The sequence below is a fragment of the Microbacterium sp. NPDC055903 genome (assembly GCF_053615555.1).
The window spans coordinates 1,285,948-1,395,911 of the sequence record NZ_JBSHCA010000001.1; the positions used below are offsets into that span (position 1 = coordinate 1,285,948).

Annotated in this window: 117 protein-coding genes and 3 tRNA genes (2 of these 120 only partly in view); 69 read left to right on the forward strand and 51 right to left on the reverse strand. The window is 68.7% G+C overall.

What is annotated here, in order from left to right; translation table 11 throughout:
* The 3 genes in view from ACWGJP_RS05855 to ACWGJP_RS05865 are tightly spaced (each overlapping or abutting the next) and all read left to right on the forward strand, a layout consistent with a single transcriptional unit that may run on beyond the window.
* Positions 1-273: the 3' portion of a PadR family transcriptional regulator gene (locus ACWGJP_RS05855; protein WP_452328814.1), read on the forward strand. It extends 69 nt beyond the left edge of the window; 273 of the gene's 342 nt are visible here — the last part of the coding sequence; the start codon falls outside the window, past its left edge; its stop codon occupies positions 271-273.
* Positions 273-1,289, forward strand: a complete 1,017-nt coding sequence (locus ACWGJP_RS05860; RefSeq protein WP_452328815.1) for a hypothetical protein — start codon at positions 273-275, stop codon at positions 1,287-1,289. Before ACWGJP_RS05855 ends, ACWGJP_RS05860 begins: the two co-directional genes overlap by 1 nt.
* Positions 1,286-1,432: a hypothetical protein gene (locus ACWGJP_RS05865; protein WP_452328816.1), complete on the forward strand. Its 147-nt coding sequence runs from the start codon at positions 1,286-1,288 to the stop codon at positions 1,430-1,432. The genes ACWGJP_RS05860 and ACWGJP_RS05865 overlap by 4 nt, the downstream gene beginning before the upstream one ends.
* A gap of 6 nt (positions 1,433-1,438) precedes the next feature.
* On the opposite strand, the gene ACWGJP_RS05870 is transcribed toward ACWGJP_RS05865, so the two are convergent.
* Entirely contained in the window at positions 1,439-2,866 is a 1,428-nt protein-coding gene (locus tag ACWGJP_RS05870) for a CCA tRNA nucleotidyltransferase (protein ID WP_452328817.1), read from the reverse strand.
* Between the two features lie 70 nt (positions 2,867-2,936).
* On the opposite strand from ACWGJP_RS05870, the gene ACWGJP_RS05875 reads away from it, so the two are divergent.
* Positions 2,937-4,250: a hypothetical protein gene (locus tag ACWGJP_RS05875; protein ID WP_452328818.1), complete on the forward strand. Its 1,314-nt coding sequence runs from the start codon at positions 2,937-2,939 to the stop codon at positions 4,248-4,250.
* An 8-nt stretch (positions 4,251-4,258) separates the two neighbouring features.
* Positions 4,259-4,783 (forward strand): GNAT family N-acetyltransferase, encoded by a 525-nt coding sequence (locus tag ACWGJP_RS05880; protein ID WP_452328819.1) that lies wholly within the window; start codon positions 4,259-4,261, stop codon positions 4,781-4,783.
* A gap of 28 nt (positions 4,784-4,811) precedes the next feature.
* Here ACWGJP_RS05880 and ACWGJP_RS05885 read toward each other — a convergent pair whose 3' ends face one another.
* The 8 genes from ACWGJP_RS05885 to ACWGJP_RS05920 form a co-directional block, all read right to left on the reverse strand.
* Entirely contained in the window at positions 4,812-5,252 is a 441-nt protein-coding gene (locus ACWGJP_RS05885; RefSeq protein ID WP_452328820.1) for a VanZ family protein, read from the reverse strand.
* A 49-nt stretch (positions 5,253-5,301) separates the two neighbouring features.
* On the reverse strand, positions 5,302-5,925 hold the full coding sequence (locus tag ACWGJP_RS05890) for a hypothetical protein (RefSeq protein ID WP_452328821.1): 624 nt from the start codon (positions 5,923-5,925) through the stop codon (positions 5,302-5,304).
* A gap of 162 nt (positions 5,926-6,087) precedes the next feature.
* Positions 6,088-7,140 carry an LLM class flavin-dependent oxidoreductase gene (locus ACWGJP_RS05895; RefSeq protein WP_452328822.1) on the reverse strand — a complete coding sequence of 351 codons (1,053 nt, stop codon included), beginning with the start codon at positions 7,138-7,140 and terminating at the stop codon, positions 6,088-6,090.
* Between the two features lie 189 nt (positions 7,141-7,329).
* Positions 7,330-7,812: a GNAT family N-acetyltransferase gene (locus ACWGJP_RS05900; protein ID WP_452328823.1), complete on the reverse strand. Its 483-nt coding sequence runs from the start codon at positions 7,810-7,812 to the stop codon at positions 7,330-7,332.
* Positions 7,790-8,317: a phage tail protein gene (locus tag ACWGJP_RS05905; protein ID WP_452328824.1), complete on the reverse strand. Its 528-nt coding sequence runs from the start codon at positions 8,315-8,317 to the stop codon at positions 7,790-7,792. The genes ACWGJP_RS05900 and ACWGJP_RS05905 overlap by 23 nt, the downstream gene beginning before the upstream one ends.
* A 13-nt stretch (positions 8,318-8,330) precedes the next feature.
* A complete protein-coding gene (locus tag ACWGJP_RS05910) occupies positions 8,331-8,834 on the reverse strand; it encodes a phage tail protein (protein WP_452328825.1) in 504 nt (167 codons plus the stop codon).
* 9 nt (positions 8,835-8,843) lie between these two features.
* Complete coding sequence (locus tag ACWGJP_RS05915) at positions 8,844-9,353, reverse strand: phage tail protein (protein WP_452328826.1); 510 nt, start codon at positions 9,351-9,353, stop codon at positions 8,844-8,846.
* Positions 9,350-9,775, reverse strand: a complete 426-nt coding sequence (locus ACWGJP_RS05920; RefSeq protein ID WP_452328827.1) for a hypothetical protein — start codon at positions 9,773-9,775, stop codon at positions 9,350-9,352. Before ACWGJP_RS05920 ends, ACWGJP_RS05915 begins: the two co-directional genes overlap by 4 nt.
* Positions 9,776-9,922: 147 nt before the next feature.
* Between ACWGJP_RS05920 and ACWGJP_RS05925 the strand changes: the two genes are divergently transcribed.
* Positions 9,923-14,551 (forward strand): putative Ig domain-containing protein, encoded by a 4,629-nt coding sequence (locus ACWGJP_RS05925; protein WP_452328828.1) that lies wholly within the window; start codon positions 9,923-9,925, stop codon positions 14,549-14,551.
* 44 nt (positions 14,552-14,595) lie between these two features.
* Here the strand turns inward: ACWGJP_RS05925 and ACWGJP_RS05930 are convergent, their stop codons facing one another.
* Positions 14,596-16,095, reverse strand: a complete 1,500-nt coding sequence (locus ACWGJP_RS05930; RefSeq protein WP_452328829.1) for a class I SAM-dependent methyltransferase — start codon at positions 16,093-16,095, stop codon at positions 14,596-14,598.
* Positions 16,096-16,203: 108 nt separating this feature from the next.
* On the opposite strand from ACWGJP_RS05930, the gene ACWGJP_RS05935 reads away from it, so the two are divergent.
* The 5 genes from ACWGJP_RS05935 (at position 16,204) to trxA (ending at position 22,412) form a co-directional block, all read left to right on the forward strand.
* Positions 16,204-18,390, forward strand: a complete 2,187-nt coding sequence (locus tag ACWGJP_RS05935; protein WP_452328830.1) for a DUF6049 family protein — start codon at positions 16,204-16,206, stop codon at positions 18,388-18,390.
* On the forward strand, positions 18,387-20,003 hold the full coding sequence (gene murJ, locus ACWGJP_RS05940; RefSeq protein ID WP_452328831.1) for a murein biosynthesis integral membrane protein MurJ: 1,617 nt from the start codon (positions 18,387-18,389) through the stop codon (positions 20,001-20,003). The genes ACWGJP_RS05935 and murJ overlap by 4 nt, the downstream gene beginning before the upstream one ends.
* 101 nt (positions 20,004-20,104) lie before the next feature.
* Positions 20,105-20,959, forward strand: coding sequence for a phosphotransferase (locus ACWGJP_RS05945; RefSeq protein WP_452329500.1), 855 nt, complete (start codon positions 20,105-20,107; stop codon positions 20,957-20,959).
* A gap of 87 nt (positions 20,960-21,046) precedes the next feature.
* A complete protein-coding gene (gene trxB, locus ACWGJP_RS05950; RefSeq protein WP_452328832.1) occupies positions 21,047-22,021 on the forward strand; it encodes a thioredoxin-disulfide reductase in 975 nt (324 codons plus the stop codon).
* A gap of 67 nt (positions 22,022-22,088) precedes the next feature.
* Positions 22,089-22,412 (forward strand): thioredoxin, encoded by a 324-nt coding sequence (gene trxA, locus ACWGJP_RS05955; protein ID WP_452328833.1) that lies wholly within the window; start codon positions 22,089-22,091, stop codon positions 22,410-22,412.
* Between the two features lie 79 nt (positions 22,413-22,491).
* Here trxA and ACWGJP_RS05960 read toward each other — a convergent pair whose 3' ends face one another.
* The 10 genes from ACWGJP_RS05960 to rpmH form a co-directional block, all read right to left on the reverse strand.
* A complete protein-coding gene (locus ACWGJP_RS05960; protein ID WP_452328834.1) occupies positions 22,492-22,827 on the reverse strand; it encodes a tryptophan synthase subunit alpha in 336 nt (111 codons plus the stop codon).
* 9 nt (positions 22,828-22,836) lie between these two features.
* On the reverse strand, positions 22,837-24,285 hold the full coding sequence (locus ACWGJP_RS05965; RefSeq protein ID WP_452328835.1) for a sugar porter family MFS transporter: 1,449 nt from the start codon (positions 24,283-24,285) through the stop codon (positions 22,837-22,839).
* Between the two features lie 100 nt (positions 24,286-24,385).
* Complete coding sequence (locus tag ACWGJP_RS05970) at positions 24,386-25,339, reverse strand: ParB/RepB/Spo0J family partition protein (protein ID WP_452328836.1); 954 nt, start codon at positions 25,337-25,339, stop codon at positions 24,386-24,388.
* Positions 25,339-26,280 carry a ParA family protein gene (locus tag ACWGJP_RS05975; RefSeq protein WP_452328837.1) on the reverse strand — a complete coding sequence of 314 codons (942 nt, stop codon included), beginning with the start codon at positions 26,278-26,280 and terminating at the stop codon, positions 25,339-25,341. Before ACWGJP_RS05975 ends, ACWGJP_RS05970 begins: the two co-directional genes overlap by 1 nt.
* 825 nt (positions 26,281-27,105) lie before the next feature.
* Positions 27,106-27,732 carry a 16S rRNA (guanine(527)-N(7))-methyltransferase RsmG gene (gene rsmG / locus ACWGJP_RS05980; RefSeq protein ID WP_452328838.1) on the reverse strand — a complete coding sequence of 209 codons (627 nt, stop codon included), beginning with the start codon at positions 27,730-27,732 and terminating at the stop codon, positions 27,106-27,108.
* Positions 27,733-27,757: 25 nt separating this feature from the next.
* Entirely contained in the window at positions 27,758-28,252 is a 495-nt protein-coding gene (locus ACWGJP_RS05985) for a Jag family protein (protein ID WP_452328839.1), read from the reverse strand.
* Complete coding sequence (yidC, locus tag ACWGJP_RS05990) at positions 28,252-29,313, reverse strand: membrane protein insertase YidC (protein ID WP_452329501.1); 1,062 nt, start codon at positions 29,311-29,313, stop codon at positions 28,252-28,254. Before yidC ends, ACWGJP_RS05985 begins: the two co-directional genes overlap by 1 nt.
* A 9-nt stretch (positions 29,314-29,322) precedes the next feature.
* A complete protein-coding gene (gene yidD, locus ACWGJP_RS05995) occupies positions 29,323-29,673 on the reverse strand; it encodes a membrane protein insertion efficiency factor YidD (protein ID WP_452328840.1) in 351 nt (116 codons plus the stop codon).
* Complete coding sequence (gene rnpA, locus ACWGJP_RS06000; RefSeq protein WP_452328841.1) at positions 29,670-30,020, reverse strand: ribonuclease P protein component; 351 nt, start codon at positions 30,018-30,020, stop codon at positions 29,670-29,672. Before rnpA ends, yidD begins: the two co-directional genes overlap by 4 nt.
* Before the next feature lie 6 nt (positions 30,021-30,026).
* Complete coding sequence (gene rpmH, locus ACWGJP_RS06005; RefSeq protein ID WP_022879826.1) at positions 30,027-30,164, reverse strand: 50S ribosomal protein L34; 138 nt, start codon at positions 30,162-30,164, stop codon at positions 30,027-30,029.
* Between the two features lie 311 nt (positions 30,165-30,475).
* Here rpmH and dnaA point away from each other — a divergent pair, with 311 nt between their 5' ends.
* The 12 genes from dnaA to ACWGJP_RS06065 all read left to right on the forward strand — a co-directional run bounded on the left by dnaA (position 30,476) and on the right by ACWGJP_RS06065 (position 43,566).
* On the forward strand, positions 30,476-31,867 hold the full coding sequence (gene dnaA / locus ACWGJP_RS06010; protein ID WP_452328842.1) for a chromosomal replication initiator protein DnaA: 1,392 nt from the start codon (positions 30,476-30,478) through the stop codon (positions 31,865-31,867).
* A gap of 434 nt (positions 31,868-32,301) precedes the next feature.
* Positions 32,302-33,444, forward strand: a complete 1,143-nt coding sequence (gene dnaN / locus ACWGJP_RS06015; RefSeq protein ID WP_452328843.1) for a DNA polymerase III subunit beta — start codon at positions 32,302-32,304, stop codon at positions 33,442-33,444.
* Positions 33,445-33,490: 46 nt separating this feature from the next.
* On the forward strand, positions 33,491-34,657 hold the full coding sequence (gene recF / locus ACWGJP_RS06020; RefSeq protein ID WP_452328844.1) for a DNA replication/repair protein RecF: 1,167 nt from the start codon (positions 33,491-33,493) through the stop codon (positions 34,655-34,657).
* Positions 34,654-35,154 carry a DUF721 domain-containing protein gene (locus ACWGJP_RS06025; protein ID WP_452328845.1) on the forward strand — a complete coding sequence of 167 codons (501 nt, stop codon included), beginning with the start codon at positions 34,654-34,656 and terminating at the stop codon, positions 35,152-35,154. Before recF ends, ACWGJP_RS06025 begins: the two co-directional genes overlap by 4 nt.
* Positions 35,155-35,272: 118 nt before the next feature.
* The gene (gyrB, locus tag ACWGJP_RS06030) at positions 35,273-37,309 is read left to right on the forward strand and encodes a DNA topoisomerase (ATP-hydrolyzing) subunit B (RefSeq protein ID WP_452328846.1); all 2,037 of its coding nucleotides are present in this window, start codon (positions 35,273-35,275) and stop codon (positions 37,307-37,309) included.
* A gap of 75 nt (positions 37,310-37,384) precedes the next feature.
* Complete coding sequence (gyrA, locus tag ACWGJP_RS06035) at positions 37,385-39,934, forward strand: DNA gyrase subunit A (protein ID WP_452328847.1); 2,550 nt, start codon at positions 37,385-37,387, stop codon at positions 39,932-39,934.
* Positions 39,935-39,939: 5 nt separating this feature from the next.
* On the forward strand, positions 39,940-40,344 hold the full coding sequence (locus ACWGJP_RS06040) for a DUF3566 domain-containing protein (protein ID WP_452328848.1): 405 nt from the start codon (positions 39,940-39,942) through the stop codon (positions 40,342-40,344).
* Positions 40,345-40,490: 146 nt separating this feature from the next.
* On the forward strand, positions 40,491-41,777 hold the full coding sequence (locus ACWGJP_RS06045; RefSeq protein ID WP_452328849.1) for a sensor histidine kinase: 1,287 nt from the start codon (positions 40,491-40,493) through the stop codon (positions 41,775-41,777).
* Positions 41,765-42,448: a response regulator gene (locus tag ACWGJP_RS06050; protein ID WP_452328850.1), complete on the forward strand. Its 684-nt coding sequence runs from the start codon at positions 41,765-41,767 to the stop codon at positions 42,446-42,448. The genes ACWGJP_RS06045 and ACWGJP_RS06050 overlap by 13 nt, the downstream gene beginning before the upstream one ends.
* Positions 42,445-43,341: a hypothetical protein gene (locus tag ACWGJP_RS06055; protein ID WP_452328851.1), complete on the forward strand. Its 897-nt coding sequence runs from the start codon at positions 42,445-42,447 to the stop codon at positions 43,339-43,341. The genes ACWGJP_RS06050 and ACWGJP_RS06055 overlap by 4 nt, the downstream gene beginning before the upstream one ends.
* A 51-nt stretch (positions 43,342-43,392) precedes the next feature.
* Positions 43,393-43,466, forward strand: a tRNA-Ile gene (locus ACWGJP_RS06060).
* 27 nt (positions 43,467-43,493) lie between these two features.
* A tRNA-Ala gene (locus ACWGJP_RS06065) sits at positions 43,494-43,566 on the forward strand.
* 255 nt (positions 43,567-43,821) lie between these two features.
* On the opposite strand, the gene ACWGJP_RS06070 is transcribed toward ACWGJP_RS06065, so the two are convergent.
* The 3 genes from ACWGJP_RS06070 to ACWGJP_RS06080 are packed head-to-tail and all read right to left on the reverse strand — an operon-like array spanning position 43,822 to position 45,346.
* Complete coding sequence (locus tag ACWGJP_RS06070; RefSeq protein WP_452328852.1) at positions 43,822-44,193, reverse strand: hypothetical protein; 372 nt, start codon at positions 44,191-44,193, stop codon at positions 43,822-43,824.
* Between the two features lie 23 nt (positions 44,194-44,216).
* Complete coding sequence (locus tag ACWGJP_RS06075; RefSeq protein ID WP_452328853.1) at positions 44,217-44,876, reverse strand: hypothetical protein; 660 nt, start codon at positions 44,874-44,876, stop codon at positions 44,217-44,219.
* A gap of 20 nt (positions 44,877-44,896) precedes the next feature.
* The gene (locus ACWGJP_RS06080) at positions 44,897-45,346 is read right to left on the reverse strand and encodes an N-acetyltransferase family protein (RefSeq protein WP_452328854.1); all 450 of its coding nucleotides are present in this window, start codon (positions 45,344-45,346) and stop codon (positions 44,897-44,899) included.
* A 43-nt stretch (positions 45,347-45,389) separates the two neighbouring features.
* Between ACWGJP_RS06080 and ACWGJP_RS06085 the strand changes: the two genes are divergently transcribed.
* The gene (locus tag ACWGJP_RS06085; protein WP_452328855.1) at positions 45,390-45,665 is read left to right on the forward strand and encodes a hypothetical protein; all 276 of its coding nucleotides are present in this window, start codon (positions 45,390-45,392) and stop codon (positions 45,663-45,665) included.
* A 24-nt stretch (positions 45,666-45,689) separates the two neighbouring features.
* Here the strand turns inward: ACWGJP_RS06085 and ACWGJP_RS06090 are convergent, their stop codons facing one another.
* The 3 genes from ACWGJP_RS06090 to ACWGJP_RS06100 form a co-directional block, all read right to left on the reverse strand.
* Positions 45,690-46,775: a 3-deoxy-7-phosphoheptulonate synthase gene (locus ACWGJP_RS06090; RefSeq protein ID WP_452328856.1), complete on the reverse strand. Its 1,086-nt coding sequence runs from the start codon at positions 46,773-46,775 to the stop codon at positions 45,690-45,692.
* Between the two features lie 314 nt (positions 46,776-47,089).
* Entirely contained in the window at positions 47,090-47,533 is a 444-nt protein-coding gene (locus ACWGJP_RS06095; RefSeq protein ID WP_452328857.1) for an iron chaperone, read from the reverse strand.
* 78 nt (positions 47,534-47,611) lie between these two features.
* Positions 47,612-48,580, reverse strand: coding sequence for an acetylxylan esterase (locus ACWGJP_RS06100; protein ID WP_452328858.1), 969 nt, complete (start codon positions 48,578-48,580; stop codon positions 47,612-47,614).
* Positions 48,581-48,681: 101 nt separating this feature from the next.
* Here ACWGJP_RS06100 and ACWGJP_RS06105 point away from each other — a divergent pair, with 101 nt between their 5' ends.
* A complete protein-coding gene (locus tag ACWGJP_RS06105) occupies positions 48,682-49,812 on the forward strand; it encodes an aminotransferase class V-fold PLP-dependent enzyme (RefSeq protein WP_452328859.1) in 1,131 nt (376 codons plus the stop codon).
* Between the two features lies 1 nt (position 49,813).
* Here the strand turns inward: ACWGJP_RS06105 and ACWGJP_RS06110 are convergent, their stop codons facing one another.
* Positions 49,814-50,044: a tautomerase family protein gene (locus ACWGJP_RS06110; protein ID WP_452328860.1), complete on the reverse strand. Its 231-nt coding sequence runs from the start codon at positions 50,042-50,044 to the stop codon at positions 49,814-49,816.
* Between the two features lie 56 nt (positions 50,045-50,100).
* On the opposite strand from ACWGJP_RS06110, the gene ACWGJP_RS06115 reads away from it, so the two are divergent.
* Positions 50,101-50,523, forward strand: coding sequence for an NUDIX hydrolase (locus ACWGJP_RS06115; RefSeq protein WP_452328861.1), 423 nt, complete (start codon positions 50,101-50,103; stop codon positions 50,521-50,523).
* A 3-nt stretch (positions 50,524-50,526) separates the two neighbouring features.
* Here ACWGJP_RS06115 and ACWGJP_RS06120 read toward each other — a convergent pair whose 3' ends face one another.
* Together ACWGJP_RS06120 and ACWGJP_RS06125 are read right to left on the reverse strand one after the other, a co-directional pair.
* On the reverse strand, positions 50,527-51,003 hold the full coding sequence (locus tag ACWGJP_RS06120) for an aminoacyl-tRNA deacylase (RefSeq protein WP_452328862.1): 477 nt from the start codon (positions 51,001-51,003) through the stop codon (positions 50,527-50,529).
* Complete coding sequence (locus tag ACWGJP_RS06125) at positions 51,000-51,491, reverse strand: DNA helicase (RefSeq protein WP_452329502.1); 492 nt, start codon at positions 51,489-51,491, stop codon at positions 51,000-51,002. The genes ACWGJP_RS06120 and ACWGJP_RS06125 overlap by 4 nt, the downstream gene beginning before the upstream one ends.
* Positions 51,492-51,603: 112 nt before the next feature.
* Between ACWGJP_RS06125 and ACWGJP_RS06130 the strand changes: the two genes are divergently transcribed.
* Both ACWGJP_RS06130 and ACWGJP_RS06135 read left to right on the forward strand, forming a co-directional pair.
* A complete protein-coding gene (locus tag ACWGJP_RS06130) occupies positions 51,604-52,161 on the forward strand; it encodes a peptidylprolyl isomerase (protein WP_452328863.1) in 558 nt (185 codons plus the stop codon).
* A gap of 18 nt (positions 52,162-52,179) precedes the next feature.
* The gene (locus ACWGJP_RS06135; RefSeq protein ID WP_452328864.1) at positions 52,180-53,067 is read left to right on the forward strand and encodes a rhomboid family intramembrane serine protease; all 888 of its coding nucleotides are present in this window, start codon (positions 52,180-52,182) and stop codon (positions 53,065-53,067) included.
* Between the two features lie 125 nt (positions 53,068-53,192).
* Here ACWGJP_RS06135 and ACWGJP_RS06140 read toward each other — a convergent pair whose 3' ends face one another.
* On the reverse strand, positions 53,193-53,432 hold the full coding sequence (locus tag ACWGJP_RS06140) for a cell division protein CrgA (RefSeq protein ID WP_452328865.1): 240 nt from the start codon (positions 53,430-53,432) through the stop codon (positions 53,193-53,195).
* 92 nt (positions 53,433-53,524) lie between these two features.
* On the opposite strand from ACWGJP_RS06140, the gene ACWGJP_RS06145 reads away from it, so the two are divergent.
* Genes ACWGJP_RS06145 through ACWGJP_RS06155 form a run of 3 tightly spaced genes read left to right on the forward strand, consistent with a single transcriptional unit; the run spans position 53,525 to position 55,116 of the window.
* Positions 53,525-54,319 (forward strand): class E sortase, encoded by a 795-nt coding sequence (locus tag ACWGJP_RS06145; protein ID WP_452328866.1) that lies wholly within the window; start codon positions 53,525-53,527, stop codon positions 54,317-54,319.
* Positions 54,320-54,328: 9 nt separating this feature from the next.
* Positions 54,329-54,484: a hypothetical protein gene (locus ACWGJP_RS06150; RefSeq protein ID WP_452328867.1), complete on the forward strand. Its 156-nt coding sequence runs from the start codon at positions 54,329-54,331 to the stop codon at positions 54,482-54,484.
* Complete coding sequence (locus tag ACWGJP_RS06155; protein WP_452328868.1) at positions 54,481-55,116, forward strand: anthranilate synthase component II; 636 nt, start codon at positions 54,481-54,483, stop codon at positions 55,114-55,116. Before ACWGJP_RS06150 ends, ACWGJP_RS06155 begins: the two co-directional genes overlap by 4 nt.
* Positions 55,117-55,311: 195 nt before the next feature.
* On the opposite strand, the gene pknB is transcribed toward ACWGJP_RS06155, so the two are convergent.
* The 7 genes from pknB to ACWGJP_RS06190 form a co-directional block, all read right to left on the reverse strand.
* Positions 55,312-56,994 (reverse strand): Stk1 family PASTA domain-containing Ser/Thr kinase, encoded by a 1,683-nt coding sequence (gene pknB / locus ACWGJP_RS06160; RefSeq protein ID WP_452328869.1) that lies wholly within the window; start codon positions 56,992-56,994, stop codon positions 55,312-55,314.
* A 67-nt stretch (positions 56,995-57,061) separates the two neighbouring features.
* A complete protein-coding gene (locus ACWGJP_RS06165; protein ID WP_452328870.1) occupies positions 57,062-58,819 on the reverse strand; it encodes a protein kinase domain-containing protein in 1,758 nt (585 codons plus the stop codon).
* Positions 58,819-60,276: a peptidoglycan D,D-transpeptidase FtsI family protein gene (locus tag ACWGJP_RS06170; RefSeq protein WP_452328871.1), complete on the reverse strand. Its 1,458-nt coding sequence runs from the start codon at positions 60,274-60,276 to the stop codon at positions 58,819-58,821. Before ACWGJP_RS06170 ends, ACWGJP_RS06165 begins: the two co-directional genes overlap by 1 nt.
* A 1-nt stretch (position 60,277) precedes the next feature.
* Positions 60,278-61,663: an FtsW/RodA/SpoVE family cell cycle protein gene (locus ACWGJP_RS06175; RefSeq protein ID WP_452328872.1), complete on the reverse strand. Its 1,386-nt coding sequence runs from the start codon at positions 61,661-61,663 to the stop codon at positions 60,278-60,280.
* On the reverse strand, positions 61,660-62,961 hold the full coding sequence (locus ACWGJP_RS06180; RefSeq protein ID WP_452328873.1) for a PP2C family protein-serine/threonine phosphatase: 1,302 nt from the start codon (positions 62,959-62,961) through the stop codon (positions 61,660-61,662). The genes ACWGJP_RS06175 and ACWGJP_RS06180 overlap by 4 nt, the downstream gene beginning before the upstream one ends.
* Before the next feature lie 7 nt (positions 62,962-62,968).
* Complete coding sequence (locus ACWGJP_RS06185; protein WP_452328874.1) at positions 62,969-63,484, reverse strand: FHA domain-containing protein FhaB/FipA; 516 nt, start codon at positions 63,482-63,484, stop codon at positions 62,969-62,971.
* Entirely contained in the window at positions 63,477-64,193 is a 717-nt protein-coding gene (locus ACWGJP_RS06190; protein WP_452328875.1) for an FhaA domain-containing protein, read from the reverse strand. Before ACWGJP_RS06190 ends, ACWGJP_RS06185 begins: the two co-directional genes overlap by 8 nt.
* Positions 64,194-64,701: 508 nt before the next feature.
* Between ACWGJP_RS06190 and ACWGJP_RS06195 the strand changes: the two genes are divergently transcribed.
* A tRNA-Leu gene (locus ACWGJP_RS06195) sits at positions 64,702-64,785 on the forward strand.
* Between the two features lie 79 nt (positions 64,786-64,864).
* Here ACWGJP_RS06195 and ACWGJP_RS06200 read toward each other — a convergent pair.
* Both ACWGJP_RS06200 and ACWGJP_RS06205 read right to left on the reverse strand, forming a co-directional pair.
* Positions 64,865-65,092, reverse strand: a complete 228-nt coding sequence (locus ACWGJP_RS06200; RefSeq protein WP_452328876.1) for a tyrosine-type recombinase/integrase — start codon at positions 65,090-65,092, stop codon at positions 64,865-64,867.
* A 110-nt stretch (positions 65,093-65,202) separates the two neighbouring features.
* Positions 65,203-65,697 carry a winged helix-turn-helix transcriptional regulator gene (locus ACWGJP_RS06205; RefSeq protein WP_452328877.1) on the reverse strand — a complete coding sequence of 165 codons (495 nt, stop codon included), beginning with the start codon at positions 65,695-65,697 and terminating at the stop codon, positions 65,203-65,205.
* A gap of 87 nt (positions 65,698-65,784) precedes the next feature.
* Here ACWGJP_RS06205 and ACWGJP_RS06210 point away from each other — a divergent pair, with 87 nt between their 5' ends.
* The 7 genes from ACWGJP_RS06210 (at position 65,785) to ACWGJP_RS06240 (ending at position 72,260) form a co-directional block, all read left to right on the forward strand.
* Positions 65,785-67,092, forward strand: coding sequence for an MFS transporter (locus tag ACWGJP_RS06210; protein ID WP_452328878.1), 1,308 nt, complete (start codon positions 65,785-65,787; stop codon positions 67,090-67,092).
* Positions 67,093-67,134: 42 nt separating this feature from the next.
* Positions 67,135-68,211: a threonine aldolase family protein gene (locus ACWGJP_RS06215; RefSeq protein WP_452328879.1), complete on the forward strand. Its 1,077-nt coding sequence runs from the start codon at positions 67,135-67,137 to the stop codon at positions 68,209-68,211.
* A 9-nt stretch (positions 68,212-68,220) separates the two neighbouring features.
* Complete coding sequence (locus ACWGJP_RS06220; protein WP_452328880.1) at positions 68,221-68,625, forward strand: RidA family protein; 405 nt, start codon at positions 68,221-68,223, stop codon at positions 68,623-68,625.
* 241 nt (positions 68,626-68,866) lie between these two features.
* The gene (locus ACWGJP_RS06225) at positions 68,867-69,655 is read left to right on the forward strand and encodes an exopolyphosphatase (RefSeq protein WP_452328881.1); all 789 of its coding nucleotides are present in this window, start codon (positions 68,867-68,869) and stop codon (positions 69,653-69,655) included.
* 235 nt (positions 69,656-69,890) lie between these two features.
* Positions 69,891-70,604 carry a DUF6226 family protein gene (locus ACWGJP_RS06230; RefSeq protein WP_452328882.1) on the forward strand — a complete coding sequence of 238 codons (714 nt, stop codon included), beginning with the start codon at positions 69,891-69,893 and terminating at the stop codon, positions 70,602-70,604.
* Positions 70,601-71,521 carry an endonuclease/exonuclease/phosphatase family protein gene (locus tag ACWGJP_RS06235; protein WP_452328883.1) on the forward strand — a complete coding sequence of 307 codons (921 nt, stop codon included), beginning with the start codon at positions 70,601-70,603 and terminating at the stop codon, positions 71,519-71,521. Before ACWGJP_RS06230 ends, ACWGJP_RS06235 begins: the two co-directional genes overlap by 4 nt.
* Positions 71,522-71,543: 22 nt before the next feature.
* Entirely contained in the window at positions 71,544-72,260 is a 717-nt protein-coding gene (locus ACWGJP_RS06240; protein ID WP_452328884.1) for a VIT1/CCC1 transporter family protein, read from the forward strand.
* 6 nt (positions 72,261-72,266) lie between these two features.
* On the opposite strand, the gene ACWGJP_RS06245 is transcribed toward ACWGJP_RS06240, so the two are convergent.
* Complete coding sequence (locus tag ACWGJP_RS06245; RefSeq protein WP_452328885.1) at positions 72,267-73,232, reverse strand: GlxA family transcriptional regulator; 966 nt, start codon at positions 73,230-73,232, stop codon at positions 72,267-72,269.
* A 70-nt stretch (positions 73,233-73,302) separates the two neighbouring features.
* On the opposite strand from ACWGJP_RS06245, the gene ACWGJP_RS06250 reads away from it, so the two are divergent.
* A complete protein-coding gene (locus tag ACWGJP_RS06250; protein WP_452328886.1) occupies positions 73,303-74,253 on the forward strand; it encodes an NADP-dependent oxidoreductase in 951 nt (316 codons plus the stop codon).
* Positions 74,254-74,272: 19 nt separating this feature from the next.
* On the opposite strand, the gene ACWGJP_RS06255 is transcribed toward ACWGJP_RS06250, so the two are convergent.
* From ACWGJP_RS06255 to ACWGJP_RS06270, 4 genes are read right to left on the reverse strand one after another with little or no spacing between them, the layout of a single operon-like run.
* Positions 74,273-75,268: a hypothetical protein gene (locus tag ACWGJP_RS06255; RefSeq protein ID WP_452328887.1), complete on the reverse strand. Its 996-nt coding sequence runs from the start codon at positions 75,266-75,268 to the stop codon at positions 74,273-74,275.
* Between the two features lie 13 nt (positions 75,269-75,281).
* Entirely contained in the window at positions 75,282-77,120 is a 1,839-nt protein-coding gene (locus tag ACWGJP_RS06260; protein ID WP_452328888.1) for a substrate-binding and vWA domain-containing protein, read from the reverse strand.
* Positions 77,121-77,180: 60 nt separating this feature from the next.
* Positions 77,181-77,783 carry a response regulator transcription factor gene (locus ACWGJP_RS06265; RefSeq protein WP_452328889.1) on the reverse strand — a complete coding sequence of 201 codons (603 nt, stop codon included), beginning with the start codon at positions 77,781-77,783 and terminating at the stop codon, positions 77,181-77,183.
* Positions 77,780-78,988: a sensor histidine kinase gene (locus tag ACWGJP_RS06270; protein WP_452328890.1), complete on the reverse strand. Its 1,209-nt coding sequence runs from the start codon at positions 78,986-78,988 to the stop codon at positions 77,780-77,782. The genes ACWGJP_RS06265 and ACWGJP_RS06270 overlap by 4 nt, the downstream gene beginning before the upstream one ends.
* Positions 78,989-79,144: 156 nt before the next feature.
* On the opposite strand from ACWGJP_RS06270, the gene ACWGJP_RS06275 reads away from it, so the two are divergent.
* Positions 79,145-79,705: a small multidrug efflux protein gene (locus ACWGJP_RS06275; protein WP_452328891.1), complete on the forward strand. Its 561-nt coding sequence runs from the start codon at positions 79,145-79,147 to the stop codon at positions 79,703-79,705.
* A gap of 10 nt (positions 79,706-79,715) precedes the next feature.
* Here ACWGJP_RS06275 and ACWGJP_RS06280 read toward each other — a convergent pair whose 3' ends face one another.
* Together ACWGJP_RS06280 and ACWGJP_RS06285 are read right to left on the reverse strand one after the other, a co-directional pair.
* On the reverse strand, positions 79,716-80,786 hold the full coding sequence (locus ACWGJP_RS06280; RefSeq protein WP_452328892.1) for a carboxylate-amine ligase: 1,071 nt from the start codon (positions 80,784-80,786) through the stop codon (positions 79,716-79,718).
* Positions 80,783-80,956 (reverse strand): CsbD family protein, encoded by a 174-nt coding sequence (locus ACWGJP_RS06285; protein WP_452328893.1) that lies wholly within the window; start codon positions 80,954-80,956, stop codon positions 80,783-80,785. The genes ACWGJP_RS06280 and ACWGJP_RS06285 overlap by 4 nt, the downstream gene beginning before the upstream one ends.
* Before the next feature lie 701 nt (positions 80,957-81,657).
* On the opposite strand from ACWGJP_RS06285, the gene ACWGJP_RS06290 reads away from it, so the two are divergent.
* Positions 81,658-81,864, forward strand: a complete 207-nt coding sequence (locus ACWGJP_RS06290; RefSeq protein WP_311256060.1) for a cold-shock protein — start codon at positions 81,658-81,660, stop codon at positions 81,862-81,864.
* A 95-nt stretch (positions 81,865-81,959) separates the two neighbouring features.
* On the opposite strand, the gene ACWGJP_RS06295 is transcribed toward ACWGJP_RS06290, so the two are convergent.
* Positions 81,960-82,628, reverse strand: a complete 669-nt coding sequence (locus ACWGJP_RS06295; RefSeq protein WP_452328894.1) for an HAD hydrolase-like protein — start codon at positions 82,626-82,628, stop codon at positions 81,960-81,962.
* Positions 82,629-82,660: 32 nt separating this feature from the next.
* On the reverse strand, positions 82,661-83,356 hold the full coding sequence (gene nucS, locus ACWGJP_RS06300) for an endonuclease NucS (protein ID WP_452328895.1): 696 nt from the start codon (positions 83,354-83,356) through the stop codon (positions 82,661-82,663).
* Positions 83,357-83,503: 147 nt separating this feature from the next.
* Between nucS and ACWGJP_RS06305 the strand changes: the two genes are divergently transcribed.
* On the forward strand, positions 83,504-84,031 hold the full coding sequence (locus ACWGJP_RS06305; RefSeq protein ID WP_452328896.1) for a hypothetical protein: 528 nt from the start codon (positions 83,504-83,506) through the stop codon (positions 84,029-84,031).
* 24 nt (positions 84,032-84,055) lie between these two features.
* Here the strand turns inward: ACWGJP_RS06305 and ACWGJP_RS06310 are convergent, their stop codons facing one another.
* Positions 84,056-85,282, reverse strand: coding sequence for an MFS transporter (locus tag ACWGJP_RS06310; protein WP_452328897.1), 1,227 nt, complete (start codon positions 85,280-85,282; stop codon positions 84,056-84,058).
* 58 nt (positions 85,283-85,340) lie between these two features.
* Here ACWGJP_RS06310 and ACWGJP_RS06315 point away from each other — a divergent pair, with 58 nt between their 5' ends.
* Complete coding sequence (locus tag ACWGJP_RS06315) at positions 85,341-86,399, forward strand: LacI family DNA-binding transcriptional regulator (RefSeq protein WP_452328898.1); 1,059 nt, start codon at positions 85,341-85,343, stop codon at positions 86,397-86,399.
* A 9-nt stretch (positions 86,400-86,408) separates the two neighbouring features.
* Here the strand turns inward: ACWGJP_RS06315 and ACWGJP_RS06320 are convergent, their stop codons facing one another.
* The gene (locus ACWGJP_RS06320; RefSeq protein ID WP_452328899.1) at positions 86,409-87,917 is read right to left on the reverse strand and encodes a hypothetical protein; all 1,509 of its coding nucleotides are present in this window, start codon (positions 87,915-87,917) and stop codon (positions 86,409-86,411) included.
* A gap of 81 nt (positions 87,918-87,998) precedes the next feature.
* Here ACWGJP_RS06320 and ACWGJP_RS06325 point away from each other — a divergent pair, with 81 nt between their 5' ends.
* The 25 genes from ACWGJP_RS06325 (at position 87,999) to rpsN (ending at position 109,577) form a co-directional block, all read left to right on the forward strand.
* Positions 87,999-89,081 (forward strand): histidinol-phosphate transaminase, encoded by a 1,083-nt coding sequence (locus tag ACWGJP_RS06325; protein WP_452328900.1) that lies wholly within the window; start codon positions 87,999-88,001, stop codon positions 89,079-89,081.
* Between the two features lie 27 nt (positions 89,082-89,108).
* Complete coding sequence (locus ACWGJP_RS06330) at positions 89,109-90,236, forward strand: thiamine pyrophosphate-dependent enzyme (RefSeq protein WP_452328901.1); 1,128 nt, start codon at positions 89,109-89,111, stop codon at positions 90,234-90,236.
* Positions 90,233-91,213 carry an alpha-ketoacid dehydrogenase subunit beta gene (locus tag ACWGJP_RS06335; protein ID WP_452328902.1) on the forward strand — a complete coding sequence of 327 codons (981 nt, stop codon included), beginning with the start codon at positions 90,233-90,235 and terminating at the stop codon, positions 91,211-91,213. The genes ACWGJP_RS06330 and ACWGJP_RS06335 overlap by 4 nt, the downstream gene beginning before the upstream one ends.
* A gap of 64 nt (positions 91,214-91,277) precedes the next feature.
* Complete coding sequence (locus ACWGJP_RS06340) at positions 91,278-92,621, forward strand: dihydrolipoamide acetyltransferase family protein (RefSeq protein WP_452328903.1); 1,344 nt, start codon at positions 91,278-91,280, stop codon at positions 92,619-92,621.
* Between the two features lie 130 nt (positions 92,622-92,751).
* Entirely contained in the window at positions 92,752-93,783 is a 1,032-nt protein-coding gene (locus tag ACWGJP_RS06345; protein ID WP_452328904.1) for a metal ABC transporter solute-binding protein, Zn/Mn family, read from the forward strand.
* Positions 93,780-94,601, forward strand: coding sequence for a metal ABC transporter ATP-binding protein (locus tag ACWGJP_RS06350; RefSeq protein WP_452328905.1), 822 nt, complete (start codon positions 93,780-93,782; stop codon positions 94,599-94,601). Before ACWGJP_RS06345 ends, ACWGJP_RS06350 begins: the two co-directional genes overlap by 4 nt.
* Entirely contained in the window at positions 94,598-95,482 is an 885-nt protein-coding gene (locus tag ACWGJP_RS06355) for a metal ABC transporter permease (protein WP_452328906.1), read from the forward strand. The genes ACWGJP_RS06350 and ACWGJP_RS06355 overlap by 4 nt, the downstream gene beginning before the upstream one ends.
* 10 nt (positions 95,483-95,492) lie before the next feature.
* The gene (locus ACWGJP_RS06360; protein ID WP_452328907.1) at positions 95,493-95,903 is read left to right on the forward strand and encodes a Fur family transcriptional regulator; all 411 of its coding nucleotides are present in this window, start codon (positions 95,493-95,495) and stop codon (positions 95,901-95,903) included.
* On the forward strand, positions 95,900-96,922 hold the full coding sequence (locus ACWGJP_RS06365; RefSeq protein WP_452328908.1) for a permease: 1,023 nt from the start codon (positions 95,900-95,902) through the stop codon (positions 96,920-96,922). Before ACWGJP_RS06360 ends, ACWGJP_RS06365 begins: the two co-directional genes overlap by 4 nt.
* Positions 96,915-97,667 carry a TIGR03943 family putative permease subunit gene (locus tag ACWGJP_RS06370; protein WP_452328909.1) on the forward strand — a complete coding sequence of 251 codons (753 nt, stop codon included), beginning with the start codon at positions 96,915-96,917 and terminating at the stop codon, positions 97,665-97,667. Before ACWGJP_RS06365 ends, ACWGJP_RS06370 begins: the two co-directional genes overlap by 8 nt.
* A 280-nt stretch (positions 97,668-97,947) precedes the next feature.
* On the forward strand, positions 97,948-99,345 hold the full coding sequence (locus tag ACWGJP_RS06375) for a hypothetical protein (protein WP_452328910.1): 1,398 nt from the start codon (positions 97,948-97,950) through the stop codon (positions 99,343-99,345).
* Positions 99,345-100,028, forward strand: a complete 684-nt coding sequence (locus ACWGJP_RS06380; protein WP_452328911.1) for a DNA-3-methyladenine glycosylase — start codon at positions 99,345-99,347, stop codon at positions 100,026-100,028. Before ACWGJP_RS06375 ends, ACWGJP_RS06380 begins: the two co-directional genes overlap by 1 nt.
* Before the next feature lie 284 nt (positions 100,029-100,312).
* Positions 100,313-101,098 (forward strand): ABC transporter ATP-binding protein, encoded by a 786-nt coding sequence (locus tag ACWGJP_RS06385; RefSeq protein ID WP_452328912.1) that lies wholly within the window; start codon positions 100,313-100,315, stop codon positions 101,096-101,098.
* On the forward strand, positions 101,098-101,931 hold the full coding sequence (locus tag ACWGJP_RS06390) for an ABC transporter permease (protein ID WP_452328913.1): 834 nt from the start codon (positions 101,098-101,100) through the stop codon (positions 101,929-101,931). Before ACWGJP_RS06385 ends, ACWGJP_RS06390 begins: the two co-directional genes overlap by 1 nt.
* Before the next feature lie 49 nt (positions 101,932-101,980).
* A complete protein-coding gene (locus ACWGJP_RS06395) occupies positions 101,981-103,024 on the forward strand; it encodes an ABC transporter substrate-binding protein (RefSeq protein ID WP_452328914.1) in 1,044 nt (347 codons plus the stop codon).
* A 43-nt stretch (positions 103,025-103,067) separates the two neighbouring features.
* Positions 103,068-104,213, forward strand: coding sequence for an FAD-dependent oxidoreductase (locus ACWGJP_RS06400; RefSeq protein WP_452328915.1), 1,146 nt, complete (start codon positions 103,068-103,070; stop codon positions 104,211-104,213).
* Positions 104,210-104,806 (forward strand): amino acid synthesis family protein, encoded by a 597-nt coding sequence (locus ACWGJP_RS06405; RefSeq protein ID WP_452328916.1) that lies wholly within the window; start codon positions 104,210-104,212, stop codon positions 104,804-104,806. The genes ACWGJP_RS06400 and ACWGJP_RS06405 overlap by 4 nt, the downstream gene beginning before the upstream one ends.
* 3 nt (positions 104,807-104,809) lie before the next feature.
* A complete protein-coding gene (locus ACWGJP_RS06410) occupies positions 104,810-105,583 on the forward strand; it encodes a class II aldolase/adducin family protein (RefSeq protein WP_452328917.1) in 774 nt (257 codons plus the stop codon).
* Between the two features lie 24 nt (positions 105,584-105,607).
* Positions 105,608-106,543 (forward strand): 3-hydroxyacyl-CoA dehydrogenase NAD-binding domain-containing protein, encoded by a 936-nt coding sequence (locus tag ACWGJP_RS06415; protein ID WP_452328918.1) that lies wholly within the window; start codon positions 105,608-105,610, stop codon positions 106,541-106,543.
* A 2-nt stretch (positions 106,544-106,545) separates the two neighbouring features.
* Positions 106,546-107,406: an alpha/beta fold hydrolase gene (locus tag ACWGJP_RS06420; protein WP_452328919.1), complete on the forward strand. Its 861-nt coding sequence runs from the start codon at positions 106,546-106,548 to the stop codon at positions 107,404-107,406.
* Between the two features lie 11 nt (positions 107,407-107,417).
* A complete protein-coding gene (locus ACWGJP_RS06425; RefSeq protein WP_452328920.1) occupies positions 107,418-107,861 on the forward strand; it encodes a YbhB/YbcL family Raf kinase inhibitor-like protein in 444 nt (147 codons plus the stop codon).
* 73 nt (positions 107,862-107,934) lie between these two features.
* Positions 107,935-108,693 carry an IclR family transcriptional regulator gene (locus ACWGJP_RS06430; protein ID WP_452328921.1) on the forward strand — a complete coding sequence of 253 codons (759 nt, stop codon included), beginning with the start codon at positions 107,935-107,937 and terminating at the stop codon, positions 108,691-108,693.
* A 168-nt stretch (positions 108,694-108,861) separates the two neighbouring features.
* A complete protein-coding gene (gene rpmB, locus ACWGJP_RS06435) occupies positions 108,862-109,098 on the forward strand; it encodes a 50S ribosomal protein L28 (protein WP_120226966.1) in 237 nt (78 codons plus the stop codon).
* Positions 109,098-109,268 carry a 50S ribosomal protein L33 gene (gene rpmG / locus ACWGJP_RS06440; RefSeq protein ID WP_045250846.1) on the forward strand — a complete coding sequence of 57 codons (171 nt, stop codon included), beginning with the start codon at positions 109,098-109,100 and terminating at the stop codon, positions 109,266-109,268. Before rpmB ends, rpmG begins: the two co-directional genes overlap by 1 nt.
* A gap of 3 nt (positions 109,269-109,271) precedes the next feature.
* Positions 109,272-109,577: a 30S ribosomal protein S14 gene (gene rpsN / locus ACWGJP_RS06445; protein ID WP_264156413.1), complete on the forward strand. Its 306-nt coding sequence runs from the start codon at positions 109,272-109,274 to the stop codon at positions 109,575-109,577.
* 203 nt (positions 109,578-109,780) lie between these two features.
* Here rpsN and ACWGJP_RS06450 read toward each other — a convergent pair whose 3' ends face one another.
* Positions 109,781-109,964: the final stretch of an alpha/beta hydrolase gene (locus tag ACWGJP_RS06450; protein WP_452328922.1), read on the reverse strand. The gene runs 641 nt beyond the window's last position; 184 of the gene's 825 nt are visible here — the last part of the coding sequence; the start codon falls outside the window, past its right edge; its stop codon occupies positions 109,781-109,783.

Below are 109,964 nucleotides of genomic sequence, written 5' to 3' on the forward strand. Positions count from 1 at the left end.
GGATACGGCTACGACATCGTCCGTCGCCTGCGCGACGCCGGGCTCGGCGACGTCGGCGACGCTTCGGTCTACGGCACCCTGCGGCGGCTCTACGCTGCGGGGTCGCTGTCCAGCTACGTCGTGCCCTCCGACGGCGGGCCGCACCGCAAGTACTACGCGATCAACCCGCAGGGGAAGGCGTCCCTCGCGGAGCAGGCGGCCACCTGGTCGGACTTCTCCACAGCGATGACCAGCCTTCTCGAACCAGCATCCCCCACGAACGGAGCCGAGTGATGAACACCACAGACGCATCGCTGGACGAGCGCATCCGCGCCTTCGCGGCTGCCGTGCGCGCCCAGCTGGACGACCTGCCCGCCGAGGACGCCGACGACATCACCGCCGGCCTCGCGGCCGACCTCGCGGATGCCGCGGCCGACGACCCCGCCGCCATCGACCTGGACGACCCGACCGGCTATGCCGCAGAGCTGCGCGCAGCCGCAGGCCTCCCGCCGCGCGGCGAGCGTCCGGCACGGCTCCCCGTGTCCACCAGGGTGAAGCAACGCCTCGCCTCGCTGAACGCGACGATGCGCGAAAGCCGCTTCGGCGCCTGGCTGCTCGACCTGCTCCTCGCCCTCCGGCCGGTGTGGTGGGTGCTGCGGGGGCTCTCGGTGTACGGAATCATCCAGGCGATCACCGGGAGTCTCGCGGCGGGCTTCTGGCCGAGCTCACCTCTCGGCGTGCTGCTCCTGGGCGCGATCGTCCTGGTGAGCATCCAATGGGGTCGCGACCGCTGGCTTCCGAAGAACGCACTGCGGCATGCGCGCACCGTGGTGAGCGTCATCGCCGTGATCGCCCTGCCGTTCACGACGGTCTGGATGGTCTCTCAGCAGGTGCAGTACGTCTCGGACGAGTACTACGCCCCCGATGGGCTGCTCCTCGACGGCGTGCAGGTGGGGAACATCTTCGCCTACGACGCCGACGGCGAGCTGATCCCCGATGTCCAGCTCTACACCGGCAAGGGCACGCCGCTGAATCTGAACGGCGCATCGAGCGGGGACTTCGACTACGGCTGGTTGGACGACAGCGAGTCGATCACCGTTCCCCTGCGGGATGCCCGCGGCCAGGCGATCTGGAACGTGTATCCCCTGCAGCAGGCGACGCTCGGCGACGACGGCGAGATCGACGAGTCGACGCTCGCACCGGCCCCTGCCCCCTTCGTGCGCGCGCCAGGGCTGCGCGAAGCATCGGATGCCGAGGAGCAGCCGACCCCGTCGCCCACCCCGACCCCGACGGTCGAGCCCACGCCATGAGCACCGTCGACCAGGGCGCAGACGCTCGCATCCTCCGCCCGTCCTCGCTGACGGACCCTGTGGAGCGGATCGTCTCGATCGACATCACCCACCTCGTGACTGCGGCTCTCGGCGCACCGGACCCTGCGTCCGACGGCGGGTGAGCAGGGTCAGCCGCGGGCGGCCCACCAGTCCCGCAGGCGCTGCTCTGCGGCATCCTGCCCGATGACGCCCTCGTCCAGACGCAGGTCGAGGAGGAACCGGTACGCCTCGCCGACCTCGCGGCCCGGGGCGATGCCGAGGATCTCCTGGATGCGGTTGCCGTCGACCTCTGGGCGGATCGCATCGAGCTCCTCCTGCGCGGAGAGCTCGGCGATCCGTCGCTCGATGTCGTCGTACGCGCCGGCCAGGCGCGCGGCCTTGCGGCGGTTGCGGGTGGTGACGTCGGCCCTCGTGAGGATGTGCAGGCGCTCCAGCAGCGGACCGGCATCGCGCACATAGCGGCGCACAGCGGAATCCGTCCACGCCCCCTCCGCGTAGCCGAAGAAGCGCAGGTGCAGCTCGATGAGCCGTGCCACGGCATCCGTCGTCTCCCCGTCGAAACGCAGCGCCTGCAGGCGCTTGCGTGCCATGCGGGACCCGACGACGTCGTGATGGTGGAAGGTGACCGCGCCGCCCGGCTCCAGCTTGCGGGTGCGCGGCTTGCCGATGTCGTGCAGCAGCGCGGCCAGGCGCAGAGGGACGTCGGGGGCGGCATCCGGGTTCCTGGTGTGCTCGAGCTCGATCGCCTGCTCCAGCACGGTCAGGGAGTGCTCGTAGACGTCCTTGTGGTGGTGGTGCTCGTCGACTTCGAGCCGCAGCGCGCTGACCTCGGGGAGGAACTCCTCGATGAGACCGGTGTCGACGAGCACACGGATGCCGCGCACGGGATCCGTGGTCTGCATGAGCCGCACGAGCTCGCCCTGCACGCGTTCAGGGCTGACGATGCCGATGGTCGCGCGAAGCTCGGCGATCGCCGCCTCCGTCGCCTCGTCGATGGCGAAGCCGAGCTGCGCGCTGAAGCGGGCGCCGCGGAGCATCCGGAGCGGGTCGTCGCCGAAGGACACCCGCGGGTCGGCGGGCGTGCGCAGGATGCCGGCGACGAGATCCTCCACGCCGCCGGTCGGATCGACGAGCTTCACGGACGGCACCTGCAGGGCCATCGCGTTCACGGTGAAGTCGCGACGCACGAGGTCGCCGTCGATGGTGTCGCCGAACTCGACGGTCGGCTTGCGGGTGACGCCGTCGTAGCTGTCGGCGCGGTACGTGGTGATCTCGACCTGCTCGCCCTGCACGCGGGCGCCGATGGTGCCGAAGGCGCGGCCGATGTCCCACTGCGCGGTGGAGATCGGCTTCACGAGCGCGAGGATCTCGTCCGGCGAGGCGTCGGTGGTGAAGTCCAGGTCGTGGGTCGCGCGGCCGAGGAGGGCGTCGCGCACGGGGCCGCCGACGACGGCGAGCTCGTGTCCGGCATCCGCGAACGCCGCGGCGAGCGCCGCGACCACCGGATTCTCGGCGAGAGCCCCCAGACGTGCGAGCCCCTCGGCCATGTTCAGCATGATCTCCAGCGTACCGGGCCGCCCGCTCGCCGAACGGGTGGGAGGATGAGGGGCAGACGGAGGGGGAAGGATGCCTGCTGCGATGCATCCGGTTCGTCGACTGCTTCGCGCATCGACGGCGGTTCTGGCGATCGTGCTGCTGGCCGGGCTCGTCGCGTGCAGCGCGACCGGAGACGGCGTGCGCGACTCGTTCGTGCGGGAGTTCGATTCCGATGCCGATGTCGCCGAGATGGACCTCTCCAGCGCCGACGGCGCCGCGTTCTCCGGCGGGGTCGGCGGCGTGATCACGGCCAGGGACGGCCTCTCGATGGCGGAGCTCGACGCGCTCTCGGAGCACATCAGAACGCATGGCGACACGACCCCGGATGCCGAGGTGCGCATCGACCTGGAGGCCGACGGCTGGCGGTTCCCCGTGCTGCGCTCCGCGGCATCGAATGCGGAGCTGCTGGAGGTCGTCGGTGCTCTGCGCGCGGATCCGCGCCTGGTGACAGGCGACGCATCGTCGGAAGACCACCGATCGGCGCGCGTCTCCTGGGCGTTGGTGACGACGTCGACCGAGCTGGCCGTCGAGGTGGCGACGACTCCCCCGGTGGGCGTCTCGGGGCAGCTGATCGTACGCGACGCGGACAATGCTCTGTCGTTCTCCGGCACGCAGGGCGCATGGGTGAGCGCCGGGGCGCAGGCGTGGCGCTCGCTGGGCTCCGCGGTCGCTCTCACCAAGACGCGCATCGACGAGGAACGCATCGAGGTGACCATCGCGAGCGAGCAGGATGCCGCGCGCGCCGACGCCATGCTCGGCGCCGCGCTCGAGGGCACCGGTCTCTCCCACGCGATCTCGAGCGATCTCGTGACCCTCGCCCCCGGCGCTGCGGGCCAGAAGCTCCGGGCGATGCTGGCATCGGTGCCCGCAGCGGAGCGCGCCCTGATCAGCAGCGCCTGGACAGACGACCGCACGGCAGGCCTGCAGGTGAAGACCCTGGCCGACGCGAAACGTCTTGCCCGCGTCGTCGACGGAGCGGCGTTCGAGACGGTCTCGGTGAGCTCCGGCGATGCGCTCAGGGTCACTGCTGAGCCCGGCCGGCTCACGGAACGGGTCTCGGATGCCGTGGAGCTGACCGAGATCGAGGGCGTGAGCGAGGTCGCGGCGATCCCCTCGATCGGCATCGACATCACCGTCGAGGCGGCCGTCGATGACGCAGGGCTCGCCGCATTCGCTCCCGCACTGAAGGCGATGGCGGATGCCGGCGAGCGAGTGTGCATCGATCGAGACGGCGAGGGCTCGCTGTGCGTGGTCGCCGCCGAGCAGATCACGATCGACGACCTCAGCTCATGGGGTCGTCGGCACGGCGAGGCGTTCGTGGACGCGTGGAACGCCGCGGGGTGAGTGACGTGATGGACGAGGGTGACGCCGTGATCCGCACCGAGCGACTGGCGCTGCGCGCGTGGACGGAGGCGGATGCCGGCTTCCACCGTGAGCTGTGGTCCGAGCGGGATCCTCGCGTTCCTCCGCACCGCAGGATCGATGCCGCAGGGCGTCCCACGATCGAGGAGCTCGCCGCCTGGATCCGTCGCTCTCCCGACCAGGGTCCGATCCGCACCCTGGTCGTGGAACGGCTCGGAACCGCTGAGCCGTTGGGCTACTGCGGCCTCGTGACCGGCGGCGACGAGCATCCGGACGAACCGGAGATCGCGTTCGAGTTCCTCCGGCGGCACCAGGGCAACGGCTATGCGACCGAGAGCGGCTCGGCCATCGTCGAGCTGGCCAGGGATGCCGGATTCGCCCGCCTGCGCGCCACGGTCTGGGAATGGAACACGGCGTCACGCCGTGTTCTGGCAAAACTCGGCTTCATCGAGAGCGGGCCGCACCGGATCGACCCCGAGCGCGGTCGGTCGCTCATGACGGTCCTCGAGCTCTGAGCGCGTGGGTGCGTGAAGGGCGCCCGAGTCAGCGCCGCCGCGCACCGAACGAGACGAGCCGCGCGAGCCCGATGACGAGCGCACCCAGAACTCCACCGATCGTGTTCCACACGACGTCGCTCGCATCCGGAACCCGACCGGGGATCTGCGCCTGCGCGTACTCGATGCCGAAGGACACGAGGAACACGGTGATCGGGGCGACCAGCCACCAGCGAGCGCGGAGCACGAGCGCGATCGCCGCGCCCAGAGGAACGAACAGCGCCGCGTTCAGAGTGCTCTCCAGCTGACCGTAGGTCATCGGCTCGACGATCGGCGCCGCCACCCGGTGCGCGAGGTCCATGAATGCTCCTCGTGCCGGGGCGACGAACCGGCGCGGCGCGAGGGTCAGCGCCGCGATGGGCAGCGCGGCGAGCGCGGCGCTCAGTACGCGCACTCCGGCGCCGACGGGAGTTCGTGCGACATGGCTCATGCGTCCAGTTCACGCGCGGCGATGTTGCGTGAGCGTATGCGTCCGCCGATCATTTCCCCGAGTACACCGTCACGACGCCCGGACCGGAGCGACGGGAGAGCATGATCGCGAGGATGCCGAGCCCCCACGTCGCAGCCATGAATCCCAGCGTGTGGAGCGCAGCGAAGAGCGGCGCGGTCTCGATGTAGGCATCCGCGGATGCAACCCCGATCACCTGTGGAACGACCCAGACGACGGTCTGCCCCGCGATCACCCAGAGCGGCGCCGCGTGCCACGGCCTCGGCACCACCCGGGCGCGAGCGACCTCCACCGCTGCGATGAACCCTGCCACGAGCGGCAGCAGCATCGACAGGTAGGTCCAGAACAGCCAGTCATCCACCTGATCGATATCGGCCGGCCAGCCGAACAGGCCGACGAGGGTATCGATCACCGGCCACGCCGCGACGAGGAACGCCGCCGCGAGGCCCAGCGTCCGGCGCGCGACCATGCTGCCCTCCCGCCGCAGTCCGAACGCGAGAACGAGGATCGCACCCATCCACAGCAGATCGCTCACGATCGTGAGCACGGTGCCGAGGCCGGATGCTCCGAGCACCGACCCGCGGAGAAGGCCGACGACACCGCAGGCGATCAGCCCGATGCCGCCGACCAGCCAGGTGCGTCTGCGGCCATGCATGCGACCACGGTAGCGGAGCGCGTGGCCCGGAAGCATCCGGGGTCTCGAATGGCCGCGTTCCCGACGAGGAGGCGGCCATTCGAGGTACGCGACGGTCAGATCGACCCGCAGGAGCGCCGGCCGCCCGGCCGCGTCGACGCGCTCAGCGAGCGAACACGGGGATCAGACCGGGTTGCCCTGCACCGGGCCCTCGGTGTTCGGCTTCCAGCCGAGCGCGGGAGCCACATGTGTCGCGAACGACTCCAGCACGTGCAGGTTGTAGTCCACGCCCAGCTGGTTCGGGATGGTCAGCATCAGGGTGTCCGCCGCCATCACGGCCTCGTCGGCCTTGAGCTGCTCGATGAGCACATCCGGCTCGGCCGCATAGGTCTTGCCGAACGTCGAACGGAAGCCGTCGATGATGCCGACCTGGTCTCCGTTCTCGGCGCTGCGCAGCCCGAAGTAGGCGCGATCGGTGTCATCGATGAGCGGGAAGACGCTGCGGCTCACCGACACACGAGGCGTCCCGGTGTGACCGGCCGCCTTGTACGCGGCGCGGTACAGATCGATCTGCTCGCGCTGCAGCTCATGGAACGGAACCCCGGTCGCCTCGGTGAGCAGCGTCGAGCTCATCATGTTCAGACCTTTGCGGCCGGTCTCCTCCGCCGTGGCCCGCGAGCCGGATCCCCACCAGACGTGGTCGCGCAGCGTCGCCGACCGCGGCTCCACCGCGAGGTACTGGTTCGGACCGACCTGTCGCGGGTCGCCCTCGACGACGCCCGCACCGTCGATCGCCTCGAGGAACAGCTCGAACTTGTCGCGCGCCAGATCCGCCCCACGCGGATCCTCGCTGCCGACATAGCCGAACGCCTCATAGCCGCGCACCGCCGTCTCGGGTGAACCGCGGCTCACGCCCAGGGCGATCCGGCCGCGGGCGATGAGGTCGAGCGCGGCGGCCTCCTCCGCGAACTGCAGCGGATTCTCGTACCGCATGTCGATGACGCCCGTGCCCACCTCGATGCGCTCGGTCTTCGCCGCCATCGCGGCGAGCAGCGGCATCGGTGACGCCGCCTGCCTGGCGAAGTGATGCACCCTGACGTACGCCCCGTTCACCCCGATCTCATCGGCGGCTACCGCCAGATCGATGGTCTGGTGCAGCATGTCGCCGGCGGTGCGGGTGGCCGAGCCGGGCACCGGGGCGTAATGCCCGAACGAGAGGAATCCGAAAGCCTTCATATGTGTATGCAACCGAATGGATGCGGGGGTATTCCCTGGAAGGGAGCTGCGCTTCGACAGGCTCAGCGAGCGAGAAGAGACACGCTCAACGAGCGGGACGGGAACTGCGCTTCGACAGGCTCAGCGAGCGGAAGACGACAGGCTCAGCGAGCGAGAGAAGACACGCTCAGCGAGCGGGCGAAGAGAAGCTCAGCATCCGCCGCACTCCCGACGCAGCTCCAGGTCGCCCATCGGATCTCCGCCGCACACCCGGAAGCCGTGCCGCTCGTACCAGCTCCGCGCCGGAGCATCGTGCCATACGGACAGCTCGATGGCATCCCCCGCGGCATCCGCCTCCGCGATCACCGATGCCAGCAGACGTCGGCCGATTCCCTGCCCGCGCACCCTCGTGGAGACCGCGATGTCGCAGAGCCGCACGACCCCGCCGAACCGGTCGGTCACCAGGTACGCGAGCGGCAACCCGTCCTCGGCGACGAGACCGGCTGCGGCATCCGGGTACCGTCGCAGTAAGGCGTCGAACTTCGCGCGCAGCTGCATCGCGACCAGCTGCTCCGCCATCAGATCGGGGATGCCGCCCAGACGCGCCCTGATGTCCTCCGAGGCGATGGCACGCACCCGAGGGTCGTCGATGGCGACGCAGACCACGTCGTCACCCGCGCGGTGGGTAGACACCCGTCAGCGCGATCACGTAGTACATGCCGACGAAGGGTGGCATGTTGTTGTGCGGCAGCCCCACTCCCGTCGGTGCGATGGCGCCGGGGGCCATGGTCACGTCGTGGCCGGGACCGTACGCCTCTCTCGGCACACGCCCGTATCGGGGCTGCGCCCACGTCCTCCCCCGCGGATCACCGCTCGTCCCCGTCGCGGGGACCGCGCGGGCTGCATGCGTGTGTGTGGGCATCTCGCTCGCGAGCAGAGTCACGGTCTCACTGCCCCCGGTCTCCCCCAGATCGCGTTGACTGAGCCCTGGCCCCTGGCCGGCGCCGATCGCAAACGAGCCGTTGAGATCCGGCAGCGCGAAGGTCGACTCCCCGTTGCCGCCGTAGGTCGTGCCCAGGATCGAGAACAGAGCGGTGTTCTGAGAGATGGGCAGGATCTGTCCATCGCACATCGCCCAATTGCGTGGCGCGAAGTTGAAGGCGACGGTGCGGATCTCGCCGATGTACGGGTCAGCCATGAGGTTCCCTCGGTCAGTCTCGGGTCGGGTAGATGCCGTCGATGGCGATGATGAAGTGCAGGGCGAGATAGGGCGACATGTTCTCGTGCGGCTGGCTCCCCCCGGCGTTGCCGATCGACGACGGCGCCATGGCCCCGACCGGGGCCGTTCCGTATGCCGGCTGATCAACCGCGGCCCAGTATCCGTCCGTCGGGGTCGAGGCGCTTCCCTCATCGCTCGTCGCCGCGACCGGATGCGTGTGCGGGGGTAGCTCGGCGACCGTCAGAGTGTGGATGCTCTCACCCGCCACCGTCCCCTGGGCGATCCCGCTGTGCGCACCGGAGTGGATCGGGCTCCTGCCCCGCAGGTCGGGGAGCGCGAAGTTGGTCACGCCGTCGCCACCGTAGACGGTTCCCAGCAGCGAGAACAGCGCCTGGTTGTTGGCGATACGCAGGATCGCGCCGTTGCACAGCGCCCAGCCTCGCGGCGGGTAAGGGAAGGCGATCCTGCGGATCTCGCCCAAGAACGGCTCTGCCACGCGGTCTCCTCAGTTCTGCGGCGGGAAGACGCCCTCGAGGGCGATGATGTGGTTGATCGCCACGTACGGCGGCATGTTCTGGTGCGGCTGGTTCCCGCCCGAGGAGCCGAGCGCATCGTCGGCGAGGTCGACTGACGGTGCACCGTCGGCGAAAGCCGTCGCCGCCTGGACCGCCCACATCCCGCCATCGGGCGATGTGGATGTCGCTGACCCCGCCGCCATGGCCGCATGGGAATGCACCGGGATCTGGAGCCTGGTCAGCGTGACGTCCTCCACACCGGCGGACTGTCCCTGAACGTAGACCTGGCCCTGGCTCTGGCCTGCGCCGAGCGCATAGCGCCCGCGGAGATCCGGAAGCGCGAAGGTGTTGACCCCATCGCCGCCGTACGTCACTCCCAGCAGGGTGTAGAGCGCCTCGTACTGGGTGATGCGCAACAGCGATCCGTCGCAGAACGCCCACCCGACTGGGGCGAAGTTACCGGCGAAGATGCGGACTTCCCCGAGGTACGGCTCGCTCACGACGCCCGCTCCGATCGGTCGACGATGCCTTCCAGCTCCGGGTGACCGCTCACCCTGGCCAGGAACAGGGACGCGAGGAGCGCGCCGTCCTGCTGGATGCGGTAGATGCCGTCCCTGGCATCCTCCCCCGTCGTGAAGACCACCCTGAACCGGTTCTCGGCGTCGCCTCCGCCGTGCAGGTCGCCGACCTCGGCGAGCGTCAGGCGATGCATCGCCCTGGGCGAGGCGGCGATGTACTCGCGCCCCTCGTGACCGCTGAAGAGCGAGCGCACCGGGGCGAGCGGGTCGTGCGAAACAGCGGCGGCCGCGTCGCCGGCTGATTCGCTGCGTGCGGCGGCGGGTCCGCTGCCGACCGCGAGGCCGACGCCCGTGGCGACCACCCCGGCGCCGAGCACGCTACGACGCGAGAACACAGCAGTCATGACACTCCTGCCATCCGGTGCACCGTGTGTGGGGGGCCCTGATCGGGTGTGGTGCGGAACAGACGCTATCACTCCGCCATGCCGAGCCGATAGCATCCGATTACCCCACGACCTTCCGGCGCCCCCGCGCCCGAACGAAGGATCTCGATGTCTGCTTCCCGGATGTCCCCTGTCGCGGTGCGCGGTGCAACTGCGGCTGTGACCACGCTCGCCCTCCTGCTCGGCGGGCTCGTGCTCGCCGAGCCTGCCCAGGCGGCGACGCTCACGGTCACCACGACGACGGATGCCGATGCGAACGACGCGTGCACGGATGCATCCGTCACGACCCCCGCGAACCCGGTCACCCTGCGCAACGCCCTCTGCGTGGCGAGCAACGCAGGCGGCTCCTCCACCATCACGGTCCCCGCCGGCGAGTACGCGCTCACCGACGGCGCACTCGTCTTCGGCACGCAGCCGGGGACGAGTCTCGTCCTGGAGGCCACGGGAGGCCGGGCCGAGATCGTCGGCGACGGCAGCGCGCAGCTGCTCACCCTCGACCCCGACCTGGTCGGCGGCATCGCCGTCGAGATCGACGGGTTCTCCTTCCGTGACGGGCGCGACGCCCTCTACGGCGGCGGCGCGATCATCGGGGGCAGCTTCGACGCGGCCGAACCCGACTCGCTGACCATCAACGACAGCGTCTTCGAGGACAATCGTTCCACCGCCGGGGCCTCCGCCCCCGGTGGCGCCATCCAGTTCATCGGCGGAGATCTGGCGGTCACCGACTCCCTGTTCTTCGGCAACGCGTCCGGGGCGGGTTCCGGCGGCGCGATCTACTACGAGGCGGCAGCCGACGGCGATGCGCTGCAGGTCTCCGGCTCGTCCTTCACGGGCAACACTGTGCGCGCCGCCGGCAGCGTCAGTGCCGGTGGCGGCGCGATCGCCTACGACACCGCAGGGCTCGGCACGGTGTCCATCGAAGGCACCCTCTTCGCGGCGAACACCGTCAACAGCGGGGACGGCACCGCGGCGCAGGGCGGCGCCCTGCTGCAGCTGCGCGGACCAGCGACCGTCGAACGCAACGTCTTCCGGGGCAATGGCGCATCGAACAACGGCAGCGCGATCGCGGCGGACAGCGGTGCTCTGACGGCGCACTTCAACTCCTTCACCGGGAACATCCCCGGATCCGCCGTCCTCGCACCGACGGCGACCGGCACCCTCGCGCACAACTGGTGGGGCTGCAACGCCGGCCCTGGCGACGCGCCCTGCGACTCCGTGAGCGCTCCGAGCCTCACCACGACGCCACGGCTGGTGTTTTCCGCGTCCGCGACCGACCCGGTCATCGAGCCGAGCGGCTCCACCGAGCTGGTCGCCTCGCTGCGCACCGACTCCGCGGGCGGTGCCGTGGCGGCATCCGACCTCACGGCTTTCGACGACACCGACGTGTTGTTCAGCGCGGCGACGCCCGCCGGCTCCTCGCTCGATCCCGCCTCGGCGACGTTCAGCGGAGGCGAGGCGACCACGACGTTCACGGCGGGCAGCACCGCGGGCGTGGGCGGCGCGACGGCGACGTTCGGCTCGGTCGGCACATCGGCCGAGGTCACCGTTGCCGCTCCCCCCGAGTTCACCGGCAGCACCATGGCGAGCGGCCTCGTCGGACAGGCGTTCAGCTTCACCATCACCGCGACCGGATACCCGGTGCCCGAGGTGTCGCTGCAATCGGGCTCACTGCCCGACGGCCTCGCGCTGTCGCCCAGCAGCAACGGCTCGGTCACCCTCAGCGGCGTGCCGGAGGCGGGCGCTGCCGGCACGCACCTGCTCACCTTCACCGCCAGCGCCGGCGGCACACCCGTCAGTCGTCTCATCACCCTGAACATCGGCGAGCGCCCGTCCACCGGCTCGCCCACCAGCGCCTCGGTCGCCGCCGGCGACGAGCTCGATGTCACGATCACCGTTCCCGGCACACCCGTGCCCGCGCTCGAGGTGCTGTCCGGCCTGCCCGATGGGCTCACCTTCACCGACAATCACGACGGCACCGCGTCGATCACCGGCATCCCGGACGCGCCTCCGGGTGACTATCCGTTCACGATCGGCGCGACGAACATCCACGGCGCCTCCCCCTTCGGATTCCTCCTCACGATCACGGGCGAGCCGCACTTCACCAGTGACGACCACACGACGTTCACCGTCGGCGAGCCAGGAGCGTTCGCGATCGAGGTCACCGCAGGACACCCCGTCGACGAGCCCGTCGAGATCTCGGGCGAAGCCCCGGCCTGGCTCTCCCTGACCGGCGCGAAGGGCGCGCAGCAGCTCGTCGGCACGCCGCCGCAGGGATCCGGGGGCACGGTGGAGATCGTGCTGTCCACCCCTGGCAACGACGGTGCGGCCACGCAGGAGTTCACGCTGACCGTCCTGGAGGCGCCGCGCGTCACGTCACAGCCGGAGGATGCCTCGGCCCTGGCGGGGACGGATGCCGTCTTCACCGCCGACGCGGCCGGATACCCCGCGCCGGACGTCCAGTGGCAGCGCTTCGCGAGCGGCTCCTGGCACGACATCCCCGACGCGACGTCCACCGAGCTCACGCTCGCCGCCGAGCTCGACCATGACGGAGCCCGCGTGCGTGCGGTCTTCACGAACGATGTCGGCTCGACCCCGAGCGACGAGGCGGTGCTGCGCGTCGGCGATGTGCCGGTGATCGCACCCGTCGACGACGTCGAGGTGCTCGTGGGAGCTCCCGTCTCCATCGAGGTGACGAGCACGTCCAGCCCGGCCAGCGCCCTGTCCGCAGCCGGCGTACCGGCCTGGCTGGACTTCGCCGGCGCACCGGAAGGCCAGGTCAGGCTCGTCGGGACCCCGGGCATCGCGAATGCCGGCACGACGACGATCCGATTCACCGCCGACAACGGCTTCGCGCAGACGGTCATGGATGTCGTTGTCACCGTCGTCGCGGCCGTCCCCCTGCCGGATGAGCTGCCTGACTCCGTCGGCGGCACCCTCGCCGGCGTGCCGCCGACGGTCGAGCGGGAGGAGACGTTCACCGTCAGCGGCTCCGGGTACCTGCCCGGTTCGACCGTGCGGCTGGGCATCTACCCCGAGGCCGAGCAGTTGACCACCGTCGTCGCCGACGACGGCTCGTTCACCGCCGCGGTCACCGTGCCCGCCGACCGCGCGACGGGATCCGCCACGATCGCAGCCGTCGGGATCAACACCGATGGCGCGGTCAGAGTGCTCAGCGCCGGCACTCAGGTCATCGGCGCGCACGCCGCCGCGCCCTCCCCGACCACCGCGACCGTGCGGGAGGGCGAGGAGGTCGACGTCACGATCACCGCGGAGGGATCCCCCGCTCCGGCGATCACGGCATCCGCTGCACTGCCCGAAGGCCTCGTGCTCGATGACGCCGGCGACGGCACAGCTCGCCTGCACGGCACCCCCTCCGTCTCCCCCGGCAGCTACGAGTTCGCCGTGTCGGCGGAGAACGGCGGCGATGCGGCGCAGAGCACCTTCACGCTGACGGTCACGTCCCAGCCGCGCTTCACCAGCGACGACCACGCCACCTTCACCGTCGGCGAGGAGGGCTCCTTCGAGGTGACCGTCGCGAACGGCTACCCCACGACGAGCGCGGTGACGCTCGTGGACGCGCCGGCATGGCTCGAGCTGTCGGGCGATGCCGGTTCGCAACGGCTCACCGGGACGCCGCCCGTCGGTTCCGGCGGCACGGTCGACGTCACACTCTCCGTCGAGGGCGTCGACGGAGAGGTCACCCAGGCGTTCACGCTGACGATCGATGAGGCTCCGGCGATCTCGGGACAGCCGAGTTCCGACTCGGTCCTGGAGGGCACGGATGCCTCGTTCACCGTCGCCGCGACGGGTCACCCCGCACCGCAGCTGCAGTGGCAGCGTTTCGATGTCGGGGCATGGCGGGACATCCCGGGGGCCGCGTCCACGACGTTGACGATCTCGACGACCTTCGCCGACGACGGCGCACGGTTCAGGGCCGTCGCCTCGAACGGCCTCGGCGACGCCGTCAGCGCCGAAGCGGTGCTGACGGTCGGTCAGACACCCGCGATCGACGCACCGGCCACGCGGACGGTGCTGGCGGGCTCCGCCGTGTCGATCGTGGTCACGAGCACGGGGAGCCCGGTCAGCGCCATCACGGCATCCGGTCTTCCCGCATGGCTCACGATCACGGATGCCGGCGATGGAACCGCGACCCTCACCGGGACCCCGGCCGTCGACGACGCGGGCACCAGCACCGTGACCCTCACCGCAGACAACGGCTTCGCCGAGACGGACGCGACGATCGAGCTCACCGTGAGCGCGGAGACCGCCCTGCCGGAGGAGCTGCCAGAGACAGCGGACGGCGCGCTCGGCGGTGTCCCCGAATCCGTGCAGCGCGGCCAGGTCGTCACGGTGAGCGGATCGGGCTTCCTGCCCGGCAGCACCGTGCACCTCGGCATCTACTCCACCCCGACGCCGCTGACCACGACGACAGCGGATGCCGGGGGCGCGTTCTCGGCCGAGATCACCATCCCCGCGGAGCAATCGCTCGGTGCGCACACCATCGCGGCATCCGGCATCTCCGCCGAGGGCGGCTCATGGCTGCTCACGGCGGCCACCACCGTCGTCGCACCGGACCCGTCAGGAGGCGCGGGAGCGGACGGCGGACAGGGCGACGGACTCGGCGCCACCGGTGCGGACCCGACCCTGTCGATCGTGCTGGGCGGGATCGCCCTGCTGGCGATCCTGGCAGGCGCGGTACTGCTGATCGTCCGGCGCCGCACGCGACCCGACGACTGAGGAACCCCGTCGCGCGGCCACGCCGCTCGATCGGGGCATCCGAATCAGCCGTGCAGGAAACCGTCCTGCACGAGACGACGGATGCGCGGTTCGATGTCCTCCCAGAGCTGTGCCATCGGAACCTCGAAGAGATCGGCGATGGCCCCGACGATCTGTGTCACGGTGAGGTCGCCGTCGCAGGCGCCGACGAAGGCGGCGAGCGCGGTGTCCACCGAGATCGTCCGCCCGAAACCGCCACCCTGACGCAGTTCGATGACACTCGGGTCGTCGTCACCGGGCATGAGGTGCCTGGCCTCGGTCACGTCTCCGGCGACGTAGAGCACGGCGGGAAGGCCGTCCGCCAGGGCGTCGTGCGCCTCGAGTCCCGCTCTCAGAGCGAGACCGGTCTGCGAGATCGGCTGCGCGACGCGTTCGAAGCGTCGCAGCGGTTCCGCAGAGGAGGATGCCGGACGGCGCAGCAGCACATATCCGAAGCCGACGGCCGAGACGCCGCGGTGCTGGAAGTCGTCCAGCCATGCCCCGAGGAGACGATCGAACGCCGCATCGCGGGGCGTCGTCCCTCCATCGCGGATCCACAGCTCCGCGTAGCCGAGCGGGGTCAACTCCTCCCGCTCGATGACCCAGGCATCCAGGTCGTCGGCGATCCAGGATCGGACCCGCTCCAGCCCCGGTGCGCTCCTCGTCTCCCAGTTGCCGAGGAGCTGGGCGATGCCGCCGGGTGCGAGATGGTCGGTCACGGCGGTGAGGAAGGCTTCGACGAGGGCGTCGCCGATGAGACCGCCGTCCCGGTACTCGTAGGCGGGGACGTCCTCGACCCGCGGCGTGATGACGAACGGCGGATTGGAGACGATGAGATCGAAGGACTCTCCCGCCACCGGCTCGAACATGCTGCCCAGGCGGAACTCGATGTTGCCCACGCCGTTGAGGCGGGCGTTGAGCTCGGCGAACGCCAGAGCGCGCTCGGAGACGTCCGTCGCGACGACGACACCCGCATGCCTGGCCACGAGCAGGGCCTGGATGCCGCAGCCGGTGCCGAGATCCAGCGCCCGGCCGACGGGACCGGGGACGATGAGCTCGGCGAGCGTTCGCGAGGCGCCGCCCACGCCGAGCACGTGATCGGGGGGAAGCTCTGCGCCGAGGGCGACCTCGTCGAGATCGCTGGCGATCCACCACTCTCCGACGCCGTCCGCATCGACGAACGACTGCGGGCGGATCAGCGCCAGAGGATGCACCGTCGCAGCATCCGCCTCGGCGAGGCCGAGCGCGCACAGGCCGTCGACGCCGAGGCGGGGAAGTGCCGCCGCCACCGCCGACCGTTCCTGCGCCATCCCCAGCACGAGCAGCCGGCCGAGCGTCGCGAGCGAGCCGTCGTCCTTCGCGATCGCCCGGAGGATGGGGGTGCGCAGACCCCGCGCCAGGGCGTCGTCCGCCTCTGCTCCCCAGAGCTGACGGAGGGGTTCCGAACGGAGGTCCGCGGCGTCGAGATCGGCGGCGAGCGCTGCGACGTGATGCGGATCGGAGGAGGGGAGGGCGCTGTCTGACACGGGCGTCACTCTACGCGCCTTCAGGCTGAGCAACGGCGCGCGGCCTAGAATCACAGGGTCACTGCTCACGAACCGTCCGCCGCGGCGGTCGAGGAAGACCCGAAGACCGTGATCATCCCCCGACCCGCTCCGCGTGTCCACCGGCGCCTCGCCGCCGTGCTCGCGGCGTTCGTCGTCGGCATCCTCGCGATCCTCGTCCTCGGAACGCCCGCGCATGCCGCGGTCGACGAGGAGCAGACGCAGGACGGCACGGTCGAGCTCGCGCTCACGCTCGGCTCGCACGGGGCGATGGCCGCCGGGTCCTCGCTCTCCGCGACCGCGACGATCGAGAACGGCGTCGGAGAGCAGTTGAGCACCGGCGTGCTCGCCGTCGAGCTCGGGCGCACCCCGCTCGCGGATTCGACCGCCGTGCAGGCGTGGGTCGAGGAGGGCACGGCACCGGATGCCTTCGACCAGGTGTACAGCGCCCCGACCGCCGCCGTGCCGGCGCAGGACGACATCACCGCCGCGGTGTTCGTCGCCGCCGAGGATCTGCAGGATCTCACGCCCGGCGTGTATCCGATCCGCGCATCCCTGAGCTCGGTCGAAGGGTCCGAGAGCGGGACGCTGTGGAACCTCTCGGCACGGTCGCTGCTCACGGTGCGCACCGGCGCACCGGCGCAGGTGTCCGTCCTCGTGCCGATCACCGCGACGCCCTCCTCCGGCGTGCTCCTGAGCTCCTCGGAGCTGGCCGAGCTGACCGCGGACGGCGGTGCGCTCGATGCGCAGCTCGATGGTGTCGCAGGCACGTCCGCCGTGCTCGCCGTGGACCCCGCAATCATCGCCGCGATCCGGGTTCTCGGCACCGCAGCGCCGGAGAGCGCTTCGGCATGGCTGGAGCGACTCGAGATCCTGCCGAACGAGAGGTTCGCGCTCCAGTTCGGCGATGCGGATGCTTCGGCCCAGGCGCAAGCGGGCCTCGACGGCTTGCTGGCGCCGACGACGCTGGACCCGCTCATCGACGCGGAGAACCTGGTCGCGGAGCCCACACCCTCACCTTCTCCCACCGAGGAGACCACCCCCCTTCCCTCGGTCGAGGAGCTGACGGCGATCGACGGCTCGCTGCCCGGCGTGCTCTGGCCGCGGGGTCAGGTGACAGCCGCAGACCTGTCGGCCTTCTCCGGGTTCCTCGGTACGGATGCCGTGACGGTGCTCCCGCGTGCATCGGTATCGGCCGCCGGGGCGAACGCCGTCATCGGAGAGAGCCGGGTGCTCGTCCTCGACGACGAGCTCTCGGGGTTGCTCTCCACCGCCGCGGCCACGACCTCGCCGACCGAGCGCGCCGCGCTTCTGGCCCAGGCGACCGCGGATCTCAGCTTCTCCGGTCGACCGGCATCCGGTGTCCTCGTCGGCCTCGAACGCGATGAGACCCGCACGGCAGACGCCCTGCGCGAGGCGATCGGCGTCGTGGCGGCGCAGCCGCTGGACGCGCTGCGGAGCACGACGCCCGTGAGCGGGACGATCTCCTCCGAGGCCGATCCTTCCCGCGCGGCGGCCGTGACCCAGCTGCTCGATGATGAGTCGCGCCTGGCAGCGTTCGCCACGATCCTCGACGACCCGCAGGTGCTTCTGACGCCAGAGCGCATCCGCATCCTCCGTCTGCTCGCCGTCGGAGCCGCCGAAGACGCATTCACCAGCACCGTCGCCGCGCACCGTACCGACACCGTCGACACGTTGAACGCCGTGGACATCCAGCCCTACACCGGACCGATCCAGCTCATCAGCGCCAACGTGGCCCTGCCGGTCTGGATCCGCAACGACCTGCCCTGGCCGGTTTCGCTGACGCTGGAGGTGCGCCCCTCGGATCCGCGCATCGACATCGAGCCGTACACCGAGGTGGAGGCGACCGCCTCCGGCAACACCCGGATCCAGCTGCCCGTGGCTGCCAGGGTCGCCAGCGGCGAGCTGGACGTGCGCTTCAGCCTCACCAGCCCCACCGGCGTCCCCATCGGCCTGCCGCAGAGCGCCGATGTCACGGTGCGCGCCGAATGGGAGAACATCGGCCTCGGCGTGCTGGGCGGCATCATCGTGCTGCTGCTCGGCTTCGGCATCGTCCGCACCATCCGCCGGCGTCGACGCGAGCCGCAGCACGCCGACGCGTCAGTGCTCGCTGAGCCCACCTCCCCTCAGCTCGCTGAGCCCACCTCCCCTCAGCTCGCTGAGCTTGTCGAAGCGAACCCTTCAGAGCGCGCTTCGACAAGCTCAGCGAGCTCTGAAGCGGGCTCGGACGACGCATCCGAAGAAGGAGAACGATGAGCGGTCTCGGACGCGCGAGCGCACTGCTGGGAGCGGGAACGCTCGTCTCCCGCCTCACGGGGCTGCTGCGCACCATCGTGCTCGTCGGCGTCGTCGGCGCGGTGGGGTCGCAGACCGCGGATGCCTTCGCCGTGGCCAATCAGCTGCCCAACAGCGTGTTCAACCTCATCTCCGTGGGTGTGATCACCGCTGTGATCGTCCCGCAGATCGTGAAGGCATCCGGCCATGCCGACGGGGGCAACGCCTTCATCTCGAAGCTCTTCACCCTCGGCACCGTGGTGCTCGTGATCGCCACGGCGGCCGCGATGCTCGCCGCACCGTGGCTCGTCTCCCTGCAGCTCAAGTCGTACAACGTCGAGCAGCTCGCTCTCGCCACGGCCTTCGCCTACTGGTGCCTGCCGCAGATCCTCTTCTACGGCCTCTATGCCCTGCTGGGTGAGACGCTCAACGCCCGGCGGATCTTCGGGCCCTTCACCTGGGCACCGATCGCGAACAACCTCATCTCCATCGTGGGGTTCCTCGTGGTCGGCGCGATGTTCGGCAGCAACCTCGTCGATGTCGACGCCTGGACACCGGAGATGATCGCGTGGCTCGGAGGTGTCGCGACGGCGGGGATCGCCGTTCAGGCGCTCATCCTGCTCGTGTTCTGGCGCAAGACCGGGCTCGCCCTGAAGGTCGACTTCCGCTGGCGCGGTGTCGGGCTCGGCAACGTCGGCCGGGTGGCCGGGTGGACGCTGCTCATGGCGATCTCCAGCATGGCGGCCGGCTTCTACCAGAACTGGGTCGTCGGCGAAGCATCCGGATATGGTGCCGGGCTCTTCGTGATGAACAACGCGTGGCTCATCTTCATGCTGCCGTACTCGATCATCGTGCACTCGATCGGAACCCCGTACTTCACGCAGCTCTCCGAGCACGCCAGCGCCGGACGCGACGACGACGTCCGCGCCGACATCTCACGCAGCATCCGCACGCTCGGCTTCTTCCTGATGGGCGCTCTCGCGGCCGTCGTGGCCGCAGCCGTTCCGCTGTCGCGCATCTTCACGAATTCCGCGGCGGATGCCGTCGACGCCGCCGTCGTGCTGATCTGCTATCTGGCGGGGCTCCTCTCGCTCGCCGTCCTCTTCATCGTGCAGCGCACGTTCTACGCCTATGGCGACACCCGGACGCCGTTCTTCTTCACGCTGTTCCAGTGCGTGCTCATCGCGGCAGGCGCCAGCGCGGCCTGGGCCCTCTCCGCTGCAGGCGTCCTTCCGCTCACCCTGCTGGCCGCGGCCGTCGCGCTGAGCCAGTCGATCGCCGGCACCGTGCAGACCATCGTGGCGACCGTGCTGCTTCGCCGCCGCCTCGGCTCTCTCGAGACCGGACGATGGATGCTCGCCCTCGGGCGCTTCACCCTCGCCGCCATCCCCGCCGCAGCGGCCGGGTGGGGCGTCTTCGTGCTGCTGGGCGGCGTCGGGGGGTGGACCGTCGTCGACAAGATCTTCGGTGCGCTGGGCGGCGGCATCATCGGCGCCGCCGCTCTGGTGGTCTACATCCTCTTCCTCTGGATCCTTCGCGCCCCCGAGTTGAAGGTCGCCGGTTCCCTCGTCCGGCGCTTCCTGCCTGGGCGCTGATCCGCAGGATCGGATGCCGGATCCCTGGCGGGTAGGGTTTCCGGATGGCACGCGCGTAATGGTCTGACCTTCCCGACGGCATCCGGAACCGCGTCGAGGGCATCGCGGGCAGTCTCCAGACCGAGGCGACCACGCCCGATGGCGGCTTCTCGACCGGCGTCGCGTCGCAGGTCGGTTTCGCCGACGGCACCCGCCTGTTCGTCAAGGCCATCCCGACGTCCACCGAGGGCACGTATGAGCTGTACACGCGGGAAGCCACGATCCTGCGCGGTCTGCCGTCTCGACTGCCAGCCGCCCGTCTCCTCGACGCCTTCGAGCAGGAGGGATGGTTCGTCCTCGTCATCGAGCACGTCGTGGGCAGGCACCCCCGGCAGGATGCCGCGGACGCGGACACCGCTCACGTCCTCGACGCCATCCACGCGCTGTCGCTCACACGGGCGTCCGCCGCGCTGCCGACGCTCTCCGACGAGCTCAGCCCGGACTCCGGCTCCTGGCACCGCCTGCAGGCCGACGGTCTCCTCGGGGAGACCACGCCGTGGTGCCGGGAGCGGGTCGACACCCTCAAGGACCTGGCTGCCGGGGTGGGTGAGGCCGTCGCCGGCGATCGCCTCATCCACGGCGACCTCCGAGCGGACAACATTCTCATCGACACGACAGGGCACGCGCGTCTTCTGGACTGGCCGTGGGCCGCCCGGGGAGCCGGATGGGAGGACGCCCTGCTCTACCTGCTCGATCTTCTCGTGGCGGATCCGGATGCTCCCGTCGACCCTCTGCTCGGGCATCCAGTCTTCGCGGAGAGCACGGCAGCGCAGCAGAACGCGCTGCTGGCAGCGATCGGCGGAGCATGGTTCGAGAAGTGCCGGCTGCCTGCGCCGACGGGGATGACCCAGCTGCGCGCCTTCCAGCGCCGGGAGGCTCTCACCGTCGTGGACTGGCTGACCCGCCGGATCCCCTGAGCAGGGCGTCGTCGCGCCGACGGCTGCGGGAATGCCGCGCGGCTACCATTGTTGAAGCAGGAGAACCCATCCATCGACGGAGAGCACATGCGTCAGGTCATCATCATCGGCTCCGGCCCCGCCGGATTCACGGCCGCCATCTACGCGGCACGCGCGAACCTCGAGCCGCTGCTCATCGCGAGCTCCGTGGAGGTCGGCGGAGAGCTCATGAACACGACCGAGGTCGAGAACTTCCCCGGCTTCCCCGACGGCATCCAGGGCCCCGACCTCATGGCCAAGCTCCAGCAGCAGGCGGAGAAGTTCGGCACCGAGGTCGTCTACGACGATGTCACCTCGCTCGAGCTCGACGGCCCCGTCAAGAAGGTCGTCCTCGGCTCCGGTGCGGAGCACGAGACCCGCACCCTCATCTATGCCACCGGCTCCGCGTACCGCAAGCTCGGCATCGAGGGCGAGGAGCGTCTCTCCGGGTACGGCGTCTCCTGGTGCGCCACCTGCGACGGATTCTTCTTCCGCGAGAAGACGATCGCCGTCGTCGGCGGCGGCGACTCGGCGATGGAGGAGGCGACCTTCCTCACCCGCTTCGCGGACAAGGTCTACGTCATCCACCGCAAGGACACCCTGCGGGCATCCAAGATCATGCAGGAGCGCGCCTTCGCGAACGAGAAGATCGAGTTCGTCTGGAACAGCGAGGTCGCCGAGATCCTCGGCGGAGACAGCGTGACCGGCGTGCAGCTGCGCTCGACCGTCGACGGGTCGCTGCGCGACCTGCCGCTGGACGGCCTGTTCATCGCCATCGGCAACGACCCGCGCACCCACCTCGTGCACGACAAGCTGACGCTGACGTCCGAGGGCACGATCTGGGTCGACGGCCGCAGCTCGGTCACCTCGGTGCCCGGTGTCTTCGCCGCCGGCGACGTCATCGACCCGCACTACCGCCAGGCCATCACGGCCGCCGGCTCCGGCACGGTCGCGGCCCTGGACGCCGAGCACTTCCTCGCAGATCTCGAGGATGCCTCGGTGGAGGAGCCCGCTGCCGAGGCCGCCGAGGTCATCGTGGCCTGAGAGCCGCGGAACACTTTCCCCTCGCCCGCTGTTGTAGCAGGCGACACCCCGAACAAGGAGATCTCTGATGACTGCTAAGGCGACGAGCCAGGCGACGTGGGATCAGGACGTGCTGCAGGCCGATGGCACCGTCCTGGTCGACTTCTGGGCGGAATGGTGCGGCCCGTGTCGCATGGTCGCGCCCGTGCTGGACCAGATCCAGTCCGAAAACGCCGACAAGATCACCATCCTCAAGCTCAACGTGGACGAGAACCCCGAGCTGGCGATGAAGTACCAGATCACCTCGATCCCGGCGATGAAGGTCTTCGCCGCCGGTGAGGAGCGCAAGACGATCATCGGCGCCAAGCCGAAGTTCGCTCTCGAGCAGGATCTCGCCGAGTTCCTCGGCTGATCGGTCATCCCGACGACGAAGGCCCGCCTCATTCGAGGCGGGCCTTCGTCGTATCCCGCGTGGTGTCTGCGGAGAGGCGTCAGGAGGCGTCGGCGATCGTCGCGTCCCAGCGGCGGTACGAGGGTCCATCGCCGATGAGGCCCCAGACCGCCGAGGTGAGCTCGGGATACTCCAGCGCGATCTGCCGCATCACGCGATAGTTCCTGGCGGCGTTGGGGCGCACCCCGTCGTTCGCGGCGATGTTGTCGGCCCTGAGCAGATAGACGACCAGCTCGTCGATGCTGGGCAGCTCCTCCATGAAGTCCCACGGGTCCTCGCCGCTCAGCAGCCGTTCCTGGATCAACACTGCGAGCTCGTCCGCCGCTTCCGCGCGCAGCACTTCGAGGCTGGCACGACGGGGGATGGCTTCGGTCATGCATCCAGCCTACGCGCGCTTCGGACGCCCCCGGCGCACGACCTCGACGGTATCGGTCATCGACTCGAGCTCTCGGCCCTTGGTCTCCGGAACCTGGAAGTAGACGAAGAAGAACGACAGGATCGCGAAGAAGGCGTAGAAGCCGTAGGCGAACGTGAGGCCGATCTCCGCGAAGGCGGGGAAGGTCGTGGAGATGAAGAAGTTCGCGATCCACTGCGCGGCGGCGGCCACCGCGAGCGCCCCTGCGCGGATCGAGTTGGGGAACATCTCCCCCAGCAGGACCCAGACCAACGGTCCCCAGGTCGCGCCGAAGAACACCACGAAGCCGTTGGCACAGATCAGCGCGATCAGCGACCACGGCTGCGGCAGGACGACGCTGCCGTCCTGGAGCGTGCCGAACGAGAAGGCCACCGCCATGAGGCCGAGGGTGACCGCCATGCCGATCGATCCGGTGAGCAGCATCGGGCGTCTGCCGACCTTGTCCACCAGCAGGATCGCGACGATCGTCACCACGATGTTCGTGACGGACGTGATCACGGAGGTGAACAGTGCGCTCGACTCATCGAAGCCGACCGACAGCCAGAGCGTCGTGGAGTAGTAGAAGATCACATTGATGCCGACGAACTGCTGGAACACGCTCAGCAGGATGCCCACCCACACGACCGGCTTCAGGCCGAATCGGCTGCCGCGGAGGTCTCCGAGGGACTCCTTCTTCTCCACGTTCAACGTGGAACGGATCTCCTCGATCTTGAGGTTCACGTCCGTCTCGCCGGAGAAGTCGAACAGCACCTGGGATGCCTTGTCGATCTCACCCCTGGCGACGAGGAAACGTGGCGACTCGGGCAGGCGCAACGCCATCACGCCGTAGACGATCGCGGGGATCGCCTCTGCCATGAACATCCAGCGCCAGGCGTCGATCCCCCACCACAGCGGAGAGGCGGCGCTGCCGGCGGCGTTCGCCAGGGCCGCGTTCGACACGAGCGCGGCGAAGATGCCGAGGACGATGGCGAGCTGCTGCAGGGAGCCGAGTCGCCCTCGGATGCGAGCCGGCGACACCTCGGCGATGTAGGCGGGCGCGATGACGGATGCCGCGCCGACGCCGAACCCGCCGATCACCCGCCAGACGATGAGGTCGACGACGCTGAACGCGAAGCCCGAACCGATCGATGAGACGAGGAACAGGATGGCGGCGATGACCATCACGGGGATCCTCCCCCATCGGTTCGCCAGGGACCCTGCGAACCAGGCCCCGACCGCGCAGCCGAGAAGGGCGGAGGAGACCGCGAAGCCCTTCAGCGCGGCGCCGAGATCGAAGGCCCCCGCTAGAGCATCCACCGCGCCGTTGATGACCGCGGTGTCGAAGCCGAAGAGGAACCCGCCGAGGGCCGCCGCGATGCTGATGCCGATGACACGTCCGCTGATGCGTCCGCCCGGTCGTGCTGTCCTGCCGTCTGACATGGAGAACTCCCCCCGCTCACCGCGAGTCTACGACTCTGGGTGCGCGAGGGGAGCGGCGACGCCCTGATTCATCGACACCGGGCATCGCGGGACGCGGATGTCAGGAGGCGTAGCCCTCTTCGCCGATCTCGGCGAGGATGCGGTTGAGGTCCTGGATCGAAGCGAAATCGATGACGACCTGGCCTTTCCGAGCCGTGAGATTGATCTTGACGCGCGTGTTCAGGCGATCTCCGAGCTTCGTGCCGACCTCGTCGAGGTACGCACGGCGCGCACCCGGCTGCGGCTTGGAGAGCTTCCCCGCGCCCGCCTTCGGCGTGTTCTTCGCCGCCTCTTCCGCCGCGCGCACCGAGAGATCCTCGTTGACGATCTTGTCGGCGAGCTTCTGCATGGCCTCCGGGTCGTCGAGGCTGAGGATGGCTCGCGCGTGACCGGCGGAGAGGACGCCGGCTGCGACGCGCTGCTGGACGGGGATCGGCAGTTTGAGCAGGCGGATGGTATTGCTGATCCGCGGCCGCGAGCGACCGATGCGATTCGCGAGCTCCTCCTGGGTGATGCCGAAGTCCTCGAGCAGCTGCTGGTAGGCGGATGCCTCTTCCAAGGGGTTGAGCTCTGACCGGTGCAGGTTCTCGAGCAGAGCATCGCGCAGGAGGTCCTCGTCGGTGGTCTCCCTGACGACCGCGGGGATGGTGTCCAGCCCGGCCTCGCGTGCGGCACGGGTGCGGCGCTCGCCCATGATCAGTTCATACGCACCCTCGGCGTTGAGCCGGACGACGACGGGCTGGAGGACGCCGAACTCGCGCACGCTGTGCACCAGCTCGGCCAGATCCTCGGGATCGAAGTGGGTTCGCGGCTGACGAGGGTTGGGGACGATCGCGTTCGGGTCGACCTGGATCAGTCGCACGCCGGGGATGGCGGCCAGCTCAGCCGTGGCATCCTGTTCCGCGGTCGGCGTGATCTTCGCGCCGGGGAAGAAGACGTCGACGGGGCGCTCGGCCTGGTCGGTCGTGGGGATGAGGGCTCCGATCCCCCGCCCGAGTCCGGTTCGCTTGGCCATCAGTTCTCCTTGCTCTGCGTGGTGCTGTGTGCGGGCGTACGCCGCGCGATCTCGACGGCTACTTCCCGGTAGGCGATCGCACCGGCCGAGGATCCGTCGTAGCCGATGACGGTCTGCCCGAAGCTCGGCGCCTCGGACACCCGGACGGAACGGGGGATGACGGTGTGCAGCACCTGCTCCGGGAAGTGGTTGCGCACCTCATCGGCGACCTGCTGAGCGAGGCGGGTGCGACCGTCGTACATCGTGAGGAGGATCGTCGACAGATGCAGCTTCGGATTGAGGTGCTTCTGGATCATCTGGATGCTTCCGAGCAGCTGGCTCAGCCCTTCCAGGGCGTAGTACTCGCACTGGATGGGGATGAAGACCTCTGACGCGGCGGTGAAGGCGTTGATGGTCAGAAGCCCCAGCGACGGCGGGCAGTCGATGATGACGAAGTCGAGGGGATGCTCCGCGAGATACCCCTCGAGGGCGCGCGAGAGGCGGTGCTCACGAGCCACCTGCGACACGAGCTCGATCTCCGCACCGGCCAGGTGGATCGTACTCGGCGCACAGAACAGATTCTCAGACTCCGGGCTCTGCTGGATCACATTCACGAGCGGGGAGTCATCGATGAGGACGTCGTACACGCTGGGTACGTCGGCGCTGTGCGGCACTCCGAGGGCGGTGGAGGCATTGCCCTGCGGATCGAGGTCGATGACGAGAACCTTTGCGCCGAGTCCGGCCAGAGCGGACGCGACATTCACCGCCGTCGTCGTCTTGCCGACGCCGCCCTTCTGGTTGGAGATCGTGAGGATGCGCGTCTGGGTGCCATCGAAGCGGAGTTCCACGGCTTCCAGGGATCGGCGACGGGCACTGAGATCCGCGAGTTCCCGGGCGAGGGGGGTGTCGATCCCGAAGCCTTGATCCGGCGATGTCTGTTCGGACTGTTTCACGTGAAACATCCACTCCTTTCGGGGCCGCATCCAACTCTAATCGAGGTCAGGGACACGACGAACCTTCGGACGCTGCGTACAGATGATGGATCGCTCCTGGCCACGCGACTATCCGTCCTGATCGTGGTCATGTTGTTTCACGTGAAACACAATCACGCGACCCCATGAGCGGGCCGTCCCACCGACCAGTGGTCACTTCTCGCCTCGGTCCGCTGCAGCGCAGGGTCACTCGATCACCCGCGCGCGTGGCCGCATGCTCCTCATCGAAAGCATTTCACGGGCAGAGTCACGCCCTCATGACTCCACGACGAGCGCGAGTGATGTTTCACGTGAAACACGAGAGGACGTGCGACGCGGACCTATGAACATCTCGTCGGCCCACCTCGCCGGATGATCGAAGACCACTCATGTCTGATCGCCATCGACACCGGCCATCCATGATCCGGTCCACCATCGTGTGGCGCGCCCTGCAGGTGGGGCGTCACCACCCACGCCACGGCTCGCCGCGCCGACGGCATGTTTCACGTGAAACAGTGTCAGCAGTCGGTGTCGGGCGAGTGGCGTCAGACCAGATCACTCCCCATCTGCACGCCAACACGGACCGGTTCCGACGGAAGAATGGTCGGTTACCTGACCTCATCCTCTTCGCTCCACCCGCGGGAATGCCGGACAGAGGATCCATCCATACCAAGAACGCAGGCGCCGATCCCGGCAACACTTCGTCACCGCCGATCTTCGGCGCGAAATCTCATGGGTGCGCGTACGTCATGGACAACGCGCTCACAAAGAACGGGGGAGTGTTTCACATGAAACGCTCCCCCGTTCAGCCGATCATCAGGCGCGGACGAACGCGCGAATGACTCGGGTCTCCTCCGGGATCACACCCTCACCGAGGACCTCAACCCGCACATCGCTGAGGAAGAAGCGCCGGATCTGCTTCTCTGCCGCGGTGATCTCCACCGGGGCATTCATTCCCTTGAGCAGCACGAGCTCTCCCCCGCTGCGAACGAGCGGTGCGGTGATCGGGATCAGTGTGCGCAACGCACTTACAGCGCGGGCGGTCACGACGTCGAAGGACCCCGCGAGGCCGACGTCTTCTGCCCGAGCACGCACGACCTCGACGTTGTCCAGCCCCAGCTCCGATACCTGCTCATCGAGCCAGTTCACCCGACGCTCCATCGGCTCCACCAGGGTGAAATGCACATCAGGTCGCGCGATCGCCAGGACGATTCCCGGGAGACCGGCACCGGATCCGATATCCGCCGATCGACCCGTGAACAAAGGCGCGGCAATGGCGGAGTTCAGGATGTGCCGGGTCCAGAGACGGGGCAGCTCCAACGGTCCGATCAGACCACGCTCTTCACCTTGCTCAGCCAGGGCGGCAGTGAAGGCCCGCGCTGCGTCGATGCGGTCGCCGAACAGTGTCTGTGCCGCAGCCGGCTCGGTCTCGAGGTCACTCATCGTGCGGGATGTTTCACGTGAAACATCAGTGCCGGCGAATCACGGTGTGGCGATCCGCACCGTCCCCGTAGGACTCGGAGACAAGTCCGCGCTCCGACACGATGTCATGCACGAGCTTGCGCTCGTAGCTGGACATCGCGGGAAGCGACGCCTTGGTGGCTCCTTCATCCAGCTTCGCCACGGCGGCGTCGACCAGGCGCTCGAGCTGACGACGGCGCGCATCCCGTGATCCGCCCACATCCAGGATCAACCGCGAGAACGCACCGGACTTGCTCTGCACCGCAAGGCGCGTGAGCTCCTGCAGCGCCTGCACGGTGTCGGGGCCCGAGAGAAGCGCGAGGCCGTCTCCCTCTGCCTCGACCGAAACATAGGCACGTCCCTGGCGGACATCCAGCGTCAGGTCGCCGTCGATGTCCGCGATATCCAGCAGCTCCTCGAGGAAGTCCGCCGCGATGTCGCCTTCGGCTTCGAGATCCGAGACACTCGGTTCCTGGCGCTCCACCACGTCGTCGATGCTCATCAGTTGCTGCCCTTCTTCTTGGCGCGCTTCTTGCCCACCGGCTGCTGACGCTTCGGGGCCTCGGCCTTCGCGCGCTCGGCCTCTTCGAGCAGCCGCTGCTGCTCCGCCTCGTACACGGCCATCGGGACGACCTTGCCCGATCCATCGATCGCCTTGCCCTTGCGAGCAAGCCGCTCCTCGCGCGCCTTCGCGGCCTCCGAGCCAGGCGTCGGCATCTCACGGATCACCAGGAACTGCTGGGCCATGGTCCAGAGGTTCGACACGAACCAGTACACGACGACACCGAGCGGGAAGAACACACCGGAGAAAATGAAGCCCAACGGCAGGATGTAGAGCATGATCTTCTGCATCTGGTACGCCTGGCCGGTCTTGGCCTCCGGAGACAGGTTCTTCGAGATGATCTGCAGCTGAGTGAAGAACTGCGACGCGATCATGAGCACGACGAGGATCACCAGCAGAATGATCGCCGTGACGTTCTGCGTCTCGATGGCGTTGCCGAGCGTCCCGTGCAGGGAGACGGTGCCGAAGATCGTCGCGTCGTAGAACTGCTTGGTGAGCTCGGCGCTCAGCAGACCGACGCCTCCGATCCCGGCATCCGCATGCTTGGTGACGTCGTTGAGCACACTGAACAGGGCGAAGAAGATCGGCATCTGCACGAGCAGCGGCAGACAGCTCGACATCGGCGTCGTGCCGTGCTTCTTGTACAGCGCCATCGTCTCGCGGCTCATCGCCTCACGAGAGAGCTGATCCTTCTTGCCGCGGTACTTCTCCTGGACTTTGCGCAGTTCAGGAGCGATTTCCATCATCTTGCGCTGGCTCTTGATCTGACGGACGAAGAGCGGGAAGACCGCTGCGCGCACGACGATCACGAGGCCGACGATCGAGAGGATCCAGGTGATCCCGGATGCTGCGCCGAGGCCGACCGTGGTGAACAGCCAGTGCCAGGCGACGAGGATCAGCTCGACCGCCCACTTCAACGGCCAGAGGATAGTGCCGAGCAGATCGAAGCCGCCCCCCGATGACTCGGAGGACGGTGTCGCAGAGGCGAGCAGAAGGTCCAGGCCCACTGATCAGTCCTTTCGAAGAGGCACGACGAAACCTCGGGCGGTCAAGTCGTATCGGAAATGGTCGTGGGGACGGACGTCGTCGACGCCGCCCGAAGTCCAGGGGTTGCATCGCAGGATGCGCCAGGCCGAGAGCGCCGCGCCCTTGACGGCGCCGTGCTGCTGAACCGCACCTACAGCGTATGCGGAGCACGACGGGTAGTACGCGCACACGTCTCCGTAGAGCGGGGAGATCACGGCACGATAGGCGGTGAGGAAACCCAACACGAGATTGCGGGGTACGAGAGGGATGCTGCGCAGCGCATCGGATGCACGAAGGTGCGCGGAGCCTGAGGCGTACGACGGGAGCGCACTCATCGCGACACCGGCCGGAGCTGACGAGTGATGCACCGCGTCACGTCGGAGCGGAGCTCGGCGAAGGAGGCGGTCGCAGACACAGGAAGGGCACGGATGACGACATCCGTGCCCTGAGGAACCTCGGTGAGCAACTCGGCGCACACGGCTTTGAGCCGACGACGCACGGTGTTGCGGATCACTGCGGTACCCACCTGCTTGCTGATGATGAACCCGAATCGGGCCGCTCGCTCCGTCTCGGCGGTCGTCAGGATCGAGACCACCAGCCGAGGCCCTCCGCACCGGGCACCGCGTCGGACCACCTGTCGGTAGTCGCTGCCGCGGGTGAGTCGATGCGGACGGGCGAGCACAGCGGGTTACGCGGAGAGCTCGGTGCGGCCCTTCGCACGGCGGGCCGACAGAATGGCACGGCCGGCGCGGGTGCGCATGCGGGCGCGGAAGCCGTGCTTCTTGGCGCGACGACGGTTGTTGGGCTGGAAGGTGCGCTTGCTCATGAGATCACTCCGGGGACGACTGTCACCGGATGCGTTCGACCGGAGACATTTGGAAACTGCCCGAATGGGCATAAGTCAACCGATTTAGAGTACGTCAGAGCCGAGCGCAGAGCAAATCGCCCGGCGACGCAGCAGCGCCCGGAACAGACCGCGCACAGCCATTATCCACAGCTGTGGATGAACCGACCGGCACAACACGCCCGTTGATTTTCCGGGCGCAGGTTGCCCTTCATCGGTGCGATGACTACCGTGGCACGAGTAGTTATCCACAGGGGGGCCCGCGACTCTCCGACCTTCACGACCGGAGCGCCATGACCACTCCCGCCTATCCCGACGTCCCTGTCTGGAACGAGGTGCGGGAGATCCTGATCGGTGACGATCGCGTCACCCCGCAGCTGCACGGCTTCCTCTCCCTGGCGGTCCCCGCGGGGATCATGGGCGCCACCCTCTACCTGGATGTGCCGAACGATCTCACCGCCGCGCAGATCAACAAGCGCCTGCGTGTGCCGATGATGGAGGCGCTCGCGACGATCGGCGAGGAAGTCACCTCCTTCCGGGTCGTCGTCAACCATGAGCTCGCCGACCAGCCCACCGCTCCGATCGCGGTGCCGGACTTCGCCAGGAGCGAGCAGCCCCGACCGGAGTCGCCGATCGAGCAGCCGACGGCGATGAGGCACGAATCCCGGCTGAACCCGAAGTACACCTTCGACAACTTCGTCATCGGCCAGTCCAACCGCTTCGCGCACGCGGCGGCCGTGGCCGTCGCCGAGGCACCGGCGAAGGCGTACAACCCGCTCTTCATCTACGGGGACTCCGGGCTGGGCAAGACCCACCTCCTGCACGCCATCGGCGACTACGCGCAGTCTCTCTATTCGGGCGTGAAGGTGCGGTACGTCTCGAGCGAGGAGTTCACGAACGACTTCATCAACTCGATCGCCAACAACCGCGGCTCCGCGTTCCAAGCGCGCTACCGCGATGTCGACATCCTCCTCATCGATGACATCCAGTTCCTGCAGGGGAGGGCGGAGACCCAGGAGGCGTTCTTCCACACCTTCAACACCCTGCACGATCACAACAAGCAGGTCGTCATCACGAGCGACGTCGCGCCGAAGCACCTCACCGGCTTCGAGGACCGCATGCGCAGCCGGTTCGAGTGGGGCCTCATCACCGATGTGCAGGCGCCCGACCTGGAGACCCGCATCGCGATCCTGCGCAAGAAGGCACAGAGCGAGTCGCTGCACATCCCCGACGAGGTGCTGGAGTACATCGCCACCGTCGTCTCCTCCAACATCCGCGAACTCGAAGGCGCCCTCATCCGGGTGACCGCCTTCGCGAGCCTCAACCGCTCAGCGCTCGACATCGCCCTCGCCCAGACGGTCCTCCGCGACATCGTCGACACGGCGGAGGACAACATCATCTCGCCGACCGACATCATCACCGCGACTGCGGGCTACTTCAAGCTCACCGTCGACGACCTCTACGGATCGAGCAGGTCGCAGCAGATCGCGACGGCTCGACAGATCGCGATGTACCTCTGCAGAGAGCGGACGAACCTCTCACTCCCCAAGATCGGTCAGCTGTTCGGCAATCGCGACCACACCACCGTCATGTACGCGTACAAGAAGATCAGCGAGCTCATGAAGGAGCGCCGCTCGATCTACAACCAGGTGACCGAGATCACCACCCAGCTCGGGCGACGCTGACGCTGTCCCCCAAACGGTCGACTTGACGCGTTCGACACGCATCCGATACGACCTTTGCACATGTGGATAACTTGTGGATGACAGCCGAGGTTAACGGGATGAATCACATTTCCGAGCTCGTTGCTGTGGATAACCCAGAAGCATCCTGCCGTCGTCCACATCGCCGGATTCCCCGGATTCCTCAGGGATTCCACATCTCACAGCCGTGTAGTTTCCTACTCTCCACTGATATCCACCGAGTTATCCACAGTATCCACAGCTGTTAACACCGTTAAGGAGTTAACCCGGAGAGAGGGCGATCCGATCACCTCGGAGGTGTGGAAACCACAAGAAACCCGGCCTTACGGCGCGGCCACGGTGTGGGGCTACGATGGGAAGCCCTGACGTGAGCCGCGCTCGCGTCGGATTCTTGTGAAAACGACGAGGGAGCGCCCGTGAGGTTCCAGGTCAACCGCGATGTCTTCAGCGAAGCAGTGTCCTTCGTCGTCAAGCTCCTGCCCCAGCGCAACCCGCAGCCGATCCTGGCCGGCGTGCTGATCGAGGCGGGCGACAACGGACTGACGCTCTCCGCCTTCGACTACGAGGCATCTGCGCGCACGACCATCGAGGCGACCGTCGAGCAGCCGGGCACGATCCTGGTCCATGGCCGCCTGCTCTCCGACATCGCCAGCCGGCTCCCCAACGCGCCGATCGAGATCGCCCTCGGCGACGATGGGGGGATCGCCGTCACCTGCGGATCCGCCCGGTTCACGCTCGCAGCCATGCCGGTCGAGGAATATCCGTCGATCCCCGAGGTCAGCGGGTCCTCCGGCGTGGTGCCGGCCGAGGACTTCGGCACCGCCATCGCCCAGGTCGGCTTCGCAGCCTCCCGCGATGACGTGACCCCCGTGCTCACCGGCGTGCAGCTCGAGGTCTCCGGTCACAGCCTGAGTCTCGTCGCGACCGACCGCTACCGCGTCTCGCTCCGTGACGTCCCCTGGGACGGCGATGCCAGCGAAGGAACGGCGCTCGTCCCGGCGCGCACTCTGCAGGAGGTCGGCAAGACCTTCGCTCACGCGGGCAACATCGAGGTCGCGTTCTCCGGCGAGGGCGATCGTGAGATCATCGCCTTCACCGCAGGGAACAAGACCGTGACCTCGCTCCTGATCAAGGGCAACTTCCCGCCGGTCCGCCGGTTGTTCCCCGAGCAGACCGACCACTACGCCGTCGTCAACACCGCGGATCTCATCGAGGCCGTACGTCGTGTCGCCCTCGTGCTCGACCGCGCGGCCCCGCTGAAATTCACGTTCTCCAGCGACAGCGTGACGATGGATGCCTCGGGCAGCGAGCAGGCCAGGGCATCCGAATCCGTCGACGCGCACCTGTCCGGTGGCGACGAGGTCACGCTCGGTCTCAACCCGCAGTACCTCATCGAGGCTCTGGGCGCGGTCAAGAGCGAGTTCGTCAGGGTCACGTTCACCTCGAGCGACAACGCCAACAAGCTGAGTCCGATCCTGGTGACCAGCCAGACCTCGGTCGATCAGGCGGGCAACGACTCGTACAAGTACCTGCTGCAGCCGAACCTGCTGCTGCGCTGATCGCTCCAGGGGCGCCGTGTCAGAGGCGCCGGTTAGGCTGATCCCCGTGATCGTGGAGCACCTGAACCTGGTCGACTTCCGCAATTACGCGACGGCCGAGCTCTCGCTGTACAGCGGGCCGAACGTCCTCGTGGGTCGCAACGGACAGGGCAAGACCAACCTCGCCGAGGCCATCGTCTTCCTCGCGACGCTGGGGTCCCATCGCGTCTCCTCCGACGCGCCGATGGTCAAAGACGGCCAGGAGTTTGCGATCATCCGCGCACGACTGGGGGTCGGTGAACGCCGTGTGCTCGTCGAGGTCCAGCTCAACCGCCAGGGCTCGAACAAGGCGCGCATCAACGGCTCTCCCGTGAAGACGAGCGAGCTGCCCCGCTATGCGCATGTCGTGCTGTTCGCACCGGAGGACCTCCAGATCGTCCGCGGCGACCCGTCGTCGCGGCGACGATTCGCCGACCAACTCCTCATCCAGCGGACTCCCCGCATGGCGGCCGTGCTCGGCGACTACGACCGGGTGCTCAAGCAGCGCACCGCGCTGCTGAAGTCCGCCCGCGCCAGAGGCGTCAGAGGGGATGCACTGACGACGCTCGACGTCTGGGACGACAAGCTCATCGCTCTCGGCAGCGAGATCATCGTCGCCCGCCAGCGACTCGCCGCCGACCTGCAGACTCCGCTGGCCGAGGCGTACGCCGCCATCGCCGGAGCGGATCACCGTCCCGAGCTCGAATGGGCGCTCTCCATCCGCGGCGGCGATCCGGAAGAGGGCGAGGCGGCGTCGACCGATGCGAGAGGCGAGACGGCGGAGCTGTTCCGTGCGACCCTTCTCGCCAAGCGTGCGCAAGAGCTCGACCGCGGGCTCACGCTCGTGGGGCCGCATCGCGACGATCTGCTCATGCGGGTGAGGGATCTGCCGGTGAAGGGGTACGCGTCGCACGGAGAATCCTGGTCGGTGGCACTCTCACTCCGTCTCGCTTCCGCGGAGCTGCTGCGCGCCGAGTCCCCTGCGGGAGACCCCGTCCTGATCCTCGATGACGTGTTCGCCGAACTCGATGCCGAACGGCGGCGCCGACTCGCCTCCCTCACGAGCGGCTACGAACAGGTCATCGTCACAGCGGCGGTCGAGGAGGACATCCCCGACGTGCTGCACCGGCATGTCGTGCGCATCAGCGCGGGTACCATCAGCGATGAGCGCGGCGAGGAAGGGAGCGAGGCATGACGGAGCACATCACGCACACGGCATCCGACGTCCCCGAGACCATCGCGACCTATCTTCGGCTGCGTGGGCTCACGCCGAGCGCGAAGAACTGGAAGCGCAAACGTCGCATCGTCGACGACGAGAACGCGCCGTTCACTCCGGGCCGTGACCCCGGCTCGCTCGGCGCGATCCTTGACGTGCTCACCAAGGAGTCCGGCTGGGAGTCCACGATGGCCCGCGAGGACCTCGTGCGTCAGTGGGCGGAACTCGCCGGCGCCGACACCGCCAAGCACTCCGACCCCGTCTCTCTGGAGAACGGGATGCTCACGATCAAGTGCGATTCGACGGCCTGGGCGAAGAACCTGCAGTACATGCGCGGGACCATCCTCACCGAGATCGGACGCAGGTACCCGGCGGCGGGTGTCGAGAACCTCCGTTTCATCGGACCGGACGTCCCCTCGTGGAAATGGGGGCCGAGAGCCGTCCCAGGGCGGGGCCCGCGCGATACCTACGGGTAGGGCATCATCCGAGGCATCCCGATCGATTTGAGGGCCACACACGGCCTTTCAGCCGGATTTCCTCGCTCTGAACAGGCTAGACTGGTATCCACGAGATCGATGTGGAGAATGCCCTCTGATGACGCCTGAATCCCCCGCTGACGAGACGGAATCGACCACCGGGGGCACCCCCGACCCCGTCGAGTACGGCGCCGACTCCATCCAGATCCTCGAAGGACTCGAGGCCGTCCGCAAGCGACCCGGCATGTACATCGGGTCCACCGGACCGCGCGGCCTACACCACCTCGTGCAGGAGATCGTCGACAACTCGGTCGATGAGGCGATGGCCGGCTACGCCGACACGATCCTGGTGACCCTGCTCGAGGACGGCGGCGTCCGCGTCGTCGACAACGGTCGAGGCATCCCCGTCGATCCGCACTCCTCCGACCCGTCCAAGTCGACGGTCGAGGTGGTCCTCACGATCCTGCACGCCGGCGGCAAGTTCGGCGGTGGCGCGTACGCCGTCTCCGGTGGTCTGCACGGCGTCGGATCGTCCGTCGTGAACGCGCTGTCCACCCGTTTCGAGGTCGAGGTGAAGCAGAAGGGCTTCGTCTGGCGGCACAGCTTCGCCGATGGCGGCGTCCCGCAGCAGAAGCTCGAGAAGGGCGAGGAGACCACCGAGACCGGAACGGCCATCACGTTCTGGCCGGACGCGACGATCTTCCAGGAGACGGTCGAGTTCGACTACGACACCCTGCGCACCCGCTTCCAGCAGATGGCGTTCCTCAACAAGGGTCTGCGCATCCGGCTCGTCGACGAGCGTCCTTCCGCGGCCATCGAGGTCGAGGAGGACGGCACCACCGTCACGAAGCAGCGCAGCGACGACTTCCACTACGAACGCGGCCTCGTCGACTACGTCGAGTACCTCAACAAGGTCCGTCATGCCGAGGTCGTGAACGACGAGATCATCGACTTCTCCGCAGAAGACACGGTGCGAAAGCTCTCGGTCGAGATCGCGATGCAGTGGACGACCTCGTACACGGAGAACGTCTTCACGTACGCGAACGTCATCAACACCCATGAGGGCGGGACGCACGAAGAGGGCTTCCGCGCCGCGCTGACGACGCTCGTGAACAAGTACGCCCGCGCGAACAACCTGCTCAAGGAGAAGGACGACAACCTCTCCGGCGACGACGTCCGCGAAGGTCTGACCGCCGTCATCTCGGTCAAGCTGTCCGAGCCGCAGTTCGAGGGCCAGACGAAGACCAAGCTCGGAAACACCGAGGCGAAGGCGTTCGTGCAGAAGGTCGTCGGCGATCAGCTCGGCGACTGGTTCGACCGCAACCCCGTGCAGGCGAAGAACGTGATCCGCAAGGCGATCGACGCGGCGACCGCGCGCCTGGCCGCCCGCAAGGCCCGTGAGACCGCACGTCGCAAGAGCGTCTTCGAGTCGGCCGCGATGCCCGACAAGCTCAAGGACTGCACGAGCAAGGATCCCTCGATCAGCGAGATCTTCCTCGTCGAGGGAGACTCGGCCGGCGGATCGGCCGTGCAGGGTCGCGACCCGCACACCCAGGCGATCCTGGCGCTGCGCGGCAAGATCCTCAACGTCGAGCGCGCGCGTCTGGACAAGGCCCTGGCCAACAAGGAGGTCCAGGCGATGATCCAGGCCTTCGGCACGGGCATCGGCGAGGACTTCGACATCGACAAGGCGCGGTACCACAAGATCGTGCTGATGGCGGATGCCGATGTCGACGGCCAGCACATCACGACGCTGCTGCTCACGCTGCTGTTCCGCTACATGCGCGGGCTCATCGAGGCCGGCTTCGTCTACCTCGCGATGCCTCCGCTGTACCGCCTGAAGTGGTCGAACTCCGCGCACGAGTACGTCTACTCGGACGCCGAGCGCGACGCGCTGATGAAGGACGGCCTCGCGAACGGCAAGCGCCTCCCGAAGGACGCCGGCGTGCAGCGCTACAAGGGTCTCGGCGAGATGAACGCCAAGGAGCTGTGGGAGACCACGATGGATCACACCACGCGGACCCTCCGCCAGGTGACGATCGACGACGCCGCTGCCGCGGACGAGATCTTCAGCGTGCTGATGGGCGAGGACGTCGAGTCCCGCCGCACGTTCATCCAGCGCAACGCCAAGGACGTCCGCTTCCTCGACATCTAGCGCATCCGGGGTCCCTGAGCTCGACGAAGGGACCCAGACGCCTCGATACGTTCAGCGATCCAGAAAAGAACACACATGACTGACGAAGAACGCCCCGACATCAACGAGGGCCACGAGCACGGCCGGATCGACCAGGTCGACCTGCAGTCGGAGATGCAGCGCAGCTACCTCGACTACGCCATGGCCGTCATCGTCGGCCGCGCGCTCCCCGATGTGCGCGACGGCCTGAAGCCGGTGCACCGCCGCGTCATCTACGGCATGTACGACGGCGGATTCCGGCCGGACAAGTCGTTCTCGAAGTGCGCCCGCGTCGTCGGCGAAGTGATGGGTCAGTACCACCCGCACGGCGACTCCGCGATCTACGACGCCCTCGTCCGTCTCGTGCAGCCCTGGTCGCTGCGGTACCCGCTGGCGCTCGGCCAGGGGAACTTCGGCTCCCCCGGCAACATGGGAGCCGCCGCCCCCCGGTACACCGAGACCAAGATGGCTCCGCTCGCGCTCGAGATGGTGCGCGACATCGAAGAGGAGACCGTCGACTTCTCGGACAACTACGACGGACAGACCCAGGAGCCGGACGTCCTTCCGGCTCGGTTCCCGAACCTGCTCGTCAACGGCTCGGTCGGCATCGCCGTCGGCATGGCGACGAACATCCCGCCGCACAATCTGCGCGAGGTCTCCGACGCCGCGCTCTGGGCGCTCGACAACCCCGGCCTGCCCCGCGAGGAGCTCCTCGACGGGCTCATCCAGCGCATCCCCGGCCCCGACTTCCCCACCGGCGCGCAGATCCTCGGCACCAAGGGCATCCACGAGGCGTACCGCACGGGTCGCGGATCGATCACGATGCGCGCGGTCGTCGACGTCGAGGAGATCCAGGGTCGCACGTGCCTGGTGATCACCGAGCTCCCGTACCAGGTCAACCCGGACAACCTCGCGGTGAAGATCGGCGACCTGGCGCGCGAGGGCAAGATCACCGGCATCGCGGACATCCGCGACGAGTCCTCCGACCGCACCGGTCAGCGTCTCGTCGTCGTGCTCAAGCGGGATGCCGTCGCCAAGGTCGTACTGAACAACCTCTACAAGCACACCCAGCTGCAGGAGAACTTCGGCGCCAACATGCTCGCCATCGTCGACGGCGTGCCGCGCACGCTGGCGATCGACGGGTTCATCACGAACTGGATCGAACACCAGATCGACGTCATCGTCCGTCGCACCGGATTCCGGTTGCGCAAGGCCGAGGCGCGCATGCACATCCTGCGCGGATACCTCAAGGCGCTGGATGCTCTGGACGAGGTCATCGCCCTCATCCGCCGCTCGCCGTCCGCCGAGGATGCGCGCGAAGGTCTGAAGGCACTGCTCGACATCGACGACGACCAGGCCCAGGCCATCCTGGACATGCAGCTGCGCCGCCTCGCGGCGCTCGAGCGGCAGAAGATCATCGACGAGGCGGCCGAGCTCGAAGTCCGCATCGCGGACTACAACGAGATCATCGCGAGCCCCGAGCGCCAGCGCGGGATCATCCACGATGAGCTGACGGCGATCGTCGACCGGTTCGGCGACGAGCGTCGGACGAAGATCCTCTACGGCTTCGACGGCGACGTCTCGATGGAAGACCTCATCGCCGAGGAGGAGATGGTCGTCACGGTCACCCGCGACGGCTACATCAAGCGCACCCGCAGCGACAACTACCGTTCGCAGCACCGCGGCGGCAAGGGGGTCAAGGGCGCCCAGCTGCGCGCGGACGACATCGTCGAGCACTTCTTCGTGACGACCACGCACCACTGGCTGCTGTTCTTCACCGACAAGGGTCGCGTCTATCGCACGAAGACGTACGAGGTTCCCGAGGCCGGCCGCGACGCGAAGGGCACGCATGTCGCGAACCTGCTCGCGCTGCAGCCAGACGAGGGCATCGCCCAGGTGCTGGACATCCGCGACTACCGGGTGGCCGACTACCTCGTGCTCGCGACGCACGAGGGGCTGGTCAAGAAGACGCGCCTCGCCGACTACGACACCAACCGCCAGGGCGGCGTCATCGCGATCCGCCTGAACGACGGCGACGAGCTGGTGAGCGCACTCCTCGTGAACGCCGAGGACGACATCCTCCTCATCAGCCGCAAGGGCATGTCAGTGCGCTTCCAGGCCACCGACGAGGCGCTGCGTCCGATGGGTCGTGCGACCGCCGGCGTGAAGGGCATGAAGTTCCGCGAGGGCGACAACCTGCTCTCTGCCTCGGTCGCCGCACCCGAGAAGTTCGTCTTCGTCGTCACCGATGGTGGCTACGCCAAGCGCACGGCCGTCGACGAGTATCGCGTCCAGGGACGCGGCGGATTCGGCATCAAGGTCGCCAAGCTCAACGACGACAGGGGCACCCTCGCGGGCGGTCTCATCGTCGCCGAGGAGGACGAGGTCTTGGTGGTTCTCTCCAGCGGCAAGGTGGTACGCTCTGCCGTGGCCGAGGTCCCGGCGAAGGGCCGGGACACCATGGGAGTGGTGTTCGCGAGGACGTCCGAGGACGACCGGATCCTGGCCATCGCCCGCAACGGAGAGCGGGGACTCGGCGATGAAGACGCCGAGGCCGATTCTGAGGATGCTGCCTCAGAATCCACACAGACCACTGAGGAAAGCTAAGACGCATGAGCACCGTAGCGGACAAGCTGGCGAAGAAGTCCACGCGCAAGACGGGTGGCAAGCAGGTTCGGCTGCGCTTGGTGTACGTCGACTTCTGGTCGGCGGTGAAGCTGTCGTTCCTGGGTTCGATCGCCCTGGCGATCGTGACCATGGTGTCGTTCTTCCTGGTGTACATGGTGCTCCAGGCGACCGGCGTCGTGACGCAGGCGGATGAGATCGTCTCGAGTTTCACCGACGGCAGCTTCTCGCTGGCCGACACCGTGGGTCTGCCTCAGGTGATGGCCTTCGCGGCGGTCGTCTCGATCCTGAACCTCATCGTGTTCACGGTGCTGGGTGCGGTCGTCGCGGGCATCTACAACCTTGCGGTCAAGGTCACCGGCGGAATCCTCGTCGGCTTCACCTCCAACTGACATCGACCGAGACGGCGGATGCTCCGGCATCCGCCGTCTTGTCGTATCCGGACGGGTCTCCGCTCGACGGAGTAGGGAAAACCGGAATGCGTTCGTCCGGATGACATGGTGTCGCAGCCGTCACCCCTCGCCGTAGCGTGGGGGACATGACGAACCAGACTGCCTCCTCACCCAAGGAGATCGCGCCGCGACCGCCGGCGCGGCTGCTCCTCACGATCCTCGAACTCGCCGCTCTCGGCGTCATCGGGGGCGGCATCAGCGGTGTGCTCGGCGGCCTCCTCGGCGCCGGCGTCGGACTGCTGTTCGCCTTCGGTGTCGGCATCGTCTTCCTCATCGGCCTCGTCTACGCCCTCTACGGTGTCGCGTGGTTCGAGGTGCAGCGCGTGAACGGGCTCTACCGTCTCGCGCTGCCGGCGCTGCGTCTGCGCCAGCGGACGCGCCCTGGGTTCGGCGGATGGCTGCGCGCCATCGGCCGCCAGTCCATCGACGGCGGCATGTGGCGGGCCGTGGCGAACTTCTTCATCGCCTGCCTCATGGGCGCACTCGTCCTGAGGCTGTTCTGGGCCGTCATCTGGTCTGCGATTATCTCCTTCGCTCCGCTGACGGATGCGGAGACCGTCGTCGGTCCGTTCGGCGGCCGGATCGATGCGATGTGGGCGCCGGTGATCGGCATCCTCGGCATCCTCGCAGCGGCCGCGGCCATCGTGGGGATCGCGCTGCTGCACCGCGTGATCACGAGGGCGCTGGTGGTGCCGAGCCGGGAGGCCGAGCTCACCGCCCAGGTGCGCGCGACGACCGCGCAGCGCGAGGGCGCGGTGCGGGCGGCCGATGTGGAGCGCACGCGGATCGAGCGCGACCTGCACGACGGCGTCCAGCCGCGCCTCGTCTCGGTCGGGATGACGCTCGGGCTCGCGCAGCAGAAGATCGACAGCGACCCCGCCGCCGCGAAGGATCTCATCGCGGAGGCGCACACCTCGACCAAGGCTGCGATCACCGAGCTGCGTCAGCTGGCACGCGGCATCCACGCCTCCGTGCTCGACGACCGGGGTCTGGACGCGGCGCTCTCGGCGCTCGCCGGGCGATCCCACATCCCCGTGCACCTGGACGTGCGGATGGATCCGCCGGTGCCAGGACAGCCGGCGAGCCGTTGCCGGGATGCCGAGGCCGCGGTCTACTTCGCCATCGCCGAGTCGCTGACGAATGCGGCCAAGCATTCCAGGGCCAGTGAGTGCAGGGTCGTCGTGCGCAGTCGCGAGAACGGCGTGCTGTGGGCGCGAGTCGAGGACAACGGCATGGGAGGGGCGCAGGTCCAGCCCGGCGGAGGTCTCGACGGCATCTCGAACCGGGTGCTCGCCGCGGGCGGGACGTTCCGGCTCGACAGCCCGCAGGGCGGCCCGACCAGCCTGGAGGTGAGCGTGCCATGCGCATCCTGATCTGCGAGGACTCCGTCCTCCTCCGCGAGGGGCTCGTGCGCCTCCTCGAGGATGCGGGGCATGAGATCGCCGCGGCGCTGCCCGACACGACGGGTCTCGACGAGGCCGTGATCGACGAAGCGCCGGATCTCTGCATCCTCGACGTGCGACTGCCTCCGACGTTCACGGACGAGGGGATCAGGGCCGCGCTGCGGATCCGTTCCCGTCGCCCTGAGCTGCCGATCCTCGTGCTCTCCCAGTACGTCGAGGAGCGGTACGCGAGCGACCTGATCGCCGCGCAGGGCGGGCCGCTGGGATACCTCCTCAAGGACCGGGTGGCCGACGTCGCGGAATTCGTCGGCTCGGTGGAGCGCATCGCTGCGGGCGCGACCGTCCTGGACCCCGAGGTCGTGGCGCAGCTGCTCACCCGGCGCAACAGGGATGACCGGATGCTGCGGCTGACCGAGCGCGAGCGCACCGTGCTCGCGCTGATCGCCGAGGGGAAATCGAATCAGGCGATCGCCGCCATGCTCTTCCTCTCCGAGGCGAGCGTGGAGAAGAACATCACCTCGATCTTCCAGAAGCTCGGTTTCGAGCCGGATGAATCGGGCAACCGGCGGGTGCTCGCAGCACTCGCCCACATCGAGAACAACGGCGGCCCGGCCGCCGGACAGACAGGAGCCGCACGATGAGCACGCACGACAACGGCGGACACGACGTCCCCCTGACTCCCCCGCCGGCCTCGGCGGCAACCCCGGCCGTTACGTCGGCGGAGGCGCCGGCCGTACCCGCTCAGGGATCGCCGGCCCGTGGGCCGATCGGCGTGGTGCTGGCGGTGATCGGAGGCATCGCGCTGGTGATCTCCGGAACGACGGCCGCCTTCGCCGCCGGTGGAGAGCTGATGCAGCGCGACTCCCAGACGAGCCTGGATGTCGACGGCATCCGGGGCCTCGACCTGGAGGTCGGCGCGAGTGACGTCACCGTCGTCTTCGCCGATGTGGCCGAGGCGGAGCTGACCGTCGAGGGCGGCCGTGGCAACGACTGGACGATGCGGCGCGAGGAGGACGACCTGGTCGTGCACAGCCCGGACCGGTTCTTCGGGTGGTGGTTCGACGGCTGGTTCGGCAACGATGAGCGGGTCGTGCTCACGCTGCCCGAGAGTCTGCAGGGCATCGACGCCGATCTCGACCTGAGTGCGGGAAGTCTCGACGTCACCGGCGAGTTCGGCGAGCTGGATGCCGTGGTCGGTGCGGGCGCGCTGTTCGTCTCGGGCTCCGCCGAGTCGCTGGATGCCCAGATCGATGCCGGGCGTGCGGAGATCATGCTGGCCGATGTCGCCGAGGCGGATCTCACCGTCTCCGCGGGGCGGCTGACTGCGGAGCTGACCGGCACGACGCCGCGGGAGATCGTCTTCGATGTGAGCGCCGGTTCGCTCGAGCTCGTGGTTCCCGATGATGTCTACAACGTGATCGAAGAGGTGAGCGCAGGCTCGCTGCGCAACGACCTCGAGACCTCGTCTTCGGCCTCGAACAGCATCCGCGCATCGGTGTCTGCCGGGTCGGCGACGCTGGAACCGGGCGACTGACGCCTCGATTGGGAGATTCTGAAAATATCCGGTAAAGTCTTGGAGGTTGACGGGGCTATAGCTCAGGCGGTTAGAGCGCTTCACTGATAATGAAGAGGTCCCAGGTTCAAGTCCTGGTAGCCCCACTCCACACTCCAACTGAACACCCTTTCGGGGCCTTAGCTCAGTTGGTAGAGCGCCTGCTTTGCAAGCAGGATGTCAGGAGTTCGAATCTCCTAGGCTCCACCCGTAGAACTCCGCTTCAGTCCTCTGAGGCGGAGTTCCTTTTTGTCTAGCCTGAGCGCTCTACCGCGCTTCCAAGAGTCGCCTGCGATCGGCTGCCCGAAGGTCTCGCTGACATCGAAGGCGACATCGCGTCGGAGGGCCGTTTCGTGCACCGTGTCCTGTTCTGGCCGGCGGGCGAGTAAGAGATCGAGTTGTCCACGCTCGATGTCCACCGCGAGGACGCCACACCTGCTGACCGGCGTTGAGGCACAGCGCTCAGTGGGCCTCGATTCGCGGCCGGTTCTCGATCGCACGGCGGATCGGGATCATGGCGACGAGGAACAGCCCGGTCACTCCCACCCCGATGATGAGGACGTCCGCGACGGCCGCGAGCAGGTCGTAGTTCGTGTCGATCGGGTCGTCCCATGCGCGCACTCCGTCGAAGGCGATCGTCGTCGGGTAGCCGATCGGCTCGTATCGGGAGAGATCCTGTTCGATCCAGGGCAACGGCCAGCCGTAGCGGGCATGTGCCAGCGCTGCAGGGTCATCCGCCGTGAAGGGAGCGGCGAAGAGGGCGTAGAACGTGACCACGGCGGAGACCGGCAGCAGCCAGAGGTAGGTGCGCAGCACCGAACCGAACGCCTTCATCCGCTCAGCGTAACCCTGACTCCTCACGCCGAGAGTGCGGCGCGGATGCCGTCGGCGACGTATCGCTGGCGCGGATGCTTCGTCCCGATCGTGTCGGCCAGGTCTGCGAGGGCGGACCGCTGTTCGTCAGCGATGCTCTGCGGATACTGGAGCACAGCCAACTCAAGGGTGGCCAGCGCGGCGGATCGCCGGGGGATCACCTGCAGGAACACATCCCAGGCCCGCCCGTCACCGCAGGCGGCGAGCAGATAGGCCGCTTCCACACGGGTGCTCGCATCCGAGACTTCGCTGAAGGAGGCGGCGATCGGATGCAACCGCTCGTACCAGATCCGTTCATCGGATGCCGCGCGGAGAGGGTCCCACATCGGATGCGTCACAAATCGCTCCGAGGCGTGCCGGAGCGTGTTCAGCAGACTGTCGCGCACCGTCACCTCCGTCTCCGCGCGGAGGACCGCGGCGAGAACCTCCAGCGTTCGAGCGTCAAGGAAGTACTCGCGGATCGGAAGGAGGAGCCAGCTGAGCTCTGCCCTCGTGAGCGCGCTCAGCCGGCGGGCGGCGGCGATCCGCACCTTCGGGTCGTCCGAGCCGAGACCGCTCTCGACCTCCGCGAGCTCCATCGCCGACTCCGCAGCGCGTGATGCATACCGGGGCGATTGCAGCACGTCGGCGATTCGATCATCCATGTCTTGACGCTACAGAGGGGTCAGCCGCCTGTCGCGATCTGGTAGTGGACGAAGCCGCTGCGCGAGGCGACACGATCGTAGAGCGACCTCGCCGTCGTGTTCGTCTCCGCGGTCAACCAGTAGACCTTGGCCGCCCCGGCATCCTCTGCCCACTGCCGCACGTGCTCGATGAGCGCACGTCCTGCGCCATGACCGCGGGCGGCTTCGCTGACGAAGAGGTCCTCGAGGTAGCAGTACCCGCTGCGACTCCAGGTCGCCGGATGCATGAGCCAGTGCACGATCCCGATCGCGCGCCCGTCCTCGTCCCGCGCGATGGCGCCGTGGATGTCACCGTCCGGGTCCACGAGCCGCGCGAACGTGTGCGCGGTCACGTCGTCAGACAGTCGCGATTCGTAGAACGACAGGTATCCGGCCCAGAGCTCCGCCCACTCGTCCTGATCCGCCGCCGTCAGCCGTTCGATCCGCACCATGTCGCCACGGTACCCGACTCGCCGGTGCTCGTAGGATCGAAGGGTGCTGATCGGTCTCATGCGTCCTGTGGAAACCACCTCCGTCGCGATCGAGGCCGCCGACCTCGCGGGCGTGCAGACCCAGCTCGCCGCGCACCGCCCCGAGGGCTTCGACCTCATCTCCGCCCCGGTCGAGATGATCAAGGGCGCAGCGGTCCTCAAGGCCGTCGGCACCTTCGCGAGGCGCGACCAGGTCACCGAGATCCAGGCCGAGGACATGGATGCGCTGCACGCGAAGGTGCCGGAGGGCTGGCAGCTGCTGAACGTCCGGTCGGTCTGACGCGCCCCCTGCCCTCCCACGCCCTCAGCGCGTCGAACGGCGGGCACGCACACCGGCGGCGAGCTCGGCCAGGGCCGTCGCCGAGGCATCCCACCCCATGCACGCATCCGTGACGCTCTGACCGCGCACGAGGCCACGCGGCCCGCGGTCGACGTCGAGCTTCTGCGCACCGGCGACGAGATTGCTCTCCAGCATGACGCCCGCGATGGTGTGTCCGCCTGCCGCGAGTTGGGCAGCGAGCTCCGCGGCGACCTCCGCCTGCCGGAGGTGGTCCTTGCCGCTGTTGCCGTGGCTTGCGTCGACGACGAGACGCGGTGCGAGACCCGCCGCGGCCAGCCGCTCCGACGCCCTCGCGATGTCCGCCGCGCCGTAGTTCGGGCCATCCGCTCCGCCGCGGAGGATCACCGAGGTGTCAGGGTTGCCCGTCGTCGTCACGAGACTCGCCCGCCCGTCGGCGCCGATGCCGAGGAACGCCTGCGGAGCGGACGAGGCGGATGCCGCATCCAAGGCCACCTGCAGGCCTCCGTCCGTGCCGTTCTTGAACCCGATCGGCATCGACAGGCCGCTGGCCAGCTGACGGTGGATCTGGCTCTCCGTCGTCCGTGCCCCGATCGCTCCCCAGGTGATGAGATCCGCGGTGTACTGCGGGCTGATCGGCTCGAGGAACTCCGTCGCGCACGGCATTCCGAGAGCGGTGACATCGCGCAGGAAAGCCCTGGCCATGCGCAGCCCCGCCGCGATGTCGTGACTGCCGTCGAGGTGCGGGTCATTGATGAGACCCTTCCAGCCGACCGTGGTGCGCGGCTTCTCGAAGTAGGTGCGCATGACGATGAGGAGGTCGTCCCTGTGCCGCTCGGCCTCGAGCGTCAGACGGCCCGCGTACTCGAGCCCGGCATCCGTGTCGTGGATCGAGCAGGGCCCTGCGACGACGAGGAGTCGGTCGTCCTCACCCGTCATGATCGCCCGCACCTCATCCCGCGTGCGGGCGACGAGGGCGGCGCGCTCCTCGCCGATGGGGAGCTCCTGTGCGACCTCGGCGGGCGAGGGCAGCGCGGTGAAGGCGGCGACGTGCAGATCGGCGGTGGCGTCGGCGGTGGCTGTGTCGTTCATGGGTCCTGTCCTCGATGGGGGCGGACCCGCGCAGAGCCCGCCGAAACGGCGAAAGCCAGAGCGAATGCTCTGGCTTGTCGGCTCTGAAGGTTGTCGGTACGCGTCAGTGTCGCGACGGCCCCTCCAGAGCCGACTCGAAATACGCATACCAACGGTTGGTCATGGTGACGACCATACCGCATCCGGAGACATGCCCGGCGCACCGAATCCCGGGAGGGCTGACGCCGCTCTCGGCGGGTCGGATGACGGCGCACCGAGAGCTCGGCGAAGCATCCGGGATTCGGTACGCGCACGGCCCCCACCGGCCGCAGGCCTCAGGATGCTGCGCGACGGATCCGCTCGCGGAAGAAGTCGAGATCCGCGTCGGTGAGCTCGGTCACCGCGTAGGACGTCGGCCACACCGTCCCCTCATCGAGGTTCGCGATGGTCTCGAATCCGAAGGTCGCATAGCGGACCTTGAACTTGGTGGCCGGCTGGAAGAAGCACAGCACCTTGCCGTCTTTGCCCCAGGCCGGCATGCCGTAGTACGTGCGGGGGATCAGGTGCGGCGCCGCCTCCGTGACGAGTGCGTGCAGCTTCTCCGCGAGCCCCTTGTCGGGCTCGGCGAGCTCGGCGATCTTCGCCAGCACCTCGGCCTCGCCCTCGGCCCTGGCCTGCTCCGGCGTCTTCTTCGCGCGGGAGCGGGTGGTCTTCTTCTCCGCGGCCGCGGCCTTCATGGCCTCGCGTTCCTCGGCGGTGAAGTTCTTCGTATCGGACATCGCGTTCCTCCTCAGGACGTTGCCCCCAGCATAGGAACGTCGCGCATCGTCGGGCTTCTCGATTCCTGATCGATCGGCTCAGCGCAGCGCTGCCTCCGGCAGGGCGAAGAAGTCCTGGGCGGCGCGCCGATACAGCGCGTTGGAGAGATCCTCGACAGGGCCTTCGCCGTGTCCCGACCCGCGGACGGTCAATCGCCTCGGCCCTCCCAGGGCGTGGAAGACGGCGAACTGGCCACGCGGATGCACGGAGGGATCGACGACCGCGGCGCCGACATGCACAGGGATCCGGATGCGTCGGGCGGCGATCGCCGCGTCGAAGTAGTCCAGCACCGCACGCGCCTCCGGATGCCTGCGCAGGTGCAGCCGCACGATCTCGCCGCTGCCCGTGCACCGCCTGCTCAACCGGATCGGGTAGTGACCGAAGCTCGGCACATCCAGCGACGCGCGGCGGAAGCGCTCGTCCCACGGCAGCGCGAGGGCGCCGATGCCTCCGCCGAAACTGCCGCCGAAATAATCCAGCGCGCCTGCGGCATCCGGTGCCGCATCCAGGAGCACGGTCGCCGCGCGCCAGAGATCCGCCGCCGAATACCGGTGCGCGTAGGTGTCGCGACTCTGGATGCCGAAGATCACGTTCTCGCCTGGAAGGGCGGGGATGCGCCCCGGCGCGTTGACCTCCTGCCCGGGGGCGACGGGGAAGATGCCCGCGGTGGCCGGGCCGAGGATGTCGAGATCCGGCTCGGTGCGCCCGCCGTAGCCGTGGCCGACGACGAGGCCGTGCGTGACGGCGCCGTGCGGCAGCGCGAGCCAGGCGACCACCTGCTCGCCCGTCGAGGAGGCGAACAGGATCCGATCGACCCGGTGCGTCGGGGTCGGATCCAACGTCTCTGCGACCTCCCAGGCCACCGGCCCGACGCCGAGTTCCGCATGCGTGGTGCGCCAGAAGGCGTCGAAGTCCTCCGGCTCGACGAGCGCCGGAGGCGGGGTGAACAGCTCCTGCAACGAGTACTCGGTCATCTCCTCGGGCACGGCGGCGGGCTCAGAACTCACGCTGCCACTCTCTCACGGCCGAGAATCGCCCTGCACGGCGGGCATGACTCTTGCCGTCATCCCGGGAGGGCGCGCAGGGCGGTCGTGGGATGCTGGGGCGCATGACCCTTCCGCATCCAGAGATCGACCCCGACGGCCTCCTGGAGTACTCGGTCGTCTTCACCGACCGGTCACTGAACCACATGTCGGCGACCTTCGTCGGCGTGATGCAACAGACCCTGGAGATCCTCGAGACCGCCTACAACGCGCACACCGCCGCGATCGTGCCAGGCGGCGGGACGTACGCCATGGAGGCCGTCGCGCGGCAGCTCGCCACCGGTCGACGCACGCTCGTGGTGCGCAACGGCCTGTTCTCGTTCCGCTGGTCGCAGATCCTCGAGACGGGAGGGATCAGTGACGACGTGACCGTGCTCACCGCCCGGCCCGAGTCCGAGGATCCGCAGGCCGCGTGGGCGCCGGCGCCGATCGCCGAGGTCGCCGCGGCCATTCGCGCTCGCCGTCCGGAGGTCGTCTTCGCCCCGCACGTCGAGACGGCCGCCGGCATGATCCTTCCCGACGAGTACGTGCGCGCGCTCGCCGAAGCCGTGCACGAGGTCGGCGGGCTGCTGGTGCTGGATTGCATCGCATCCGGCGCGATGTGGGTCGACATGCAGGATCTCGGTGTCGACGTGCTGCTCAGCGCCCCGCAGAAGGGGTGGAGCGGATCGCCCTGCGCCGGCTTCGTGCTCCTCAGTGAGGCGGGGGCGGATGCCGTGCGCGCCCGCTCGTCGACGAGCTTCGCCGTGGACCTCGGCCGGTGGCTCGCCATCGCCGACGAATACCGCTCCGGCCGAGCGGCCTATCACGCGACGATGCCGACGGATCCGCTCACGCACAACCTCGCCGCGATGATCGAGACCCGCGACAGGGGCTTCGAGACGCTCCGTCACGCGCAGATCGAGCTCGGTCGTCGTGTGCGCGAGCTTCTCGCCGAGCACGGATTCGCCTCCGTCGCCGCTGACGGGTTCGCGGCTCCCGGCGTCGTGGTGGTCCACACGGACGACCTGGCGCTGAAGACCGGCGCGGCCTTCCGGGAACGGGGGCTGCAGATCGCCGCAGGCGTTCCGCTGCACTGCGGTGAGGGCGAGGAGTTCTCGACGTTCCGCATCGGGCTGTTCGGCCTCGACAAGCTCGGAGATATCGACGGCACCGTTGCGCGTCTGGCCTCGGCGCTGGAGGTGCTGCGCTCCTGACTCAGGCGGAGTGCGACGAGGCGCGGGCCACGGCGGCGGCGCGCTCGGCGTCCTCGCTGGCGAGCACACCGCCGTTCGCGACGAAGTCGGCCCTCGTCTCCTCGAACAGGATCCGGACGTGCTCGCGCTGCGCCCCGAGAGCTTCGACGGCGGCGGCCGTGACAGCCTCGGCGAAGGCCCGGCGCTGTGCGATGGTGCGGCCGGGGAGCAGTTCGACTCTGATGTTCGGCATGGCCACAGCCTAGGGCACCGCTCGGGAGGCGACACCGGGCCCGGTACTGTGAATCCATGGATCTGCGAGTCGCCGCCTATGCCGTCGTCACGGACGACGACGACCGCATCCTGCTCGCCCGCTGGACCGAGGGGCGCCGGGTGGCGTGGACGATGCCGGGCGGCGGTCTCGAGGACGGCGAGGACCCGCAGGATGCCGTGCGACGCGAGGTTCGCGAGGAGACCGGCTACTCGGTGCACGTCGAGGAGCTGCTGGGCATCCACTCCCGCGTGATCCCTGCAGGGCGACGGGTGCAGAAGGCATCCGATCCGCTGCACACCCTGCGCATCGTCTACCGGGCGAAGGTCGGCGGGGGAAGGCTGCGCTTCGAGCAGGAGGGATCCACCGACATGGCGGGGTGGTTCACGCTGTCGGCCGTGGCGGGACTGCAGCGGGTGAAGCTCGTCGACATCGCCCTTCGGATGGCCGGGATCCTCTAGAGGTCAGGAGCCTTCGGGCACCGAGATGTCCGCGACGGTCGCATCGTAGGCGCGGATCAGGTCATCGGCATCGACGAAGAGGCTGTAGCCGTGGGAGCCTGCGCCCATGGCCACGCGCTGACCGACGATGGACGCGTCGGCGTAGACGGGCCAGTCCGTGGTGCTGCCGAGGGGGACGATCGTCCCCCTTTCGTACCCCGTCGCAGCCAGGGCGAGCTCCGGCTCGGGCAGGCGCAGCTTGTTCACGCCGACGAGGGCGCGCAGCTTCGGCCACGAGATCGAGCGACCACCCGGGATAAGCGCGAAGAGGTAGGTGTCGTCCGAGCGCTTCACGACGAGCGTCTTCACGATCCCGGATGCCGGGATGCCGAGCAGTTCGGCCGCTTCGTGAAGGCTGCGCGCCTCTGGCCGCTCGCGGATCTCGATCTCGAGACCGCGCGCAGCCGCCGCCTCGCGAACGCGGGCGTGCGGATCGGTCACGCGTTCGGCGCGGAGAGCGGGTCGTCGGCCACCCAGAGCTCGTCATCGGCGCGCAGCGCCTGCCATGCGGCGTACAGTACGCCGGCGGCGGCAGCGACGCCGAGGATGATCGCGACGACCGAGCCGAGGCCGGAGCCCTTCTTCGCGGGTGCGGCCTGCGCGACGACGACGCCGTGGCGCTTGGCGTTGGCGATGTCCCAGGCGCGCAGTGCGGTGCCTGCGACGCCGCCGACGATCGGGACGACGCGCTCGTCGACGACCTGACGGCCGATCTTCACGCCGCGGTCGACCACCGGGGCGACCTTGCGGTTGTACGTGTCCTGGACCACGGGGACGACCTGCTCGCGGTTGAAGTTGCCGAGCTGACGGCCGGCCTCACGAGCGACATCGGCGGCGTGGCCGACGAGCACCTGCTGGGTCTCCCAGAGCTGGGTGGCGTCCTCCTGCAGACGACGCAGTTCCTTCTTCCGCTTGCGGCTGAGGTTGATGCTCACGATGCTCTCCTGTCCATTGGAGTACGGGCTCACCATCTTGCCAGACGAGGCTGGACGCGGGCAGTGATCCGGGCAAGTTCACCGGATGCTCTGAGAGAATGAAGCCATGCCTCACGCCTCTCATGTCGCAACCATGCACACCAACCACGGTGACATCGTCATCAACCTCTTCGGCGACCACGCCCCGAAGACGGTCGCGAACTTCGTCGGCCTGGCCGACGGTTCGAAGGACTGGACCCACCCCGCCACCGGAAAGCCCGGCGAGGGTCCGCTCTACAAGGACGTCATCTTCCACCGCATCATCCCGAACTTCATGATCCAGGGCGGCGACCCGCTCGGTCAGGGCGTCGGCGGCCCCGGCTACAACTTCGACGACGAGATCAACGGGGAGCTCAACTTCAACGCGCCCTACATCCTCGCCATGGCCAACGCCGGTCTTCGCCGCAACGCCATCACCGGCAAGCCGGAGGGCACCAACGGCTCGCAGTTCTTCATCACGACGGACCCGACCCCGTGGCTGCAGGGCAAGCACACGATCTTCGGTGAGGTCGCGGACGACGCCTCCAAGGCCGTCGTCGACGCCATCTCCGCCGTGCCGACCGCACCGGGCGACCGCCCGATCGAGCCGGTCGTGCTGCAGTCGATCGACATCGTCGCGGCCTGACGACGCGAGCCGATCCGGATGACCAGTCCTGAGTTCACGAGCAATCGCGACAACTTCTGCTACCGGCATCCGGATCGGCAGAGCTTCGTGCTCTGCCAGCGCTGCCTGCGCACCATCTGCCCCGAGTGCCAAACGCAGGCGGCCGTCGGCGTCATCTGCCCGGAGTGCATGAAGGAGGAGCGCAAGAACCGCACTCCCGCCCAGAAGCGCGCCGCACGGCGCTGGGGCCGCAGTGCCGTGCTCGCTCCGGCATCCGGGACCCCGATCGTCACCTATGCGATCATCGGCGTCACCGTGTTCTTCTGGCTGCTCGGGCTGATCCCCGGGTTCGGGCCGGTGCTTCGCAGCGAGCTGCTCTTCCACGCGGCGTTCCTCTACCCCGATCTCAACGGCGGCGTCTTCGAGCCATGGCGGCTGCTGACCGCCGCTCTCACGCACAGCTCGATCTTCCACGTCGGCTTCAACATGCTTTCCCTCTGGGTGATCGGGCGCACGCTCGAGCCGATGCTGGGCCGCTGGCGCTTCCTCACCCTCTACGTGCTCGGCGCCATCGGCGGATCGGTCGCCGTCGCCTGCATCGACCCGACGGTGGCGACGGTGGGAGCATCCGGGGCGATCTTCGCGCTCTTCGGATCGCTGCTCGTCATCGGCCGCCAGCTCGGCGCGAACATCACGGGGCTGCTCGTCCTCTTCGGCATCAACCTCGTCATCGGCTTCATCCCCTACTTCAACATCGCCTGGCAGGCGCACATCGGTGGTGCCGTCGTCGGCGCGGCCGTGGCCTTCATCATCCTCCGCACCCGTCGCCGGGATCAGCGCTGGGTGCAGATCGTGTCCTTGATCGGCGTCGCGGTCGTGCTCGGACTGCTCGTGGCGTTCATCCCGCCGCTCGTCCTCGGGGTGTGAATAACACCCGTGTAATTCTCCCCACCCTGTGGATGGATCTGTGGATAACTCCCTGAGCGGAGCGATCACCGGACAACAGAAAACCCCCGCCTCGGCGGGGGTTTTTCATGAGATCCGGCGGTGCGTCAGCGCCACCGCGTGGTCATCAGGAATCCGATCAGCGCGATGCCGAGGCCGATGGCGAGGTTCCAGGAACCGATGCCGGGGATGGGCAGCTCCGGACCGAGGATGTAGAAGAGGATGATCCACACGAGTCCGACCAGCATGAAGCCGACCATGACGGGCTTGAACCACACCGCGTTGGGCGCCTGCTCACCCTCGGTGCGCTCGACGACGGGTTCTTCGCTCTTGCGGTCTCGTGCCATGCCGACATTCTACCCATGAGGGCCCTGATCCTTGAGCCCGATCCCTCTCCGCCGTGGGCCGGTGCTCACCCCGACGGGATAAGATCGCGCCTGTGACTGCATCCGCCGTGCCCGACTCGAGACGAGCGCGTAAGAAGCGTCCCCGCTCGCGCGCGACGTTCACGAGTGTGCTCGGAGAGCTGTTGCTGACTGCCGGTGTCGTGGTGCTGCTCTTCGTGGCATGGCAGATGTGGATCGGCGATTTCATCATCAGCGCGCAGCACAACGCCGAGGGCGCGGAGATCTCGCAGGAGTGGGCGGAGATGCCGACGCCTGAGCTGCCCCCCGCCGTCACCGACGAGGAGACCGGCGCCACCTGGTACGAGCCGCCGATCCTCCCCCATCCCGGTGACGGTGAGCAGTTCGCGCAGATGCTCATCCCGCGCTTCGGCTCCGACTACAACGTCAAGATCGCCGGCGGGACGACCCGCTCCGTCACCCTCGACAAGATCGGCATCGGCCTCTATACCCAGTCGAAGATGCCCGGCGAGGTGGGCAACTTCGCCCTCGCAGGGCACCGAACCACGTGGGGCAAGCCGTTCAATCAGATCGACAAGCTCAAGCTCAACGATGCGATCGTCGTGGAGACCCCGGAGGGCTGGTACACCTACCGCTTCCGCACCCTGGAGTACGTCGAGCCGAGCGAGGTCGACGTGCTGGCCGATGTTCCGCAGCTGCCTGGCATCGCCACGGGCGAGCGCTACATCACCCTCACCGCCTGCTCGCCGCTCTATTCGCTCGCCGAGCGCATCGTCGCCTACGGGGTCTTCGAGGGGTTCCAGCCCCGCGCCGAGGGCCCTCCCGACTCCCTGGCCCCCGTCGACGAAGTCGCCTCCCCGTCCCTCTAGGAGCATCCGATGTACGCAGCGATCTGGCGACTCCTGCCCGGCCCGTGGTGGCTGCGGGTGTTCATTCTCCTCGTGGTGGTGGCCGCGATCCTCTACGGCCTCTTCTTCTACGTGTTCCCCTGGGTGAGCCCGTACATCACGCCCGGCGAGGTCGACCTGGAATGAGCGTGCGTGTGCTCGTCGTGGACAACCACGACAGCTTCGTGCACACCCTGGTCGGCTATCTCCGAGAGCTCGGCGCCGCGGTCGCCGTCGTCGAGGCGGATGCCGAGGACGAGGCCGCGTTCTCGAGGATGCTCGCCGACCACGACGCCGTGCTCCTCTCGCCGGGGCCGGGGCGACCGCGGGATGCCGGCGCATCGGTCGCGCTGGTCGGGCTCGCGGCCGAGCGCGGGATGCCGGTGCTCGGCGTCTGCCTCGGCCACCAGGCGATCGGTGCGGCCTTCGGCACGGAGGTGTCCGAAGCGCCGGAGCTGCTGCACGGGATGGTCTCGTCCGTGACCCATGACGGCTCGGCGCTGTTCGACGGCATCCCCTCGCCGTTCGCCGCCGGGCGGTACCACTCGCTCGCGCTCGCCGAGGATGAGCTGCCCGAGAAGCTGCGCGTCACGGCTCGTGCCGAGGGCGGCACGGTCATGGCTATCGCGCATCGTGACCTGCCGATCGCCGGGGTGCAGTTCCATCCCGAGAGCGTGCTCACCGAGGGCGGCTACCGGTTGCTCGCGAACTGGCTCGCTTTCGTGGGTGACCCGAATGCCGTCGCCCGGTCGGCCGGTCTCAGCCCGCTCGCGCAGTAGCGCGCTGAGCGTGTTCCGCATAGCTCGCTGAGCCCGTCGAAGCGTGCGGGGTCGGTAGCTCGCTGAGCCTGTCGAAGCGTGCGTTCGCTGAGCGTGCGGGGCAGGCTCCCTTCGACAAGCTCAGGGAGCGGGATAGGGGTGCTCAGGGAGCGGGATGAGGGGGCTCAGGGAGCGGAAGCGCGCCGAGGCCCGCCGCTACTCGCCCGTGCAGTGGCGCAGCTCGACCGTGGAGTGCACGGGCACATCGCCAGGGGCGAGCGACATCGACACCACGCCGGGCGAGTCCGCCGCGGAGCAGTCCGGATTCTCGATCGGCTGCGCCGTGAGGCCCAGGTCTTCGAGCTCCTGAGTCGCGGCCTCCATAGAGAACCCGGTCAGGTCGCGCAGCGTGACCCGACCGCTCGCCACGACGAGGTCCACCACGGTGCCGGGGGCGACCTCGTCGCCCTCTTCGACACTCGCCTCCAGGACGTAGCCGGCCTCGTGGTCCTTGTCGTTCTGCTGCCGCACCGTGCCGAGGCCGAGCCCGGCCTTGGTCAGCGCGGCCTCCGCATCCGCCTGCTTGAGCGTGACGAGCATGGGCGCGACGACCATCTCCTCACCGCTGGAGACGTAGACGGTGATCTCCGTGCCCTGGGTGACCGTCGTCCCGTCCCGCGGATCCGTGCGGATCACGTTGCCCTCGGCGATCTCGGCGTTCGTCTCCTGCACCGGCGTCGCGGTGAGGTCGAACTTCTCCAGCTCCTCCTGCGCGCGCTCGTAGGACATCCCGCTGACGTCGGGCACCGTGCGTGACGAGGTCTCGACCGGAGGGGCCTGCACGGTGACGACCCAGAACACCACCGAGGCGAGGAGCACGGCCATCAGTGCGACGCCCGCCCAGATCCAGGCCACGGGGGGACCCGACTGCGTGCGGGTCATGGTGGTGTCGGTGGAGAGCTGGCGCAACGAGCGGGCCGTCTCCTGCGCGGCGCGCGGGCTCGGGCCGTAGAGCTCGCTGGTCAGCGCCCCGAGCTGCTTCTTGCTCGGGGCCTGCCCCGCCGTCGCGCCGTCGAGCGCGGCACGGAAGCTCGCGGCATCCGGATAGCGCTGGTACGGGTCCTTGGCCAGGGCGCGCAGCACGATCGGGTCGAGCGCGCCCGGTGCCTGCTCGTTCACCTCGGTGGGCGGAACGGGCGTCTCGCTGACGTGCTGGTACGCGACCGCCACGGGAGAGTCCCCGCGGAACGGCTGGCGCCCGGTGAGCAGCTCGTAGAGCACGATGCCGGTGGAGTAGAGGTCGGTCCTGGCATCGACGGGCTCGCCCTTGGCCTGCTCCGGGGAGAAATACGCGGCGGTTCCGATGATCTGCGTCGTCTCGGCCACGGTCGACGAGGAGTCCGACACCGCGCGCGCGATGCCGAAGTCCATGACCTTGACGGTGCCCTTGGGCGTGATCATGACGTTGCCCGGCTTGATGTCGCGGTGGATCACCCCCGCCTTGTGGGAGTACTCCAGGGCCTCCAGGATGCCGTCGACGTAGCGGACGGCATCGGGGACGGGCACCGGACCCTGCGCGATGATCTCCTTGAGCAGCACGCCGTCGACGAGCTCCATGACGATGTAGGGAACCGGCTCTCCGCCACCGTCGGGGGCATCCTCGCCGGCGTCGAAGACGCGCACGATCGTCGGATGCGACATCCGCGACGCGGCCTGCGCCTCGAGGCGGAAGCGGGTGCGGAATGCCGCGTCCCTGGCGAGCTCAGGGTCGAGGATCTTGACGGCGACGTCCCGACCGAGCGTCAGGTCGTAGCCGCGGAACACCTTGGCCATGCCGCCGTGTCCGATGAGCTCGTCCACGCGGTACCTGCCCGCGAGGATGCGCGGCTCTGTCGACACCTGATACCCCCTGATGTACTGCGTGATGCTGAAACCTAAGGCTACCCTTCGGAGCCTGAGATCACCGTCATCCCTCGGCGCCACCCTCGGCGTCTGCACCGGCGTCGGCGTCCGTCTCGGTCTCACCCGTGTCGGCCGCGGTGATCGCCGACGACTGGGCCTGCGGGGAGCTGCCGGACGGACGGTCGCCGCAGAAGGCCTGGTAGGTCGCCGTGACGACCTGTCCCGCCTTGCCGGGGTCGACCGTGATCTGCGTGGTCCGAACGCCCGCCGCGAAGCCCGTCTTGGCGGTCCCGTCCGAGAAGGTCGCGTTGGTGATCGTGACCTCATAGCTGCTCAGCGCCAGAGCGCCGGAGGGGCAGGTGAAGTTCGTCCAGTTGAGCGTGATCGTGCCGCCCTCGACGGGCGAGCCGCTGAAGGTGGGGGCGTTCGTCGGTGCGGGGATGGACACCTGGGCCGCATAGAGCGTGAGCTGCAGCAGAGTGCCGGGGTCGACCATGCCGGTCGGCTGGACGGCCTGCACCTTGTCGACCTGGTCGGACGTCTCAGCCGCGACGTTCCCCGTGGTGCAGTTGACGTCGAGGTCGACGGCGGCCGCGGCCTCCCGCGCCTGATCACAGGTCATGCCCACGAGGCCGAGGGCGTCGACGTTGATGCGTTCTTCCTCGGTCTCGGTCGGCGTGGGCGTCGGCGTGGACGACTGGCTCGTCGGCGGCGGGGTGCTGGGGTCGTCGTCGCCCTCGCCCTGACCGGAGAGCAGCGCCCAGATCGTGCCGGCCACCGCGATCACGAGGATCACGATGAGCGCGACCAGAGGCCAGGTCCACGGGCTGCGCTTCTTCTTCTCCTCCTCCTCGGCCGCCGCCTCATCAGTGGGCAGCTGCGCGGTCGTGGGAAGGATGCGCGTCGCGCCGTCGTCTCCCGTCGCAGTGAGAAGGCGCGTCGCGTCGTCGTCGGCGACGCCGCCGGTGGCGATGGCGGGCACGGCGATCGCCGCGGAGTTGAGGTCGCCGCGGCGCAGTGCCTGCGCCGCCCGCGCGACGGTCGCCGACGAGGAAGGCCGGTCAGCCGGCTTCTTCGCGATCATGGCCATCACGAGGTTCTGCACGGGGATGGGCACGGTCGCCGGCAGCGGCGGGGGCTGCTCGTTGATCTGCGCCATCGCGATCGCGACCTGCGACTCGCCCGTGAAGGGACGCTTGCCGGCCAGCGACTCGTACGCCACGATGCCGAGCGAGTAGGTGTCGGTCGCCGGCGACGCCGGGTGTCCGGACGCCTGCTCCGGCGAGAGGTACTGCACCGTGCCCATCACCTGACCGGTCGCGGTCAGCGGCACCTGGTCGGCGATGCGGGCGATGCCGAAGTCGGTGATCTTCACCCGACCGTCGGGGGTGATGAGGAGGTTGCCCGGCTTGATGTCGCGGTGCACGAGCCCGGCCGCGTGCGCGGCCTGCAGGGCGGATGCCGTCTGGGCGACGATGTCGAGCGTCTTGTCGGCGCTCAGCGCGCCTTCGCGCTCGAGGATCGTGGAGAGCGCCTCACCGGGCACGAGCTCCATGACGAGGTAGGCGCTGCCGTTCTCCTCGCCGTAGTCGAAGACGCTGGCGATGCCCTCGTGGTTGACGAGCGCGGCGTGGCGGGCCTCGGCGCGGAAGCGCTCCAGGAAGCCCGGATCGCCCATGTACTCGTCCTTGAGGATCTTGATCGCGACGGTACGCCCGATGACGTGATCCGTCGCCTCCCAGACCTCGCCCATGCCGCCGATCGCGATCCGCGACAGCAGCTCGTAGCGCCCACCGAACGACACACCCTGCGTCGGCCTCATTAGTTCAGCACCGCCTCAATGACCTTTTTCGCAATCGGAGCGGCAAGCGAGTTGCCGGATCCGGATTGACCCCTACCACCGCCGTCTTCGACGACGACTGCCACCGCCACCTGCGGATCATCCGCGGGCGCGAAGCCTGTGAACCACAGCGTGTACGGCTGCGTGTCTCCGTTCTCCGCCGTGCCCGTCTTGCCGGCGACGTCGACCCCGTCCATTCTCGCATTAGAGGCGGCCCCGGATGCGACACTGGCGACCATCGCGGCGGTCACGGCATCCGCCGCCTCCGCCGTCGTCGCCCGACCGAACTCGGTGTTCTCGAACGAGGTGATGACGGAGAGATCGTTGCCGATCACGTCATCCACCATCCGCGGGTTCATGACGACGCCGTCGTTGGCGAGGCCGGCCGAGACCATCGCCATCTGCAGCGGCGTGGCGCGCACATCCCCCTGGCCGAAACCGGTCAGCGCGGTCTTGTCGTCGCTGAGCCCGCTCTCGGGATACGTGGACGCCGTCGAGGTGACCGGGGTCTGGAAGGCCGTGTTGAAGCCGAACTTCTCGGCCGTCTCGAGGATCGCCTCGTCGCCGATGGCGACCGCGATCTGCGCCATGGGGATGTTGCAGCTCAGGCGGATCGCATCGGCGAGCGTCACCGTCGTGCCGGAGCCGCAGGTGCCGCCGCCGGAGTTGGAGATCTGCGTCGACGTGCCCGGGAGCGTGTACCTGGCAGGGTTCGGGACCGTCGACTGCATCGTCCACTCCCCGGTGTCGAGGGCTGCGGCCGCCACGAGCACCTTGAAGGTCGACCCAGGAGGGTTCAGGCGACCGGCGATGGCCCGGTTGTAGAGCGGGTTCGATGCGCTGTCGACGAGCTCGTCGTAGGTGTTGTTCACCGCATCGGCGTCGTGCGAGGCGAGGAGGTTGGTGTCATAGCCGGGGGTGGACGCCATGGCCAGGATGCGGCCGGTGGCCGGCTCGATCGCGACGACCGCGCCCTCGAGACCGTCGAGGGCCTCGTAGGCGGCGCGCTGCGCATCGGCATCCAGGCTCAGCTCGACGCTGAACCCGGTCTGGTCCTGTCCGGAGACGATCCGCTCGATCTCGGCGAAGAACGCGCCGGCTCCCGTGCCGGAGAGCTGCTCGTTCATGGCCTGCTCGATGCCGGTCGCCGACTGCAGCACGGGGTTGAAGTACCCCGTGACGGCGGCCCACATCGAGGCATCCTCGTAGACGCGCTGGTACGCGTAGCGGTCGTCGCTCGGCACGGAGTAGGCGATGGGCGTGCCGTCGACGATGATCGCGCCGCGCTGGATCTCGTAGCTGTCCAGGCGCGTGCGGGTGTTGCCCTTGTTCTGCGCCAGGTTGTCGGCCTCGACCACCTGGATCCAGCTCGTGGCGATGAACAGCGAGAGGAACATCGCGAGCATCACGATGCTGAGGCGCTTGAGCTCCTTGGTCATGTCAGCCGATCACCACCCTTGGCTGGCTGCGCACGCCGTCGGAGATGCGCAGCAGCAGCGCGACGATGAGCCAGTTTGCGACGAGCGAGGAGCCTCCCGCCGCGAGGAACGGGGTCGTGAGGCCGGTGAGGGGGATGACCCTCGTGACGCCGCCGACCATGATGAACACCTGCAGCGCGATCGTGAAGGAGAGACCGGTCGCGAGCAGCTTTCCGAAATCGTCCTGTCCCGCCATGCCGATGCGCACGCCACGGCTGACGAACACCATGTAGAGGCAGAGGATCGCGAACAGGCCGATGAGGCCGAGCTCCTCGCCGAGGCTGGGGATGATGTAGTCGCTCTGCGCGAGGGGGGTGACCTGCGGGCGCCCCTGGCCGAGGCCGGTGCCGAGGAGGCCGCCGTGCGCGAGCCCGAAGATGCCTTGCTGCAGCTGGTAACCAGCGCCGTCGGGGTCGACGACCGAGGAGTCGAAGGCGTACAGCCAGTTCGTGAAGCGACCACGCACGTAGCTGAGGATCTGGGTCGCGGCGAGGACGCCGACGACGACGAGGGTGAGGCCGATGAGCACCCAGCTCGTCTTGCCGGTGGCGACGTAGAGCATGGCGATGAACATGCCGAAGATGAGCATGCCCGTGCCGAGGTCGCGCTGGCTGACGATGATGCCCAGCGAGAGCAGCCAGACCACGATCACCGGGCCCAACTCACGCATCCGCGGCCAGGTGATGCCGAGGAATCGCGTTCCTACCGACGTCAGGCTCTCGCGTGTGCGCACGAGATAGCCGGCGAAGAAGATCGCCAGGCAGATCTTGGCCAGCTCGCCCGGCTGGAACGAGATGAACCCGCCGAACGAGACCCACACGTCGGCATTGGCCTCGTCGACGCGCAGCCCAGGCACGAAGGGCAGGAGCAGCAGCAGGATGCCGGCGAGGCCGAACAGGTAGGTGTACCGGAACAGGATGCGGTAGTTGCGCAGCACGATGACCACCGCGATGGCACCGGCGAGCGAGATCGCCGTCCAGGCGAGCTGCTTGGAGGAGTAGGCGCTCCACCCGGTGAGGTTCTTGGCGATGTCGATGCGGTAGATCATCGCGATGCCGAGGCCCGTGAGCAGCGTGGCGATCGGGAGCACGAAGGGATCGGCGTCGCGGGCGACGATGCGGAGCACGACATGCAGCGCGAAGGCGAGGATCGCGAGTCCGCCGCCGATGAAGAGGATCATCGGGTCGATGAGCCCGAGCGCGCCGAGCTGCACGAGGGTGAGGGCCGCACCGCTCAGCGCACAGGCGAACAGCAGCAGCCAGAATTCCCGGTTGCGCTGCGTCTGCGGCATCCGCATGCGCTTGAGGGCCTTGATGACGGCGGTGTCCGCCGCGACGCCGGTGCTCATCCCTCCCCCTCGGTGGGAGCGGGAGACGGGGTGGGGGTCGGTGACGGCGTGGCCGTCTCGCCGGTGACCGCCTCGGCGCCGGCGCGGAGCCGCTCGACGATGGCCATGGCATCCGACAGCGACCGGGCGTTGATCGTGCGCTCGACGGATGCCCGCTGGTACTGCGGCAGGTCGGCGAGGAGGATCTGGGTGTCCTCGATCGGGGTGGACAGGGTGATCGGGCCGATGTTCTGCTGCACGCCCTGGAAGATGACGACGCTGTCCTCATCGGCGCCGATGTAGTAGCGCGTCTGCGTCCAGTTGTAGGCGAGGACGCCAGCCCCGGCGAGGGCGAGGAGGGCGACGAGCAGCGCGGCGATCCAGCCGAAGCGGCGCCGACGGGCTCTGCGGCGGTCCTCCTCGATGAGCTCCTCGATGTAGTCCGCGGCCGGCTCGAAGTGAGTCGGCTCGTTGGCGGCCTGCCTGGCCGGGTGCAGCCAGCTGGTGCGTCCTGGGCGGGCGGCGGGGATGAGCACGCCCGACGGGTTCGAGGCGGAGCCGACGACGGTCGGGGTTCCGGAGGAGACCGGATGCGCGCCGCCGACGTCGACGAGCACGATGGTGACGTTGTCCGGTGCTCCCCCGTCGAGGGCCTGCTTGAGAAGGGTGTCGGCGGTTCGTCCGGGGGCGAGGCCCTGGCGCATCACCTTGGCGATGTGGAGCTCGTCGACGACGCCGGACAGGCCGTCTGAGCACAGCAGCCAGCGATCGCCCGGCTGGGTGTGCATGACGAACATGTCGAGCTCTGGATCGTTGTCCATGTCGCTGAGCACGCGCATGAGCACCGAGCGCCGGGGGTGGTACCTGGCCTCCTCCGGCGTGATGCGGCCCGAGTCGACGAGGCGCTGCACGAAGGTGTGGTCGGTGGTGATCTGCGTGAGCTCGTCGTCGCGGAACAGATATATGCGGGAGTCGCCGATGTGGCCGATGACGGCGTACTCGTCGACCATGATGATCGCGCTGACGGTCGTTCCGAGGCCGGCGAGCTCCGGACGGTCCTTCGCCGCACGGATCAGGTCGGCTGCCGCGGTGGTGACGGCGGCCTGGAGGGATGCCTGGGCGTCGTCGGTGGACTCGTATCCCTGATCGAGGGGCTCGAGGCGCTGGATGGCGATGCTCGAGGCGACGTCGCCGCCGGCGTGGCCGCCCATGCCGTCGGCGACGGCGAACAGGTTGGCACCGGAGTACCCGGAGTCCTGGTTGTTGGAGCGGACCTTCCCGGTATGGGAGATCGCGGCGCTCGAGCCTTCGAAGACCATGCCGCGCTCAGGCTCGCAGTTCGAAGGTCGTGGCGCCCACCTTGATGGGGGTTCCGATGGAGACGGCGGACGGGGAGCCGCTGAGGCGCTTGCCGTCGAGGAAGGTCCCGTTGGTGGAATCGAGGTCCTGGATGGTCCAGGTGCCGCCGCGCAGCATCAGACGGGCGTGGTGGCTGGAGGTGTAGTCGTCGCGGATGACGAGGCCGGATTCGCTGGAGCGACCGATGGTCATCGGCTCCGTGCCGAGGGGGATCTCGAGACCCGCCTTCGGGCCCGAGGTGATCACGAGGCGTGTCGCGGTGCTCGAGGTGGCGGGGCCGGATGCGGCGGGCCGCGACGCCGGACGCGCCGGAGCGGCGGGTGCCGAAGGCGCAGGCGCCGCCCCCGCTGCCGCCTCGGCGGGGAGCTTGCGGGCACGAACGCCGAACAGGTCGGCGCGCAGGGAGTAGATGACACCGAAGACGAACAGCCACAGCAGCAGGAGGAAGCCGATGCGCAGCAGCAGGAGGACGAGTTCACTCATAGCTCACCCCGAAGGCGCGGGTGGCGTCGGCCGAGCGCTGCGGCGAGGCGACGGGGACGATGCGGAAGACGAGGTCGGTGCGCCCGATCGTGATGGTCGAGTCGGAGTTCAGGCGCGCTTCGCGCACCTTCTGCCCGTCGACCTTCGTGCCGTTGGTCGAGCCGAGGTCGCGCATCATGGCGCGCTCGCCGTCCCAGAGGATCTCGGCGTGGCGGCGGCTGGATCCGGCATCCGAGATCGTGATGTCGGCATCGCTGCCGCGGCCGATCACGGTGCGCGACCGCGTGATCGTCTGGCGACGGCCGTCGACGTCGATGACGGCCGTCCAGCTCACGCGGCCCTCGATCGTGCCGGAGCTCACGCGAACGGTTCCGGTGGCGACGCGCTCGTCGGCTTCGAGGGCGATGGTGAGGGGGCCGGCGAAGCTGTAGCCCTGCGTCTTGGCGTGCTTGGTGAGAAGGGCGTGCAGCTCATCGATGAGGGCGCGGCCGAGTCCCTGCATCCGCTCCGCGTCATCGGGGCTGAGGCGGACGATGAAGCTGTTGGGCACGATGATGCGATCGCGGCTGACGATCGCCGCCTTGGTGTCGGCCTCGCGGCGGAGCGCCGAGGCGATCTCCACCGGCTGGATGCCGCTGCGGAAGGTCTTCGCGAAGGCGCTGTTCACAGCGCGCTCGAGACCCTTCTCAAAGCTGTCAAGTAGTCCCACTGGGCTCCTCTGGCATGCCGACCGGTGGGTACATCGTAGCCAGACGACCTGGAAGTACGCCCGTTCGCGAGCGCGCCTCCGCGAGATTCCGGGGCGGGGCAGGGTGTGGAGGCGGTGGTGCGTCTCGTGGGGAGGCGGCGGCGCGTCTTGTGGGGAGGCGGCGGCGCGTCTCGTGGGGAGGCGGTGGTGCGTCTCGTGGGGAGGCGGCGGCGCGTCTTGTGCGGAGGTTCCCCGACTCGCCGCATGCGCGGTCGTCACGCGGCCATCTGAGCCACCTGCTCCCGCACGACGCGTCAACCCGAGGAACCTCCTGGTCGGCCATCGCTCTGTGCCCCTGCTCCGGTGTCTCATATGGTCGCGTCCTCCACGTCGAGGCGGCCATATGAGACCCCCGCCTCGCGCTGACGCGGCAACGGCGGGCACGGCAGGGTGCGGCGTGGCCCGGATTCGAGCGCGGGTCGATCGCGTGATATCCTCGGGAAGTTGAGTTCCTCGGAACGAGACACTCGCGCGAGTGGCGGAATAGGTAGACGCGCTGGCTTCAGGTGCCAGTGTTCGCAAGGACGTGGGGGTTCAAGTCCCCCCTCGCGCACAAATGGAAAATGGCCTCTTACCTGGGGTTTAGATCACCGGGTTGGGGGTCATTTTCGTGCCATGTGCTGAGATATGTGCTAAGCCCCACCCAGATGGGCCGCGAAGCGGTCTGCTGCGGCTTTCTGCATCGTCGGGGTGACATGGCTGTAGATGTTCATCGTGGTCGTAATGGTGGAGTGCACCAGGCGCTCCTGTACCACCTTGGGATGCTCGCCCAACTCCAGCAGGAGTGTGGCGTGCGTGTGGCGCAGCCCCTTTATCGTCACGCGGGGCAGCGTCTCGTGTGCCTTGGCGAGCCAGTTCATGCGGCGATCCCATCGGCTCGTCGATCACGCGGGCGTTGCCCGTTTTCGTGGTCTTAGTGGTCGTCCAGTCCTCGGTGTTCACCGATCGCCGGATACTGATGCGCCCGGTCTTAGAGGAGTGACCCTGCGGGTTGTAGCTTGTCGCGGGCGTCTTTCCACGGCTTCACCCATGTCATTTGCTCGGCGGCGAGTAGCTCGCCGCAGGAACTGCATACCTGCCCTTGGGTGGTCTCGTTGCCGCAGGTCTCATGGATCATCAGCATGTGCGCGCCACCCTCGGGCATGTTTGTGTGGCGTTCGCCCCAGATCGCGAGTTGTTGCAGGATCGGCAGCAACTCGGTGGCGGCTTCGGTCGCAGCATATCCCTGGCGGGTGCGGCGGCCGTCGTGGTACTCGACACGGGTGAGGAGCCCGGCTTCGACCATCGCGTGCAGGCGACGGCTGAGCACTGCTTCGGAGATGCGGAGGTTGTCGCGCAGCAGGTCGAACCGTCCCCGCCCGTGGAGCACGTCGCGAATGATGAGCAGCACCCAAGGGTCGCCGAGCACATCGAGAGACCGCTTAATGGGGCAGAACTCGTCCGACCAATCCGACCGCAGAGGCATGGCACGCTTCCTTCCCGTCCTTGACCTACGCTACCCGCCTACTATAACTTCTTTGAAGAAAGTTTATCTCTGGATCAGGAGTGCTGAATGCCCGTGAGCCCCACACCGACCGCGAAGCCTCATCGTGTGCATCCGGCATGGTGGGTCGCTGCCGTCGCGTTCCTCGCGCTGCTCGCTGCGGCAGGGTTCCGGGCCGCACCTGGCGCGTTGATGGTGCCCCTCCATGAGGAGTTCGGTTGGTCAACGAGCGTCATGTCGCTCGCGGTGAGCATCAATCTCGTGCTCTACGGCCTGACAGCACCGTTCGCGGCTGCACTCATGGATCGCTTCGGCGTCCGCCAGGTCGTCGCGACGGCGCTCGCGCTCGTCGCACTGGGGGCGGGCGGCAGCGTGCTCATGACGGCGTCTTGGCAGTTGCTCGTGTTCTGGGGGCTGCTGATCGGACTCGGTACGGGGGCGATGGCGTTGGTGTTCGCCGCGACCATCGCGAACCGTTGGTTTGTGCAGCGGCGTGGCCTCGTCATGGGCGTTCTCACGGCAGGCTCCGCGACGGGGCAGCTGATCTTCTTACCACCCGTCGCCGCCATCGCAGACGGGGTCGGGTGGCGGCCCGCCTCTCTCGTCGTCGCAGGAGCCGCGCTGATCGCGGTGCCGGTCGTATGGCTCGTGATGCGCGACTACCCCGAAGATCGAGGCGTGCAGCCCTACGGTGCGGCACCCGGGTACGTCGCGCCGCCGCGCGCAGTCGGGGGTGCCGCACGACGGGCGTTCGAAGGACTGGCCTACGCGGTCAAACAACGATCGTTCTGGGCGTTGGCGATCGCGTTCGCGATCTGCGGAGCTACCACGAACGGACTCATCGGCATCCACTTCATCCCCTCCGCACACGATCACGGCATGCCGACCACCACGGCGGCGGGGCTCCTGGCCGTCGTGGGCGTCTTCGACATCGCGGGCACAATCGCCTCGGGCTGGCTGACCGACAAGTTTGATCCCCGAAAACTCTTGGTCGCCTACTACGCCTTCCGCGGCGTCGGGCTGCTGCTCCTGCCGTGGCTGCTGGCCGAGACGGTACACCCGAGCATGGTGCTCTTCATCATCATCTACGGCCTCGACTGGGTCGCGACCGTACCCCCGACCGCAGCGCTCTGCCGAGAGATCTTCGGCGAGCGGGGCACCATCGTGTTCGGCTGGGTATTCGCCTCCCACCAGCTCGGCGCAGCAGCGGCAGCGCTCGGCGCGGGCATCATCCGCGACACGTTCGGCACCTACACCTACGCCTGGTGGGGCGGGGCCGCGATGTGCGCCATCGCCGCCGTGCTCTCCATCGCCGTCACCCGCAACCACGCCCACACGAAAACTCCGATTCCTGCGCCTGCCCCTGCGCCCGAATAGGGCTCATCGACTCGCATCAACGATTGATCGAAGGAGACCCCCATGATCGACCTGCGTTCCGATACCTGTTCGCGCCCGACCGACGCGATGCGCGAAGCCATCGCCACAGCCGTTGTCGGTGACGATGTGTATGGCGACGATCCCACCGTCAAAGAACTCGAAGCCGAGACCGCGCGGCTGCTCGGCAAAGAAGACGCCGTGTACATGCCGACCGGCACGATGACCAACCAGGTCGGCATCCGCGCACACACCCAGCATGGCGATGCCGCCCTGTTTGAACAGTCCGCGCACGTCTACATCCTCGAAGGCGGTACCGTGTCCGCGGTCTCCGGCCTGCTGCCTCGCCTGCTCCCCGGCGACCGGGGCCGCTTCACCGCCGCCCAGGTGCGCGAGTTCGTCGGCGCACCGCACCCGTTCTTCCCCTCGACCGTGCAGGCCCCGGTGACATTGCTGTGCGCGGAGAACACGCACAACAACGGCGGCGGCTCCATCTGGCCCCTCGATCAGCTCACCGATGTCGCGGAGGCCGGACGTAGCCTGGGCCTCGCGACCCACCTCGACGGAGCGCGCCTGTGGCACGCGACCGCGACAACCGGCATCAGCGAAGCCGACTACGCGGCCCCGTTCGACACCGTGAGCGTCTGCTTCTCCAAAGCACTCGGCGCGCCCGTGGGCTCCTGCCTCGCCGGGCCGAAAGAGCTGATGGATCGCGCCCGCCGCTTCAAGCAAGGGCTCGGCGGCGGATTCCGGCAAGCAGGCGTCATCGCCGCCGGAGCGCTTCACGCCCTCCACCACCATCGCGAGCTGTTGCCTCGCACGCACGAAATCGCGCAGCGCTTCACGGCAGGGCTCGCGGGCATCGACGGCATCCTCATCGACCCCGTGACCGTGGAGACCAACATCGTCCGCTACCGCCTCGACGGGGTGCCCTCTGCCGCGTTCGTGGACGCGCTTCATGAGCGGGGCGTGTGGATGCTGCCCTCCGGCGCTGACGGCGTACGGGCGGTGTTCTACCTCGACCTCACCCCACAGGATGTAGACGACGCTCTCAATGCGATCCGCGAAATTATGGAAACCATCGACCGCACCACGAGCGCGACACCGGTCGCAGGATACTGAGGCCCGATCATGCGCACTATCGTCACCGTTCCCGTCCTCACCGACGCCTTCGCCAAGCTCGGCGTACCGCTCACGCTCGTCAACACCGCTGGCCCCACGGTGTACGTCTCCGGCCTGCCACCCTACGACCCCGAGACAGGAGAACTTGTCCGGGGGGACATCGCCACACAAACCGACGCGTGCATGCGCGCGCTGACAGCCTGCCTCGCCGCGGCCGACGCGACCCTCGATGATGTGGTGAACGTGCGCATCTACGCCGCAAACTCCGGCCACTATAAGACCATCAACGAGGTCTACGCCCGCTTCTTCCCCGACATCGCACCCACCCGAGTGTTCGTGCCGGTCGCGAGCTGGGCCGGAGAGTTCGACATCGAGATCGACGCTGTGGCGTACCGCACAGAATCACGCCCGTGACGGCGGGCCTTCTTCGCTCTTTGTGACACGCCTCCGGTAAGGCAGACCCATTGGCACGGTTCCAAGCTTTCATATCGGTCGGGAGCTGATTCGCTGAGCGGCTTCTGAGAAGTCGCGCAGCGCAGACACGCCACCTCGCCACGCCTGAGCGGGCCGTTTGCTTGCCGACAAGCGCGACCGCCCCCGGTGTGCGCCCCGCTGTGGGTGCCGGTGGCGCACCTCCTTTACGGGAGGCGTCACTATGTCCGAGCACAACTCACTCACCGCCCACGATGACGTTGGGGTTCAAGTTGTCTCGGTCGGTCGCGGCTTCGAGACTCCCGAGGGGCTGCGTACTCTGTTGAACCGTCTGAACGATGCCGGGCCTGGCTCATGGCGTGCCGACCGCGAGGCGGCGGAGTTGATGCGGTACGCGGCGTTCAGGTATCGGCGGTTGGCGCGTAAGTACGAGATGGATGCCTGGGAGGTCGCTTCGGCGGCGTTCGAGGTCATGCTCGCCCGATCCACGCGCGCCGCTCGCAATCCTTGGGCGGTTGTCACGCGCGCAGTGCAGATCACTTGCAAGGCTGAGATTCGAGCGGCTGGGCTGTTGATGTCGACCAGCCGGGTGCGTCACACGAACAGGATCGCCGGGTTCCATGACGCTGTGCGGTTCGCTGAACGAGAGGGCCTTGACGAGTACCATCCTGCTCTGGCTACCGGCTCAGCTGTCGATGAAGACGATGAGCCGAGCGACGATGACAAACGAGTCACCGCCGCCCTCTCAGAAGCCGTGGGGCTGTTCGTGACGGCAGGCTGGGATGCCGAGCTTGCGGCCGATTGCGTGGAGTACGCGGCGTATCGGTTTGCCGACCTGTCCTCGCGAGCAAGTGCGATAGACGTGCTGCGCCGCGACCGCGCGGTGTCGGAGCGGCTGGGCGTACCGCCGCGATCATGGGCCGCGCTCCTGACAACGAGGCCAGGCCGTGACCTCGCGAACACGCGCGTTTCATGTGCTAACTCATGTGCTACCGGCCCTGCCAGGTCGTGAATCGCGGTGCAGTTACCCACAGACAGGTTCCGCAGAAATGGCGGAATCATGCGTCAGAACGCCGATTCACGATTTCATGTGCGAGGGGGAACGGAACAGTTCAAGTCCCCCCTCGCGCACCGCAGATCCTGAGTCGCGACACAGTTCATGAACTGGTCGCGGCTCAGGATTTTTTCGTTCTCCAGGTTCGTGCCGCACGCGGTGTCGTGGCGCGAGCGACCACGAGAATAGAGGCATGACCGAGTACATCCGCCCGCCGATCGAGCCGAGGGAGTTCGTCGACGAGGCGGGCACCGTCATCGACTTCGGCAACCGGTGGGCGCATCTGGGCGGCACCCCTCCCGAGGACAGCTACTCGGTCGACGAGCACCTCGAGCGGTTCGCTCCGCTGCACACGATCGGGGAGGCGCTGATCGCCTTCCTCGCCGCCCGCTACGACGTGGAGGTCGAGGAGGGTCTGCACGTCATGGCCGGGCTGCAGCACGCTCCGGCATCCGAGGACGTCGTGCGTGCGGTGAGATTGACTCCGCGGAACGCGACATCCGCATCCCTGGTGATCATCCTGACCGCGTTTCCCGGAGTCCGCCTGTACGCCGGGGCCCTCTACTCGGCGGCGTACCCCTCCTGCGGATGCAATGCCTGCGACGAGCGCTGGAACGAGGCGGCGGATGAGCTCGAATGGCAGGTGTTCGCGATCGTGGGCGGCGGCTTCTCCGAGGAGGTCAGTGAGCCGCGGCGCGCCAAGTGGAGCTACGACCGCGGCCACGGATTCACGAAGGGCATGGGGCAGACGGTCTCGTACACGCTCCGTGCGCTGGACGGCTCGACCGAGATCAGCGGGCGGTCCCGCGCCGAAGATCTCCCTGCCGATGTGCTGCGCGATGCCCGCGGCACGCTCGATGCCGTGCACGCCGCGGCGGCCGATCACCATTGGCAGCCCTGGCAGTGACCCGTCGCCCCATCTCGCCGGCTCGTCGGCGAGCCGCACGCGTGCTCGTGGCCCTCAGCATCCTCGGCGCGCTCGTCATCGCGCTCGGCTGGGTGCCCGGTCCGCTCGGCACCGCGATCTCGGTGGTCCTGCCCCTGCTCGCGGTGATCGTGCTCCTCCTCGCCCTCGTGACCGCGCTCGTCCTGCCGCGCGCCACGATCGCGACTCTGCTCGCCGTCGTCCTCGCGCTCGTCGCGATGGCACCCGCGCTCCCCGGGTTCGCCGGTCCAGCCGGGGCGGAGGCGCTGACGATCGTCAGTCAGAACGTCCGCGCGCAGTCCGGCGGAGGCGCGGCGTCCGCGGATGAGCTGAGGGGCGACGACCCTGACGTCATCACCCTCACCGAGCTGGACGCCGCGAGCCGGGATGCCGCGGGGCAGGCCCTCGCGGAGGCCTATCCGCACTCCTACGCCGTCGGCACGGTGGGCGTGTGGAGCAGGTATCCGCTCTCCTCCGGCGAGCCGCTCGGTCTCGGACTCGGGTGGAACCGCGCTCTCCGCGTCACCGTGCAGGCGCCCGGCGGTGACGTGCGCCTCTATCTCGTGCACGCCGCATCCGTGCGCCCCGGCGCGCAGTCCGCGCGCGACGGGATGCTCGGCGAGCTCGCCCGCGTCGTCGCCGCCGACGCGGCACCCCTGATCATCGCGCTGGGCGATTTCAACTCCGCCACCACCGATCCGGCGCTGCGCGCCCTCGGTGCGCAACTCGACCTCGTGCGCCCGACCGACGGCTCGCTCGGGTTCAGCTGGCCCGCGGCGCTCCCTCTGGTGAAGATCGATCACGTCTTCCAGCGGGGCTTCGCCGTGACCTCCGCGACGACGCAGCGTGCCGGCGCCAGCGACCACCTCGCCACCGTGACGGTGCTGTCGCCGCGCTGATGCGCTCCCCTAGACTCCGAGCATGACGGCCCCCGGAGCGCACGCCGATGAACCGCACAGCCAGGGGCTCGCGCAGCGTCTGAACTGGCTGCGCGCCGGCGTGCTCGGTGCGAACGACGGCATCGTCTCGACGGCGGCGGTCGTCGTGGGTGTGGCCGGTGCGACGGCGGAGGCGGGGCCGGTGCTCATCGCGGGTGCGGCGGCCCTCGTCGGCGGCGCGATCTCGATGGCACTGGGCGAGTACGTGTCGGTCTCCAGCCAGAGCGACTCCGAGCGGGCGCTCATCGCGAAGGAGAAGCGCGAGCTTGCCGAGGAGCCGGAGGAGGAGTTCGCGGAGCTCGTCGGACTCTACGAGGCGAAGGGCCTCAGCCGTGAGACCGCGGTGCAGGTGGCGACCGAGTTGACGGCGGAGGATGCTCTCGCCGCCCACCTCTCCGCCGAGCTCAACATCGATCAGGACGACGTCGTGAGCCCCTGGCATGCGGCGTTCGCCTCCGCGATCGCCTTCGTGCTCGGAGCCCTCCTGCCGATGGCGACGATCCTGCTCGCCCCGCTCTCGCTGCGCATCCCGCTGACCTTCGTCACCGTGCTCGTCGCGCTCGCCGTCACCGGATACATCGCGGCCTGGATCGGCGGAGCGAACCGTGGCCGCGCGATCCTGCGCACCGTGATCGGCGGTGCGCTCGCGCTCGCCGCGACCTATCTCGTCGGCACGCTGTTCGGCACGACCGTCGTCTGACGGCGCTCAGGCTGCGGCGTCCGCCGCGGATCGGAACGTGCGTCGATAGGCCTGCGGCGACACCCCCAGCTCGGCGCGCAGATGTTGCCGCAGGGACGTGGCCGTGGCGAAGCCCACCTCCGTGGCGATCCGGTCGACGGTGGCGTCCGTCGCCTCCAGCATCCGCTTGGCGCGAGTCAGGCGCTGGGCGAGCAGCCATTGTCCGGGGGCGGTTCCGGTCTCCGAACGGAACCGTCGGAGGAAGGTGCGCTCGCTCATCCGCGCGTGCGCCGCCATCGTGGCCAGAGTCAGGCGATCGCCGAGCCTGTCGAGCATCCACTCCCGCGTCGCAGCGGTGGAGTCCGCGGGGTCCACGGGCACCGGACGCTCGATGTATTGCGCCTGACCACCCTCGCGGTGCGGCGCCACCACGCAGCGTCGCGCGGCGCGGTTGGCCGCCTCCGCGCCATGATCGCTGCGGATCAGGTGCAGGCACAGGTCGATGCCGGACGCCGCGCCCGCCGAGGTCAGCACGTCGCCGCCATCGACGAACAGCACTCCCTCATCGAGTCGCACGTGCGGGTACCAGGCCTTGAACACCTCGGTGCACTCCCAGTGCGTCGTCGCCGTGCGTCCATCGAGCATCCCCGCCGCCGCGAGCACGAAGCTCCCCGTGCATATCGACGCTACGCGGGCGCCGGGACGGATGCCGGCGAGAGCATCGCGCACCGACGGGGCGAGCTCCCGCGAGAGCATCCCCGAATCGAAGGACGCGATGATCACGGTGTCCGCGGTCGCCAGCGCCTCGGGGCCGTGCGCGGGGACGACGTCGAAACCCGCGTTCGTGCGGACCGGCAGGCCGTCGGCGGAGCAGACCGCGACCTCGTACAGCCCGTCGGCCGCGCCGAAGACGCGAGCGGGGATCCCGAGCTCGAAGGGGTACGCGCCGTCCAGGCCGAGGACGACGACGCGATGGGGACGCGGAGCGGACATGGCGAGATTCTATCGCTCACTGTCGATCCCGCCACTCGCGAGAACCTCGCCTGTGCGCGACGCTGGATGCATGACCGAGAACACCATGCACGCGATCAGCCAGCGAGGCCCGGGAGGACCCGAGGTCCTCGAGCTCATCGAGACCGATCGGCCCCGCCCCGGCGGCAACGAGGTGCTCGTCGCCGTGCACGCCGCGGGCCTCAATCCCACCGACTGGAAGCACCGCGCGGGCGCGCAGCCCACGGGAGAGCGCCCCTACATCCTGGGGTGGGACGTCTCGGGCGTCGTCGCCGAGGTCGGTCCAGGCGTCACCCTCCTCCAGCCCGGCGACGAGGTCTTCGGCATGCTTCCCTACCCCGCAGGTCACGGCTCGCACGCCGAGTTCGTGACGAGCCCGTCCCGTGCCCTGGTGCGAAAGCCCGCGACGCTCTCGCACGTCGAGGCGGCCGCCGTGCCGCTCGCGGCGCTCACCGCCTGGCAGGCGCTCGTCGACACCGCGGACGTCCAGCCGGGGCAGCGCGTGCTCATCCACGCCGCGGCCGGCGGCGTCGGACACTTCGCCGTGCAGATCGCCAAGGCGCGCGGGGCGCACGTCATCGGCACGGCATCCGCCGGCAAGCACGAGATCCTGCGCTCCCTCGGGGCGGACGAGGTCATCGACTACCGCACGCAGGACGTCGCGACCTCGGTGCGGGACGTCGATGTCGCGCTCGTCCCCTTCGTCGGAGAGGAGCGTCTGCGCACGCTCGACACCCTGCGGCCGGGCGGCGTCCTCGTCACGATCCTTCCGGCGCAGCTGGGCGAGCTGACCGCACGCGCGGCCGAGCTCGGCGTGCGCGCGACGGGGATGCTCGTGGAGCACGACCAGGCCGGCATGCGGGCGATCGCGCAGCTCGTGGACGACGGCCTTCTGCGCCCTCTCGTGGAGAGGACGTTCCCCCTCGCGGATGCCGCAGAGGCGCACGCGCTCGGCGAGCAGGGCCGCGTGACGGGCAAGCTGGTGCTCTCCGTGCGGGACTGATCGCACGCGCAGCTCGGGGCTACTCCCCCGAGCTGCGCTTGAACTCGCGCTCCCAGTCGCGCAGCTCGCTGCGGCCGATGAGCGAGTCCAGCGAGACCTGGAAGAGCAGCGCCTTGCGGGCGTTGACCTGCTTGATGTTGTCGAGGATCTGTCCGCTCAGCGCGGTGAGGGCCTCGCGCACCTCCCCGATCCGCTCGTCGGGGTCGTCCCAGAGCTCGGGATGCGTCAGCAGATCGAGCATGTAGTCGCGATCGAGGGCCGCGACGAGCCGGGCGAGCTTGTCGGCGTACTCCGCCTCGGCGAGCGTGGTCTGATCCTCGCCGGCCTTGGCGCTCAGCCGCGCGAAGAGCTGCTCCACATGAGAGACGAGCGCGTCGATGCCCGCGGTCGTCTCGGCGGCGATCGGATGCTGCCCGAGCGCGGCGTACTCAGGGCGCAGCTCGCGCAGCCGCTGGACCCGGGAGCGGATGCTGTCCGGCATCCCTCCCTCGACCACCGGCGCCGGGCGCCGGCGACGCCGTGCCAGCAGGCCGGCCGCCGTGACCGCGCCGGCGACCACGACGACGCCGCCGATCACGAACGGGAGCATCCCGAAGCCCTCGCCCCCGCCCGCGCCAGGGGACGACGGGGTCTCCTCGATGATCTGCGCGACGGTCTCGGTGAGGCCCTGCTGCAGATTCCCGGCTGCCACCGCATCGTGCTCGTTGGCGATCCGCAGCGCATCGAGACCGTCGACTTCGGTCGCGGCCATGAGGTCGTCGCCGATCGCGAGGATCACGGTGTCCTGGTCGGCCTCCGCCGCGATGCTGTTCACGAGATACAGGTCGTAGGAGTTGGCGAGATCCGCGTCCTCCGGCAGCACGACGACCGCGATCGAGCCGTCTGCGGGCAGGGCGGCGGTCAGCGCCTCGGTGAGGTCGCCGGTCGCACCCGCCTTGGGCGATACGTAGACGTCCGCGCTCTCCAGACCGGCGACCGCCTCATCGATCCAGCTCGAACCCGATGTCGCGGACATGGTGGCACCCACCTCAGAAGTTGTTGATGACGGAGGCGAAGACGAGATCGATGCGCTCGGCATCCGAGGCGTCGAACAGCTGACCGCCGGTGGCGTCGGCGATGCGCTGCAGCGCCGAGCCGTCGGCGCCCTCGCCGTAGGCGATCGGGAAGATGCGCACCTGCGCGTCGCCGCCGCCCTCGCCCTCTGCGGTGCCGATCTTCGCGATCAGCGAGTCCAGCGAGGTCACCGAGTCGGTGTCCTCGCCGTCCGAGAGCACGACGATGGCGTTGATGCGGCCTGGTTCCGCCCGTGCGCTCATCTCCTCGTAGGCGGTGAGGATCGCGTCGTACAGCGGCGTCCCATTGCGCTGGGCGTAGCGGAGGTCGTCGAGCGAGGAGTTGAGGTTCTCGCCGTCCGCGCCGAGGGCCGTCACGTCGCGGAGCACCTCGATGCCGTCGCCCGCCTGGGAGGACACGCCTGTCGTGAAGGCCCAGACGCCCACCTCGTCGGTGGAGCGGAAGTGGCCGAGCGTCGTCTGCGCGCCCTCGATGGCGCCGTCCAGGCGCGAGCGGCCGTCGCCGATCGGGTCGTCCATGGACCCCGAGATGTCGATGAGCTCCAGCACGGAGGAGGGCTTTCGCACCTGGGTCCACTGGTCGATCGCGGTCGAGATCACCTCCACGCCCGGCTTGGGGAGCGTCACCGCCGGCTGGGCGGGATCCACGCCGTACTCGGCCGTGAACAGCTCACCGAGGTCGACCGACTCGTCCAGCGGGCGGAAGCCGTACTCGGGGAGGATCCGCTGCGCGGCATTCGTCTGCAGGAAGGCCGCGAACGCCTCTCCCGCCGTGCGCTGCTCCGCCGTGATCCAGTCGGCACCGAGCACGGTGACGGGGTTGTCGCTCCAGAGCGATCCGCCCTCGGGGTACACGGCGACGAGCTTCGTCTTCGGCGGCGTGAGCGTCTCGCCCGGCTGCACGGTGTGCGAGTCGGGGTTGCCCTGGTTGTAGTTGAGCAGCGAGGTCTCCTCCAGCGCGACGGCGGAGACGTAGGACGATCCGCTCGCACCGTTCTGCGTCTCGTCGTAGAGCGTGGTCAGCACGTTGCCCGTGGTGTCCCCGTAGTGGATCACGCACTCCTCGAAGACGCGGGAGAACTCCTCCGCCGCCTCGACGTCCGCGGAGGTCAGATCCGCGGACTTCCCCGAGGCCTCATAGGACTGCATGAGGATCGTGGACAGCCCGGTCGTCGACGTGTTCGGGTTGGTCTTGGAGATCTTGAACGCGCCCCAGATGTCCTTGCCGACGCTCCCCCACCCCTCGGGGTTCTGGCACAGCGCTTCGAGGTCGGTGATGCTGATCGGCTGGTCCGGCCAGCCGAGGGCCTCGGCCATCGGCTGCGGCATCCCGAACACGACGGGCGTGCGCGTGAACGACGCCGGCTCGCCGACGAGGTTCTGCGAGGCGGCGGCAGCCACGCGGTCCGTCCAGACGGTGGATGCCGGAGACCACAGCGTCGGCCACAGCTCGGTGTCGTCGCTCGGCCAGTCCTCGCCGCTGGTGAGGTAGCGAGCGGCGTTGCCCGAGGAGACGTTGATCGGGCGGACGGTCGCGCAGACGTCCAGCCCTTCGTGCTCCGGCGACTCCTTGAACGCCGCCGCCAGCGCGTCGAGCATGTTGACCTTCTCGGACGAGGTCGCGACGGTGATGTGCGTGCAGCCGTCGTCGATGAACCCGGACTCCCCGCCGTTCGCGCCGCCGTCATCGCCCGGTGTGCAGCCGGAGAGCAGCAGCGCGGCCGTCGTCGCGAGCGCGACAGGGACGAGGAGGCGACGGGCGGAACCACGGGACAGTGCTCGACGTGCGTTCATGGCCCTAGGCTACCGACCCGGGATGCCGCGGATCACAACCGGCGGCGAACTCGCAGGCGGTCAGATCCAGCCCCGCTCCTCCGCGACGATCACGGCCTGCTGCCGGCTGGCGACGTGGAGCTTGCTGAGCACGGCGGAGACGTGGTTGCGCACCGTCCCCGGCGCCAGGGAGAGCGCCCTGGCGATCTGGCCGGTGGTCTCTCCCCTGCGACCCGCCCTCAGCACATCCAGCTCTCGGTCGGTCAGCGGGCAGCGTTCGTCGCTGAGGGCATCCGCCGCGACCTCCGGATCGACGTATCGCCCACCCGCGGCGACCCGCCTGATCACCTCGGCGACCTCATGCGCGCCGCGGGATTTCGGCAGGAACCCGGCGACGCCGGAGGCCAGCGCTCGCCGCAGCACGCCGGGTCGCGCATGCCTGGTCACCACGATGCAGCGGCTCGGCACGATCCGGCGGAGGCGCTCGGCGACCTCGACGCCGTCCAGGCCTGGCATCTCCAGATCGAGCAGACAGACGTCCGGCACGAGCCGCTCCGCCACGGCGACGGCCTCGACGCCGTCGGTGCACTCCGCCACGACTTCGATGTCCTTCTCCAGCCCGAGGAGGGCCGCCAGAGCCGAACGGATCATCGCCTCATCGTCGGCGAGCAGCACCCGGATCATCGCGTCTCCTCCGGGACGACGACGCGCACCGCGAACTCGTTGCCCTCGCGGACCACGTCCACGGAGCCGCCCGCCTCCTTCACCCGGCGTGCGATGCCCTCGAGGCCGGAGCCGTCCCCCGCTCCCTCGGCATCGCCCACGTCGTTCGTGATCTCGTAGCGCCAGCCCGCTTCGCTCCGTCGCAGCAGGAGCCGTGCGCGTCGGCCTCCCCCGTGCCGCAGCACGTTGGTCGTCGTCTCGCGGATCACCGGGCCCAGCACGGATGCCGGAGCGCGATCGGCCACGGCATCCACCGTCGCCTCGACGCCCGCGCCCGCTGCGCGCAGCAGATCGACTGCGTTGGCGATTTCGTCGCCGAGCGGGACGGCCCTGAACCGGGTCGCCAGATCCCGGGTGCCCTGCCGCGCCTCGTCGACGCTCTCCCTCGCCAGCCGGAGCTGCGCCATGCCCGCGTCCGCGTCATCCGCCATCAGGCGCTCGGCGAGCTCCAGCTGCAGCGCGATGACCTGCAGATGGTGGCCCTGCAGATCGTGCACGTCGGTGGCGATGCGCAGGCGCTCCTCGGTGACGGCGAGCCGCGCCTCCGCGGCGCGGGCCTGATCGAGGGTGACCAGCACGTCCCACCACCACAGCGACAACACGCTCATGAAGGGCAGCAGGATCGCGAAGAAACCCAGCAGCCACCAGTTCGACCGCTCAGGCAGGTCGGCCGGAAGCAGCGACGACTGCTGGTCGACGATCCACAGCGCGATCAGCACCGCAGTGCTCAGCATCACCACCCGGCTTCGGATACCCCGAGGCCAGTTCAGCAGCACGAGCGGCTGCAGGATCGCGAAGCCGGCGACCACCCACAGCCCGCTCGCGAGGCCGGCCGCGATGGCGTAGGCGACGAAGATGAGCATCACGTCGAGCTGGGCCCACCAATTGCGCGCCTCCGACGCCGCTTCCTTGTGGCGGTACCTCATCAGCGGCACGGCCGTCGCCGCCACCCAGACGAGTCCTCCGAAGCCGACGACGGACACGCGCGCGGCGGCATGGTCGACCTGGAGCAGGACGACGGCGGCGATGAAGACGACGGCGAGTTCGAAGAAGATCACTGCGGACGCCGTGTACCACCACGTCGCGGTGATGCTCCTGGCCAGTCGGCGGTCGCGCTGCAGGCGGTGCGCCGCGGCATCCGTGCGGCCCACGGGGTCGGTCGTCATGCGCTCCACGATAGGCCCATGACAGATGTCACCCCTCGGGCGGACGGAGCGCATGCGAGCCGGTGACAGCAGGGCACTTCCGGCATCCCCCGGCCCCGGCTGAACTGGAGTCATGCCGGGCGGAGACACCGCAGCGGCTCACGACAGGAGCAAGCAATGAACCTCATGGAGACCTTCCAGGATCTCGTCGCGCAGGTGCCGGAGCTGCTGCAGCCGGTCATCGTCGCGCTCGCCGGAGCGGTGCCCTTCATCGAGGGAGAAGGGGCGGCCGCGATCGGCATCATCGGCGGCATCCACCCGCTCGTCGCTGCGGTGGCCGCGGTGATCGGCAACTTCCTCTGCGTCGCCATCCTCGTAATCGTGAGCGCGGGTGCGCGCGACGCCGTGGTGACGCGCCATCGTGCGCGGGCGGCGGCCAAGGATGCTGCGGGGGCCGTGGCCGTCGCGACGGCGGAGCCCGTGCCTGCGCAGGTGCCGATCGAGAACGAGCGCAAGGCGGCTCGGGCGGCGAAGTTCCAGCGCGCCTTCGAGCGCTACGGCGTCCCAGGGGTGAGCCTGCTCGGTCCCCTGCTGCTGCCGACCCACTTCACGGCGACCATGCTCGCCGCCGCGGGCGTCGGCAAGGTCCGCATACTCGTCTGGCAGGCGGTCGCGATCATCGGCTGGACCACGCTCATCACGCTGATCATCACCGGAGTCATCCGCGCCGTCGCCTGATCCGGCGACCTCAGGCGGCGACCACCTCGTCGGCGGTGAAGAGCGCACGAAGTGCCTCTACGCCGCCGGCGGCCAGCGCACGCAGCTGACGCTCGGCTCCCGTTCCGTCGGCCAGCGTTCGCGAGAGCGCGTCTTCGACGAAGGCGAGGTCGCCGCACTCCTGCAGCACTCCCGACACCGTCTCGACCAGTCGGGTGGCGAGGTCGGCGGCGGTCGAGACGGATCCGGTCTGCGGATCGATGAGGTTCGCCGCCATCCCCTCGCGGGCCGCCATCCACAGCGAGACGTCGACGGCATCCGAATCCAGCGGCACGACATCGGGATCGGAGAGCAGGACGCCGCGGGTGAGCGCCGCGGCGAACACGGCATCCTCGACGGTGAGCTGGGCGTCGAAGACGCGCACCTCCACCGTCGGATACGTCTCCGAGGCGCGCACGGACCAGCCCAGCGATGCGGCATCGGGGGCGGCGCCCAATCGGATGAGGCGATCGCGGACGTCCTGATAGTGGCTCATCCCGGAGAACACCGGCGGGCAGCCCATGGTCGGAAGGCGACGCAGCAGGATGCTCCGCCAGCTCCGGTATCCGGTGTCGCGGCCGTGCCAGAACGGTGAGTTGCCGGTCAGTGCGAGGAGCACGGGGAGCCATCCCCGGATGCGGTTCAGCGCTCGGATGCGCTCCTCCTCGTCCGTGATCTCCACGTGCACGTGCAGGCCGTTCACCTGATGTCCTCCGGTGATGTCGCCGAGCCAGTCGGCGATGCGCGCGTAGCGGACGGACGGCGAGACGGTCGTCGCCTCTCCCGCCCCGAAGGGCGTTCCGGTGCCTGCCGCGACCGCGCCGTGCTCCGTGGCGAAGCGCGTCACCGAGCGGCGGAAGGCGGTGAGCTCATCCCTGGCATCCTCGAGGGCGAGCACCGGCGTGGTCGCGTGCTCCACCTGACAGGTGAGGAACTCGGTGGTCACGGTACCCGCCGGCGCATCGGCGCGGGCGTCATCGCTGGCGGCCACCCCCAGAGGGACGGCCGCCAGCGATGCCCTGTCGAGGAGGACGAACTCCTCCTCGATGCCGAAGCGCGTCACTTCTCGAACGCGTCCTTGACGTCGTCCGCGGCCTTCTTCACGTCGGCTTTGGCCTGGTCGACACGACCCTCGCGCTCGAGGTCCTCGTTGCCGGTCGCCTTTCCGACGCCTTCTTTGACGTGTCCGACCGCGTCTTCTGCGGCGTGCTTCGCCTTGTCTGCGATGCCCATGCTCTCGCTCCCTTCGTCAAGGATCCGTCCGGTACGGACGATCCGTGGGAACGACTCTGATGCGATGCGGAGTATTGCGCGACGGGGTTGACGCCAGGAGCCCCGTCGGGTTACGACGCGGGCGAGCCGGCGGTGACGGGGGAGATGGGGCGCCGGATGCGACATCCGGGCTGTGCGCCTCATCTCCTCCCGAAACCTGCGGTCCCGAGGGACACTGAGCCGCCTTCACGGGCCGGGTCCAGGGTCTCGGCCCATGGACTCGGCCACTCATCCTCCCCTATGGTGAAGGCCATGCGCAGGGGGCCTTCATCGTCCTCGTCTTACCCCAGAAGGCGACGGTTCTCCCCAGAGCCGGACGATCTGCGCATGTGATGGGGCGTTCCGTGCGGTCCAGTCCCCTCGGACTGCACGTCGCGCCTTTCTCTTCGCCCATCTTCCCACGAAATCTCGAAAATGTCCCCCAAATGGGGGACAAACATCCTCGGGAGGGGTTAGGCTGTTCCTGACGCACCCTCCGGTCGTCTTCTGGCCCTCATCGCTCCCCCCGCGGTGAGGGCCACTTCACTGTTGCGGCGTATGACGCGCGTGCAACATTTGGGTTACCTTCTCGACTCGACTGTTCCGCTCGGGGTGCTCTCCACTAGCGTTAGCAACGTCGGTGCATCCTGCGTCGGCTTCTTTTCCAGCAGAACAGGCAGTAAATGAGCACCCAGGGCACGGTCAAGTGGTTCAACTCGGAGAAGGGCTTCGGCTTCATCTCCCCTGACGACGGAGGCGCCGACGTGTTCGCGCACTACTCCGCCATCCAGTCCTCCGGCTACCGCTCGCTCGACGAGAACCAGCGCGTCGAGTTCGATGTGGCGCAGGGCCCCAAGGGCCTGCAGGCCGAGAACATCCGCCCTATCTGAGGCGAATCTTCACAGGGACTCCCCGCCCGGAGCGCGCAGCATCGCGCGCATCCGGCGGGGAGTTCTGTGCTTTCCGGCCGGAAAGCGCTCGGCGTTCAGGCCGTGAGGAGGAGCGTGCGAAGCTCGTCGACCGATGCCGCGCGGAAGGTCGCCTCATCGCCCTCGCGGGGGTCGCTGAAGCCCCACTCGACGAAGATCACCGGGATGCCGTTGTCGCGCGCGCCGTCGACATCGTGATGCCGATCGCCGATGATGACAGGCCGTGAGACGTCAGCGCCGCGCTCCGCAAGACGGCGCAGCGCTTCGGCGATGATGTCGCTCTTCGCCGCGAGGGTCGCCTCGTCCGGCGTCGAGCCGACGGTGGCGAGGAAGGCGTCGCGGAGCCCGAAGTGGTCGACGAGGGCGTCGACCTGCAGCTCCGGCTTCGAGCTGGCCGTCGCCTGAGGGATGCCTGCCGCGTGCACCTCGTGGATGAGCTCTGCGACGCCGGGGTAGGTCCTGGCATCCGCGGTGTAGCCGTCCGCCTTGCCGAGGGTGCGGTAGAAGCGCACCGCCTCGGCGGACTCCTCCTGGCTCATCCCGGCCTGGTCCTGGAAGGACTGGAACATCGGAGGGCCGATCCAGTGGATGAGGTCCTCGCGCACCGGGGGGCGCTTGCCGAAGTGGATGAGCGCCGTCGTCAGACGACGGAGGATCCCGACGGAGGCGTCGACGATCGTGCCGTCGACGTCCCAGAGGACGCACGAGTAAGGGGAGGCGGGCATGCTTCCCAGCCTATGGCCCGCGGCGGCAGGGCTCAGAACAGGCGAGGGACGCCGGACTCGATGCCCTTCATCTCCTCGTAGTCCAGAACCAGGCATCGGATGCCGCGATCCTCGGCGAGCACGCGGGCCTGCGGCTTGATCTCCTGGGCGGCGAAGATGCCGGTGATCGGGGCGAGGTGCGGGTCGCGGCCGAGCAGCTCGAGATAGCGCGTGAGCTGTTCGACGCCGTCGATGTCTCCACGGCGCTTGATCTCGACGGCGATCGCGGCGCCGGAGGCATCCCTGACCATGAGGTCGACCGGGCCGATCGCGGTGGGGAACTCCCGGCGGACCAGGGTGGTGCCCTCGCCGATCAGCTCGACCTGCTCGGCGAGCAGGCGCTGCAGGTCGGCTTCGACGCCGTCCTTCTGCAGCCCGGGGTCGATGCCGAGATCGTGGGCGGAGTCGTGGATGATCTCGTAGATCTGCACGCGCAGCGCGTCACCGGTCTTCTTGTGCACGACGCGCCAGACGTCGATGACGCCCGCACCGGCCTCCTCCTCGCCCGGCTCCTCGGTCGTGAGGGTGCACGGCGGGCTCATCCAGTTCAGCGGCTTGTAGCTGCCGCCGTCGGAGTGCACGAGCAGACTGCCGTCTCCCTTGTGCACGAGCAGACGGGTCGCGAGGGGCAGATGGGCATTGAGCCGGCCGGTGTAGTCGACCGAGCAGCGGGCGATGACGAGACGCACCCGTCGAGCCTAACGGCCGCCCGGACTCGCCCTGCACAGACAGTGCAAAGTGCGAGTTATCCACCTGTTGTGGATATCTGTGCACGCTACGTCGGAGTCCGGGCCTAAGGTCGTGACAACCGCGGAATTCCGGGAAAGAATGGGGGGATGACGGTGTCGGTCGAGGTCGTGACGATGATCGCCGGGGTGGCGACATTGCTCGTCGCGCTGGCGGCGGGATTCGGCTGGATGATCACCCGCATGGATGCGCGTTTCGCGCAGGTGGACCAGCGGTTCGCGCAGGTCGATCAGCGCTTCGCCGGGGTCGAGCGCGAGATCGCCGGGGTGAAGATCGAGCTCTCGGGAGTGAAGAGGGACCTCGCGGTGGTGAAGGTCGATGTGGCGGGGTTGAAGACCGATGTCGGGAAGCTCAAGACCGATGTGGCCGAGCTGAAGACCGATGTGGCGGAATTGAAGGTCGATGTCGGGAAGCTGAAGACCGATGTGGCGGAACTGAAGGTCGATGTCGGGAAGCTCAAGACTGATGTCGCGGAATTGAAGGTCGACGTCGGGAAGCTCAAGATCGATGTGGCCGAGCTGAAGACGGAGATGGTCGCCGTCAAGGCGCAAGGATCACGTCTGGAGGTCGCTGTCGCCCGCCTCGAGGGGCCACCGCGTCGCCTCGAGCGACTCTGACCGCCGGCGAAGCACTCGTCCTGCTCAGGCCGCAGGAGTCTTCTCGTCGTCGCGCAGCGGACGAGCCGCGCCGGAGGCGAAGCCGGACGCGGCGACGAGTGCGACGAGGATGAACAGCGTGTTGAGCAGGCCGATGTGCTCGCTGATCAGGCCGAGGATCGGCGGACCGCAGAGGAAGGCGGCGTAACCGATCGTGGCCGCGGCGCTCACGCGGGCGGCTGCCTTCGCAGGGTCGTCCGCAGCGGCGGACATCCCGAGGGGGAAGCCCAGCGAGGCACCGACGCCCCACAGCACCGCGCCGAGGAAGACCAGCGGGATGTTCGGGGCGAGGATGAACATCAGGATGCCGGCGGTCGCGGATACGGCGAGCACCCGGAGCACGAGCACGCGGCCGAAACGATCGACGAGCGGCCCGCCGAAGATCCGCACCGTGGTCATCGCGACGGAGAACACGGTGAGCGCTGCCGCCCCCGTGCTCGCCCCCGCACCGTGATCCTCGCTGACGCCGAGCGCCAGCCAGTCGTTCGCACCGCCTTCGGCGAAGGCCATGCCGAGCATGACGATCCCCAGCACGTAGGTGCGGGGCTCCCGCCAGGCGGACAGCGCGGTGTGCATGCGCTCCCGCCAGTGCGGCTTCTCGTCGCGGGGCTGCGGATCCTGCGTCGCCTCCCGATTCGGCACGTTCGCGATGCTGATGAGCGAGGTGACCACGATGAGCGCGGCGACCGTGATCGCATGCGGGGCGACGGCAACCTGCAGCGCGGCGGCGACCCAGCTGATTCCCGCTCCGATGACCGTCCCGAAGCTGAAGAAGGCGTGGAACAGCGGGAGGATCGTCTTGCCCGCCTGCTGCTCGATGGCCGTCGCCTCGACGTTCATCATCACGTCAAGGCATCCGTTGCCGAACCCGAAGAGCACGAGACCGATGATGACGACGGGGAACGAGACGAGCACCGTCGTGCCCAGCCCGATCAGCGCCAGCCCGGTCGAGAGCATGAGCAGCAGGATGAGCATCCCTCGTCGCGCGCCCGTGCGCGCCATGACCGCGGGACTCGTCGAGATGCCGATGATCGAGGCGATTCCCATGCCGAGCAGCAGCAGGCCGATCTGGGCGTTGTCGATGTCGAGCGAGATCTTGATGTCCGGCACCCTGGCCGCCCAGGTCGCGATGGAGACGCCGCTGACGAGGAAGATCGCGAAGATCGCCGTGCGCCAGCGCACGTACTGCGAACGGGTGAGACCGGTGTCCATGGCGCCACTGTATCGAATCGATTCGATGCGGCGAAACCGAACGCGTATCCTGAGTCGCATGGACCCTGCTCCGCGCCGCGCCACGATCGCAGACGTCGCCCGCGAGGCGGGCGTCGCCACCTCGACGGCATCCGTCGTGTTCAGCGGCAAGGCGAAGGTCGCGGACGCGACCCGCCAACGCGTGCTCGCGGCAGCGGCAGCGCTCGGCTATGCGGGGCCGGATCCCCGCGCCGCATCGCTGCGCACCGGCCGCAGCGGGATCGTGGCCGTCGTGCTCGACGGTGCCCTTCGCACCGTGTTCCTCGATCCCGTGACCATCGCCATGATGGACGGCATCACCGACGGGCTCTCCGAGCTCGGCGCCGCCGTTCTGTTGCTGCGGGAGGACGCACCGGACGATGCCGCCAACCTCGCGAACGCACCGGTCGACGCCGTGATCCTCATCGGCTGCTCTGGACGAACCAGGGCGTCCCTCGAGATCGTGCGGGGGCGCGGCATCCCCGTCGTCGTCCTCGAAGGAGATGCCGGTGACGGCATCCCGCAGATCGTGCTGAACGGCGAGGACGCCGCCAGGGAGGTCGCCGCTCACGTGCACGGCCTCGGCCACCGGGAGGTCGCCGTGCTGACGCTGCCGCTCGACAGCTCGCGCGAGCGCGGGCCGGTGACGCCCGAGCGCCTGGCAGGGGCGACCGTCGACGTCACCCTCGAGCGGCTCGCCGGTGTGCGTGCCGTCTTCCCAGACGCCCCTGCGGTGTCGGCGGCGGGCAGCTCCATCGACGAAGGCCTCATCGCCGGGCGTTCGCTGCTCGCCGACCCGGAGACACGACCGACTGCGGTGCTCGCGCAGAGCGATCTGCTCGCCGCGGGCGTCATCCGCGCCGCCGAGGAGCGCGGGCTCCGTGTTCCGCAGGATCTCAGCGTGTCGGGCTTCGACGGCGTCACCGTCGACGGGATCGGCAGGCACATCCTCACCACATCCGTGCAGCCGGCCAGTCAGAAGGGAAGGGCTGCCGGCGAGCAGATCACGCGGATGCTCCGCGGCGAGGCGGCCGAGTCCCTCCTGCTCACCTGCCGGTTCCGCGCCGGCTCGACCACGGCCGCCCCCGCGATGCGCTGACGCGGCCGCTCAGGAGTGCGGCAGGCCAAGGGGAAGGGTCGCGGGGGAGAAGTCGTAGATCGTGTAACGGCCGCATTCGATCACCCCTGACGGGACGGCGTCGGCCGGAAGCACCCAGTTCTGCGTCTGGGAGTCCTCGATCAGAAAGCTCACGCCGGCCACGTCGAAGTCGCGACGGTCGACCAGCCAGGCGTATCCGTTCAGCTGATGATCGACCTGCACGAGCTGCGCGGGGTCTGCGAGGTGGAGCTTCGGCAGTCGGACCGTCCAGAACTGGCCGGCTCCGGTCCGGCCCGAGGCATCGATCCATGCCGTCGTGCAGGCGAGGTCGGCGTCCGCCGTGCGCGTCTGCCCGACCAGTCGCACGGTGCTCCACCCCGCGGCCGCCACGACGACGACGGTCACGGCGGCGAGGGCGACCCGCATCCCGCCGGTGCGTACCGACGGGAGGCGCAGCCGGGGTGACGCCGCGACGAGGGCGAGCAGTGGTGCGAAGACCACCGGCTGCAGATATCGCGCGGCGTTCGTGCCGAGCGCGATCGCGCCGATCACGACCACGAGGGGCAGCATCCAAGCGGATGCCGCGACGAGCCGAGCGCCGCGTGAGCGCGCCCTGACGGTCGATCGCACGGCGAGGACGAGAAGCGCGACGGTGACGAGGCCCCCGAGCCAACCGAGCGGCGAGGAGAGCCGCTCGAGCATGAGCGCGACGTAGTACTCCGCCGACTGCGGCCAGAGGTGCGGCTGGGCATAGCCCGCACCGCTGTTCTCGATCCATGCCGAGAACGGAATGCGTCCCAGCAACCCGAGGGCAGTGCCCCCGGCGAGCCAGGCGAGCAGCGTCAGCGCGCGAGGCCTCGCAGTCGTGCGGAGCGCTGCGATCGCGAGAACGAGCCCCAGCGGCACTGTCGCCCATGCGGCGAAGAGCGGGTTCGTAAGCGTCGAGAGGGCGGCCACCGACGCGAGACAGATGTTCAGCCCGCGGGAGGCGGCCTCTCGGTCGAAGGCGCGACGGGAGATCCCGACCGCGGCGACCGTGGCGATCACCGTGGCGGAATAGTACGTGGTGGTGAGCAGGAGCGAGGCGAGCTCCAGCGCGTCGCGTGAGCCGGACAGCTCCGTCGTGCAGATCGCGGCGAAGACGGCCACGGCTATGACCGACCAGGCGACCGGCGCTCGTCCGTCCATCCGGCGCCCCGCCGCCAGCCGCAGCGCACCGTAGAGCGCCACGACGTTGACCACGGCGTTCACCAGGAGCGCGGCATCGATGCCCAGTGGGAGCGCGAGACGAAGGAGGGTGAGGACGGCCGTCTCGGGGAGGAAGAGGACGGAGGACATCGACCAGTCGACCCCGTGTCCCTCGGTGACGGAACGGGACAACAGGGCGACGACGAGAGAGTCTCCGTCACGCAGCACCAGATCGCCGCGGGCCGTGGATGAAACCTGCGCGGTGACGGCGATGCCGATGGCCACGGCGGCGAGCCAACCGGCCAGCTCTCGGATCCCGTTGCGCTTCACGGCATCCACTCTCGCATGCGCGCCGGAGGGGATGTGCCGGATGCCGGGCGGGAGAGGCCCGTGGCTTCTAGACTCATCACTGTGACCGCCTCGAACCTTCCCCGCATCCGACCCGAGATCGCCGCCCTGCCGCCGTATCGGCAGGGGAAGCAGGCCGGCGCCGAGGCATTCAAGCTCTCCAGCAACGAGAACCCCTTTGATCCGCTGTCTTCCGTGCTTGCCGCCATGCAGCAGACCGTGCCGGTCAATCGCTATCCGGATGCGACGGCGGCTGCGCTGCGCGAACGGCTGGGCGAGCGCTACGGTGTCGCGCCGGACGCCGTTCATGTCGCGGCGGGATCCGTGTCGATCCTCTATCAGCTCGTGCTCGCGGCGGCGTCCGTCGGCGACGAGGTCGTCTTCGCGTGGCGCTCCTTCGAGGCGTATCCCGGCATCCCCCTCATCGCGGGGGCGACGGGTGTGCAGGTGCCGCTGCGCGCCGATGCCGGACACGACCTGGACGCGATGGCGGATGCCGTCACCGAGCGCACGCGCGCGGTGATCGTCTGCACGCCCAACAACCCGACAGGGCCCATCGTCACGAGTGCGGAGTTCGCCGCTTTCGTGGAGCGGGTGCCTTCCGACATCCTGATCATTCTCGATGAGGCATATGCCGAGTTCGTCACGGCGGACGGCGCCGTGGACGGTCTCGCTGAGCGCGTGTTCGAGAAGCATCCGAACGTCGTCGTGCTCCGGACCTTCTCGAAGGCCTTCGGCCTGGCCGGCCTCCGCATCGGCTACGCGATCGGGCACCCCAGGGTCCTGGATGCCGCACGCAGCACGGGCATCCCGCTCTCGGTGACCTCCGCCGCCGAGCGCGCGGCCATCGCGAGCCTCGACGCCGAGGACGAGCTGCGCGAGCGGGTCCGCGAGATCGTCGAACGCCGCACGCGCCTCCGCGACGGCTTCCTGGCGCAGGGCTGGGACGTGCCAGATGCGCAGGGCAACTTCGTCTGGCTGCCGACGGGGGAGCGGACTGATGAGATCGCGCAGGCGTTCGTCGATGCCGGAGTGATCGTCCGGCCGTTCTCCGGAGACGGCATCCGTATATCCGTCGGAGAGCATGAATCGCAGGACTTGGTACTACGGGTTTCCGAATCCGTTGTGCAGAGTCTCCATCCCTAGCCGCACAACCTCGGATAGCGTGGAACGGTGACCTCGTCAGAGACCGAACTCGTCCGCGTTCTGGAAGCCGACGGCCGCTTCGCCCCGAGCGCCGCCGCCGAGCAGTACCTGCCGCTCATCGATGCGATCGGCGATGCCGAGCTCGAGCAGTTCTACCGCGACATGGTCGTCATCCGCGCGATCGACAACCAGGCGACGAACCTGCAGCGCCAGGGCCAGCTGGCTCTGTGGCCCCCGAGCCGGGGGCAGGAGGCCGCCCAGGTCGGCTCCGCGCGAGCCGCGCGACCGCAGGACACCATCTTCCCCTCGTACCGCGAGCACGTCGTGACGCGCATCCGCGGCGTCGATCCCATCGACATCATCAAGGTGATGCGCGGGCTGTCGCACGGAGGCTGGGACCCGACGGATCCGAAGAACGGCAATACGCGCATCTACACACTGGTGCTCGGTTCGCAGACCCTGCACGCAGCGGGCTTCGGCATGGGTCTGGTCTTCGACGGACGCACCGGAACGGGCGACCCCGAGCGCGATGAGGCTGTGGTGGTGTACTACGGCGACGGCGCGTCCAGCCAGGGCGACGTACACGAGGCGATGGTGTTCGCGGCCAGCTACCAGGCGCCGACCGTCTTCTTCCTGCAGAACAACCACTGGGCGATCTCCGTGCCGGTCTCGACGCAGTCCCGCGTGCCGCTCGTCGAGCGCAGCGCCGGCTACGGCATCCCGAGCGTCCGCGTCGACGGCAACGACGTCCTCGCCAGCTATGCCGTCTCGCGCCTCGCTCTCGAGGAGGCCAGAGCGGGTGGGGGGCCGCGCGCGATCGAGGCCGTCACCTACCGGCTCGGAGCGCACACCACGAGCGACGACCCGACGAAGTACCGGGGCTCGGAGGAGGAGCAGGAGTGGGCGCTGCGCGATCCGATCCTGCGGATGCGTGCCTTCCTCGAGGGCAAGGGCGCAGCGGCGTCCTTCTTCGCCGATGCGGATGCCGAGGCGGCTGACGCGGCCGAGGACCTCAGAGTCCGCACGCTCGAGCTTCCTGTGCCCGGCAAGGACAGCATGTTCCAGCACGTCTACAGCGAGCAGCATCCGCTCATGGAGCAGCAGCGGGAATGGCTGGCCCGCTACGAGGCATCCTTCGAGGGGGAGCAGGCATGAGCATCCAGACGATGCCGTTCAGCAAGGCCCTGAACGCGGGGCTGCGCGCCGCGATGGAGGCCGACGAGAAGGTCCTGCTCATGGGTGAGGACATCGGCAGGCTCGGGGGAGTGTTCCGCATCACCGAGCACCTGCAGCGCGACTTCGGCGAGCAGCGCGTGCTGGACACCCCGCTCGCGGAGTCCGGGATCGTCGGAACGGCGATCGGGCTCGCGATGGCAGGATTCCGTCCCGTGGTGGAGATCCAGTTCGACGGCTTCGTCTTCCCGGCGTTCGACCAGATCACCACCCAGCTGGCCAAGCTCACCAACCGGCACGAGGGCACGCTGAGCCTGCCGATCGTGATCCGCATCCCCTACGGCGGGCACATCGGCGCCGTGGAGCATCACCAGGAGAGCCCGGAGGCGTACTTCGCGCACACCCCTGGCCTGCGCGTGGTGAGCCCGTCGACCCCGAACGACGCGTACTGGATGATCCAGGAGGCGATCCGCTCGAACGACCCCGTGATCTTCATGGAGCCCAAGAGCCGCTACTGGCACAAGGGCGAGGTCGAGCTCGCTGAATCCGCCGCTCCCCTGCACTCATCCCGTGTCGTCCGTCAGGGCACGGATGTGACCCTCGTCGGTCACGGCGCGATGGTCACCACTCTGCTGCAGGCGGCAGCCCTCGCCGAGGCGGAGGGCACCAGCTGCGAGGTCGTCGACGTGCGCTCGCTCTCGCCGATCGACTACGCGCCGATCCTCGACTCGGTGCGAAAGACCGGACGCATGGTCTACGCCCAGGAGGCGCAGGGACAGGCCAGTGTCGGCAGCGAGATCGCCGCGACCGTCATGGAGCAGGCGTTCTATGCGCTCGAGGCTCCCGTGCTCCGGGTCTCCGGCTTCGACGTGCCCTTCCCGCCGGCCAAGCTCGAGGGCGTGTACCTGCCGGATGCCGACCGCATCCTCGAGGCCGTCGACCGATCCCTCGCCTACTGACGGCACCCACCCCGTTCCCTGAACCACCCACCCGCTCCCTGAGCCTGTCGAAGGGCACCGCACGATGAGCACCCAGAACTTCAACCTGCCGGACGTCGGCGAAGGCCTGACCGAGGCCGAGATCGTGAGCTGGAAGGTCGCCCCTGGCGACCAGGTGGCCATCAACGACGTCATCTGCGAGATCGAGACGGCCAAGTCGCTCGTCGAGCTGCCCTCGCCGAACGCGGGCACCGTGGGCGAGATCCTCGTCGCGGAGGGGGCAACGGTCGAGGTGGGCACCCCGATCGTCACCTTCGTGTCGGATGCCGCACCGGCATCCGCGCCCGAGGCTGCACCTGCGGCACCGGCAGCCGGGGAGGGCGGCGGCTCTGTGCTCGTCGGCTACGGCAGCGGATCCGGTGCGACCTCGCGGCGCAAGCGCGCCGCCGAGCGGCCGGTGCGCTCCTCCGTGGGCGTGATCGCCAAGCCGCCGATCCGCAAGCTGGCGCGCGACCTCGGCGTCGACCTCGCCTCGGTCACGCCGAGCGGTGCAGACGGCGAGGTGACCCGCGAGGACGTCGTGCAGCACGCCTCCCAGGCCAGCGTCTTCCGCAACATCGAGACGCCCGAGTGGGGTCAGGTGCGCGAAGAGACCGTGCCGGCGCCGCAGGCCGCGCCGATCGGCGTCGCGCGCGGCATCGCCCCTTCGGCCGGCGGTGTGAACGAGGCGGGCAGCGAGGCGATCCCGGTCAAGGGCGTGCGCAAGGCGAGCGCGAACGCGATGGTGCAGAGCGCGTACTCCGCGCCGCACGTCACGGTGTGGAAGGACGTCGACGCCACCCGCACGATGGAGCTGGTCAAGCGTCTGAAGACCTCGCCGGACTACGCCGACATCAAGGTCTCCCCGCTGCTCATCGTCGCGCGGGCCGTGATCTGGGCGGTGCGCCGCAACCCGATGGTGAACGCCGCCTGGGTCGAGACCGAGAACGGCGCAGAGATCTCGGTGCGCCACTACGTCAACCTCGGCATCGCGGCGGCGACGCCGCGCGGTCTGCTCGTGCCCAACATCAAGGACGCGCAGGACCTCAGCATGAAGGAGCTGGCCCGTGCGCTGAACCGGCTGACGCTCACCGCACGCGAGGGCAAGACCCCGCCGGCGGATCAGCAGGGCGGGACGATCACGATCACCAACATCGGCGTCTTCGGGATGGATGCCGGGACGCCGATCATCAACCCCGGCGAGGCGGGCATCGTCGCGATGGGCACCATCAGTCAGAAGCCCTGGGTGGTCGACGGCGAGGTGCGCCCGCGCTATGTGACCACGGTCGCCGGGTCCTTCGACCACCGCGTGATCGACGGCGACAGCATGAGCCGCTTCGTCGCCGACGTTGCCGCCATCCTCGAGGAACCGGCGCTGCTCGTCGACTGAGCGGAGAACCCAGAACCTTCTCCCGTGGTGCGGCGTGTCTCGGAACGACACGCCGCACCGCAGGCATCCGGTCTCCGCAGGCTTCCGGTCCCGATTTGAGAATGGTTATCATTAGACGTACAGTCGAAGCATGAAGAAGCCCGTCCTCGCCCTTGCGCTCGTCTCCGTGTCCGCCCTCGCCCTCGCGGGGTGCGCGACGAGTTCCACGGCCGACGAGACGGGCTCCTCCAGCGGAGACGGCACCGGCGTCGCCGTCGTCGCGACGACCAACATCTACGGCTCGCTCGCCGCGCAGATCGGGGGAGACCGGGTCAGTGTGACGAGCATCATCGACTCCGCCACGCAGGACCCGCACTCCTACGAGGCCACGGCACGCGACCGGCTCAGCGTCCAGGATGCCGACCTCGTCATCGAGAACGGCGGCGGTTACGACGCCTACATGGACGCGCTCCTCGAGGGCTCGGACGCCGAGGTCATCACCGCCGTCGAGTTCTCCCACGACTACCCGGGCAACGACGGGCACGATGACGAGGCGGATGCCGAGGATCACGACCACGCGGCCGAAGAGCACGCCGAGGAGGAGCACGACCACGCCGAGGAGGAGTCCGGCGACCACGAGGGCCACGACCACATCGAGGGGTTCAACGAGCACGTCTGGTTCGATCCGCACACGATGATCCACGTGATCGAGGACATCGCGGCCGACCTGGGCGAGCTCGACCCCGAGGGCGCCGAGGAGTTCACCGCGAACGCGGCCGAGATCGTCGCGGAGCTCGAAGGCTTCGAGACCCAGCTCGCCGACCTCGCGACCGAGCATTCCGGCACCGGGGTGTTCATCACCGAGCCGCTGCCCGGCTACCTCGCCGAGGCCGCCGGTCTCACCGACGTCACCCCCGAAGGGTTCTCCGAGGCCGTCGAGGAGGGCGAGGATGTCGCCCCGGCGACTCTGCTCGCAGCGATCGAGGTCGTCGAGAGCGGCGAAGCATCCGCCGTGCTCACCAACGCCCAGACCGGCGGAGCCGAGACGCAGCGCGTGGAGGAGACCGCAGAGGCCGCCGGCGTGCCCGTCGTCGCGTTCACGGAACTGCTCGAGGACGGATCGTCGTACTCTGAGTGGATGGCCGACGCGATCCAGAACCTCGCCGACGCGCTCCAGTCGTGAGCGCGGGCGCAGAAGCGCCCTCGGACGCGGCCCCCGTCCTGACGATCAGGGGAGCAGCGATCCGTCGTGCCGACCGCGAACTGTGGTCCGGCCTCGATCTGGACGTCCAGCCCGGCGAGTTCATCGCGGTGCTCGGTCCCTCCGGATCGGGCAAGACGACACTGCTGCGCGCGATCCTCGGTCTCCAGGACCTCTCCGATGGGTCGATCGTCGTCGACGGCGAACCCGTCCGGCGCGGCAACCCGCGGATCGGGTACATCCCGCAGCAGCGGCCGCTTCCGCCGGACACGAGCATGCGCGCCCGTGACGTCGTCGGCCTCGGCGTGAACGGCACCCGATTCGGCTTCCCGATCCCGCGCCGCGGCGATCGCGAACGCGTCGACCAGCTCCTCGAGGACGTCGGTGCGTCGCACTTCGCCGATCGCCGCGTCGGCCTGCTCTCCGGCGGCGAGCAGCAGCGACTGCGGGTCGGACAGGCGCTCGCCGATCACCCCACGGTGCTGCTGTGCGACGAGCCGCTGTCGAACCTGGACCTCGCGAACCAGGTCGCCGTCACCGACATCATCGACCGGCAGCGCCGCGACCGCGACGCCGCGGTGCTGTTCGTCACGCACGACGTCAACCCGATCCTCGGCCGTGTCGACCGCATCCTGTACATCGCCGGGGGCCGCTTCGTGCTCGGCACCCCCGACGAGGTGCTGCAGAGCCGGGTGCTCACGGAGCTGTACGGAACCCCCGTCTTCGTGCTCCGTGCGGGCGACCGGCTCGTCGTCGTCGGGATCCCGGATGCCGAGCCGCACCACGAGGAGCACGAATGATCGCCCCGATGGTCGACTGGAGCGACGTCTTCTCCTTCCAGGACTACGGCGCGCTCGTCGAGCTGCTGATGAACTCGATCATCGCCGGCGCCGTGCTCGGCATCGTCGGCGGGATGATCGGCGTCTTCGTCATGCAGCGCGACCTCGCCTTCGCCGTGCACGGGGTGAGCGAGCTGTCGTTCGCCGGTGCTGCCGCCGCTCTGCTGTTCGGCGGCAGCGTCGTGGTCGGGTCGTTGGGCGGTGCGCTCGTGGCGGCGATCCTCATCGGCATCCTCGGCGCGAAGGCCCGCGACCGCAACTCGATCGTCGGTGTGCTGATGCCCTTCGGCCTCGGTCTCGGCATCCTCTTCCTCTCGCTCTACGAGGGGCGCAGCGCGAATCGCTTCAGCCTGCTCACCGGGCAGATCGTGTCGGTGTCCAGCCCCGATCTCGGCTGGTTGATCGGGATCAGCCTGGTCGTCCTGCTCGGGCTCCTCGTGATGTGGAATCCGCTGCGCTTCGACTCTCTCGATCCTGTGGCTGCTGCAGCTCGCGGCATCCCGACGCGGACGGTGAGCCTGATCTTCATGGTGCTCCTCGGCCTCATCGTCGCCGTCAGCGTGCACATCATCGGCGCCCTGCTCGTGATGGCGCTGCTCGTGACACCGGCCGCCGCCGCGATGCGCGTCGCCGCGGGGCCCGTCACCGTGCCGCTGCTCGCGGCGCTGTTCGGCTTCACCTCGGCGGTCGGCGGCATTCTCCTGGCCCTCGCAGGGACCCTGCCGGTGAGCCCGTACATCACGACGATCTCGTTCCTCATCTACGTGGTGTGCTGGCTCATTCAGCGCAGGCGCGGCAGCGTCCGTCGACGCTCCCAGCCCGCGGCAAGCGCCGCGGCCTAGAATCCCAGGTATGGCTCAGCGGAACACCTGGCAACGAGAGCGCGTGCGCGACGCGCTCTCCGACGCGCGCGGTTTCGTGAGCGCCCAGTCCCTGCACGCGACCCTGCGGGACGAGAACACCGGCATCGGGCTCGCCACCGTGTACCGCGCGCTGGCCGGGCTCGCCGCCTCCGGCGACGCCGACTCTCTGCAGAGCCCGGAGGGCGAGGCGCTGTACCGCGCTTGCTCGACGCAGGGCCACCATCATCATCTGATCTGCCGTTCCTGCGGGCTGACCGTGGAGATCGAGGCGACCGACGTCGAGGCGTGGGCGCACCGCACCGCGGCGCTGCACGGCTTCTCGGATGCTGCGCACGTCGTCGACATCTTCGGTCTGTGCACGCCCTGCGCCAAGAAGAAGCAGGCGCAGGAGACGGCGTGAGCACGGCGACCGCGCGCGGCGTGCGCCCGACGACGACCCGCCGCTCGCCCTGGATCGGCGTGGGCATCGGGGTCGCCGTCGTCGCGGCGCTCGTCCTCATCGACGTGTTCCTCCCTGACCTGTTCTCGGATGCCCTGCCCTCCCGCGCTCAGGACGGACTGACGCTCGCGCTGAGCGTCCTCTTCGAGGCGCTCCCGTTCGTCGTGCTCGGCGTGGTGCTCTCGATCGTCGTCCAGGTGTGGCTGCCGGCGGATGCGATCCAGCGCTGGCTGCCCAGGCGGGCGTGGGCCAGGCGAGCCGTCCTGTCGCTGTTGGGGATGCTCATCCCGGTGTGCGAGTGCGGCAACGTTCCGTTCGCCCGCGGTCTGATGATGCGCGGGCTCGCGCCCGCCGAGGCGATGACGTTCCTCATGGCTGCGCCGATCGTGAATCCGATCGTCATCCTCACCACCCACGCCGCGTTCGGCTGGGACGGCGGCATCCTCGTCGCCCGTCTCGTCGGCGGCTACCTCATCGCGAACCTCATCGGCTGGATCTACAGCCGTCACCCTTCGCCGGATGCTCTGCTCACCGAGCGCTTCGTCGCGACGTGCGAGCGGGTCACCCACGAGCACGGCACGCCCACCCGGCGCAGTCTCACCCAGTTCCTCATCGAGCTGCGGGCCGTCATGCCGGCGCTCGTCATCGGGTCGGCGCTCGCCGGAGCCGTGCAGGTGCTCATCCCGCGGGACGTGCTCCTCGCGATCGGGTCCAACCCGGTGCTGTCGATCCTCGCGATGATGGCGCTGGCGATCACCGTCGCGATCTGCTCCAACGTCGACGCCTTCCTCGCGCTGTCGTTCGCCTCGACCTTCTCGTCCGGGGCTCTGATCGCCTTCCTGCTGGTCGGGCCGCTCGTCGACCTCAAGATGCTCGCTCTGCTGCGCACGACGTTCACGGCGCGCGTGCTCGCCGGGGTGGTAGGGATCGTCCTGCTGAGCGCCTTCGTCATCGGGATCGGGGTGAACGTCCTTGTCTGAACGCGCACGCGCCATCGCCTCGCGCTGGCTGGGGCTGGGCCTCGCCTCGGTCATCTCCGTGGTCGTCCTCGGTCTCGCCGTCACGGGCCGGCTCACCCTGTACATCGCGCCGGAGTCGGTGTGGTTCGCCAGCGCGGGGGCGGTCGTCGTGCTCGCCGGCGCGGTGTGGGCGTTCACCCTGCCGCTGGGCGAGGAACTCGACCACGACCACGATCACGGCGATTCGGATGCTTCCACGAGCCGGCGATCGCTGGCCACGGTCGGCACGGTCACGGCGGGTGTCGTCGCCTCGGGGGTCGTCGCGGCTGCGCTCGTGCTGCCGCCGGCATCCCTCTCGGTGGAGCTGGCGATGGAGCGCGCCGACACCACGACGACGCTCTTCGCGGGGGCGGACTCGATCGCCCTCGGCGTCGCCGACACCTCGACCTTCGGCGTCGGCGACTGGGCGAGCGTGTTCACCACGGCGACGAGGCCCGAGAGCTACGACGGCTCGACGGTCACGTTGACGGGATTCGTGACCCCCAGCGCCGACGGCAGTCTGGATCTGACCCGCATGGTCATCACGCACTGCGTGATCGACGCCCAGCCGGCATCCGTGCCGATCGTCGCGGATGCCGCGGAGTACGGGGTCGGACAGTGGGTCGAGGTCACCGGCACTGTCCGTGCGGAGGACGACGGCACGCTGCGCGTCGAGCCCGCCGACATCGTCGCGATCGACGAGCCGGGGGATCCCTATGAGTACTGATCCCTCGGCGCCGCGCACGCGCGCGGAGATGCGCGCGCTGCGCGAGGCGCAGGCGGCTGCGGCTGTCGAAGCGCGTTCTGCTGAGCTCGCTGAGCCTGTCGAAGCGCCTTCCGTGCCGCTTGCCGAGCCTGTCGAAGCGCCTTCCCCCGAGCCCGCTGAGCCTGTTTCGCCCGAGCTCGCTGAGCCTGTCGAAGCGCACGCCGAGGTCGGTTCCCTTCGACAGGCTCAGGGAACGGAAGAGCAGGCTCGGGGAACGGAAGAGCAGGCTCGGGGAACGGAAGTGCTCGCTGAGCCCGTCGAAGCGGCCCGCCCGGAACGCCGCTTCGGCCTCGTCCTCGTCGCCGTCCTCGGCATCCTCGCGGTCGTCGGCGGAGTGCTGGCCGGTATCAGCGCGTTCCAGGGGCCACGCCTGAGCAGCGTCCAGGTGGATCCCCAGCAGGCCATTGAGCTCTCCGGCAGCCGTGTGATCCTCACGACGAACGAGCCGCTGGCGGAGTTCGACGCGTCTCAGGTCACGGTCACCCCCGAGGTCCCGTTCACGGTCGATGCGGCGGGCCGGAGCATCGGCATCCGCTTCACCGTGCCGCTCGACGACGACACCGAGTACACCGTGTCCGTCGCGGGGGTGACGGGATCCGGTGGGGGCCCCGTCGCCGACCTCACGACGACGTTCTCGACTCCGGCATCCGAGGTCTTCCTCCTCACCCGCGACGCCGACGGCGACGACAAGATCTTCCGCACCGATCTCTCCGGCGAGCAGCCGACGCTGATCTACTCGCACGAGCGGATCGACGACTTCCGCGCGACCTCGACGCAGCTCGTCGCGGCGATCGAGGAGGGCGAGGGCTCGCAGGTGATCGTGATGAACCGCGACGGCAGCGATGAGCGCGAGCTGGCGCTCCCCGGAGACGGCTACGTCACCGGCGTCCAGGTCTCTGATCGCGGCGGACTCGTGGGGTACAGCTACTCCGACCGCGAGCTCAGCGAGACGAGCGGTCGGGCGAGCGTGCTCGTGACGCAGCGCCTGGACGGCACGGGCGAGCCGACCATCATCGAGGTCGCCGGCGAAGAGGCGAGCGTCGCCGAGTGGCACTTCGTGCCGGACTCCGCGGCCGTCCTGTTCATCGACTTCGCGGGTGCGCTCGCCCTGCAGGATCTGTCCGGGGATGCCGGCGTGCAGGCGCTCGGCAACGCCATGACCATCCAGGGCGTCAGCCGTGGCACCTACACCGCGATCATCGAGCGGACAGACGGCAGCGTGGTCGAACTGAACCTCGCCGACGGCTCGGAGACGCCGCTCGCGGCATCCGAACCCGATTACGGTGTCGCCACCACCATCACGCCGTACCCCGGTGGAACCCTCAGGCACGTCGTCGCCCGCGACGAGAACGGGCTGCCGACCGGCCAGGCGGTGATCCGAGTGACCGACGACGGCGTCGCGGAGCCGCTGGTCGAAGTGGCGAGCACGGACTCGATCCTGCAGACCTGCGCCTCTCCGAGCGGTCAGTACGCGGCGGTCGTCGTCGCGCCGGACCTGACGAACAACCCCTACGACGACCTGCTCGCGCCTCTGCCGCAGACCATGCACACGCACCTCATCGATATGGCGACGGGGGAGGAGATGGTCGCCCTGACCGGGTTCGACATCTCCTGGTGCGAGTCCGGCCCGATCTACTGATGACCGAGCGGCTGCATCGCGCGACCCGCACCGAGCTGGCCGGTCTGCCGGTGGACGTCGCGCCGATGCTGCTGGGTGGCGTGCTGCGCACGGCCGTCGGCGGCGAGTTCGTCGCCCTTCGGATCACCGAGACCGAGGCGTACCACGGTCACGGAACGGGCGAGATCGCCGACCACGGATCGCACGCGCGGATGGGACGCACGGCGCGCAACGCCACCATGTGGGGCGAGCCGGGCCATCTCTACGTCTACCTCAGTCACGGCATCCACTCCTGCGTCAACGTCGTCTGCGGCCCGGAGGGCACGGCCGGGGGAGTCCTGCTGCGCGCGGGCGAGGTGATCGAGGGCTCGGATGCCGCGATGCGGCGCTCAGGGCGGACCGGCCGTGACCTCGCGCGCGGGCCCGGCCGGTTCGGGCAGGTCTCCGGGCTCCGGCATCCGATCCATGACGGGATCGATGCCGTGGGCGGCGGCGCGCAGGCGGATGCCGTGGCCGAGCTCTGGCTGGGCGATCCGCTCGTCGACGTCGTGTCCGGGCCGCGCGTGGGCGTCGCGGGTGTCGCCGGAACGGCTGCGTTCCCGTGGCGGTTCTGGATCGCCGGCGACCCGACGGTTTCGGCGTTCCGCTGGGGACGAGGGGCGCAGGAGGCATCCCTTCTGAGCGGTGAACGCGCGGGCCGCTGAGCCCTGGCGCCTGGCCGAGAGCCATTTTCGCGACTTCGCTCGGCGCTCGCTGTCGCTGAACGGTCGTGATTCCGACGTGATGCGACGAGCCTCCGCGCACGTTCACGGAGCATGAACGCGCGCCCGGAGGGCGCGTTCGAGCCGCGGTCTCGACGCCGGCGTTTCGATCGCGTAAAGCGATTGTTACATCGCAAGAAAACTCTTGCAATATGTGATGACACCCCCGAGACTCTTCTCAATGCGATAAAGCCAGTTCACATTGTGAGAAAAACGAGGGAGACGACGTGAGTTCTTCGGGGATCACCGCCCGCGGCATCGAGATGACATTCACGCGCCGCGGTCGATCCAACACCGTGCTGCAGAGCCTGGACATCGAGATCGAACCGGGGAGCTTCGTCACCCTGCTCGGCCCCTCGGGATGCGGCAAGAGCACGCTGCTGAAGATCCTCGGCGGCATCCTCCGCCCGACGGCGGGCGAGGTGCTCATCGGCCGCAAGAGCGCCGAAGACGCCGTGCGCGACAAGGAGATCGGCCTCGTCCTCCAGCGCGCGGCGCTGCTGCCCTGGAAGACGGCGCGCGAGAACGCCGCGCACCTGCGCCACCTCGCCAAGGGCGACAAGAAGGAGGCCTATCGCGCCGCCGACGAGGCGCTCGAACTCGTCGGACTCACCCACGCCGCGGATCGCCTCCCACACGAGCTGTCCGGCGGTATGGCGCAGCGCGTCTCCATCGCCAGGGCCCTCGCGATGGATCCCACGATCCTGCTCATGGACGAGCCGTTCGGAGCGCTCGACGCCATCACCAGGGACACCATGAACACGACCCTCGCCGACATCTGGGCGGCGACCGGGAAGACGATCCTCTTCGTCACGCACTCCATCTCCGAAGCCGTGTTCCTCAGCTCGACGGTTCACATGATGGCCGCGAACCCCGGCCGGGTCGTGGACACCATCGAGATCGACCTGCCCCGCCCGCGCACGGACGAGGTCTTCTCGCTGCCGCGCTTCGCCGAGCACACCGCGCGCCTGCGTGAACAGCTGCATCCGACCGAGATCAAGGAAGTGGCCTGATGACCGCGACAGTGACCACGGCATCCCTGCCCGCCGCCGGCCGCAGCGCGGCTCAGGTCCTCGGTGGCGCGGTGCGCCGCGTCTGGCCGGCCGCCGTGCTGTTCGTGGCGGTGCTCGTGCTCTGGGAGGCGGCCGTCGTCGTCTTCGGGGTGTCGAGCTTCGTCATCGCCAAACCATCGGAGATCGCCGTCGAGCTGTTCGCCGGATGGGGAGTGCTCGGTCCAGCAACGTGGATCACGGCCGTGGAGGTCGTGCTCGGATTCCTCATCAGCGTCGTCGTCGGCATCGCCCTCGCCCTGCTGATCGTGCGTTTCGCATGGGTCGAGCGGGCCGTCTACCCGTTGATCGTGCTGTTCCAGGTCGTGCCGAAGGTCGCACTCGCGCCGATCTTCATCCTCTGGTTCGGATATTCGATGGCACCCAAGCTCGTGCTGATCGTGGTCATGGCGTTCTTCCCCATCACGATCAACATGGTCCTCGGCCTCAAGCGGATCGAGGAGGACCATCTGCTGCTCATGCGCTCGGTCGGATCCTCGCGCAACCAGATCCTGTTCCAGGTGCAGCTGCCGATGTCCCTGCCCAACCTCTTCGCCGGCATCCGGATCGCCATCACGCTCGCCGTGATCGGCGCCGTGGTCGCAGAGTTCGCCGGATCCCAGAACGGTCTCGGATACCTCATCCAATTCGCGTCCACCCAGCTGGACACCCCCATGATGTTCGCCGCGCTCGTCGTGGTGAGCGTGCTCGGGCTCATCTGCTACTACGCCATCGACCTCGTCGAACTCCTCGTCGCGCGGATCTTCCCGCACATCGCGACCGACACCGAGCACTGACCGGCCGGCGTCACCGCACATCCACCAACGCACCACCCGAAGGAGAATCATGAATCGCGTCAGAATCGCCGCCCTCGGCGCCGCCTCGGCGGCAGCCGCGCTCGTCCTCACGGGCTGCGGCCAGGCGGAGGCACCCACGGCGCAGGAGAGCACCGAGGCGGATCACATCACCGTGCAGCTGGACTTCCAGCCGCGCGGCAACCACGCGATGTTCTACGTCGCCGACGAGCTGGGCTACTTCGAGGACGAGGGCATCGTCATCGACGACATCCTCGTCGGGCAGAGCTCAGGCGAGACGCTGCGCCTCGTCGGCTCAGGCTCCGGCGACATCGGTGTCGCGGACCTGCCCACCTTGGCCCTCGCCCGCTCGCAGGGCGTCGAGGTGAAGGCCATCGCCGCGATGAACCAGGTGTCGCCGCTGGCGATGTGCACCAAGAAGGAGAACGTGGAGCTCGACGACGTCGATGACCTGCGCGGTCTCAGCGTCGGCGTCCAGGCATCCGGATCGACCTATGTGTTCTACCAGGCCCTGCTCTCCTTGAACGGCATCGACAAGGGCGAGCTCACGGAGCTGACCGTGAAGCCCCCGTACGAGAACTACCTGCTCACCGACCAGGTCGACACCGTGCCCTGCTATCTCGACGCGGAGTTCCCGCTCCTCGCCGAGCACGCCGGCGGCGAGGACAAGATCAGCGTCCTGCGGGGCATCGACTGGGGCTATGAGGCGCTCGGCACGGGTGTCTTCGCGAGCGACGAGTTCCTTTCGGAGAACCCCGACGTCGTCGAGCGGTTCCTGCGCGCCTACGTCAAGGCGTTCGAGTACACGATCGAGAACCCGGACGAGGCGGCGAAGATCCTCGCGGCCTCCTCGCCGCAGCTCGCCGGCAACGAGGACCTCTACGCGACGCAGCTGCGCACCGACATCGAGATGACGTTCGAGAGCGACCTGACCGACGCGGAGGGCCTCGGCGCGATGAGCGACGAGCAGTGGCAGACCACGATCGACCTGCTCGTGGAACAGGGCGTCATCGAGGATGCGCCCTCGGTCGACGACGTCCGCGACTCCACGTTCATCAGCGCGGCCAACGACTGAGCCGTCCGCGCTGCACGCGACAACACTGCAAGGAGACAGAAGTATGACCGATTCGGTTGCACGCACCGCGGAGATCGCGGGCGCCGGCTTCGCCGGGCTCACCGCGGCGACGGCCCTCGCCCAGCGCGGCTGGCGCGTCCGCGTCCACGAGCGCGGCGAACAGCTGCGGGCGGAAGGCGCGGGGATCGTGCTGTGGGGCAACAGCCTCAAGGTGCTCGATCGACTGGGGGTCACCCCGGACCTGCGCGCCAACGCCATGGTCCCGCCGTTCTACGAGACCCGCATGAACAACCGGATCGTCTCCCAGGAGGCGCTGGAAGGCATCCGCTGGAGCACGCAGACCAGGCCGCACCTCTTCCAGGTGCTGCTCACCGCCGCCCGCGAGGCCGGCGTCGAGGTGATCCCTGGATCCACCGTCACCGGGGCCACCCCCGACGGTGAGATCACTCTCGGCGACGGCTCGCGGACGACGGCGGATCTGGTGATCGGCGCGGACGGCGTCGGCTCGGCGGTACGAGACGGCCTCGGCATCGGCTTCGCCCGTGAGCGGGCCAGAGACGGCATCACCCGCTTCCTCGTGCCCCGGCGGAAGGCCGAACTGGCGGCGCTGGAGCCGGAGACCGAGTGGGACAACGTGATCGACTTCTGGAACGACGACGAGATCGGGCTGCGTGTGCTCTACACGCCGTGCAACGAGGACGAGCTGTACATCGCTCTCATGGCGGCAGCCGCCGATCCGCGGGGCTCGCGCGTGCCCATCGACCTCGAGCTGTGGACCTCGACGTTCCCGCAGCTCGCGCCGGTTCTCGCCGACGCGGCGGAGATCGCAGGCAAGTACTACGGCTACCAGACCACGCGTCTGGACCAGTGGACCAAGGGGAGGGTGGCATTGATCGGAGACGCCGCCCACGCGATGTGCCCGGCACTCGCCCAGGGCGCAGGCTGCGCGATGACCAACGCCTACACGCTCGCCGAAGCGGTCACGGCCGCCGCGGCAGACGACATCCCTGACGCCCTCGAAGAGTGGGAGCGCGTCGAGCGCCCCTACACCGACCGCACCCAGACGCGCTCGCAGTGGTACGCGGACACGCGATCCATGCGCGAAGGAGGCCAGTTCGTCGACGACTCCGTCGAGATGGCCCTGTACGACCCGACCGATCCGCGACGACACGAGGAGCAGTACGCATGACCGTCGACCCCTACTACGAGATCCGCGCCTGGCACGATTTCGTGCAGGAGACCGTCCTGGACGGCGGGCGACCCGCCGACCGGACTCTGGTGAAGGCCGCCAGCGCGGTCGTCACCAAGAACCCGTTCGCCGGCGTCTGGGCCGAGGACCTCTCGCCCCTGACCGACCCGAGCGCGAGCCTCGGCACGGCGCTGGGCGAGCGCGCCCTGGCGCTTCTGGGCGGACGGGCAGCGGAGAGCTACGGCAAAGGCGGCATCGCCGGCATCGCAGGCGAGCAGGAGCACGTGGTCGCCTGCGTGACCACGACGTTCGGCAACGCCTTCCGCGACGCGATCGGGGGCGGTCGTGCGTGGATCAGCTCCGCCACGAAAGTTGCGTCCGCGGGGACGCCCATCGACATCCCCCTCGCCTACAAGGACGAGGTCTATGTGCGCTCGCACTACGACGCGATCACGATCGCGCTGCCGGACGGCCCCCGCCCCGACGAGCTCGTCATCATCGCCGCCGTCGCCACCGGCGGGCGTCTGCACGCCAGGGTCGGCGGCATGACAGCCGCCGAGGTCGCCGCCCAGATCGCCGAGAACGGGAGATAGAACGTGAGCTTCGACACCAGCCGCTACCACGCGGACGAATCCATCGCCGCTGTGCTCTCCGACGTCGCCCGCGCGCACCGCATCCTCGAGCTGGAGGGCCACGGCGACATGTCGATGGGCCACCTCTCCTACCGTGATCCGTGGGGGCGCGGTCTGTGGCTCAAGCGCGGCAATCTCGCCCTCAGCGAGGTCGAGGAGGACGATTTCATCCTCATCGACTTCGACGGCAACGTGCTGCAGGGCACCGGGCTCCGGCACATCGAATGGCCGTTGCACGCCGAGATCATGCGGGCGAGACCCGATGTGAACTTCGTCGGCCACTCGCACGCCCACTACGCCACCGTGCTCGGTGCGGCCGAGGGCGAGAAGCTCATGCCGTACAACAACCACGGCGTCTGGTTCGCCAAGCACGACGTCCCCCGCTACGACAAGACGGCGCACATCATCACCGAGGTGCACCGCGGTGTCGAGGTCGCCGAGGCGCTCGGTGACGCACAGGCGATCTTCCTCGCCAACCACGGGGTCGCCTTCGTCGGCGCCACGGTCGAGGAGGTCACGCTCACCGGGATCTTCCTCGAGAAGGCATCGCGGTTCCAGGTCGACATGCGCTCCGCCGGCCTGCAGCCGATCACGCCGGACCCCGAGGAGATCATCGAGAAGTTCGACCGGATCTACCCGACGAAGGCCCAGGGCAACTTCTGGATGTTCTTCAACCGCCGCCTGGAGCGCTACGAGCAGCACTTCGGCATCGGCATGACCACCGACATCCAGCACTGACATCTGCACGAAGAGGAGAACAGCATGAGCCTTCCCACCATCGCCACCGTCGTCGGCTCCGGGACCATGGGTCCGGGGATCGCCGCCACCCTCGCGCACAAGGGCGTCACCGTGCGCGTGTTCGACATCAGTGAGGATGCGCTGAACCGGGCCCGCGCCGGCGCCGAGATGTGCGCGAAGGTGCTCGTCAGCATCAACGGCGAGCCGACCCCCGGCGGATCTGTCGCGTTTGCCACGGACCTCGCCGAGGCCCTCGCCGGCACGGAGCTCGTCATCGAGGCCGTGCCCGAGCGCCTGGACATCAAGGCAGACGTCCTCGCCAGGGTGGAGGAGATCATCGCGGACGACGTGATCATCGCCACCAACACCTCGGGCATCCCGGTCAGCACGATCGCCGAGAAACTGCGGGTGCCCGAGCGCTTCATCGGCATGCACTGGTCCAACCCGCCGCACCTGATCCCGATGATCGAGGTGATCCCCGGCGCAGCGACCGAGCAGGGCATCACGGATCGGCTCATCGAGATGGTGAGGGCCTTCGACTATCTGCCCGTCCTGGAGAAGGAGAAGGCCGGCTTCGTCGAGAACCGCGTCCTCTACGCCGTGCTCCGCGAGTGCGTCGCACTGCTGGAGGAGGGCATCGTCTCGCCGGCCGACCTGGACACCTGCGTGAAGTGGGGGATCGGGTACAAGCTGGCCGTCATCGGCCCGACGCGCCTCCTCGACATGGCGGGGCTCGACATCTACCAGGCCGTGTCGAGCTACCTCAACGCGGATCTCGATGCCTCGACGTCGACGCCGCAGTCGATCCTCGATCGCATCGCCGAGGGCAGGCTCGGGTTCAAGACCGGCGCGGGCATGTACGACTACGAGGACGAGGCGGCCGTCGCCGCCAAGCGCTCGGAGATCATCACCGGCCTGATCGAGACCCGCAAGACGCTGTCGGCCATCCCGGTGGTCTGAACGTGTCGCAGATCACCGCGACGCCGATCGAGGGCGGGCTGCTGCGGACACGGGGGGCGAGGGTCGACCTCGTCTTCCGCGTCCGCGGCAGCGGCCCCGCGGTCGTACTGCTGCACGGAACGAGCGCGAGCCATGCCGTGTGGGAACCGATCGCGAAGGCGCTCGAGACGGAGGCGACCACGATTGCCGTCGACCAGCGAGGTCATGGCCGCAGTGGGAAGCCGCAGGCCGGATACACGGCGGATGCCTTCGCCGACGACGTCGTCGCCGTGCTCGACGCCCTGGGCCTCGAGCGCGCGGTGATCGCCGGTCACTCCCTCGGCGCGCGCAACGCCTGGGTGGCCGCCGCCCGGCATCCGGGTCGGGTCGCGGGGGTCGTCTGCGTCGACTACACGCCCTGGGTCGATGCGCACGTGCTCGACGTGCTGCGCGATCGCGTCGCGGCCGGCGACCGCGCCTTCGCCGACGAGGCGGCGGTCAGGGAGTACCTGCAGGACCGCTACCCTCTGCTCCCGTCGGATGCCATCGCTCGCCGCGCGGCCTGGGGGTACCACGATGCAGGCGACGGATCCCTGCGTCCGCTCGCCGAGCCCGGTGCGATGATGCAGCTCATCGACGGGTTCCGCACGCCCTGGGATGACGCGTTCCGCACATTCACCGCGCCGGCACGCCACATCCGCGGCAGTGCGAGCGCGATCGTCGGCGAGGACGCCTGGGCCGAGGCGCGCGCAGCCAGGCCTGAGGACGCCTGGCTGACCGTACCCGACGCCGATCACTACGTGCCGGAGGAGAAGCCGGAGCTCGTCGCAGACGAGATCCGAGCCGCTCTGGCGTCGATCAACCGAACCACCCCCGCACACTGAGGAGAAACCCCATGCCGCTGTTCGCCGACCTCGCGATCCGCACCTCTGCGTTCGAGAACCTCGAGCGCATCCCCGACATCCACACCGCAGACGGCGGCAATGCCGCCCCGGAGCTGGTCGTCTCCGGCGTGCCGGACGGCACCGTCGAACTCGCGGTGATCGCCCATGACCCTGACGCGCCGCTTCCTCAGGGCTTCACGCACTGGACGGTGTACGGGATCGACCCAGCGGCCGAGCTCATCGACGGTGAGACGGGCAGGCAGGGACCGCGCAGCTTCGGAGAGGGCTACTTCGGTCCGCAGCCGCCCGCCGGCCATGGGGTGCACCACTACTACTTCTGGGTGTACGCGCTCGGTCGGGCGGTCGACGGGACGCCGCCACGGGAGCGGTTCCTCGCGGAGTACGCCGATGCCATTCTGGAGCAGGCGCGCATCGTCGGCACCTACGAGAACTGATGTGACAGGACGGTGTGCGTCCGCGAACGCCCATGGCGTAACGTGAACGTGCTTCACTGCGAGACGGGGTGGGATGGACGTGGATGAAGAGGCCAGGCCGGTCGGAAGGACCAAGGGTGTGGACAGCGCGCGCAGGGCGCTGCAGATCCTGTTGCAGTTCTCCGAAGGGCGACCCGAACTCACCCTCGACCAGGTCGTCGATGATCACGGACTGTCCGTGCCGAGCGCGTACCGATACATCTCGTTGCTGCGCGAGCTCGACCTCGTCGAAGAGCGCTCGAAGGGTGTCTTCGTGCTGTCGCCGCAGGTGATCCGGCTGGCCAGGGCCGCCGAGCAGACGCTGGACTACGGCGCCGAGGCACAGCGGTTTCTCGATCGGCTCTCGCGCGAGACCAACGAGACCGCGCTCTACCTGCGTCGTGTCAACGAGTCGGCCGTGTGTCTGGCGATCTCCGAATCGGACCAGCCGATCAGCATCTCGTTCTCCCTCGGTCACCTGATGCCCCTGCATGGTGGAGCGGCGGCGAAGATCCTGCTCGCGGACTATCCGAGGCGGGCGCAGTACCTCGCCCGCACGGAGTTGACATCGGCGGCGCGCCGCCGCCTGGAGGACGAGCTCGACGAGGTGCGCACCGCCGGTTACGCCGAGAGCTCCGGCGAGGTCGATCAGGGGGTCTGGGCCGCCGCGGCGGCCGTACATGTGCGCGGCACCCTGGTCGGGGCGATCACGGTCGCTGCGCCCGCCTTCCGTCTGAGTGAGGAGCATCGCACGGACATCGCCGAGGCTGTACGAGAGGCGGCGAGGGATTTCGAGGCATCCCTGCAGCGCTGATCCGTGCCCGCATCGCGTGCTAGACTAGGCGATTGTCTGTGCACACTCCTGTGCGCAGTTCGTGTGCTGTTCCTGACTCAGGCTCTCTGAGCTTGTCGAAGGACGGCGCGCAGACAAGGGATCTTGGGTGGGGCCGTCCGGCCTCACGGTACAGAAGGAGTACTCATCATGGCAGCAGTGTGCCAGGTGACTGGAGCTGTTCCCGGCTTCGGTCACAACGTCTCGCACTCGCACCGCCGGACGAAGCGTCGCTTCGACCCGAACGTGCAGAAGAAGACCTACTACGTCCCCTCGCTCGGTCGTAAGATCACGCTCAACGTGTCCGCCAAGGGCATCAAGGTGATCGACGCCCGTGGCATCGAGAAGGTCGTCGCGGATCTCAAGGCGAAGGGTGTGAAGCTCTAATGGCCAAGAAGGCTCAGGACATCCGTCCGATCATCAAGCTGCGTTCGACGGCGGGCACGGGGTACACCTACGTGACCAAGAAGAACCGTCGCAACACCCCCGACCGTCTCGTGCTGAAGAAGTACGACCCGGTGGTCCGCAAGCACGTCGAATTCCGAGAGGAGCGTTGATCCATGGCTAAGAAGAGCAAGATCGCGCGCAACGAGCAGCGCAAGGTCATCGTCGAGCGCTACGCCGAGCGTCGCGCCGAGCTGAAGAAGACGCTCGTCGACCCGAACGCGACCGACGAGGCCCGTGAGGCCGCTCGCGTCGGCCTGCAGAAGCTGCCGCGCAACGCGTCGCCGGCTCGCGTCCGTTCGCGTGACGCCATCGACGGCCGCCCCCGTGGCGTGCTGACGAAGTTCGGCATCTCGCGTGTCCGCTTCCGTGACATGGCGCACCGTGGCGAGCTGCCCGGCGTGACCAAGTCCAGCTGGTAAGCATCGCATTCGAAAAAGGGCGGGGTTCTTCGGAACCCCGCCCTTTTTCGTGCCCGCGGGCCGCTCGCGAGGAGCTCCCGCGCTGTCGCCGCCGTTTGCGGAGGTGAACGTCGGTTGCGGAGGAGTGGATGCCGTGTGCGGCTCCTCCTGTCCGTGCGATCTCCTCCCATCCGGGCGGTTGCGCGTCTCCGCGCAGCATCCGCTCACCACGCGACGGGCGCCGTGGCGTGCTCCTCCGCCCACGCGAGCGCCTCGTCGGCGATCTCCTCCCAGCCGTCCTGGCTGACCAGCCGGTGCGTGCGGCCCGGGTACTCCTTGTACTCCACGACCGCTGGGCTTCCGGTGGTGCGGTACTTCTTCACGATCGCGCGGCCGATGGCCGGCGGA

Excerpts from the sequence above, each read along its gene's own strand:
- ACWGJP_RS06080 (WP_452328854.1), bottom strand. The coding sequence starts at position 45,346 with ATGGTGCGGATCGAACGGCTGACGGCGGCGGATCAGGACGAGTGGGCG.
- ACWGJP_RS05865 (WP_452328816.1), top strand. The coding sequence starts at position 1,286 with ATGAGCACCGTCGACCAGGGCGCAGACGCTCGCATCCTCCGCCCGTCC.
- rpmH (WP_022879826.1), bottom strand. The coding sequence starts at position 30,164 with ATGAGCAAGCGCACCTTCCAGCCCAACAACCGTCGTCGCGCCAAGAAG.
- ACWGJP_RS06115 (WP_452328861.1), top strand. The coding sequence starts at position 50,101 with ATGGATCTGCGAGTCGCCGCCTATGCCGTCGTCACGGACGACGACGAC.
- ACWGJP_RS06130 (WP_452328863.1), top strand. The coding sequence starts at position 51,604 with ATGCCTCACGCCTCTCATGTCGCAACCATGCACACCAACCACGGTGAC.
- ACWGJP_RS06240 (WP_452328884.1), top strand. The coding sequence starts at position 71,544 with ATGACGGCCCCCGGAGCGCACGCCGATGAACCGCACAGCCAGGGGCTC.
- ACWGJP_RS05885 (WP_452328820.1), bottom strand. The coding sequence starts at position 5,252 with ATGAGCCATGTCGCACGAACTCCCGTCGGCGCCGGAGTGCGCGTACTG.
- ACWGJP_RS06275 (WP_452328891.1), top strand. The coding sequence starts at position 79,145 with ATGAACCTCATGGAGACCTTCCAGGATCTCGTCGCGCAGGTGCCGGAG.
- ACWGJP_RS06255 (WP_452328887.1), bottom strand. The coding sequence starts at position 75,268 with ATGTCCGCGACATCGGGTTCGAGCTGGATCGATGAGGCGGTCGCCGGT.
- ACWGJP_RS05920 (WP_452328827.1), bottom strand. The coding sequence starts at position 9,775 with ATGACTGCTGTGTTCTCGCGTCGTAGCGTGCTCGGCGCCGGGGTGGTC.
- ACWGJP_RS06295 (WP_452328894.1), bottom strand. The coding sequence starts at position 82,628 with ATGCCCGCCTCCCCTTACTCGTGCGTCCTCTGGGACGTCGACGGCACG.
- ACWGJP_RS06095 (WP_452328857.1), bottom strand. The coding sequence starts at position 47,533 with ATGTCCGATACGAAGAACTTCACCGCCGAGGAACGCGAGGCCATGAAG.
- ACWGJP_RS06225 (WP_452328881.1), top strand. The coding sequence starts at position 68,867 with ATGTCCGAGCACAACTCACTCACCGCCCACGATGACGTTGGGGTTCAA.
- ACWGJP_RS06345 (WP_452328904.1), top strand. The coding sequence starts at position 92,752 with ATGAAGAAGCCCGTCCTCGCCCTTGCGCTCGTCTCCGTGTCCGCCCTC.
- ACWGJP_RS06265 (WP_452328889.1), bottom strand. The coding sequence starts at position 77,783 with ATGATCCGGGTGCTGCTCGCCGACGATGAGGCGATGATCCGTTCGGCT.
- ACWGJP_RS06395 (WP_452328914.1), top strand. The coding sequence starts at position 101,981 with ATGAATCGCGTCAGAATCGCCGCCCTCGGCGCCGCCTCGGCGGCAGCC.
- ACWGJP_RS05875 (WP_452328818.1), top strand. The coding sequence starts at position 2,937 with ATGCCTGCTGCGATGCATCCGGTTCGTCGACTGCTTCGCGCATCGACG.
- ACWGJP_RS06305 (WP_452328896.1), top strand. The coding sequence starts at position 83,504 with ATGACGGTGTCGGTCGAGGTCGTGACGATGATCGCCGGGGTGGCGACA.
- ACWGJP_RS06165 (WP_452328870.1), bottom strand. The coding sequence starts at position 58,819 with ATGAGGCCGACGCAGGGTGTGTCGTTCGGTGGGCGCTACGAGCTGCTG.
- gyrB (WP_452328846.1), top strand. The coding sequence starts at position 35,273 with ATGACGCCTGAATCCCCCGCTGACGAGACGGAATCGACCACCGGGGGC.
- ACWGJP_RS06070 (WP_452328852.1), bottom strand. The coding sequence starts at position 44,193 with ATGAAGGCGTTCGGTTCGGTGCTGCGCACCTACCTCTGGCTGCTGCCG.
- ACWGJP_RS06315 (WP_452328898.1), top strand. The coding sequence starts at position 85,341 with ATGGACCCTGCTCCGCGCCGCGCCACGATCGCAGACGTCGCCCGCGAG.
- rpmG (WP_045250846.1), top strand. The coding sequence starts at position 109,098 with ATGGCCAAGAAGGCTCAGGACATCCGTCCGATCATCAAGCTGCGTTCG.
- ACWGJP_RS06380 (WP_452328911.1), top strand. The coding sequence starts at position 99,345 with ATGACCGAGCGGCTGCATCGCGCGACCCGCACCGAGCTGGCCGGTCTG.
- ACWGJP_RS06025 (WP_452328845.1), top strand. The coding sequence starts at position 34,654 with ATGACGGAGCACATCACGCACACGGCATCCGACGTCCCCGAGACCATC.
- ACWGJP_RS06200 (WP_452328876.1), bottom strand. The coding sequence starts at position 65,092 with ATGAACTGGCTCGCCAAGGCACACGAGACGCTGCCCCGCGTGACGATA.
- trxA (WP_452328833.1), top strand. The coding sequence starts at position 22,089 with ATGACTGCTAAGGCGACGAGCCAGGCGACGTGGGATCAGGACGTGCTG.
- ACWGJP_RS06050 (WP_452328850.1), top strand. The coding sequence starts at position 41,765 with ATGCGCATCCTGATCTGCGAGGACTCCGTCCTCCTCCGCGAGGGGCTC.
- ACWGJP_RS06230 (WP_452328882.1), top strand. The coding sequence starts at position 69,891 with ATGACCGAGTACATCCGCCCGCCGATCGAGCCGAGGGAGTTCGTCGAC.
- gyrA (WP_452328847.1), top strand. The coding sequence starts at position 37,385 with ATGACTGACGAAGAACGCCCCGACATCAACGAGGGCCACGAGCACGGC.
- ACWGJP_RS06150 (WP_452328867.1), top strand. The coding sequence starts at position 54,329 with ATGTACGCAGCGATCTGGCGACTCCTGCCCGGCCCGTGGTGGCTGCGG.
- ACWGJP_RS05880 (WP_452328819.1), top strand. The coding sequence starts at position 4,259 with ATGGACGAGGGTGACGCCGTGATCCGCACCGAGCGACTGGCGCTGCGC.
- ACWGJP_RS06090 (WP_452328856.1), bottom strand. The coding sequence starts at position 46,775 with ATGAACGACACAGCCACCGCCGACGCCACCGCCGATCTGCACGTCGCC.
- ACWGJP_RS06055 (WP_452328851.1), top strand. The coding sequence starts at position 42,445 with ATGAGCACGCACGACAACGGCGGACACGACGTCCCCCTGACTCCCCCG.
- ACWGJP_RS06430 (WP_452328921.1), top strand. The coding sequence starts at position 107,935 with ATGGACGTGGATGAAGAGGCCAGGCCGGTCGGAAGGACCAAGGGTGTG.
- ACWGJP_RS06170 (WP_452328871.1), bottom strand. The coding sequence starts at position 60,276 with ATGACCAAGGAGCTCAAGCGCCTCAGCATCGTGATGCTCGCGATGTTC.
- ACWGJP_RS05965 (WP_452328835.1), bottom strand. The coding sequence starts at position 24,285 with ATGTCAGACGGCAGGACAGCACGACCGGGCGGACGCATCAGCGGACGT.
- ACWGJP_RS06105 (WP_452328859.1), top strand. The coding sequence starts at position 48,682 with ATGACCCTTCCGCATCCAGAGATCGACCCCGACGGCCTCCTGGAGTAC.
- ACWGJP_RS06135 (WP_452328864.1), top strand. The coding sequence starts at position 52,180 with ATGACCAGTCCTGAGTTCACGAGCAATCGCGACAACTTCTGCTACCGG.
- ACWGJP_RS06215 (WP_452328879.1), top strand. The coding sequence starts at position 67,135 with ATGATCGACCTGCGTTCCGATACCTGTTCGCGCCCGACCGACGCGATG.
- ACWGJP_RS06340 (WP_452328903.1), top strand. The coding sequence starts at position 91,278 with ATGAGCACCCAGAACTTCAACCTGCCGGACGTCGGCGAAGGCCTGACC.
- ACWGJP_RS05895 (WP_452328822.1), bottom strand. The coding sequence starts at position 7,140 with ATGAAGGCTTTCGGATTCCTCTCGTTCGGGCATTACGCCCCGGTGCCC.
- ACWGJP_RS06210 (WP_452328878.1), top strand. The coding sequence starts at position 65,785 with ATGCCCGTGAGCCCCACACCGACCGCGAAGCCTCATCGTGTGCATCCG.
- dnaA (WP_452328842.1), top strand. The coding sequence starts at position 30,476 with ATGACCACTCCCGCCTATCCCGACGTCCCTGTCTGGAACGAGGTGCGG.
- ACWGJP_RS06415 (WP_452328918.1), top strand. The coding sequence starts at position 105,608 with ATGAGCCTTCCCACCATCGCCACCGTCGTCGGCTCCGGGACCATGGGT.
- ACWGJP_RS05985 (WP_452328839.1), bottom strand. The coding sequence starts at position 28,252 with ATGAGCATCGACGACGTGGTGGAGCGCCAGGAACCGAGTGTCTCGGAT.
- ACWGJP_RS06400 (WP_452328915.1), top strand. The coding sequence starts at position 103,068 with ATGACCGATTCGGTTGCACGCACCGCGGAGATCGCGGGCGCCGGCTTC.
- ACWGJP_RS06270 (WP_452328890.1), bottom strand. The coding sequence starts at position 78,988 with ATGACGACCGACCCCGTGGGCCGCACGGATGCCGCGGCGCACCGCCTG.
- ACWGJP_RS05870 (WP_452328817.1), bottom strand. The coding sequence starts at position 2,866 with ATGCTGAACATGGCCGAGGGGCTCGCACGTCTGGGGGCTCTCGCCGAG.
- ACWGJP_RS05925 (WP_452328828.1), top strand. The coding sequence starts at position 9,923 with ATGTCTGCTTCCCGGATGTCCCCTGTCGCGGTGCGCGGTGCAACTGCG.
- ACWGJP_RS06405 (WP_452328916.1), top strand. The coding sequence starts at position 104,210 with ATGACCGTCGACCCCTACTACGAGATCCGCGCCTGGCACGATTTCGTG.
- ACWGJP_RS05970 (WP_452328836.1), bottom strand. The coding sequence starts at position 25,339 with ATGGCCAAGCGAACCGGACTCGGGCGGGGGATCGGAGCCCTCATCCCC.
- ACWGJP_RS05960 (WP_452328834.1), bottom strand. The coding sequence starts at position 22,827 with ATGACCGAAGCCATCCCCCGTCGTGCCAGCCTCGAAGTGCTGCGCGCG.
- ACWGJP_RS05975 (WP_452328837.1), bottom strand. The coding sequence starts at position 26,280 with ATGTTTCACGTGAAACAGTCCGAACAGACATCGCCGGATCAAGGCTTC.
- ACWGJP_RS06180 (WP_452328873.1), bottom strand. The coding sequence starts at position 62,961 with ATGGTCTTCGAAGGCTCGAGCGCCGCGATCTCCCATACCGGGAAGGTC.
- ACWGJP_RS06390 (WP_452328913.1), top strand. The coding sequence starts at position 101,098 with ATGACCGCGACAGTGACCACGGCATCCCTGCCCGCCGCCGGCCGCAGC.
- ACWGJP_RS06205 (WP_452328877.1), bottom strand. The coding sequence starts at position 65,697 with ATGCCTCTGCGGTCGGATTGGTCGGACGAGTTCTGCCCCATTAAGCGG.
- ACWGJP_RS06355 (WP_452328906.1), top strand. The coding sequence starts at position 94,598 with ATGATCGCCCCGATGGTCGACTGGAGCGACGTCTTCTCCTTCCAGGAC.
- ACWGJP_RS06310 (WP_452328897.1), bottom strand. The coding sequence starts at position 85,282 with ATGGACACCGGTCTCACCCGTTCGCAGTACGTGCGCTGGCGCACGGCG.
- ACWGJP_RS06110 (WP_452328860.1), bottom strand. The coding sequence starts at position 50,044 with ATGCCGAACATCAGAGTCGAACTGCTCCCCGGCCGCACCATCGCACAG.
- murJ (WP_452328831.1), top strand. The coding sequence starts at position 18,387 with ATGAGCGGTCTCGGACGCGCGAGCGCACTGCTGGGAGCGGGAACGCTC.
- ACWGJP_RS06075 (WP_452328853.1), bottom strand. The coding sequence starts at position 44,876 with ATGGATGATCGAATCGCCGACGTGCTGCAATCGCCCCGGTATGCATCA.
- ACWGJP_RS06140 (WP_452328865.1), bottom strand. The coding sequence starts at position 53,432 with ATGGCACGAGACCGCAAGAGCGAAGAACCCGTCGTCGAGCGCACCGAG.
- ACWGJP_RS06260 (WP_452328888.1), bottom strand. The coding sequence starts at position 77,120 with ATGAACGCACGTCGAGCACTGTCCCGTGGTTCCGCCCGTCGCCTCCTC.
- ACWGJP_RS06285 (WP_452328893.1), bottom strand. The coding sequence starts at position 80,956 with ATGGGCATCGCAGACAAGGCGAAGCACGCCGCAGAAGACGCGGTCGGA.
- ACWGJP_RS05860 (WP_452328815.1), top strand. The coding sequence starts at position 273 with ATGAACACCACAGACGCATCGCTGGACGAGCGCATCCGCGCCTTCGCG.
- ACWGJP_RS05905 (WP_452328824.1), bottom strand. The coding sequence starts at position 8,317 with ATGGCTGACCCGTACATCGGCGAGATCCGCACCGTCGCCTTCAACTTC.
- ACWGJP_RS06045 (WP_452328849.1), top strand. The coding sequence starts at position 40,491 with ATGACGAACCAGACTGCCTCCTCACCCAAGGAGATCGCGCCGCGACCG.
- ACWGJP_RS06245 (WP_452328885.1), bottom strand. The coding sequence starts at position 73,232 with ATGTCCGCTCCGCGTCCCCATCGCGTCGTCGTCCTCGGCCTGGACGGC.
- ACWGJP_RS06175 (WP_452328872.1), bottom strand. The coding sequence starts at position 61,663 with ATGAGCACCGGCGTCGCGGCGGACACCGCCGTCATCAAGGCCCTCAAG.
- ACWGJP_RS06360 (WP_452328907.1), top strand. The coding sequence starts at position 95,493 with ATGGCTCAGCGGAACACCTGGCAACGAGAGCGCGTGCGCGACGCGCTC.
- ACWGJP_RS06155 (WP_452328868.1), top strand. The coding sequence starts at position 54,481 with ATGAGCGTGCGTGTGCTCGTCGTGGACAACCACGACAGCTTCGTGCAC.
- rsmG (WP_452328838.1), bottom strand. The coding sequence starts at position 27,732 with ATGAGTGACCTCGAGACCGAGCCGGCTGCGGCACAGACACTGTTCGGC.
- ACWGJP_RS05890 (WP_452328821.1), bottom strand. The coding sequence starts at position 5,925 with ATGCATGGCCGCAGACGCACCTGGCTGGTCGGCGGCATCGGGCTGATC.
- ACWGJP_RS06250 (WP_452328886.1), top strand. The coding sequence starts at position 73,303 with ATGACCGAGAACACCATGCACGCGATCAGCCAGCGAGGCCCGGGAGGA.
- rpsN (WP_264156413.1), top strand. The coding sequence starts at position 109,272 with ATGGCTAAGAAGAGCAAGATCGCGCGCAACGAGCAGCGCAAGGTCATC.
- ACWGJP_RS06290 (WP_311256060.1), top strand. The coding sequence starts at position 81,658 with ATGAGCACCCAGGGCACGGTCAAGTGGTTCAACTCGGAGAAGGGCTTC.
- ACWGJP_RS06335 (WP_452328902.1), top strand. The coding sequence starts at position 90,233 with ATGAGCATCCAGACGATGCCGTTCAGCAAGGCCCTGAACGCGGGGCTG.
- ACWGJP_RS06185 (WP_452328874.1), bottom strand. The coding sequence starts at position 63,484 with ATGAGTGAACTCGTCCTCCTGCTGCTGCGCATCGGCTTCCTCCTGCTG.
- ACWGJP_RS06040 (WP_452328848.1), top strand. The coding sequence starts at position 39,940 with ATGAGCACCGTAGCGGACAAGCTGGCGAAGAAGTCCACGCGCAAGACG.
- trxB (WP_452328832.1), top strand. The coding sequence starts at position 21,047 with ATGCGTCAGGTCATCATCATCGGCTCCGGCCCCGCCGGATTCACGGCC.
- ACWGJP_RS06220 (WP_452328880.1), top strand. The coding sequence starts at position 68,221 with ATGCGCACTATCGTCACCGTTCCCGTCCTCACCGACGCCTTCGCCAAG.
- rpmB (WP_120226966.1), top strand. The coding sequence starts at position 108,862 with ATGGCAGCAGTGTGCCAGGTGACTGGAGCTGTTCCCGGCTTCGGTCAC.
- ACWGJP_RS06425 (WP_452328920.1), top strand. The coding sequence starts at position 107,418 with ATGCCGCTGTTCGCCGACCTCGCGATCCGCACCTCTGCGTTCGAGAAC.
- yidD (WP_452328840.1), bottom strand. The coding sequence starts at position 29,673 with ATGAGTGCGCTCCCGTCGTACGCCTCAGGCTCCGCGCACCTTCGTGCA.